Source organism: Bradyrhizobium sp. Ai1a-2 (assembly GCF_000426245.1).
GTDB lineage: Bacteria > Pseudomonadota > Alphaproteobacteria > Rhizobiales > Xanthobacteraceae > Bradyrhizobium.
This window is the reverse complement of the sequence record NZ_AUEZ01000013.1, coordinates 1-112,904: the sequence shown is the minus strand read 5'-3', so window position 1 is coordinate 112,904 and position 112,904 is coordinate 1. Positions and strand designations below refer to the sequence as shown.

Below are 112,904 nucleotides of genomic sequence, written 5' to 3'. Positions count from 1 at the left end.
TTCTCCATCGGATATCTTCGACGCACGCACGACGCCGCTGTTGCTCGCGGTCAGCAGCAGCGCGGCGGACGGCGAGAATACGGCCAACCGGACATCGCCGGTACCGGCGGGCGCAACCGGCTTTCCGCCGACGCCCCAGCGCCATAAGCGCAAGCCCTGATAGGGCACCACAAAGGCCAACCAGGTACCGTCCGCTGAGAAAGAGAGCGCGGTGGCGCCGGCGTCCGTGCCATCAAGCAGTCGGCCGGTCGGGACCTCGTAAAGGCGCACGTTGGCGTCACGCCGTGCAACGGCTACGACGTCGCGTCCGGGGTGCCAGGTGACAGCACCCACATTTTCCTCCACTGGCCATTGGGCGAGCTCCCGTCCGCTAGGCCAAGCGAGCACACGTAGCACCTGCGCGTGGTCGTCAACGACGGCGACCCTGTCGCCGAAGGGGGCGAACGCTAGCGCACCAACCGGGGGTAGCGCTGGAGCCGGCACCAGCGGTCGCGGCCGTCCGTTCGCAAGCCCCAGCACATAACCGGTGCCGGCGAAGTCCGCGCCCAGGAGAACGCCTGATGCGGACATTGCCATATGATCGAGATCGACCGCCGCATTCTCGACCCATGCGTCGGTCCCGGCAGTAACCTCCAGGAAGCGCACGCCCTGGCCCCCATCGACGACAGCAAGCAGGTCGCCAGGCAGAAATGATAAGCCCGTCGCCACGTCGCCCGAGGGAATGCGCACGCGGCCGACCAACTTGCCCTCCTGTCGGCCCAAGAGGTCAACAAAGCCATCACCGCGTGCCACGGCGACAAACCGGCCGCCGGGATCAACGGCCACACGCCATAGCGCATAGTCTGTCTTGAATTCCTCTACCCGCCAGGCGTCGAACATCGACCAGTCGAGGATGCGAATAGAGCGGTCTTTGCTCACTGTCACGACGAAAGGCGAAGTCGCGGAGGAAGCCGAGTAAGTCACTGCTGTCACTGCGTCGCGGTGGGCAACGGTGTATTGATCGTCGCCGTCCGGCATGGTCCACACATGCAACTCGCCCTTATCGTCACCAGACGCGAGCTGGTTCGCCCCCGGGCTGAACGCGAGTGATGTGATCGCCGCGCCCGAGCGGTGGTGCAGCGTGCGCACGACCTTACCGGTTGGCATCTCACGAATTTCGATCGAGCCTTTCTGACCCCCGCTCGCCACCAAGCCGCCGTCGGGCGATAGCGCGACCAACAACAGGCCCTCACCGTTGGTGTCCTCGGCACACCAGCGCTGCGAGTGCGTTTCGACGTCCCAGGCGCATAGCTTGCCACCGGTGCCTGCGGCGACCGCCCCGGATGGCTGTGCCGCGATGCTGCCGACGGGCGCACCGAGATCGATGGAACGTTCGGACGCAGGAGCGCCAGAGCGAACCTTCTGTAAATTCCAGAATGAGACCAAACCACCGACGGTGCCAGTAACGAGGCCGCCGCGACCGTCGAACGCCGCAGCTCTCACGGGATCCGGATGCGGCAACGTGGCCACAGGCGTCGACGCAGGAACGTCCCAGAGCCGCACGGTTGAATCCGAGCGGTCGTTCCAGACGGCAGAGACGTCGGTACCAAACGCGAAAGTGGCGATCGACTTGCCGTCCAGGGCGACCGCCATGCCACCGACTCCGTTCGGATGTTCGCCGACGGCGCGCGGGCGAAGCAGCATCCGCATGCCCTCCCGCAGCATGGCGTCGATGTCTGGCGAACGCTGCCCAAGATCAGCCAGTTCGCGAACCGCCTCCACCAGCATCAACGTGCTTTCGGTCAATGCGCCCTGATCGGCGGTCCGCAACTGCAGTGCGCGATTGGCCAGCTCGCGGGCGGCGCCTTCGCGCGCCCGCCGCTGCTCCGCCCAGAATCCGAGGCCAGCGATCACTAGGAGGACGGCAACGACGGCGCCGGAGACCTGCTTCCAACGGGCCGAAAATAGCCGGCTCGCGTGTACATAGGTGCGCTGCAGTTCGGTGGGTCGGCGGCGAACCCCATCAGCCGCTGCGAGCCATTGCATCGCCTCAGTGATTGACCCGCCGTGCAGCAGCGCGGCCCACGGCCGTTTGCGCGCTTGCCACTCAGTGGCCGCGGCTGCAAGCCGACCATGTATAGCGAGCCATTCCGGGTCGCGGCGGAGCGCCGCCTCCAACGACGTCAACGCAGCGTCGAACGCAGCAGGATCCCTGAAGTCGCACCATTGCACCGCCTGAAGCAGATCGGGCACGGCCGCTTCGGCTAGGATCACGGGCACGAGCGGCTTGTTGAGCTCGACCGCGTGGCGGAGTTCGACCGCGCAGACTTCGGAGGCGACCGATCGCGGCGAGACTACAAATATGAAAAATGTCGATTGAACAATCCCTTGAACGATGCGCTGTAACCAGTCGGCCGTCGGCGTGATCTCGCGGCGGTCGATCCAGGCGTCGATCCCCCGTGCCCGCAATGCAGCGCCGAGTTGTTCGACGAATGGCGCATCGTGCCGCGAATAGGAAATGAAGACCTTGATGAGCCCTTCCGCCGCAAGCAGCTCGGGGACGGCGGCCTGAGCGCCAGACGATCGATGCAGGTCAACGGGCGCCGTCGGTGTCACCATGGCTCTCCAGGGCGGTGGATCGGGTTAACTCCGTGGGGAGCCTTCGGATCACCGGCCGCGGCTGTCCATTTCTCAATCGGATCAACCAACACCCCACAACCGCCAGCCTTTCAATCACATATTCTCGCTTCCATGGAGCCGCGAGTAACTCTTCGTCGTCGTATGCCGTTGTGTCGTCACCTTCTGAGACGAACACAAAAATGTGCGGGAACTGGCGCTTCTGATCAATGAACACTACAGCTCAACTTCCTATCCGCGGACCAAAATAGAAATTGACGGCAGGGGAGCCTTAGACGAATATACACGCATCAGTTGACGTGAAAAGCACTACACCGAGCAATTACTCAAGGCGCAAAAATAGTTCATCTTGTGGCGAAGGGTTTCGCCATGTGTGCTCTTTCCACGCTGGAATGGATGTGTTGAATATCCTTCAACCATCAGTCGATACCTCGATCTTTCGACGTATCCGCGTCCTCGAGGTCGAGAATTGTCCCAGATATTGTTACGGGCTCTCGTTGATAGCTAGCAAGCCTGCGGGCGGTGGCTCACGACGGTAGCGGCCGCTGCGAGCGTGGCTTGCTGATAGGATCCGTGGGTCGCAGGGCTACGAAGCACGCGTCCGGAAACTGCTCGAGCACAACGGTCCAGTATTTTCTGTGATGATTGAGGCCATGCTGGATGCCCGCCGCGCGATCCTCGAGGGCTCCGATCGGCTGCATCGTGTGCTCATCCAACTGGTTCAGCATGATCTCGTCTACCGGCGTTTGATGACGGTGCCCGGCGTCAGTCCCGTTGCGGCTCTGTCGTTCAGCCGCGCGATGCCGAGACCCTTGACGCTCCAGGCTGCGATGTCCTTGGTGAACGGCAGCGCGGTCTTGCAGACGGGCTCGAGCCTGGAGCCCTGCCCCGCCGCGTCGAGCTAGAGCGTGACGATGCAGGTCGTGCTGCGCTCGGTGGTCGAGAGGTCCCACTGACCGAGCATGTCGTCGAGTCCTGCGCCAGCAAAGACCGGCCGCGGCCGACACTGCCAGTTGTAAAAGCATCGGTGACGCGGCAAGGTAACGTGCCAGCGCGATCGTCCATTGCCTGCGGCCGGCTCGCGTTTTCCGTCCCGTTTCCCGAGTGATTCCATGAGCTACGTCGAGCTGGATGTTTCGCCTCCAAAGCGTTGGCGACAATTTCTGCCGGCGTGGCTTAGTGCCCTGCTCTGGGTCGATGGCGCGTCCAGATACGACGGCTTCATCTCCTACAGCCTGAAGGCGGACCGCAACGTCGCTCCGGTCATTCAGTCGATCATCCATCGGTTTCTCTGCCCGTGGTACAAGCCGAGGGCGAAGACGATCTTCCGCGACCTGTCCTCGCTGCCGGCGGGCTCCAATCTCGAAACCGAGCTGTTCGACCGAATTGACCGCTCCACCCATCTGATCGTTCTAGCCTCGCCCGCGGCCCGCGACAGCCGCGGCATGCAGATGGAGGCCATGCACTGGTTCAGCCGGCCGCGGGACGGACAGGTCCTGATCGTGCTGACGGAGGGCGACGCGCAGAGCTGGGACGACATCCGCCGCACGCTGCTGCCGCCCGCCCTGAGCGACGGCCTTGCCGCCGAGCCGCTCTGGGCGTCGGTCCGGGACCGGCGCCCCGCGATCATCGCGAACCCCGGCAGCCTCACCCTGCGCGAGGAACTGATCGAGGACGTCCATCAGATTCTGCTGCGGTTCTATCCCGGCATGGATTGGGGACAGCTCCGCGGCGAAGAGCGCGCGCTGCGGCGCAGAACCATCCGCATCGTGGTCCTCATGATGTCCCTCTTCCTGTGTCTCGCCGTGGCAGCAACGGCCTTCGGCTGGTATGCGCTCAACCAGCAGCACCTAGCCGAATCCCGCCAGTTGGCCGCACAATCCCAGCTCATGGCCAGTTACGATCCGGCGCAGGCCCTTGCCCTTGCGATGGCGGCCGCAGCGAGAACACCGAGCGAGGAGGCACAGGCAGCGCTGGGCGGAGTGATCGAGGCTCCGCTGGTGCGGCTGGTTCTCCTCCACGACGGGCCGGTCAACGCCATCGTCTTCGCTTCCGACCGCACGACGGTGGCGACCGCCAGCGACGACAAGACGGTCCGCCTGTGGGACACCGCGAGCGGAACGCTGAAGCGGACCTTCAGTCACGATGGCAAGGTCCTGTCCGTCGCCCTCACGTCGGATGCCGGGCGCGTTGCCGCGGGCGCCGACAACGGCACCGTCAAGGTCTGGGACATCGAAAGCGAGCAGCTCGTGTTCACCCGCGAGGGGGCGCCTGACCCGAACAACAGCGACAATCAGCGACCGCGGGCAACGCAGGTGTCGTTCTCTCCGGACAATACTAGAATCCTGGCGATCTATGACAACGGCGACGCCACATTTTGGGACGGAGCTGGGACGAAGATCGATGCATTCACAATTTGCGAGGATTCTTCTGCTCATGCAGCCTTTTCCCCGGACTCCCGCCTGCTGGCCATCTGGGGATCAGGCTGCGACGTCTCCGAAATCCGCGACGCTCACACCGCCAAGCATGTGAGCACGGTTGGTTGGCCGCTGACACGGAAGGAGGCCAGGGAGCAGCAAGGCAGCTCGCCGATCCGCGGCGTCGAAAGAGTGCTATTCACGCCGGACAGCCGATCGGTCGTGCTGATGGAGTGGCAAGGTCAGGCAGGCCTCTGGGACGCCCGAAAGGGCAAGCTGATCCGAAAGTTCGGCAGTGACTTTCCCGCCGAACTGAAGCACGCGGCCTTCTCTGCCGACGGCAAGGCCTTTTTCACGGCGAACAGCGACAGCAGCATCACCCGGTGGGACGCCGCCAACATGCGCCCGAAGGAGAGCGGCACCGGGCATACCAAAGTCATCTTCTCGGCATCTCTGGTGGCGCAGGACAAGCGCATCGTCACCGCGAGCCGGGACAACTCGGTACGGCTCTGGAACGCGGGAGATCTGAGCGAGCCACCGCTCATTCTCGGCGGCGGACCGGCGACGCTGAAGACCGCGGCCGCCTCGCCGGACGGTGAAACGATCGCGACCACGGACGGTGGCCAGACCGTGCAGATCTGGGACGTCAAGAAGACGCACCCGCTGCTGGCGCTGGACGCCGGCAAGCACGTGAATTTAGCGGCATTTCTCGGTAATAGTGGTGAGGCCACGACTTGCGCAAAAGGAGGCACCTGCAGTTTCTGGAACGGCAGGACCGCAAACGGGCTGCCGGCAACGGGCGGGCAACGATCCTCCATGGACTTTCGCGCGATCTCTGGGGATGGTCAGCGGCTGGCGTTCGTCGGCGACCATTCCGAAAACCGTCGTGTCGAAATCTGGGCTCCGTCCGGCACGCTGCCCATTGCCCAGGTCGCCACCTGTCGCGGCGATCCCGTGTTCTCAACCGACCTGACCCGCATGGTCTGTTTCGACCGAGAGGACAAGACCGCGAATGTCTTCGACCTCGGGGCAGACGTGCAATCACGACAACTCGTGGGCCACGACGAGGCGATACGGAAAGCTGCCTTCACCGGAGACGGCTTACGTATCGTCACGGTAGCAGATGACAAGACCGCGCGCGTATGGGATGCTGCCAGCGGCAAGCCCGTGGCGCGCCTCCCGCACGACGAGACCGTCCATGCGGCGGAGTTTACGCCCGACGGCTCGGGTGTCATGACGACGGACTTCAAGAACGTGGTCCGTCGCTGGGACTGGGCGCTGTCGAAAGTTCAGTACCAACTCGACCAGGACTCTCGATCCGATTCCCTCGTCTTCTCTTCCGACGGGATGTTCGGATTGCAGATTAGCAACAGCGGGCGCGAACACGCGGCGACGCTCTTTGACCTCAAGACTGGCAAAAGCTTCGGGCGGCTGGAGATGCCCCACGGCCCCGACGACTATTTTACAGGCCAAAGTTTCAGTTCGGACAGCAGGCGGATCCTGATTGCGAGCCGGGACCGTACAGCACGACTTTGGAATGCCAAGACCGGTGCACTGGAGACGGTCTTGATCGGACACACCGGTCGCATCTCGGACGCCAGATTCTCGCCGGACGGACGCTATGTGGCCACCGCGAGCCAGGACGGGACCGTGCGACTGTGGAGCGCTGCCACCGGTCACTCACTGATCACGTTCAAGCCTGGAGGAGACGTTGCCTCCCTGGTCTTCTCTCCCGACGGGCGCAAGCTTCTCATCGCCAATGAGGGCGCCTCCGTCTACGCCACCGATGTCCTCGACCTCCTGAGCTGGGCCGGATCGCTTGCGCCTAGGCACGTCAACACCAACCCTGCCGGTGCAAGTACCCATCGGCAAAGATAGTTTCAGTTCCCGCTGGGCCCTAACTACGGCGTCGATCGCAGCTCGCGCTGAAGCGAACACGGCAATAGTCGCATCGCCCGTGCGCTTAGGAAAGACGGCATTTTGCGGATCATAGCGCCGCCAAGCCCAAGACGATTGGCGCTTGCTGAGGAAGGCGCCTCTGTGCAAGACAATTGATCTCAGAAGCGCATTAACGGGAACCGTTCTTTGACAGCCTCTCTTGATGGCGAAATTCGCGACGGCCGCCATCATATGCAGGTCCGCGTTTATTTCGAAGATACCGACGCTGGCCAGATTGTTTATCACGCGAATTTTTTGCGCTTCATGGAACGCGGCAGAACGAATTACTTGCGCCTACTCGGAACCAATCAGCAAGCGCTGCTCAACGACGGGCAGACCGATGCGCCCGGCTTTGCCTTCGTTGTCCGTTCGATGACAATCGATTTTCTAAGACCGGCGGTCTTGGACGACCTGCTCGACGTCGTCACGGTCCCGCAAGAGGTGAGGGGCGCGTCGATCGCCTTGCTGCAGGAATGCAGGCGGGGAGACGATCTCCTAGTCACGGCGCGTGTACGCGTGGCGTTTATCTCAGGCGGAAAGGCGCAGCGCATACCGAAGTCGCTGAGGCTTGCTATGGAAGGGCCCAGATAAATCTGCCCCTCGTTCATGCTATGGTCTTCCAGCGACCCAATGAAATCAAGGCGTTAGACTTCTGTTGCGATATCGTCAAACCAGAGTTTTCCGGCATCGTCTATCACGCCAATTATCTGCGCTTCATGGAGCGCGGCCGCACCAATCATTTGCGACTGATGGGCGCCGAGCAGCATGCGCTGTTCGCGGAGACCGAGGTCGAGACGCCGGGCTTTGCGTTCGTCGTTCGCTCGATGCAGATCGACTTCCTGCGGCCGGCGCGGATGGACGACGTGCTCGACGTCGTGACCTGGCCGGTCGCAGTGAAGGGCGCCTCGATCACGCTGGCGCAGGAAGTGCGGCGAGGCGAGGACGTGCTGGTGAAGGCGCAGGTACGCGTTGCCTTCATCAGCGAGGGCAAGGCGCAGCCGATTCCGAAAGCGCTGCGGGTGTTGTTGAAGGCCGATGTGGGGTGACGAACGTCCCACAATTCCGGTGTCGTCCCGGCCTTGAGCCGGGACGATAGGGTGTTGTGCGGCAGCTTAGTTACTACGCGGCCGCCTTGTGGCGTGCGATCTCGGCCTTGTAGAGCTCGAACTCCTCCGCGATTGCCTTCGCGACCGAGGGCCGCGCGCGCACGCGGTCGTAATAGGCCTTCAGCGCCGGCCATTTTGCCAGTTCGATCGGCGGCGTCGCCATGGTCCAGTTGATGATGGTGACGAGATAAGCGTCCGCCACGCTGAAATGGTCGAGCAGGTACTCGCGCCCCTTCAGATAGTTCTCGAGATAGTCGAGCCGCGACAGGTTCTTCTCCAGCACGTAGGACTTGGCGTCCTGCGGCGCCTTCTTGTCCAACAGCGTCACGAACAGGCCCTTGTGCAGCTCGGTGCCGATGAAGCACAGCCATTGATGCAATCGGCTGCGCTCCATGCCGGGCCCGCTGCCGAGATTGGCCTGCGGGAAATGGTCGGCGACATATTGCAGGATCGCGGCATTCTCGGTCAGCACCGCGCCATCATCGGTGCGCAGCGTCGGCACCAGGCCGAGCGGATTGACCTTGGCGAAATCCGATCCGTCCTTCAGCACCACTTTTGTCCTCGGATCGACCTCGAGATAGTCGGCGCTTGCGCCCGCTTCATACAGCGAGATGCGGGTCGCCATCGAACAGGCGAGCGGCGAGAAATAAAGCTCCATGGGTGCCTCCTTCGCGTTTCGGCCCGGCGGCGGGCCGCGTGTTGATTTTTATACTGTTCTGCATAATATGGTTTCGGTCAAGGAATTTCCTGCGAAATGGTACAAAAAAAGAAGAGGCTGCCATCTGCTGCCAAACCACCCGCTGGCAAACAGGCCGATGCTGCCGAGCCAAAGCGGCGCGGGCGGCCGCGCGCCTATGAGCCCGACGTTGCGCTCGGCAAGGCGCTCGACCTGTTCCGCAACCGCGGCTTTGCCGCGACGTCGCTCGACGATCTCAGCGCCGCCACCGGCATGAACCGGCCGAGTCTCTATGGTGCGTTCGGTGACAAGCGCGAGCTCTACATCAAGAGCTATCAGCGCTATCGCGACGATGCGCGCGCCGCGATGATCGACATCTTCCGCGAGGAGCTGCCGATCCGCGAAAGGCTGGCGCGCATCTATGCCGTGGCGCTGGATATCTATCTCTCCGGCGATTCTCCTCGCGGCTGCTTCACGGTGGTGACGGCGGCTTCCGACGCGGTCGGCGATCCCGAGATCCGCGCCTTGGCGCTCGAAGGCTTCGTCGAACTCGACAAGGCTTTTGCGTCATGCTTCCGCCGCGCCGTCGACAAAGGCGAACTGCCGGCGACCGCTGATATCGCCACGCTCGGGCAGCTCGCCTCCGCCACCCTCCACACCCTCGCGCTCCGCGCCCGAGCCCGCGTGCCACGCAAAGAACTCGAAGCCATCGTCAACGGCGCCGTCGACGTGATGTGCCGCTAGCGCCGCATTAGTCCAGCGTCGTCCCAGAGCGTTTTCGAGCAAGGCATGCCCTCGGACCTGATCCGAGGGTGGACGCCGGTTCGCGTGAAGAAAACCTGTTAGAATAGAAGGGGGGGCGACGACCAATATTACGTCTGCAACCCTTTAAAGCAGAAATGAAACAGCGCCGTCACCGCACCTCTCCATCCTTTGCCGCGCGATGCGAGCAGGTGAAGATGACGAGATACCCGGTCAGAACACTCCTGCTTGCGCTGAATACTCGGTCACGGTGCGAGATGATCGAACATCTCCCCCTCTGAAAAAGGAGCAAAAATGGCCCGAATTGTCTCAATCTGTTTCGGATTGATCGCCTATGCAATCTTCCTGGGCACGTTTCTCTATATGATCGGCTTCGTCTTCGGCGCGGTCGTGCCGAAAGACATCGACTCAGGGCCCGCCACGCCAATGCTCGAGGTGGTGATCATCAATCTGCTGCTGTTGTCGCTTTTCGCTATCCAGCACAGCGTGATGGCCCGGAGGTCATTCAAGCAGTGGTGGACCCGGTTCATCCCAAGCGCAATCGAGCGAAGCGTCTATGTCCTTCTCGCCAGTCTGGCCCTGATCCTGCTGGCTTGGCAATGGCGCCCCATTCCCGCGATAGTCTGGAGTGTTGCGGATCCGACCGCCGCCATGGCCCTGTCGGGGCTCGCACTGTTCGGCTGGTCAATCGTGCTCTTCGCCACCTTCCAGATCAACCACTTTGAGCTGTTCGGTCTGCAACAGGTGTTCGCAGATCCAGCCGCCAGCGCTGTTGGCTCTCGTTTCAAGACTCCATTTTTGTACAGACTGATACGCCATCCACTCTATCTGGGATTCATCATCGCTTTCTGGTCGACGCCAACAATGACGGGTGGGCACTTTCTATTCGCCGCCGTCGCAACAGCCTACATTTTCGTTGGCGCCAGCCTGGAGGAGCGCGATCTGATTGCGGTGTTCGGCGATCAGTATCGGCAATACCGCGAGCGAGTCGCGATGCTGCTGCCCTGGCCTCGCTCCATCAAAGCCGCTCGCTACACAACTGAGCCCAACGCCAGCGACCGCTGAGAACTCCGAGATGTTCGCGACCAAAGCATGGTTTGAGCGCGGCGTCTGCGCGATATTCCGCTGACAGTGAGCGAGCAATAGAGAAACGTACCCCGCGTCGATCGATGTGAGAGTGGCCTGTCGTCACTCTCACATCCCGCCGCCTCCAGACTTGTTCGTAGCCCTTCGTGAAAAAACCCGCATCGAGATCGGATAGCAAGGCATCCCCCAGTCGGTCACGACGGTGGAATGCTTTGCGGTTTGCGCCACTCTTGTTGGCCTCATTGGCCCTCCTGACGGATCGTGCGGCTGCGGCTGAACAGGTGGACCCTACGCCGCGGATCGCCATCATCTCAGCATACAGTCCCGAATGGCTCGCGCTCAAGAATGCCATGAGCGTGACCCGGACGGAGATCATAGCGGATGTGACTTACATCGTGGGTCAACTCGAGGGCAAAGACGTGGTTCTTTTCCTCAGCGGTGTGTCGATGGTCAACGCCGCCATGACCACGCAGGGCGCAATTGATCATTTCAAGATCAGGCGCATCGTTTTCTCCGGCATCGCCGGCGGCATCAACCCCAGCCTTTCAGCAGGGGATGTCGTCGTGGCCGATCGATGGTCGGAATATCTCGAATCCGTCTTTGCCCGGAAAACCGGGGCAGGCTGGTCGGTGCCGAAATGGCTCGGCGCGACGCTGCCGAACTACGGCATGATCTTTCCCTATGCGGTGGAAATAGCTCATCCGGGTCAGGACAAGCCGGAAAAGCGCTTCTGGTTTGACGTCGATCCGAACATGCTGGAGGCCGCACGTTCGATCGCAACGAAAGTCGAGTTGAAAACCTGCCTGAAACGGGATGTCTGCGGTGTCGCGGATCCCCGTGTGGTCATCGGAGGTCCCGGCGTCTCCGGTCCGGCCTTCATCGACAATGCCGAATTCCGCAAGTGGATCTATGATACCTTCAAGGCCAACCTAGTTGACAACGAAAGTGCGTCCGTCGCCCACGTGGCCTATTCGAACCATATCCCCTTCATAGCCTTCCGCGGCTTGTCAGATCTGGCCGGCGGCGGCGCCGGCGAAAACACGGAGAATGAGCTCGAACATCTGGCCTCAGATAACGCCGCCACGGTGGTCAAAGCATTTCTCCGCGCTCTCCCAGAGTCTTCTGAAAACCGCCCCGACGAAGCGAGGAAATAACACAGAACGTGCAGCGGCGCGGCAAGCGTAATTCGATATCGCATGCTTGCCGATCGTTGCGCGCCTTTACATCTGCCGTCAGAACGGCGTTACCACGCGTGGCAAGGCGCGGCATTTTCAGAGGAGGTCCACAATGAGCAACGGTCCCGACAATGCAGAATGGCTGCAAACGCGGCCGGGAGAGCGCTGCCTGATCCGTACGTCGGCCGCGGATACCAACGGCGCTTTTTCGGTTGTCGAAATCATTTCGCAGCCGGGTGACGGCACTCCCGTGCACATTCATCGCAACGAGGATGAGCATTTTATCATCCTGGAAGGCACGGCGCGCTTCCTCTACGGCGACAAGACTTTCGACGTTGCCGCTGGCTCTTCGGTTTCCGCGAGCAAGGATATCCCCCACGCGTGGTGTAACCCGTTTGGTTCACCATTCCGAATGCTGGCGATCGCTTCGCCCGGGGGCTGCGAAGAGGCGCTCCGCGTGATCGCAGAGGGCGGCGATACGGACTTGCTGGCCCTTGCAAAGAGTTTGCAGATCGAGGTTGTCGGCCCGCCGATGCTCGCCGGCCGGTAACGGAGAAGCGGGGGCGCGTCACCCCCGCGAAACTTGTCTCGTCCTCGCAACCGCGCAACGCTCTGGGCGTGACCGGCTGCTCGCGGGCTGCTCCCGTCTTCTTGAACGACCCCTGCCAGTCTGCTGAAGGCTAAACGCGCAGGTGCGGCTCTCGCCAAGCGCACGCGGACGTACCCGCCGTCTCATCTCATTTTTCTCTCATGACTGCATCATGACTTCGGCATCGCCGACCTTTACGCGGAGGTCAGGCCAGCCGTTCCACCGCGCGACGTTGTAACGGCGAGGCCTGCAGGCAGACTGAAGAAAGGAACCGCCGATGCACGTTCAAATCATTACCTACAATCTCGAGAATACAACCGAGCAGGACTATCTCGCGCTTTGTCGCGATTTGGCGCCCACATTCGCCAAAATGCCGGGTCTCGCGACCAAGTACTGGATCGCCGATCCAGCGACTAACACCTATGGCGGCGTTTATATCTGGACCGATCGCGCCGCCATGGAGGCGTACATGGCCGGAGAGGTAGCCGCCGCTGTAATCGCGCATCCGAACTTGACGAACATTACGTCCAAGGATTTCGACATCCTCGATGCGCCCACGCGAGTGACGCGCGGGCTTCCGTGAAGCCATGCCGCACAGCGGGTTTCCAGGAATGGCGACCCTCGTTTTCTGCGCGAGCACGGCAAAGGCAGCTAATCGAGCCGTTCAGATTCCAAGAAGGCTGAACGGCATCCAATCTTCCGAAGCAAATTGAAGCTCGAATGTTCGACAAAGTCGCTCGCATTCGCAAAGAGACCCTGGATCGACGCATAGATGGCCGAAGCCAGCGTCAGTTGAAAAACATGGTCCGGTATGACAAATACGCTGCGATTGATGAGCAAGCAGTGCCACTGACGGTCATAGAGCGGAATGTCCGTTCGTCAGGGCTCATGTTCTCTGCTTGCGGCGCTGCAGTAAATTCCACGGGCTTCGTCTTAGATCGTTTCGTCACTCTCCGAGATCGGAGACTTTGATGGGACAAGAGCACTCCCTGGCGAGGGTCGTGGTGGATGAGCGATTTTCTTCTAACGTCTTCGACGCTTCTCGCGGCGTTCGTGGCATGACCGCAAACTCAATCAAAAAAGATCACATTATCGTTGTCGATGATGACGAAGGGATTCGGTCAATGGTGACCGATTATCTCGTGGAACGAGATCTCTCTGCGAGTGCTGCGTCCAATCGCCGTGAGTTCAATCATCTGTTTGCAAGAACGTACCCCAGCTTGATCCTGCTTGACCTGCGGTTGGGGAACGACGATGGGCTCGATCTCCTGAGGGAGATCCGCTCGTATTCGGACGTTCCGATCATCATCATGACCGGTCATCGGCTCGACGAAATCGATCGCGTTCTGGGCCTCGAGTTCGGCGCGGACGACTATATCGCGAAGCCCTTCAGCCTCAGGGAATTGCTCGCCCGAGTCCATGCGGTGCTGCGGCGCCAGGAGATCGGGCGGACGTCGCGCGCCCGCGATTTCGAGCGTGGCGGATACCGATTCGGCGGTTGTCAGCTTGAACGCCGCAGGCGACGGCTGATCGACCCAAGTGGGAAGCAGGTCTCGCTGAGCAAAGGCGAGTATGCGCTTTTGCTGGCTTTTCTCAAAGCGTCGCAGCGCCCGCTGACACGCGAGCATTTGCTGCAAGCGACCCGCGTTCACGAGGACATCTTCGATCGCAGTATCGATGTCCAGGTCTTGCGGCTGCGCCGAAAATTGAAGGTCGATCCAAACGCGCCGGACATGATCCGGACGGAACGAGGTGTCGGCTACGTCTTTGTGCTGCCGGTGGAACGATATTGAAGCTCCGCGTCGCCGCGGCGCCGGTACCATTCCCTGCACCTAAGCTGACTTTTGCCTGAATCGGTAGCCAACGCCGCTGACAGACTCGATGCACGATGCGCGGTCGCCCAGCTTTTTGCGCAGCAGCCGAACGACGGCATCCACGACATTGCTGCCGCCTTCGTAGTCCCGTCCCCAGATCGTATCGAGGAGCGCATCGCGGTCGATCGCCGTTCCGGGACGCTCGGTCAGCATTTGCATGACGGCGAATTCTCGCCGGGTCAGCGGTACACGGCTCTCGCCCAACACCAGCTCGCGCGCATCGGCATCGAGGAGTTGCTCGTCTTCAATGCCAAGCTCTGTCGCCACCAGACCGGCGAGCCAACCGTCCACCGATTGCGGCCCGAAGTCGAGCATCGCCGTGTGATACGTCTTGCCATCAAGGCTGGTGCCCGCGTCCTCGAGCACACGAAACCCAAGCCCGGCTGCAATCGGCCCATACGTCGCGATGTCGTTGACCGGCAAATAGATGCGACGCAGATGCGGCCGCATCTCCATATACGACCGTTTCATGTCGAGCCAAATGGCGCCTTGTTCCGGCGACGGCGCCTCACCGTTGGCGGCACCCAGCCAGCGAAGGCAGAACAGGACGCGCGCATCGGCCGGAACCGGGTTGCGCCGAAGGTCCGCTTGCCATCCTCGAAGGACCGGATCAGCCTCGGTGCTCGCAACATCGAGATCGCTCGACGCCTCGAATAGCACATAGAAGCCGGCGAGCGCCCCGTGTTGATCGCGCACGACGCGAAAGGCCTGCGGCGCACGCCGCCACCATCCGAGCAGCCAGGCTGCGGCCTCATCGCCCTCGTGGCGAGCCACGATGGCTTCGATGGCGGGGCAGTCAGCCGGACTGGCTGTTTCCACCGCGAGAAGGTTCGCATTTGGCGGGAAGAACGCGTTACGCGTCACAGGATTTTCGATGATGTAGAGCATGTCGGCGGTATACCGCCACATCTCCGATGCCCCGGCGTTGCGAAACTCGGTACGCAACTGCCGGAAGGCCGCACGACGATGCTCTCGGTACGTGGTCGGGTCCGCCGCTTTCAGGGCGGCAGCAATCGTCTGCTGCATGGTGTCGTGCACATGCAGCCCCTCGCGGCTGATCGTTACGAAAGGAAGAGCGCGCAGCCGCTCATACGCATCTTGCGGCGAGGCGTCCGGCAGCATTGCGCTCAGCAAGGACAGCGTTGTGCGCCGCACGACCGATGCTGCATTGAGCACCCGCCGCGTGAACGCGTCGCCGATCTCCGCGACGTAGAGCCGCGTCAGCTCCTCCACGACGCGCGGCAACACCGCCGACTCAAGGTCGACCGTGCGGCGTCCTCCGGCGACTGCCAGCTTCAGAGCCAACGGATGGCCGCGCGTCAAGCGCATGATTTGCTGCGCATCGGCGGCGGAAGCCTGAGACCGCTCGAGCAGATCGAGGGCGGCGCGATCACCTAACGTGTCGAGCGCAAGCGTGAGAATAAGGTCGTGCCAACCCGGCGCAGTCAACCAGCCGGTCATCATGGGATCGCGTCCGCAGAGCACGATTCGTACGTTGGCGCTCAAGGAGGGAACGAACAGCTGTCGCAACCAGGAGTCCATCAACCGGAAACGTTCGTAGGTATCGAGCATGAGAACGACACGCCGTGCAAATCGCCCGAGGGCATGCGCGGCGTCATCCGGGCTTCGAAGATCAGCGCCGACCGCGGCGCTCAGCTCGCTCAGGAAGCCCCGCTCAGTCGGCTCAATCGCACGGCAATCGAGGCTGATGACTGTCGCGCCAAGCTGCTCTGCGCGCGCCGCGAAGGCCGAAAGCAATGTTGACTTACCGATGCCCCCAATCCCGTGGACTCGGGCAATCACGGGTCCGCCATCGGCCAGGAGACGCTCCAGCAGCTTCAGTTCGTTCTCGCGACCGATACAATCGGTCGAGACGTTTGTCGCAACGATGTCACCGATTCGGAGGTTCATAAAAGCCAAGTCCGCCGTTGGGCGCGCCGAGCCGGCGAGCACTCAGTCGATCCTCATCTGTGTTGCTCTTAAGCGAAAGGTTCGGGCGAAGCACACTTTGCGGCCGCGGCACCAAAACATTGGCAGCGATGGCTGCTCGCCGACAACACAATATAAGGTTGATTCCTGTCGGTTCAATATGGCGGTTTTTCGCCGCGCCTCCAACACCCGCAGCCGAATGCGTTGCACTTGTAGCCGAACGGCCCGGGTCCGTAGTCAAGATGTAGCGTCTCGCCGTCCAACCTCCTCGCCCAGGATTCGCATCCGAACGAGGAGCAGCATGCCCGGTCCAAAGAAGGCGTGGAGGAAGCCGGTGATCGACACAGTCGCCACGCTAAATGATTACTTCTCCGGCGAAATCATATGCCCGGCGGCACCAAGTACGACGCGGCGCCACCGGCCCGGGATGCAACCATCGACGGCTATCCCGGTCCGATCGCACACTGTAACAGCTCTGCTACGGGTAAGGTCAGGACGTCGCCACGCTCGGCCCGAATGACAAGGGGCGTGCTGGCATCGGCCTCGAGCTCGCGCCGCAGCACTTGAACGTCAATGCTGCGGTCGAGGATATCTTCATGCATGTGGTCATGATGACTCTGCCGCGGTCCGCTGCAGCAGCAGGGCCGTCAGCTCGTTTGGCATGTCGAGCATCACATCATGTCCGCACGCAAGCTCCGCCTTCCACCAGCGGCGCTCTCCTGCCCGGGCGTAAAACTGCCTGAACGGATGATAGTCAAAGTCACCCGCCAGAATGTATCCGATGTTTGGGACGCCATCGCAGGCGCCGCTGATCCGCGCCGGCGCTTCAAAGGTGGACAACGGATGCATCGTGCACTTTCGGTCCACCCAGGTGGTATCTGCCGCGTTGACCGCGAAGAACGATGCCGGGGGCGCTGGAACCTTCCAGCCTTCGCCGCTCGCCGCAGCGAGTTCCCGAAAGCCCTGGCCGTTGTCGGGCAGGTAGTCGAAAAGAGCCTTGCCGTTCTCAGGCACGAAGGCATCGAGATAGACGAGCGAGCGAATCCGTTCCGGTATCCGGTCGGCGACGTGGCCCGCGACGACTCCGCCGTAGGAGTGTCCGACCAGGACGATTTCGCGCAGGTCTTCCCAAGTGATGAGGTTGACGACGTCAGCGATGTGGGTGTCGAGGCTGACATCGCGGCTCAAGAGATGCGAGCGTTCTCCGATGCCCGTCAGCGTCGGCGTGAACACCCGGTGCCCTTCGGAGGCTAGCAGGTCGCGTACGCGGGTCCAGCACCAACTGCCATGCCAGGCTCCGTGGATCAGGACGAAAGTTGTCATTGTGGTGCACTCCTTGCGATGTCGGCGCCGCGACACGAGGCGGCTTGCAGGTGAAAGAAACTCCGCAAATAGCGGTGACGTGCTGACATGTGGAGAAGGCGCCTGGTTCCACCAGTCTGTTTTTCGTACTTGCCGTTAGACCCGCCGGTCACTACATCGCGAGCATGTCAGCCGATTATGGTCAGTTCTGTCCGGTCGCGAAGGCATCGGAGATTTTCGCCGCCCGCTGGACTCCGCTCATCGTGCGCGAACTGATGGCTGGCCCGCTCTCCTTCAACGACATCCATCGCGGCGTGCCGTTGATTTCCCGGGCCGTCCTCGTCGCCCGGCTGCGTGAGCTGGAGGACCACGGTGTCATCGAGCGCCGGCCGCGCGCCGACGCGGTGGGTCATGAGTACGGACTGACGCCCGCCGGCGAGGACCTGCGTCCGGTGGTGGAAGCGCTGGGGCAGTGGGGAATGACTCACACCCGTGACCGGATCAAACGTTCCGATCTTGATCCTGCCCTGCTGATATGGGGATTGCGCCGGCGTGTTGATCTGAGCGCGTTGCCGGATCGCCGCGTTGTCCTGCGTTTCGAATTCTCTGGCGTGCCGGCGAGCCGTACGAAATTCCGGATCATGTGGCTGATCCTCGGACGATCGGGTGTCGATGTCTGCATGAAGGACCCGGGATTTGCCGTCGATCTTACGCTTCGCGGCAATATCCGCGATTACGTCGAGGTCTATCTTGGTCATAGGAAGTGGTGCGACGCCGCCGGCACGGCACTGCACGTCGATGGCGATCGGCGGATTGCAAGAGCGCTGCCCGTCTGGCTTCGATTTGAAACGGTCAGCGGTCGAAATGCTCCACCGTCCAAGCCCCGCTTAATGCGCGCCGGACTCGGAAAAAATTCGTCAAACGATAGGGCGCACGCCGCGTCGAGGGCGTAGCGCAGCGTTCGTCGAGGCCGGCATAAGGTTGCGGTCGGATGAGCCGGCTTGGCGATTTTGAGACAGCCAGGGGGCGAGAAACCGACCTTTGGATCTGCTGAGGGCGTGATCCCTCGTATCTTCGCTTGCGGAGCTACTTGAGGTTTGGGCCTCGTTCGGCCTACAGTCAGCACTCAAGACAGCTTTCGGTCCAATCCACCATGGGTTGGACCTCGCGTCTGTTGCAGGAATACGTTTCGGAGTCTGTGCTTGGATGGCGATGGGGCAAGGATCGCCTGGTGCTTCAGAACCCGCGAACAAAGGCCCGGCATGAGGGGTCGACCGGTCTCGATCTGACGCGGTGGGTGCACGCGATCGCGCTCACTATCGCGATCGGCGTCGTCTATTTCGTAGCGGCGCGGCTGAGCCTTGCACTGCTGACCAAACCCGAGGGCGTAGCTGTTTTCTGGCCCGCCGCAGGCGTGTCGGCCGGGGCCCTCATCGCTCTCGGTTTCCAGGCGCGATGGCCGGTCATTTTCGGCACGATGGCCGCCACCATTCTGGCGAATCTGCTTGGCGATCGAAATGTCCCGGGCGCCTTTCTGTTCGGCCTGTGCAATGCCGGCGAGGCGGCGCTCACGGCATGGCTCATCGAGCGTTGCTTTGGTCCCGACTTCACCTTGAGCAAGGTGCGCAACATGGCGGGACTGGTCGCGGCAGCCATGATAGGGACAGCCGTGTCCGGCGTTGGCGGCGCGATCGTATTCAGATTTTTCCACAGCTCGACGACGCCGATATGGACGACCTGGCAGCACTGGTTTGCGTCCGATGGACTGGGGATCATGGCGGTTACGCCGTTGGTGATCGAGCTCGCTTCGGCGGCCCGCGACCGGCCGCCGCTCGGCGAACTGATCGAGGGCGCCTTGACGGTTGCGGCGCTTGCACTCGTGAGCGCACTCGCCATTTTCCTGCGGTCGGACCTGCTGGCGAATGTTGGGCCGGTTGCCGTCTTGTTCGCCCCGATGTTGTGGCTTGCGGCGCGGTGCCGGCCGGTTTTTGCCGCCGCGGCGGCCTTCATTGTCAGTCTTTCGATTGTTTGGACGACCACCTTTGGCATCGGCTATTTTGGCAATCCTGCGCTTTCGTTGGACGAGCGTGTTCTGGCAGCGCAGGTCAGCATTCTGCTTGTGACCGTCGGCGCGTCATTTCTGGCTGCGTTATTTGCCGAAATCCGGGAGAAGAGGAAGATCGCCGAAGCCGCGCTGCACGCAAGCGAAGCTGAGCGTTATCTCATTGAGACTGAAAGACTTGCCGCACTCGGGCGCCTCGTTGCGGGCGTCGCTCACGAACTCAACGGTCCCATCGGCATCAGCCTGACCATTGCTTCTACTCTGGCGCAACGTTGCGCCAGGTTCGGACATCAAATCCTCTCAGGCCCCGTGCGCCGGTCCCTGCTTGCGGATTTCGCCGACACCAACCGCGACGCCGCCAATCAGTTGGTGTCGAATCTCGAACGCGCCGGGGAGCTGATTCAAGCGTTCAAACAGGTTGCCGTCGATCGCAGCCAAGCCGATCGCCGCAAGTTTGATCTGAGAGTTGCGACCGAGCAGATCGTCGCCAGCGTGGTGCCGGGCCTGCCCAAGCCGCGCAGGTCCTTGGCGATCGACATCCCCTCCGACATCATCCTGGACAGCTACCCCGGCGCTTACGGACAGGTGCTGACCAACCTGATCTTCAATGCCGTTAACCACGGCTTTGCCGACGGGCCCGGGGGAAATATGCTGATCGAGGCAACGCGCCTCGCCGTCGGTCAGGTTGAGATCGTTTTCTCCGACGACGGATGCGGCATTCCGGAGGAAATTCAGCGTCATGTGTTCGATCCGTTCTTCACCACGCGACGGGCGAACGGCGGCACCGGGCTCGGCCTCTATATCGTCCACAATCTCGTGACCGAGCAGCTCGGCGGACGGATCACGCTCATCTCCGCTCCCGGAAAAGGCACTTCCGTCTGCATGACATTTCCCCTGGTCGCGCCTAGCCATGCTGCCGGGCCGACCAGCGTTGTCCAACGCGTCCAGACATGATCGATCGTGCTGATCACCCAAGGTTTTGCGGCGCACGGAGATTGAAGAGCGGCTACTGCCTGCGATTTACCTAAGGTTTGCCGCTTCCGCGCTCCGTTGCCTGGTTCTTCCTGCCCGCCATGTGCTTCAGATACGCCACGATCAGCTCGATTTCCTCATCGCTCAGGTCTTCTTTGGAAAGGCTCGGCATCCGCTGCTCCGGCCAAACCCGAACTGAGCGCGTATCTCGGATCAGCGCGCGCAGGCCGGCGTCGGTGAAGTACTCCGTCGGGTTCATCGGCAAATTCAGATCGGGGCCGGCCGTCGCTGGTCCCGCATTGTTCAACGTATGGCATGTGAGGCATTTGTTCACGAAAACGATCTGGCCCTCTCGCACCGGATCGAGCGCGGGGAGCGTGGGATCGACCGCGAGTGAGGGCCATCGCCTGGCCGGTGCGTCCTGCACCGACAAACTTACGACCTGGTAGGGCCAATTCATGATTGGGACGGATGGCGCTTCATGGCCGACCCACACGATATAGAAGGGGCCCGCGCTCTTCGCCTTACCTGGAATTGGCGGCCACGGTTGGTCGGCGGCTTCGATTGCCAGGTACCCGACGATGCCGTCGCCAGCATAGATCAGATCGCGAGGGAGTTGGGTCACGAAGCCGTCCTGCGCTGCCGCTTCCACCACGGCGCCGGCTGGAACGGCGGCTCCTTCGAATAACTTCGCGAGCGCCACGGCGCGATACGTCCGAGGGTTACGATATGCGACGTCACGCGACGTGGTGATCTCGACGACATCTGGACGCGCAAGCAGGGCGTCCCGATCGAAGACCTGAACGTTGCCACCGGCCGACACCGTCAACGTCGGACCGGCCGCCCAGGCCGAGGTTGGCCCTATGAAGGCGACCAGCGAGAAAGCCGTCACGAAAGCAAGCCTGATTATCGTTGTCGGCATATCCGAAGCATCCCTAGAGCGTTTTGGAGCGGAGTGGACACCGGTTCGCGTGAAGAAAACGCGTCAAAACAAGAATCTAGAGCTTCGGTTCTGATTCAATCAGAACCGAAAACGCTCCAGAACGCGGCGATGGTAGGCGCACAAAGCGACTATCCCAGATTACCGCCTATCTCAACGTGGCAACGGCTCAATCGCTGCTCGGTTCAGCGCCAATTCGAGACCTGAGCATAGCCGCTTTGACGAGCAGGACCTCAGCTTGCAAGTACGCGCGTCATCGTGCCTACCGCGGCCTCCGCAGTCTCCAGCGCGCCCTCCACCCATCCCTGCTTGGTCGACCAGCTCTCGCCGACGATGTGCAGTGCCGTTCCGGGCACCGGCGCCGCGATCTTCTCCATGACCTCCCAGCTCTTCACGCCCTGATTCCAGGTGTGCCAGGCGCCACCGTAGGGATCGTCTTCCCAGTTCATGAAGCCGACCGACAGCGGTGCTGGCATCGGCTGGTCGAGCCCGTGCACGACACCGATCTGGCGACGGGCTTCTGTCGCCACGGGGCCATCAGGATCGAGCATGGTGAATCCGTTGCCGCCTGGCTGTTCCAGGCGCCGCAGGCCAGCCCAGTAATCGAGCTGCGGACGATCGAAATAGCCCATGGTCAGGTGGCCTGTCGCGCCTGCCGGCCGGTCGGGCTCGGTGCCGAAATAATAGATCTGCCGGATCGGCAGGTCGGTCGTCGCGCGTCCGCTGGTCAGACCAAGCGGACGCCACCAGGGCTGCTCATGGGCGAGGAACAGCTTGCCGAGCGGCCGCGGCGTCACAGTCGCGAGCAGAGCCGTGATGCGTGGTTCTTTCAACGCAGCGCAGTCGTCGATGATCTCGATTGCCCGGCGCGGCAGCGCAAGCACGACACGGCGCGCACGAACGGCGCGCGGTCCGTCAGGCGTCATGAAGACGAGTTCGTGCAGGCCATCGCCTGTCTGGGCCGGACCGCGCAGCGATACCAGCCTGTGCTGATGATGAATGGCGCTGCCTTCGCGTGCGACGGCGGCCGCAAGCGCGTTCGGCAAGGCCTGCATGCCGTCCACCAGGGTTTTCTCGGTCGGGCTGCTGGTATACTCGGCCACCAGCGACAATGCGTCGGCGGCATTCCAGTTGCTCACGACTGCACTGTAGCCAATCCCCATCTCGATGAATTGCAGCGCCTCATCCGACAGGAAACGGCCAAGCAGATTGCAGAAGCCCCAGTCGATCAATGGAAAGCCGTCGAGCATGAGCGACTCTTTCATCTTCACCCACTCATCGGGCGACAGGTGCTTCATGGAAGGCATCACCCGTTGGACGGCTTTGACGATCAATTCGAACGGATCGAGATAGAGCTCGTCCGGCCGCAGCCCGTAGGGGAGGGGGTGCTTCTTTGCGATGTCGCCGGCACGCCACTGCTTGGCCCGGGAATAGAAAATGCTCTCCGAGTTGCCCGTGGTGAACTCGCGAATCCCGAGACCGAACTTTGCCGCGAGCGAGGTGATGAGCGCGTGACTGGAAAGAAAGCGCATCCCGCCGAATTCTGCGGCGATGCCGGTGGTCCCCGGCATGGTCACGCTGAGCAGGCGGCCGCCGACGTGCGCGGACGCCTCGAACACCGCAATGCTGCCGGGAGGCTGGCCGCAACCGAGCAGACGCCACGCGGTGTAGAGGCCGCCAACGCCGGCGCCCACGATCGCTGTGTGCAAGATGTCACCGGTGGATCGATATCGATCGTTGCCGCTCATTGGGATCATTCCTGTCAAATCGAACGAATACGACGCTGCGCGCGGCTCCGATCAAGGAGCGGGGGAGCGATCAAGCTCGCCCCAACTGTTCCTATGCCACTACGATAATATTTCCACGCATCCGAATTCAGCTACTGACGAAACACCGCATTGTCATATGTTGTGACCAGGCCACAACATGCGGCCGACCAGGTTCGGGGAAGACAGTCTGGTCCCGCGTGAGCCCCAGACCGGACCTGACAAGGCAGATTTTCGTTGGTACCTCCTGGGGTAAAAAGCGGCGATCAAGGCAAGCGCCGGGTCATGTCGGGCTTACCTCCAACAGCCGATATGGGATATGGTGAGAGCTGAAGCGCGGGTCAGCTCATGCCAGACTTGGAAGTGCCTTTGGTGAAGCGGGGAAATGACAACCGTAGCCCGTTCACCCAACGCTGACATAATATTGTAGCTGGAGAGCGGCCATTTCGGCCGTAGACGTTTGCAATTCGCGATCGCGAACACCAGGAAAAGCGACGTCAGGTGAATTCTTTGCGTTTGTTCAATATTGCCTGGCGCGGACAATTTTGGTTGACACGAAGGAGAGCGCCATGACGGCAGATCAATCTGTTGCCGCTGCTGCGGCCAAGCTAGGCAAAACCTTCACGGGGCAACTCCTCAAGCCCGCAGATGCTGGCTACGAGGAGGCAAGGAGGGTGCACAACGGGCTGGTGGACAAACGTCCGGCGTTGATCGCGCAATGCCATAATCCGACAGACGTGATCGAGGCGGTCAAGCTTACGCAAGAGCTGGGTCTCGAAGTGGCGGTTCGCGGAGGCGGCCACAATGTGGCAGGACGCGCGACGACCGATGGCGGCGTTATGATCGACTTGGCGCCGATGAAAGCGGTTGAGGTCGATCTCAAGAACCGAACGGTCCGCGCGCAGGGCGGAGCTACCTGGGCCGAGCTCAATCGGGAGACGCAAAAGCACGGCCTCGCAGTGACGGGCGGCGTTGTCTCGAGCACGGGGGTCGCCGGGCTCACCCTCGGGGGTGGTTTGGGCTGGTTGATGGGCAAGTATGGGCTCGCCCTCGACAATCTTCGCTCCGTCGAACTCGTCGACGCCGAGGGCAAAGCCATGCGGACGAGCGGGGACGAAGAACCCGACCTGTTTTGGGCCGTGCGCGGAGGAGGCGGCAATTTCGGCGTGGCAACATCATTGGAATATCAGCTGTATCCGATAGGCCCGACTGTCACGGGCGGCTTGCTCGCGCACCCGTATGACCGCGCCCGCGATGTGCTGAGATTTTTCCGCGAGAGCACTGCGTCGCTGCCTGATGAACAGACATTATTCGCCGCCCTCGCTCATGCGCCCGATGGCTCCGGCGTCAAGCTGGGGGCGATGGTGACGAGTCACTGTGGTTCACTCGCCGCCGGCGAAAAGGCGGTATCGCCGCTCAAGCAGTTCGGATCTCCAATACTGGATGCGGTTGGTCAGATGACCTACTGCGACCTCAACGGCATGCTCGATGGCGGCTTTCCAAAGGGGGCATTCAATTACTGGAAATCGACCTTCCTGAAACAGTTGAGCGATGATGCAATCGACACCATGATCGAGTGTTTCGCGCGCTGTCCGAGTCCGATGGGGCAGCTTCTGCTCGAACATATCCACGGTGCCGTTGCGCGGGTTGGCGTCCAGGATACGGCCTTCCCGCATCGAGCGATCGGCTACAACTTCATCGTATTGTCCCAATGGATGGAGCCGGCAATCACCGATCAGTGCATTGCGTGGGCGCGTGAGACATATACGGCGATGGAGCCCTTTGCGGCCGCTGGCCGATATGTGAATTACCTCGGCGACGATGAACCCGGCGATGCGGTTTCAGCTGCCTATGGGCCAAACTACCGGCGTCTTCAGGAACTGAAGACAAAGTACGATCCGAAAAACTTCTTCCGGATGAACCAGAACATTCGGCCGTTGGGCTGAAGCCTGGCCCTGAAGCGACGAAGCGCCACGTTTGCAAATGCGCCTGGCCCGAAGGGCCGGGCGGACTGGCGGACCGGTTCAATACGTCCAATACGACAACGGATGTTTCAGTCGTAACCGAATTCCGACGCGTCGTAACACTTTGGTAGTTGCGGACAGGAAGAGCTGGGGCGACCTTAATCCCCTGCCTGACAGACGTGCTGGAACGATCAACGATGAACATCCAAACTCCGGCCAACATCGACAAGGCCGAACGGCTGCTGCGCGCCCGCGAGCAGGCCTATTCGACGCCGCTGAAAGATTTTCACCCCGGTGCGCCGCGGCTGTTCCAGGACGACACGTGGCAGCCATGGTTCGAGCGGCTGCGCGAGGAAGAGCCGGTGCACTACTGCACCAACGCGCCGATCGAGCCCTATTGGTCGGTGGTGAAATACAACGACATCATGCATGTCGAGACCAATCACGGCATCTTCTCCTCAGACGCCGCGCTCGGGGGCGTCTCGATCCGCGACGCGGCCCCCGGCTATGACTGGCCGAGCTTCATCACGATGGACCAGCCGAAGCACGCCGACCAGCGCAGGACGGTGGCGCCGATGTTCACGCCGACGCACCTGAACGAACTGGCGAACTTGATCCGCGAGCGCTCGGCGAAAGTGCTGGACAATCTGCCGCGCAATGAGACCTTCAATTTCGTCGAACGCGTCTCAATCGAATTGACCACTCAGATGCTGGCGACGCTGTTCGACTTCCCCTGGGAGGAGCGGCGCAAGCTGGCACGCTGGTCGGATGTCGTGACCGCGCTGGCCAAGAGCGGCGTCGTCGAATCGCCGGAGCAGCGGCGCAGGGAGATGGACGAATGCTATGCCTACATGTCCAGGCTCTGGAACGAGCGCGTCAATGCCGAGCCGCGCAACGATCTGTTGTCGATGATGGCGCATAGCGATGCCACGCGCTACATGGATCCCGACAATCTGATGGGCAACATCATGCTGCTCATCGTCGGCGGCAACGACACCACCCGCAACACCATGACCGGTTCGGTGCTGGCGCTGAACGAGAACCCGGAGCAGTACAAGAAGCTCAGGGAAAACCCTGAATTGATCGAATCCATGGTGCCGGAAGTGATCCGCTGGCAGACGCCGGTCGCCCATATGCGGCGCACCGCATTGGTCGATACCGAGCTCGGCGGCAAGACGTTCAGAAAGGGCGACCGCGTCGTGATGTGGTACGTCTCCGGCAACCGCGACGAGGACGTGATCGACCGTCCCAACGAGTTCATCATCGACCGGCCGCGGCCGCGCACGCATTTGTCGTTCGGCTTCGGTATCCACCGTTGCGTCGGCATGCGGCTCGCCGAGCTGCAATTGAAGATCATCTGGGAGGAGATGCTGAAGCGCTTCGAGCGTATCGAGGTGGTTGGCGAGCCCAAGCGGACCTATTCGAGCTTCATCAAGGGCTACGTGTCGCTGCCCGTGCGGATCGCGGCGTAGCGCCGCCTCTCCCCAGTTCTTCCAGCAGCGCCTTGCCGTTCCTCACGTCGGACGTGTCGAAGCCCTCGCTGAACCAGCCATAGACCGGCGCGAGGAGACCGCATGCTGCTTCGCGCTTGCCCTGGTCGCGCCAGAGCCGGGCGAGGCTGACGGCAGAGCGAAGTTCCCAGAGTTTCGCCTCCTGCTGACGCGCGATCGCGATAGCGTGGCGAAACTCGGACTCGGCTTCGGCCTCGGCGCCCGACCGCGCCGTCAGCAGCAGCTCGCCTCGGCGCCGATGCAGTTCGGCCTCGAACCACCGCACCCCCGATTTCTCGGTCAGAGCCAAGGCGTCGGATAGCTGGCTGAGCCCGTTTTCGAACCGCGCTGTTTTGGCGTATGCTGTCGCGAGCTGGGCGAGATAGAACGGAAGAATCCATGCTGCGCCGGATGCCTGGAATCCCTCGATGCCACGCCGCAACAAGTCCATCCCCGCCTCGATGTCGTCAGCCTCGACCAGCGTCCAGCCGCGATATGTCGTGCCCATCGCGAGAAAGAAGGCAAAGCGCTGCTCGGTGGTAAGCGCGATGAGTTCCTCCGCCCGCCGGCCAACCGTCAGCGGATCCTCAAGCACGAAGTGCAACCGGCAGGCGACGCTCAGCGCGAATGCGAGGCTGATCGGGTGCGACAACTCGCGCGCCTCCGCCAGGGCGTTATCGCTCTGCACACGCGCCTGATCGGCGAAGCCGAGAAGCCCGAGCGTCAGCGACAGGAAGGACAGCATCGCTACGCGACCGTTTTCTGCGAACAGTGCCGTCAGAGAGCGCTGCTGCGCTGGATCGTACAGGGCGAGCCCGCGCTCGAGATGGGCGCGCGCCAGCGCCAATTGCCCGCGGTGAAGCCAGCTGTCGCCGACCGCCCGATGACCTGCGACCAGAATGGCCGCATCGCTCTGTCGTCCGGCCAGGCCGAGCAGTTCCTCGGCGATGGGGTGCGATCGGTCGGGTTCACCACGCACGTGATAATGCACGAACTCGCCCCAGAGGGCCTTAAGCAAGTTTGGCGAGTCGTTTTGCAATTCGCTGAGATGCCGCGCCCGCGCGTACGCCTTTCCGGTCTCTTCGTCCGCATGGCCCTTTGCGGCGATCAGTGCGCCGCCGAGCGCGAGTTGAAGTTCAATTTCGGTGCGCTGGCGCCCTGGCGTATCCGGCAGATGGGATAGCATATCGAGCGCCTTCCGCATCTGCCTGATTGCTTCTGTCATCGCCGAGCGAGCCTTCGACCGCTCACCAGCCTGCTGCCAATAGTAAACTGCTTTCTCGATCAGACCCGCATGCCCGCAATGGTGGGCGAGGATCTCCGGTTGCTCCTGGCCGCCCGTAGCGAGCCTCTCTTCGAGCAGGAGAGCGATCCGCGCGTGCAGCTCGCGGCGCTGGCTACGCAACAGTGTTCCGTACGCCGCGTCCTGCACCAACGCGTGTTTGAACAAGAAACTGGCATCGGTGACTTCACCACGCCCAAACACCAGCCCTGCGCTGATCAGCCGGTCGAGCGCCACACGCAGCTCGCTGTCGGACCGCCGCGCGACGGCGGCGAGCAGATCGTAGGAGAACTCGCGACCGATGGCAGCGCCGACTTGCGCCACTTCCTTGGCCATCGGCCCGATTCGATCGAGCCGCGCCATCAATGAAGCGTGCAATGTGGCCGGCACTGCAAGTCCGGCAGTGGCGCAGCGGAAACGGCTTGTGCGATTCCCTCAGGGCTCGCTTCGAGCACGGCCTTGGTCAACTCCTCAACGAACAGCGGCACGCCGTCGGTTCGTTCGACAATCTCATCGACGATTTCGGTCGACAGCATCCGCGCGCCAGCCACGCTCCGGATCAGCGCGGCGCCCGCGCTCTGGTCGAGGCGGTTCAGCATCATGAATGTGACGTGGGTCTTGCCGGTCCAGACCGACTGGAACTCGGGGCGGTAGGTGACGAGCACCAGGACTGGCAGGCTTTCTACGCGATCGACCGTCCGGTCGAGCAACTCGCGCGAGCTCGGATCAATCCATTGCACGTCCTCGAAGATGACGATGATGGGATGTCTTCGCGCCAAACCTTCAAGCTGTCGAACCAGGGTGTCGAAGCTTCTCTCCTTCTTTTGCTGCGGCGAAAGGGTAATCGGCGGGCAGTGATCGTCCGTCGGGATCGACAGGAACTCGGCCAGGATTGCCACGTCCTCGTCGGAGGGGGATGCCGGTGATAGCAGCGCTCGGAGCTTGTCGAGCTTGGCCCGCGGTGTGTCGTCACGCTCGAAACCGGCGGCTCGTTGGAGCTGTGCGGTGAAGGGATAGAGGGCACTTTCCTGATGATGCGGCGAGCAGAAATAGCGCAAGCAGGTGTGCGGCTCGCCTTCGATGCACTCCTGGAGAGCCGCGACGAGGCGCGACTTGCCGATCCCGGCCTCGCCGCCGAGCAACACGACTTGACCGGCACCTGTTCGCGCGCGCCTCCAGCCCCGCTCCAGCCGCGCCAGTTCCTCCTCGCGTCCGACGAGCGGGGTGAGGACCGCAGGGTGCAGCGCCTCGAAGCGGCTTGCTGCAGTACCCTCACACAGCACCCGCCAAGCGCGCACCGGTGCGGCAAAACCCTTCAACGTTACCGCGCCGAGATCCTCGTAGTCGAAAAGCCCGCCGATGAGTCGCCGCGTGTCCTCAGCGATCACCACCCCATCAGGCTCGGCGAGCGCTTGCAATCGGGCGGCCAGGTTCGGCGTCTCGCCAAGCACCGCCAGAGGCTCCGCGGCCTCGCTGCCGATAAGGTCGCCTACGACGACGAGACCAGTCGCGAGCCCAAGGCGCACCCGCTGCTCGACCTTCCGCGGGGCGCCCGGCGCGTGGTTCGTGGCGGCAATCTCAAGCGCCGCGCGCACCGCGCTTTCGGCATCATCCTCATGCGCCGACGGATGGCCGAACAAAATCAGCATGCCATCGCCGATGTAGCGGCTAACGGCGCCACCGTATTTGCGGACGATCGCCGCCACGCTGTCGCGGTACTCCGCGATTATCTCCCGTAGATCTTCCGGATCGAGCATGGTCGCCAGCGCCGTCGAGCCGACGAGATCGCAGAACATCACTGTCAGCTGGCGGCGCTCGGCGGAAGAAGCTGGTGCGGGTGACAAGGTCGAGCGCTTCGGAACGCGTGCCACGGTGTGCGTCGATGCGCCAGCGGCTGGCGTCGTTCGCACCGCTCCCGTCGTCGTGAGTGCGGCACCGCAATCGCCGCAGAAATTCTTGCCCGACGGATTGTCGGCGCCGCACGCGGGGCAGCGGAAGGATAGCGGCGCGCCGCAAGCGCCGCAGACCCTCTTACTCTCTGAATTGACGCTGCCGCAGCTCGGACAATCCATGCCGCTCCCCCTTCTAGGGGCTAGTATTCAGAAGCATGTTCTTTGAAGGTGTCTGCCGATATGGCAATCTTGGTGACATTCATAGCGCCGCTCCCTTTGGTAGTCCGCACCAGGCAAATGTGGCTACGGCAATCGGAAACGTAAGGCGCGCAAGAAGCCCGCTCTCGCTGAGTAAGCGTATGTCCTGACTGGATCGAAGAGGTTCAATCGAGAGAGCGATTGGTGCCGCGCGTCATCGGCAACCCAAGGGACGGAAGTCGCCTTCGGAAAACCTCGACGGGAAATTCATCGCCTTTTTTTGAGGCCTGCTTCCTCCTCTGTAATCCACCTCACACTTGCAGCGAAGCGCGGTCCGATATGATCTATTGCGGGGCACCGAAACGGGAGGCCGAGATGGCAACGCCATTTCACCCTTTGCGGTGGTCGACCGAGATGCTGCCGGAGCGCGCGCGGTTCTCCACCTTCCGTGAGGAGTTTGCGCGGCTGAACCTCGCCCTCGACGTGATAGACCACAGCGGCGGCCGCCCGCGTATCGACGTCGCCTACTTGCCGCTCGGCGCGGTTGGCGTTTGTGGTGTTGTCGCCACGCCGGTGGAGTTCATCCGTGACAAACACCACCTCAAGGACAGCCGTGACCAATTCGGACTGAACATCGTCGAGACCGGACCGGTCCAATTTTCAAATGCAGGCCATGAGCATGTCTATGATGCCGGCTCGGCTTGCTTGATTGACCGGGGGAGACCGCTGCGAGTATTTGGGCCGCATGGCGCCAGAGTCAGATACGTGATCGTGGAGGCTGCCGCCCTCAGGTCTCTGGTTGCGCGGCCGGAAGATCTGTCAGGTCGACCGGTGCATCCCGGACCGGCGCTTAGACTCCTTAACCGCTACCTGCGGTCGCTCGCATCCCTCAAAGAGGCTCCGTCATCAGAACTGGCCTCCACCATCGGCGCACACCTCCTCGATCTCGTGGCGGCGACGCTCGGGCCGACCGCCGAAGCTGCAAACATCGTTACAGACCGTGGTGTGAAGGCAGCCAGGCTGCGAGCGATCCTGGCGGAGGTCGCGCGACACTTCAGCGATCCTAATTTCGATCTCGACAACGTCGCCGTGGCGCTCGGTCTGTCGCGGCGATACGTGCAAAAACTCCTCGAGGGAACCGGAAAGTCGTTCACCGAGCACCTTGCTGGACGTCGGCTTGAGCATGCCTTCGCGATGTTGACCGACCCGCGCCATCTGCATCTGGCGATCATCGATATTGCGTTTGCGGTTGGCTTTGGTGACGTTTCTCATTTCAACCGCATGTTCCGCCGGTACTTCGGCGAGACGCCGTCAGGCGTGCGCGCCGCATCGACCATGCGGGTGCGGGAGTGATCCTGCGACTCCTTACGACGCGGGCCGCCGCTGAAACGCGACCATTTGTCTGAGCTGGAACTCTCAATCCCCGGCCAAGTTCTCGAGGATGGCCTTTGAGAAGATCCGGGCATGGCTGACGCAGTTGGGCGTGCTAACCGCGCGCCCTGCGGCATTCGCCCTGTTCGCCGTGTACGGCATCGCCTGGATTGTCCTGGGCAACGGTTTGGAATGGCACTCCCTTGCCACGCTCGCGACGTGGGGCATGACGTTGGTCATTCAGCGCGCCGAGCACCGAGACACCCAGGCCATTCACGCCAAATTGGACGAGCTTCTCAAGGCAAGCCGCCGGGCGGACAATGAGCTGATGGACATCGACGACAAGGACGCGGAGGAGGTCGAGCGGGAACGCGAGGAGGTTCGTGCTCAGTCCATGCGAGAATAATTCGGCTCGCTGCTTCGCCGCCGAAGGAATGCCTGCCGCAACAGCCGCGTCTTCCCGCTATCGTCACTGTGTCTTCTGGCGCGGATCGTCCTTTGGATTGAGGTAGTTGATGCCCCACGGACCGGTGCTGTTGAGCTGAATAACGGTGTCTTCGTCGGCGAAGAAAAAGTGCGCCGAACCGGGGGACAGTGCAAAGAAGCTCCCCGCGGGGAGGACTTGAGCCTTGTCGTGATCAGCCGTCGTTCCCATCCCCAAACGCGCTGTTCCCGAGACCACGGTGACGATCTCGGGCTTGGGATGGGTGTGCGGGGGAACGTGATAGCCCTTCGGCACTTTCAGCCGAAAGGCGAACAGGCCTTCCTTGCCTGGGTCGCCGTAAAGCACCGCCGCCTGCGCACTAGCCGGGAGGGAGGGTGGCGCCGGTCCCCACTTGATGTCCTGCGGCGAGACCACGTTGTGCTCGTCCGTCTCCTGACCACCAACGGCGCTGCCAGCCAGCGCTCCGAGTCCGATCGCTGTTGTCGCTGCAATTTTGAGAAGGATATGCCGGCTCATTGTGATTCCTCCATTTGGCTTGATCACTTCCGCGCGCAAACGCGTGCGGCATGGATGGTGGAAAATCAGCGGCAAGATGGTTTGCTGGGATTGCGGTGCGCGCTTACGGCAGTGTCCCTGCCCATTCGCCCAAGCAGAATTTCGGCGCGGCCCGTCTCCAGCGCAGCCGCGTACAATCTACCTGATCTTGCGACTATGAGAGAGAGAATTTGTTGACGCAGGCCAATCGAACGACAGTGTCGGGTTCGGCTCAAAGTGCGAAGAACTCAGCGTGGCCAGATTTGGTCCGCTATGCCTCACTGAACAGACCTCAATAAGAGCTGTCGCCACTGCGCTGATCGGCCATCAGCGCCGCTGTCGGCGAGCGGATGCACACGCGCATTCCTGCCGGATGCACGAGCCTCACGTTCGCAAGAAGCCATTTACGGCTTTCGGCCCGGTTGGGCTGAATCCTGATGCAGCTGGCGCGCGAAATGCAGCATGCTCATCTGACGATTGAATTCGTTTCACTTCCGCAGGTCGGCGGAATTGTCCACATTGCTGGCTGTCCGAATGCTCTTCTGACCTCAGGCGAGGATATTTGCCAGGCGCAAGTCACCCCGAAGGGGATGATTTGCGATGAGGCGTTTGCGACGAGTGCGCGCGAGCAGCTCAATGGTTCACCGACCAGCAACATGTGGTGATTAGCAATGGCGAAAGTTCAGTTGACTGGCAAGCGTGCGCTGGTGAACGGCGTGACGCTGCACTACGTGACGGTTGGCTCCGGACCCATGGTGTTATGCCTTCATGGCTGGCCACAGAACCATCGCGAGTTTCTGCCGATCTTTGAGGCCTTTGCCGATCGATATCGGTTCATCGCGCCGGACCTGCGCGGCTACGCCGACAGCGACAAGCCCTATGCCGACTATATGCCGGCGACGATCGCCAAGGACGTGCTCGAACTCGCCGATGTCGAAAAAGTGGATCGGTTCAACATTCTCAGCCATGATCTTGGAGGGCCGCCGTCGGTCGCTCTCGCTTACCTTTCGGGCAAGCGTGCATTGTCTCTCGCGACGATCGAGACACCCTTCTTTGGGCTCGACTATCCCGGTTATGTGGATCCGCGTGTCCCGTATTGGCATTTCTCCATGCATGCGAACATGGATGTCGCGCAGTTTCTGATTGAAGGCAGGGAAGAGCAGTATCTTCGTCATTTCTTCCGGGACTTCGCCTACAATCCCAATGCGTTCAGCGAAGACGAGGTGCAGCGCTATGTCACGCAGATGAGGCAGCCCGGAAATCTGCGGGCCAGCCTCAACTATTATGCCTTCATTCCAGAGAAAGCGGCGCAGCTTGCGGAGTTTGCGAGGAAGAAGCTTCCGATCCCGGTCATGGGCTGGGGAGGGCGCCGTTCGTTCGGATCGCACTGCTACGACAGTGCCAGGGCCCTGTCCGATCGCGCGGAGGGCGGCGTGATCGAGGAATGCGGGCACTGGGTGTTCGAGGAGAAAGCCGGCTTCATCTGCGAGCAACTCGGCCAATTCTGGGACAAGAGCGCCAAAGCGTGATTGTCATGATCGAAGCAAGCCCTTCATTTCGCATCAAGAGCGCGGATCACACAGGCATCACGGTTTCCTCGCTCGACGAGGCGCTTTCATTCTGGGTCGGTGCGATGGGCTTCGAGCACATGTACACCTGGGACTTCGAGGAAAGCTCGTTCTTTGAGGAGTTGGTCGGCGTGAAGCCGGCTGCGGCGCGCGTCGCCATGGTCAGGGTGCCCGGACATCTGATCGAGCTTCTGGAATACCGCGCACCGAAGGACCGGCAGGTCATGAAGCCACGCTCCTGCGATGTCGGTTCGGTACACGTGGCCTTCCAGGTCGAGAACGTCGATGCGTTGCTGGCGCGGATAGGCGCTGTGGGATGGGGCGCGTTGAGCAAGGTGCAACGGATCGAATCCGGCGAGCGTGCCGGACTTCGCCTGGTCTACGTGCGCGGACCGGACGGTGTCACTCTCGAGTTTCTTGAGCAATCACGGAATCTGCTCGCGGCAATGTCGTGAGCTTCGATCCACCGATTTTTACACAGGAAGGACTAGCCATGACCCGTAACCAGACAGTTTTCGCTCTCGTCATGATGATGCTTGCTGCTCCCGCAGCCGCAGGTGCGGCCGCGCAACTTCCGAACTACTCGAAGACGCCTGCCGAATTGGCTGCCATCGCGCCGACCGGTGGTGCAGGCGGATCGGGCAACGCCAAAGTCCAGGTCGTTACGATCCTGGGCGATCCGTCCAAGCCGGGACCGTATAGCCAACTTCTGAAGGTCGGGCCGCATGCGGCGATTGCCGCGCATCATCACGCGGGTGATCGGATCGGCACGGTGTTGCAGGGCACCTGGATGTTCGGTTACGGCCCGAGCTTCAGCAAGGAGGCGCTCCGAACGCTTCCGGTCGGGTCGGTCTACACGGAGCCGGCTGACGCTCCGCACTTCGCGATGACCGGTGATGAAGCAGTGACCGTCCTGATCACCGGCACTGGTCCGACGGACACCGTCTATGAGAACCCTGCCGACGATCCGACGAAGAAGTAGTGGGAAGCCCGGTCCGGATTCGGTCCCCTCGCGCCATGCCCCTTGCTCTCTATGCTCTCGCCGCGGCGACCTTCGCGATCGGTACGACCGAGTTCGTTGTCGTGGGCCTTATCCCGGGCATCGCGGCCGATCTGAACGTAACGATTTCAACTGCAGGCCTGCTCGTCAGCGTCTACGCGCTGTCGATCACGCTTGGTACGCCGATTGTCTCCGCGCTCACCAGCGGGCTTCCTCGTCGAGAATTGGCGATCGCGCTCATGGTCGTGTTTACGGCCTGCAACCTGTCCGCTGCTGTCGCGCCCAACTACAGCACGCTGCTCCTCTCGCGCATCGTGATGGCGGTCGCTCATGGGGTCTTCTTCGGTGTCGGGGCGGCGTGTGCCAGTTCCCTGGTTGGCAAGTCAAAGGCCGGCAGTGCAATTGCGTTGATGATGGGAGGGCTCACGGTCGCCATGGTGGTCGGCGTACCGCTCGGCTCGTGGATTGGCCAATTATTCAACTGGCGGACTCCCTTTCTCATCGTCACCGGTATGGGGACGGTGGCGGTGCTCGGTCTGATCTGGCTTCTGCCGCGTGAAGTCTCTCATCAGGCGCCCGCCTCGTTCGTTGCGCAATTGAGTTTGCTTGGCAATCGACGTCTGGCAACCATGTACCTGCTGACGGTAGCTGGGTTCGGCGGGACCTTTGTCGTTTTCACCTTCCTGTCCCCGTTGCTCACTGACATCACCGGCGTGCCAAAGGAGGCCGTCAGCGTCGCATTGTTGCTGTTTGGTGTGGCGACGTTCGCCGGGAATCTGGCCGGCGGGCAGCTGAGCGACGCCGTCGGTACGCGCAGGGCGATGATGATCCTGTTGTGCGGACTTATCGTCTGCTTCGTTTCCATTCGGCTGGCGATTCACAACGAGATCGCGATTTTCGCGGTAATCGTGGTCTGGGGGATGTTTGCCTTCGCGATCCCGCCCGTCATGCAGGCCGGGGTCGTGGCCACGGCCGAGCAAGTGGCTCCCGATGCACTTGGGACGGCGTCCGGTTTCAACATCGCCGCCTTCAATCTCGGGATCTCGAGCGGGTCCTTCATCGGAGGCCAGCTTCTAAAAGGGCCCGGACTGCTGGCGACGCCCTATGCGTCAATTGCGATGGCGACCATCGCCCTTCTGATCGCCACAATCGCACTCCGCCCGCGTCGTTCAGTCGTCGATCCGAATGTTGCGTAAGCGAGTAATCGACCTGGGACGCGCGCTTGCGCCAACGCCTTCGTTAAGACGGACCTTGTCGTTGCGCCGCGTGCAACTCGGAGCGCGATCATTTCTCGGGCCAGCCGAGCAGAAATATCCGTACAATTCGGCGAAGATCGTTCCTCGTCGCTCCGGCGTTCGCCTGGACCGCCATACCTTGAATTGTCAAACCGACCAGCTGCGCCGCATCTTCGGCCGTCATGCCAGCAGGCAGCGGCCCGGCATCCTTCACAGCTTCGAGCCTCTGGCGCAGCAGACGGTTGAACCGTGCGCGGTTTTGGATCAGCTCCTTGCGAATAGCTTCGTTTTCCGGTGAACACGCAAGCGCAGCACCTGTCTCAAGACAGCCCGGCGGAGTGTTCGGTCCGGCGTGGAGATCGACCATACCGTACAGGAGGCGTTCGACGATCCGCCGAGGTGTGGGTTCGTCCAGTGCCTGCTGACGAAATGCGAGGTGCTCGGCGTAATAGTACTCCACGACCCGGCGGAACAAATCCGCCTTGCAGCCGAACGCCATGTACAGGCTCGATTTCGTCAGCCCCGTGGCATCGAGCAGATCGGTCAACGAGGTGCCTTCGTAGCCCTGGCGCCAAAACACCTGCAGTGCCTTGTCGAGGACCTCGGTCTCATCAAACTGTCGGGGGCGCGCCATATCACACATTTCCCTCCGTCACTTAGTTGTGAACTGATCGGTCCATTATGTCAAGCGGTGGTCAGTTGATTTAGGACCGATCGGTCCTTATTCAATAGCAATGCTTGTTGTGCATTCACGGGATTTTCGCAAACCAGCAAGAAGTTTGCGGCAACGAACCCCTCGTTGTGTTGTGCATCCGAAAGTCATCAACTTCGCGATTGTCCCATGACGGTATCGTTTAACAGGCTCGATCTGAATCTCTTGCGTGTTTTCGACGCGGTCATGGAGGAGCGGAGCGTGTTGCGGGCCGGTCAGCGGCTATGCCTCAGCCAGTCCGCCGTGAGTCACGCCCTTGCGCGGCTGAGAGTCATACTTGATGACGAGTTGTTTATCCGCAGCGCGACCGGAATGCAGCCGACGGCTCGCGCGCTTGCAATGGCGCCGCTGATACGAGAGGCGTGGAAGTCACTGGAGGCAGCCGTCGGCCTGCCGAAATTCGAGCCTCGCAGTTCGACCAGGCGGTTCACGATAGCGGTGAGCGACTTCGTAACCACGGTTATGCTGCCCAACCTCCTGGGCTTGCTGGAACGGCAGGCGCCGCTTGTTGATCTCGTCATCCGGCCTGACTGCAGGATCGGCTTGACTGAACAGATCGATCTCGGGCAGATCGATGCCGCGATCGGTACGTTCGTTGACGTGCCTGCGCGCTTCCGGTCGAGTTCGCTGTTCGCGTATGACGATGTACTGATCGCGAGCTCCACACGCGCGCTCGGAGATCTGACGCTCGAGAAACTTTCCGGCCTTTCCATCGCGGTCGTCTCGCTGCATAGCGAGCATGATGGCGTGGTCGACGGCTTCGTATTCGAGCGCGGATTGGCTCGGCGATCGGAAATGTATGATCGCGCTGCGCTCGAGCAGGCCTTTGCCGGATCGAAGCGTGCCCCACGCATAGCGGTCTCGCTGCCGCATTTCCTGGCCCTTCCCTCGCTGCTTGAGGACACGGACCTTGCAGCTATCGTACCGCGACCTCTCGCCAGGTCGCTCGCACGCACGCATCGATTGTCGACACACGAACTGCCATACAGAACGGCCCTGGTGGATGTCAGCGTTCTCTGGCATGAACGCAACGCGGGTGATGCACCGCGGGAGTGGTTGTGCGAGCTGTTGAGCCAGGCCGGTGAATCGCTGTGTGGACACCTGGTCGAACGTGAGCGGGCGGCTCGATTTACGTCAACCGACTCTCTCCCGCGCATCGTAATCAGGCCGCGCCTGCTGGGGAATGGCGTGAGCTGACAAATTCGCTCGATGCCGTCGCCGTGCACAAAATGCACTGCTACGTCATCCCGCTCCATCTTGATGCTGGTGCAGGAAAGCAGGTACCCACTTTTCCGGGATCACGACTCCAGAGCATAATGCGTTTTGGTTGAATCGGCCCGTCCACGCGTTTCACCTCTCCCGCTTGCGGCAGAGGCGTAGGCCGCCTATGGCGGCCGTTCTTAAGAACGCCGAAGCGAAGCTTCGGCTATGGCGTAAGCGCCGAGTGAGGGCTCTCTCCACACGGTCGGACAGCGTACTCCGCAGCCAGCCAAAGCATCCTCACATTACTATCGTCGTGTGATTCGTCCGCGCTGAAATCACGCTGTAACCTGTTTGTCCCCCCATAGGCGGCGGCCGCAATAGAACTATGCCTCTTACCAGCCCCGAAGCAATGTAAGAGTGGGAGCGAGAAGCGATGAACCAGTCCAGATCGGTGCATTTGGTCGGAAGCATCCCGCTTCAGGATGCTGCCGAGGTATTCAGCACTGTCATGAAGCACTTGCATTCTTGTGTACGTCGTATCCCCGATGGAGAAACCGGCATTCGCTCCAACTGGATCATGTGGCAAAGACAAACCTACGAGAACTCCCCGGATTTCGAGCCATGCGTCCGCCAATCGGAAATGAGTGGACTTCACCGGCCATACTTCCGGTTGCGTGAGGGAAAAGATCCCAGCGTCCTCAAACTACCGCCGCTCGGCTACGCGCGTGAAGCCGTTAAATCCTATGCTGACTTCAGCAGGTTGCAGGGCGAGGGTACTATTCCTCCTGATGTTCGGTTTCAAGTTTCCCTGCCGACGGCCGTGCCACTCGTGACCACGTTCGTCGCTGCCGAACAAAGAGCAGAAGTGGAGCCTGCCATCGAAGCAGCCCTCAAGCACGAGGTAGACGAAATCGTCCGGGAAATTCCGCGGGAGAAGCTGGCGATCCAGTGGGACGTGGCCATCGAGATCGTCGGTGCCGACGGTGGATTTCCCCTGTACTATTCGCCGGCGATCGACGGCAGTGCTGAACGCCTCCACCGTCTCATCGAATGGGTGCCCTCAGACGTCGAAGTTGGCGTGCATCTGTGCTACGGCGATCCAGGTCATAAACACGTCATCGAGCCAAAAGACCTCGGCACCTGCATTACGCTCGCTAACAAGGTCATCGATGGCTCCGCTCGCCCGTTGAACTGGATCCACATGCCCGTGCCTCGCGATCGGAGTGATGACGCATATTTTCATCCGCTCACGGCATTTGCCGTGCCGCGGGCCATGGAGGTCTATCTCGGACTTGTACACTATACAGACGGCGTCCCTGGCTCTCGGCGCCGGCGAGCTGCCGCCCGGAAGTACCTTCGCGAGTTTGGTGTTGCAACGGAGTGCGGATTTGGTCGCCGCGATCCAGCGACCGTGCCTACATTGTTGGACATTCATCGCACAATCGCTATGGAACCGTGATGTCTGCCGCACTTCAGCTCGGTCACCGTCGCTGAGAAATGGCGATCTGCGTTTGTGAATGGCTGAAGCCCGGGACGAAAGCCGGTGCCCATTTTTCCGGAATTATGCTCTAGTACCCCCGCCTTCGGTCGACCACGTTCTCCAGCGCGCCGCCGGCCTCGAAGCGCTCGATCTGCTGCGCGACATATTTCGAGATCTCGTCCGGATCGGTGTCGGCCGCATTGTGCGGCGTCAGCACCACCTTCGGATGGTTCCAGAACGGGCTCACCTGTGGCAGCGGCTCGGTCTCGAAGACGTCGAGCGAGGCGGCACCGAGCGTGCCGTCATCAAGCGCGCGCAGGATGTCGGCCTCATCCTGCAATCCGCCACGGCCGGCATTGATCAGGACCGGCGCACCCATCGGACTGTTGCGGTTCAGTCCGGCAAAGACGTCGCGGTTGAGGATGTGCCGCGTGTCCGGCGTCAGCGGCAGCAGGCAGACCAGGATGTTGGTCTCTCGCAGGAAGGCGCCGAGTTGTTCTTTCCCGGCAAAGCATTCGACGCCGTCGACCTGCTTCGCGCTGCGGCTCCAGCCGACCACGCGAAACCCGATCCGCGCGAGCACCTCCGCCGCGTTGGCCCCCAGCGTGCCCATTCCCATGATGCCGACCGTGATCGCACCCGCGGCCCATTGATAGCGTGGCGCCCAGCGCTTCTCGCGCTGCGACTCGCGCAGATACAGTTCCTGGCGGTGATGCATCAGCACATGCAGTGTCACATATTCCGTCATCCGGCCGGTGAGATCGGAAACCGCGACGCGGACCAGCGGCACGTTGGGCAACGAGGCATCCGCCATCAGCGCGTCGACGCCGGCGCCGAGATTGAAGATCACGCGCAAATTCGGAAACGCCGCAAGCTCGCCCGGCCGCGGCTTCCAGACCGCGGCGTAGTGCACCTCGGCGGGATCGACGGTTGCATCGGGCAGCAGCACGCGCCTGTCCCGGCAGACCTCGTCAAACCGGGCCTTCCACCGCGCGGAGGACCAGTTTTCGGTGCCGCCATGCACCAGCAGCGCCAGCGCGCCTATCGTCATTCCTGAACCCTCACCATCAGAGCATTTTCGAGCGAAGCATGCCTCCTTGATCCCCGGGGACACCGTTCGCGCGAAGAAACGCGTCAAGACAACATCTACGTGTTTAGCCCCAAAAGGTTGTTCCCGGTCAGACCGAATCTGCCGATCGGTGGCTTTGAGCCGATACTGCCATGAGGGCGATGCCAATTGTAGAGGTGCAGATGAATTGAATAGCAGTCGATCACCAGGTCAACGGATGCTGGAGACCAGGGCGATGATCAGTCCGGCGAGGTGTCATCATGCATGGCATGGCTCCGTGGCTCGAGGGAGCACTCGCCGCCGCTTTGCGTCGGCCCGGTCGATGAGCTTTTTACGCCCTGCGTTCAGCCACAGCATCCGTTCTTCGACGGATCGTTGTATCTCGGAGTGTCGTCGTAGTGGACCGGCGGCCGAGGCGTGGCACCCCACGAGCGAATGACACCGTCGGCATGACCGTGATAGTGCACTGGATGACGTGCGGCAGCCGGTTGTAGAGTCAAGACAACGCCCATCACCGCAAGTGCAACTCGCATCCTCACCAGTTGAAAAGGCATCTCCAACCTCATTGTAGTCAGTGAAGCCGATGCGTGGTTGGCAGCAATCTTTGGCTTGTCGCGCTTGAAGCGATCTTGCCGGAACGGCAATACCGTAGCCATCCAGCCGCGCGATGAGACGCTTCCCCTTGTCTGCTTTGTCTCGGCGATCAAGTTGCGCGAGATCATATCTCAAGCTCCAACGTGAAAACAACTATAAATTGAATAAACGAAAAATGCATTCAATGGTCTCTGCCTATTCTGCAGGTGCGGTCCGGAACTCACGCCTCCTCAAAATTTCTTCTAAGCGGTGTCGGCTGCAGGCATAATCGTTCGTCTTGAACACAACGGAGATGCCTAACGCATGCTGTATGCCATCCTTTGCTATCACGACGAGGACATGGTCGGTTCCTGGACCAAGGAACAGGACGCCGCCGTCATGAAGAAACTTTCTGTCGTGCAGGAGAAGCTCGCCCAGCAGGGCCGGCTTGGGCCGGTAGCGCGGCTGTTGCCGACCACGGCGGCGACCACGCTGCGGAAGGACGATCCGCCGCTGGTGCTGGACGGTCCCTTTGCCGAGACCAAGGAGCAATTGCTCGGCTTCTACGTTGTCGACTGCAAGAACCTCGACGAGGCGCTCGACGTCGCGCGCGACCTCGGCGCGGCCAATCCGGGCGGTGCCTATGAGATCCGCCCCGTGGGGGTTTTCAACCCGGGGAGTGTTCAGACATGACCGATACCGCCTGGATCGATGCCGCGCTGACCTCGGCGCGACCCCAGGCGGTCGGCGCGCTGCTCCGCTATTTCCGCGATCTCGATCGGGCGGAGGAGGCGTATCAGAACGCCTGCCTGCGCGCGCTGAAGAGCTGGCCGCAGAACGGCCCGCCGCGCGATCCCGCGGCGTGGCTGATCATGGTCGGCCGCAATGTCGGGATCGACGAGGTCAGGCGCAGCCGCAAGCAGGAAGCGCTGCCGGACGACGACCAGGCGATCTCCGACCTTGACGACGCCGAGGACGCGCTCGCCGAACGGCTGGACGGCTCGCACTACCGCGACGACATCCTGCGGCTGCTGTTCATCTGCTGCCATCCCGATCTGCCGCCGACGCAGCAGATCGCGCTGGCGCTGCGCATCGTCTCCGGCCTTTCGGTGAAGCAGATCGCACGCGCGTTCCTGGTCGGCGAAGCCGCGATGGAGCAGCGCATCACCCGCGCGAAGGCGCGCGTGGCCGAGGCGAACGTGCCGTTCGAGGCGCCGGGCGCGGCCGAACGCAGCGAGCGCCTCGCCTCCGTCGCGGCGATGATCTATTTGATCTTCAACGAGGGCTATTCGGCGAGCGGCGACACCGCCGAGATCCGCAGCCCCCTGTGCGAAGAAGCGATCCGGCTGGCGCGGCTGCTGCTCCGGCTGTTCCAGGGCGAGCCGGAGATCATGGGGCTCACCGCGCTGTTGTTGTTGCAGCACGCCCGTGCCGCGGCGCGGTTCGATGCCGATGGCGCCGTGATCCTGCTCGAGGACCAGGACCGCCGCTTGTGGAACCAGACCTTGATCGCCGAGGGGCTGGCGCTGATCGACAAGGCGATGCGCCATCGCCGCAGCGGGCCCTACCAGGTGCAGGCCGCGATCTCGGCGCTGCATGCGCGCGCGGAAAAGCCCGAAGAGACCGATTGGAGACAGATCGACCTGCTCTATGGCGCGCTCGAGATCATGCAGCCCTCGCCGGTGGTAACCTTGAACCGTGCGGTTGCGGTCTCCAAGGTGCGCGGGCCGGAAGCTGCGCTCGAGATGATCGAGCCGCTCGCCCAGCGGCTACAGAATTATTTCCACTTCTATGGCGTTCGCGGCGCCTTCCTGATGCAACTCGGCCGGAACGACGAGGCCCGCGTCGCCTTCGACCGCGCCATCGCGCTCGCCAATACCACCGCGGAAGCCGCCCACATCCGCATGCATCTCGACCGCCTGATCCGCGACAGCCAGCCGTGCGGCGTCAAGTCGTCGAAGAAATAATTCTGCGATCTTTGTCGGATAGGGGCTTCTCCGTTCGTCCAGGGAGCATGATCCGGCCATGCTTGGACAACAAGATCGTCGACGGCGACAGTGGCATCAACCCAAGGAGCAAGCGATGCAAGTCAATCCCTATCTGTTCTACAACGGCAATTGCGAAGCGGCGCTGAAATACTACGAGAAGGTGCTTGGTGCGAAGATCGAGGCGATGCTCACCCATGAGCAGGCGCCGGAATCGATGCCGGTTGCGCCGGACTGGAAGAAGAAGATCATGCACGCCAGGGTCACGATCGACGGCGAGATCCTCATGGCCTCGGATTCGCCGCCGGAATATTTCCACAAGCCGCAGGGTTTCGCGGTCTCTCTGACAGTGCAAGACCCCGCCGACGGCGAACGCAAGTTCAAGGCGCTCGCGGAAGGCGGCACCGTGACCATGGCCTTCACGCCAACCTTCTGGGCCAAGGGTTTTGGCATGTGCGTCGATCAGTTCGGCATCCCCTGGATGGTGAACTGCCCCGCCGAAGGGATGTAAGCGACGCTGTGGCCGTAGGGCCGTAGGGTGGGCAAGGGCGCGCAAGCGCCGTGCCCATTCCCGTTCACCGGCACCGCGGATAGATCGCCGAGAGCTCGCGCCCGCGTAGCAACAGAAGCCGCGACGTCAATCCGCCGTGGCTGACGATCCAGCCGCGCACCCGCGTCGGATAGGCCTCGAGCACCGCCTCGGAAGCCTCCGGCTCGGCATAGAAGCGTCCGCTCTTGTCGACCGAACGCGCGGCATGGAAGCCGAGCACTGCGCGCCGCGTCACGCAGATGCGATCGTTCGGAACCATGGAGAGCACCAGCGTGCAGGCCGACAGGCAGGGTCCGTCGATCACCACGCGCTCGCCGGAGGCGCGCACGCGCTCGAACAATTCGATGAAAGGCTCGACCTGTCCGCCCGGGCTTGCCAGGATGCGGACCTCGGCACGCGCGAGCGAACCCGCTGCGAGCAGCGCCGCTGCGATCAATGCCGCCTTGATCACCGCCCTTGACGTCGCTCTTGGCATCCGCGGGGCTCCCTGATCGTTCCCTTTGCATATTTAACGACGGCGCATGCGGCAAGATTTTGTCATGCGCGCGCGCCCGAGCCGCGCATCCGCGGATCGTTATCGCCCTCGGGCAAGTCGCGACAGCAGGCGCAGATGTCGTCTAGAGTGGCCCGTGCATGCGATTCCCTTGCATGATGCTGCTCGCCGCGCCGCCGGCCCAGGCTTTCCAGATGAACATCGAAACCAATCTGTGGCTGATACGGCACGCCCCGGTCGACGGGCCGAAAGGGGTCATTCATGGCCCGGACGCGCCAGCCGACCTCGGCGACGAAGCGGCCCTTGCCGCGCTGAAGGCGAGGCTGCCGCAAGGCGCGTTCGCGATCTGCAGCCCGGCGCGCCGCACGCGCCAGACTGCGGCCGCGCTTGGGCTCACCGCGGCCGAGAATGCGGCCTTTCGCGAACAGGATTTCGGCGCCTGGACCGGGCGGCGCCACAACGATCTCGCGGCCGAACTCGGCGATGCCTATCAGGCGTTCTGGCGATCGCCGGCGAACAATCGGCCGCCCGGCGGCGAAAGCTTCGTCGACCAGATCGCGCGCGCGAAGCAGGGGCTTGCGACGCTGCCGGCGGGCGATGCGGTGCTGGTCGTGCATTCCGGCACGATCCGCGCGGTGCTCGCGATCGCGCTCGACCTTCAGCCCGGAAACGCCTTGCGGTTCGTGATCGATCCGCTCTCGCTCACCCGGATCGACCGCCTGGCCGATGGCTGGCGCGTCGTGGCGGTGAACCAAAAACCCTAGCCGTTTCGCCCTTGTCCGCGCAGCGTCGGCAATCCGATGCCGGCAGCATCGAAGCCGCCGTCGACGGCGAGGATCTGCCCGGTGATGTAGCTTGCGCGCTCACTGCTCAAGAAGAAGATCGCCTCCGCCAGTTCCTCCTCGAGGCCGTAGCGGTTGAGCGGAATCGCGTCGTGATAGTCGGCGCGGATCGCCGCCGTGTGCACGGCTTTTGCCATGGCCGTGTCGACCGGGCCCGGCGCCACCGCGTTGACGCGGATGCCGAGCGAGGCGAGCTCGACCGCGAGCTGCTTGGTCAGATGCGCGAGACCGGCCTTGCTGGTGCCGTAGGCCGAGCGCAGCGTCGAGGCACGCACCGCCGAGATCGAGGTGATGTTGACGATGGCGCCGCCGCCATGCTCGCGCATCAGCGGCGCGGCCGCCTTGGCGCAGAGGAATGGCCCGGTGAGATTCACCGCCAGGATCCGGCTCCAGTCCGCATCCGAGGTCTCGAGCAGCGGCGCGAATACCGCAACCCCGGCATTGTTGACGAGCGCATCGAGCCGGCCGAAGCGCTTTTCCACGGCGTCGAATGCCGCAGCGACGCCGGCGGCATCGGCGACGTCGCAAGGCAGCGCCAGCGTGCTCTCGGCCTGCTTGAGGCCAGTGACCGCCTCGTTCAGCAATTCGCGCTCGATATCCAATAGCGCCACGCGCCAGCCCTCGGCGAGGAATCGCCTGGCGGTGGCAAGCCCGATGCCGCGTGCGGCCCCGGTGACGAGCGCGACCTTCTCCGAAGATGAAGTCATGGATGTTCCAATGTTTTCCGATATTGGTTCCTGTTGCGCCGTCTACCCGACGAAAGCAAGGTCTGCGGCCGCGAAATAAATCCGGCGGCGATGTCGGGCGCTCTGGCCCTGCTTCGTCTTCCCTGTGGCGGCACGTTCGACCGCCGGCAACAGGAGTTTCCATGTCGCTCACGCTGCATTATCACCCGCTGGCGTCGTTCTGCTGGAAGGTGCTCATCGCCCTCTATGAGAACGACATCCCATTCGCGCCCAATCTGGTCGACCTCACCAATCCTGCCGAGCGCGCGGCGCTGTTGAAACTGTCGCCGATCGGGCGCTTCCCGGTGCTGCAGGACCATGCGCGGAACCAGGTCGTGCCGGAATCCAGCGTCATCATCGACTATCTCGACCGCCACTATCCCGGCCGCACCAAGTTCATTCCGGCTGAGGCCGACCTCTCCTGGCAGACCAGGCTGCGTGACCGCTTCTACGATCTCTATGTGCACCTCCCGATGCAGAGGATCGTCGGCGACCGGCTGCGGCCTGCGGAGAGCAAGGACCCGTTTGGCGTCGAGGAGGCGAGGGCGCAGTTGCTCGCCTCCTACCGCATCATCGACGAGCAGTTGACGCCCGGCGGCTGGGCGGCGGGCGAGGCGTTCACGCTTGCCGATTGCGCCGCCGCGCCGTCCTTGTTCTACGGCAACATGATGGTGCCGTTCGGGGACCAGCACGAGAATCTACACGCCTATTTCGAGCGCCTGAAGGCGCGCCCTTCCTTCGCGCGGGTGATGAAGGAGGCGGAACCCTATTTCAAGCTGGTACCGAAGGAGAGCTGAGTGTCATCCACGGATAAAGCCGAAATCATCCGCGCGATCTTCGCCGCCTACCTGGCGAACGACCGCCACCGCGTCGAGGCGGCCTTCACCGACGACTTCCATTTCACCAGCCCCTATGACGACGATCTGGACAAGCCGACCTATTTCGCCCGCTGCTGGCGCGATAGCGGCTGGATCGCGAGCCACGAGCTGGAACGGATCTTTGTCGAAGGCGACGAGGCATTCGTGACCTATCGCTGCGCGGCGAGGGACGGAAACAGCTTCCGCAATACCGAGTTCTTTGCGTTCGACGGCGACAGGGTAAAGCGCATCGACGTCTATTTTGGCGCGACCTATAAGGATGGCAAATTCGTCAAGATGAACGCGCCGGCTGCGTAGGGTGGGCAAAGCGTTAGCGTGCCCACCACCACGGGTGGAATGCTTGATGGTGGGCACGGCGCTGGCGCGCCTTTGCCCACCCTACGACATCCGCCCGCGCCCAATTGCCGCAATTACCTCCAGAATAATTTTGCAAAACCTGTCGGTGCGGCAAGACCCCGATCGTCTTATCTGGGAATGCCCTACGCAATCCTGGTGCAATCGACCCAGTCTACCAATGACCAATACAAATGACCCCCTAACGGAGCGCGAGACGATGCGATTCATGGTGATAGTGAAGGCCAGCCCGGACACCGAAGCCGGCGTGATGCCCTCGACGGAACTTTTGGCCGCCATGGGCAAGTTCAACGAGGAGATGGTCAAGGCCGGCGTCATGCAGGCCGGCGAGGGCCTGCATCCGAGTGCGAAGGGCGCGCGGCTGAGCTATGGCGGCGCTCAGCCCCGCGTCAGCCACGGGCCGTTCAGCCTAAGCAACGATCTCGTCGCCGGCTTCTGGCTGATCGAAACCAATTCGCTCGATGAAGCGATCGACTGGATGAAGCGCGCCCCGTTCGAGGACGGCGAGATCGAGATCCGGCAGGTTTTCTCCGCCGAGGATTTCGGCGAGGCATTGACCCCCGAACTGCGCGAGCAGGAAGAGCGCCTGCGCGCGCAGGTCGCCACACGATAACCCCCGCCGTCATTCTGGGGCGCGCGAAGCGCGAGCTACGATGTGCAATTGCACATCGGAGAATCCTTCAGGCCGCTGACCTCTACCCACCCAAAGGAACCATCCATGCGATTCATGATGCTGATGATCCCGCTCGGCTACGAGACCGCGCCGCCGAAGATCGACCTCGACCCGGAACGCGTCGCGGCGATGATGAAATACAACCAGGCGCTGAAGGACGCCGGCGTCCTGATCGCGCTGGATGGCCTGCATCCGCCGTCGGCGGGCGCCCGCGTCTCCTTCGCCACCGGCAAGCCTGTGGTCACCGATGGACCGTTCACCGAATCGAAGGAAGTGCTCGGCGGCTACTGGATGATCAACGTGGCATCGCGTGCTGAGGCGATCGAGTGGGCCAAGCAATGCCCGGCCAGCGAGAACGAGATCATCGAGATCCGCCAGGTGCAGGAAATGAGCGATTTCTCGGAGGAAGTGCAGAAGGCAGCCGCCGGCTTCGAGGAACTGCAGCGCGAGTCGGCACACCGTTGAGCCGCGAACCAACCGTCAATTCAACCCAAGGGAGAAGCACAATGAGCAGCAACGATACATTCCTCGCCGTCTATCTCGGCAGCATGAACGGCGCGCGAATGGCGGCCTGGCACGCGTTGCCGGAGGCCGAGCGGCGCGCCAAGGAGCAGCAGGGGATGGCGGCGTGGGGCGCCTGGGTCGAAAAGCACCAGAGCGTGATCGTCGAGATGGGTGGCCCGCTTGGCAAGACCAAGAAAGTCGACGCGAACGGCATCGCCGACATCACCAACCAGCTGACAGGGTTCACCGTGGTGCGTGCCGCCTCGCAGGAGGCCGCCGCCAAACTGTTCGAGAACCACCCGCATTTCGCGATCTTCCCCGGCGACTCCGTGGAGATCATGCCGGTGCTTCCGATCCCGGGCCGTTGATCTTGCCGCCAGCCCCGTAGCCCGGGTGAAGCGCCAGCGTAACCCGGGGCCGCTCGCAAAGGCAGACACAGCGGTCCCCGGGTTGCGCTTCGCTCCACCCGGGCTACGAACTCGGCCGAGGGCGCCGTTAATCTTGATGAACGCGACGCCCCGGCGCTAGTGACCTTTGCATCCAGCTCATGTAAGACCTTTTCACATGAGCTGGCGCAAGGATCAGCGCCGCGGCGAGCGCGGCTATCATCACGGCAATCTCAAAGAGGCGTTGCTGCAGGCGGCGCTCGATTTGATTTCGCAGAAGGGACCGGCGGGCTTCACCTTCGCCGATGCCGCGCGCATGGCCGGCGTCAGTCCCGCCGCACCCTATCGGCATTTCCGCGACCGCGACGAACTGCTGTCGAGCATCGCCCAGCGCGGTTTCGAGCAGTTCGAACAACTCCTGACACAGGCGTGGGACGACGGCCGTCCGGATACGATCACCGCGTTCGAGCGCGTGGGGAAAGCCTATCTCGCCTTTGCGCGCGAGGAGCCTGCGTTCTACTCGGCGATGTTCGAATCCGGCGTTCCTGTCGAGACAACGCCTGCATTGATGGCAGCAAGCGAGCGCGCCTTTGCAGTCATTCGCGCCGCCGCCGAGCGGCTTGCGGCTTTGGCGCCGCCCGGTGTGCCGCGTCCGCCGGCGATGATGATGGCGCTGCACATCTGGGCGATGTCGCACGGAGTCGCTTCGCTGTTCGGCCGCGGCGACGCCGCGCGTCGCAAATTGCCGATGACGCCGGAAGAATTGTTAGAGGCCGAAGTGCTGATCTATCTGCGCGGTCTCGGCTTCCCCACCGAGCGCAACCCCGAGCCGGTGGACGAAAAGCCCGCTGGCCCTTGGGGCAAACCGAAATAAAATTGCCGAAATAAAATTGCCGAAATAATTTTGTCGCACCCCCAGCGGGTCCGCTTGACTTTCGGATTGGATCGGCCAAGTATGTAAATGTTATTTACATTCACAACGGCGTGATGCCGTGATGGAGACGGAAATGGCCTACACCGCAGATGTCAATCGATGGCGCGGCCCCGTGGAAGAATCCTACCGCCCACGCATGTCTGAGAGCCCATGGCACCCCGGCTGGATCGCGGTGACCATTCTCGGCTTCATCATCTGGTGGCCGATCGGACTTGCCCTTCTCTTTTACACACTCGGGAGCAGAAAAATGGGTTGCTGGAGTCACCACGATCAGGATCGCTGGCAGAACAAGATGGAGCGGATGCAGTACAAGATGGATCGCATGCGCGACCGCATGGAGCGCCGTGGCTTCGGCTTTGGTTTCGGCCCGCCCTCGAGCGGCAACCGCGCCTTCGATGAATATCGCGCCGAGACGCTGCAGCGCCTCGAGGAGGAGCAGAAGGAGTTCAAGGAATTCCTCAGCCGCCTGCGTCACGCCAAGGACAAGGAAGAGTTCGACGCCTTCATGAACCAGCATCGGACCCGTCCGACTCCGCCGAACGAGCCGCCGCAGCAACCGCCGCAAGGCTAAGTCGCCGAACAGATTGAGTTAGCCCTCAGGCGATATGCCCCCAAGAAACCTGATGGCCCTGAGCCGCCCGTTTGCGAAAGCAGACGGGCGGTTTGGTTTTTTGAAGCAGTGGCATTTGAGACTTCCGTGGCCGCAATGATGCCGTCGTCCCGGCCTTGAGCCGGGACCCATAACCACAGGCATTGATGATGTGCGAAGCTGTAACCGCTTGCTCGTGCCACAACGCATTTCGGTGGTTATGGGTCCTGGCTTTCGCCAGGACGACACCGTCCCTCTTGCCAACAACGGCGCGCGATGCCAATCAAGTCTCATGGACGATTGCTTGACCTTCACTGCGTCGCGCTGGTGGCGCTCCGTTTAAGGAGCGGCACGTCGTCTTGTCTCATCAGCAAAACATGAACGAGTGCCGCCGCAGTCCGGCGGGCGCATGTTCTTATCTCAACAGGTCTCTCCGTGCTGCGGCTCCATTAAAGCGTTTTCGAGCGAAGTGGACGCCGGTTCGCATAGCAATCAAGTTTACGCAGATTGCGTAGACTTATCTGCGCAGAAAACGCGTCAAACAAAGGACCGAGAGCTTCGGTTCTGATGCAATCAGAACCGAATGGGCTCGAGGACAACGCCAATGCCTGTTGCCTTGACTGCTACCATCACCGCCATCGTCCGGCCGCTCGCATGGCTCGCCCGTCAGGGCACACGCGCCGTCGCCGCGCTCGTATTCATCGGCATCGCGATCCCGCCGCTCGGCGAAGCCTTGCGGCCCTTCGTCACCGAAGCCGTCTTTCTCCTGCTTTGCATTTCCTTCATGCGCGTGGACCTCTCCGCGCTGCGCCTCTATTTGCGCCGGCCCGCGATCGTCGTAGCCGCGACGGGATGGACGCTGCTGGCGGTCCCGGCGATGACGGGCGGCTTCTGGCTCGCGACAGGCTTGCGCACGGCTTCGCCTGATCTCTTCTTAGGCCTGATGCTGCAGGCGGTGGCTTCGCCGATGATGGCTTCGCCCTCGCTCGCGGCGCTGATGGGACTGGACGCCACGCTGGTGCTGATCACGCTCGTGACCGGCACCGCGCTGGTGCCGCTCACCGCGCCGCTGTTCGCCTATCTCTTCTTCGGCTCTGCCTTGACACTGTCGCCGGTTGCCCTCGGCGCAAAACTGTTCCTGATCTTGGCCGGCGCGCTCGCGGTCGCCGCGATCATCCGTTTGTTGTTCGGGCTTGCCGCCATCGAGCGCCACAAGGCGCCGATCGACGGGCTGAACATCCTGATCCTCCTGGTGTTCGTCTGCGCGGTCATGGGCCCGGTCGCGCCGAGTTTCTGGCATGAACCGCTCCTGGCGCTCGGGCTGACGCTGCTCGCCTTTGCGGTGTTCTTCGCGCTGCTCGCCGGCACCATGCTGGTGTTTCGCCGCTTCGGCATGGAGCGCGCGCTGGCCCTGGCCTTGATGGTGTCGCAGCGGAATATGGGGTTGATGGTCGCCGCCACCGATGGCGTGCTGCCGGGCCTGACCTGGCTCTACTTCGCGCTATCGCAATTCCCGATCTATCTCGCGCCGCAACTGCTCAAGCCGATCGTGGGACGGCTGACGAAGCCGCGGTAGAACTGTGCCGCCTGTTTCTGAAGCTGCACGCGCCGCACACCGAACTTCACCTCTCCCATAGGGAGAGGTCGGCGCGTAGCGCCGGGTGAGGGGTCACGCTCTCTCGATAGACCCTAACCCCTCACCCGGATTTCCCGCTGGCGCGCGAAATCCGACCTCTCCCATAGGGAGAGGTGGAAGCACTCGGTGCTGCAATTCACCGTCCCTCACACATTCGTCCCGTGAATCGCGTCGATCACGGCGTCCGTCACCTCTTTCGTCGTCGCTTTGCCACCCACATCTGGCGTCAGCACGCCTGCGGCGCAGACGCGCTCGACCGCCGCCATCAGCCGCGTCGCTGCGTCCTTCTCGCCGAGATGCTCCAGCATCTGCGCGCCGGTCCAGAAGGTCGCGACCGGGTTGGCGATGCCCTTGCCGGTGATGTCAAAGGCCGAGCCGTGGATCGGTTCGAACATCGAGGGGAAGCGCCGTTCTGGGTCGATATTGCCGGTCGGCGCGACGCCGAGGCTGCCGGCGAGCGCGCCGGCGAGATCGGACAGGATATCGGCGTGCAGGTTGGTCGCGACGATGGTGTCGAGGCTTTTCGGATTCAGCGTCATGCGCACCGTCATGGCGTCGACCAGCATCTTGTCCCACGTGACATCGGGGAATTGTTGCGCCACCTCGGCCGCGATCTCGTCCCATATCACCATGCCGTGGCGCTGCGCGTTCGATTTCGTCACCACGGTGAGCAATTTGCGCGGACGCGACTGCGCGAGCTGGAACGCATAGCGCATGATGCGCGTGACGCCGACGCGGGTGAAGATCGCAACTTCGGTGCCGACCTCTTCGGGCAGGCCCCTATGCGCGCGTCCGCCGGCGCCGGCATATTCGCCTTCTGAATTCTCACGCACGATCATCCAGTCGAGATCGCCGACGCCGACATTGCGCAACGGCGAGGCGACGCCGGGCAGGATCTTGGTCGGCCGCACATTGGCGTATTGGTCAAAACCCTGGCAGATCGGCAGCCGCAGCCCCCACAGCGTGATGTGGTCGGGCACATCAGGCGCGCCGACCGCGCCGAAATAGATCGCATCGAATGTCTTCAGCTCATTGAGCCCGTCCGCCGGCATCATGACGCCGTGCTTCTTGTAGTAGTCCGAGCCCCAGTCGAACGTCTTGAACTGGAAGGCGACGTCGCCCGAGCGTTGCGCCAGCGCCTCCAGCACGCGAATGCCCGACGAGATCACCTCGGGGCCGATACCGTCGGCAGGAATGGCGGCGATGGAATGAGTGCGCATGAGGAGTCTCCCGGGCATGATTTTGTCGGATGCGTAACCCACCATTTCACCTGCGCCAAGCCTCCCCCGTCATTCCGGAATGACGAGTGTCATTGGCGCGAATTTCCTCAACCCAATCAACGTGATTTGCCCCGTCCAGTCGGCTTGCGAAAAACATTCCGCTTCCGTCGTCGGGCAAATCAGCACTATGAATCCGCGCGTCTCATCCGAATGAGGGGCGGCTCGCGATCGTCACGAACGTTGCGGTGAGATGCGGTGGACGCAGTTGTTGCGAAAGACGAACGCAACATCAGCGGACGGAGAAGCCGTGTGGTCCTGGCGCCCCGACGCTGGCGCTAAGTTTTGCTCATCGAGCAGGGCGATGGTGGCAAAAAAGCCCGGTCACCAGGGAGAGCGCGGAGGAAACCGTAACACCATCGCGCAGGGAAAGCCGGAATGCTCCGGTTGACCTGTGGTCCTACCCCCGTGCTTTTTGTTGCACGGGACCCACGGGTGCAACCAGCACCCGGCTTTCCCTGCGCCCTCTGATATCGAGGAGGGTGGAAAGTGAAGCAAAGCTCGGGCACATGATGCCGCGGGAATGCGGACTCACATCCGCTGTTTGAATCCACGTAGGATGGGTAGAGCGAAGCGAAACCCATCATTCGAGCCGCTTGCTCCATCGCGATGGGTTTCGCTTCGCTCTACCCATCCTACGGGGCGCCGGCGCCCCGGGAACCCCGTAACCGGCCGGATTTCCTGCATTTCCACCCGCCAAAGCGGACTTTGGTAACCTCGCATTAACCACGGCTAGCGTCTGGTTGGGGCGGAAATGACGCGCGAACAGCCCTTGTTTTGACATGTTGGCGGGGGAAGCAGGGCGCGGCCTTGGACGGCCCTCCCATGCGACAGATGAAAGCTTTTCGCGCTGGCGCTTACGGCCGCGTCCGGCGCGCGGCCGCTAGGAGCATTTCAAGCGAGGTGGAGACCGGTTGGCGTGAGAAAAACGCGTCGAAACGAAAATCCGGGACCGGCAGCCATTTGCGCCGGGAAGGACAGAGGATCTTTGCGTTGAAAGGATATTGCCGATGAATCCCGCCGACGTGGCGCAGGCAGCGCTGCCCATGGCCTCGAGCGATGTGTCGCTGATCGCGCTGTTCCTGCAGGCCCACTGGGTCGTGAAGGCGGTCATGCTCGGGCTGCTCGCCTGCTCGGTCTGGGTCTGGGCCATCGCGATCGACAAGATCTTCCTGTATTCCCGCACCAGGCGTGCGATGGACCGGTTTGAGCAGGCCTTCTGGTCGGGGCAGTCGATCGAGGAACTCTATCGCACCCTGTCGGCCAAGCCGACCCAGTCGATGGCGGCCTGTTTCGTGGCGGCGATGCGCGAATGGAAACGCTCGTTCGAGAGCCATTCGCGCTCCTTTGGCGGCCTTCAGATGCGGATCGAGAAGGTCATGAACGTGTCGATCGCGCGCGAGGTCGAGCGATTGGAACGCCGGCTCCTGGTGCTTGCGACCGTCGGCTCGGCCGGGCCGTTCGTGGGCCTGTTCGGCACCGTCTGGGGCATCATGTCGAGCTTCCAGTCGATCGCGGCATCAAAAAATACCTCACTGGCGGTGGTGGCGCCCGGCATCGCGGAGGCGCTGTTTGCCACCGCAATCGGCCTGATCGCCGCAATTCCGGCGACTATTTTCTACAATAAGTTCATTTCCGAGGTGAACCGGCAGGCCCAGCGCCTGGAAGGCTTTGCCGACGAGTTCTCTGCGATCCTGTCGCGCCAGATCGACGAGCGGGCCTGATGAGGCACGAAGTGATGAACGCAAGCGGTAGGTTTAGATCATGGCGATGAGCATGGCCGGTTCGTCGGGCGGCGGTGGCCGCCGTGGCCGGCGCCGCGCCGCCGTGATGGCGGAAATCAACGTCACGCCGATGGTCGACGTGATGCTGGTGCTGTTGATCATCTTCATGGTCGCGGCGCCGCTGATGACGTCGAATATCGACATCGACCTGCCGATCGCGAGCGGCGGCAAGTCGATTGCCCAGAACACCCCGCCCTTGACGCTGTCGGTCAAGCGCACCGGCGGGAGTTGCAATTCGAGCGTGGAACTCTATCTCGGGGACGCCCAGATTGCCGCTGCCGACCTCTTGCCCAAAATCAAGGCTATCCGGGAGACGCGATCGGACGCGGACGCCGTAGTATACCTGCGCGGGGACAAGGACGTCTGTTACACCGACATGATGAAACTGCTGGGGCAGATTCGCACCGCAGGCTACAAGGCCAACATTGTGATCATCCCGGAGGGGGGATCTTAAGAGCATGATCCGGAAAAGTGGAAACCGGTTTTCCTTCGCGACAAACGCGAAGCGTTTGCGCGGAGATCATGCTCAAACGAAAGAGATGAGATCATAGTCCGGAAAAGTGGGCAGAGCAGGGTAAGTTGAAGAACGTCAAGGTCGACAAGACACTGGTGGCATCGATCGCCCTGCACGTCCTCGTGCTGGGATGGGGCCTCGTGTCGTTTTCGACCAAGGCCTACGTCCTGCCGGACGAGGAGACTGTCGCTGTCGACGTCATTTCTTCCGACCAGCTTGCCCATGTGATGGCCGGCCAGAGAACCGGCAAGAAGGAAAATCCGAAGCCGCTCGTCGAAAAGGTCGCCGAGGCCAAGCCGATCGACGACGCCGTCGGCAAGATCGAGGAAAAGAAGCCGCCGGTTGTCACCGACACCGCGCCGCCGCCGACTCCGAAGGTGGAAGAAAAGCCGGTCGAGAAGAAGCCCGATCCGCCGAAGCCGGTCACCGAGACCAAGCCCAAGGACGAGCCGAAGAAAGAAGAGCCGAAGAAGGAAGAAGCGAAGCAAGAGCCGAAGCCGGTTGAGAAGAAGCCGGACCCGGTCAAGCCTGATGCGATCGCCGAGGCGATCAAGAAGGAAGAGAAGAAGCCGCCGCCGAAACCGCAACAGCAGGCAGCGAAGCCGCCGCCGGAGCAGAAGCCGAAGGAGCGCGTGTTCGACCAGTCGAAGATCGCAGCTCTCCTCGACAAGCGCGATCCGACGCGTCAGGCGGCGGCCGGCGACACGCTCAATTCGAATGCGGCTCTCGGCCTTGCCCATGGCAAGGCCGCCGACAATTCGGCGACCTGGGGCGCGATGTTCAAGCAACAGGTCGAGCGCTGCTGGAAGAAGCCCTACGGTGGCATCGAGGCGCAGCAGACCGAGGCGGCCTTCGTGATACGCCTGAAGCGCGACGGCACGCTGGAGGGCATGCCGGTACCGGAAGGCTCGGCGGCGACGCCTTATCTGCGCGTCTATCAGGAGAGCGCGCTGCGCGCGATCATCGAATGCCAGCCGTACAATCTGCCGGCGGCCTTCTTCGACGAATGGAAGTATTTTTCGCCTGTGTTCACCGAACGAAAGACCTGAGCGCGGTGTGCGCTTGAGGTCCCATGAGCAAAGTTCGCCAACGATGACCGATCAGAACAAATCGTTTGAGACGTTTTTCCGCCCGAGCCGCCGCCAGATCATTTCCGGCATGGCCGCACTCGGCACCATCGCCGCCGCGCCGCGCGCCGCGTTTGCGCAGGGTCCGAAGCGCGTGCCGATTCCCGATGGCGAGTTCGCGCCGCTGCCGATCGCGATCCCGAATTTCACGGCCGGTACCCCCGGGGATACTGAAGTCGGCGCCGGCGTCACCCAGGTCATCACCAACAATCTCAAGCGTTCGGGCCTGTTCGCGCCGATCGATCAGGCCGCCTATCTCGAGAAGAACATCAACATCGACGCCGCGCCGAACTTCCAGAACTGGAAGTCGGTCAACGCCCAGGCGCTGGTCACGGGACGCATGACCCGGCAGAACAACGGGCGCGTGAAGGCGGAATTCCGCCTCTGGGACGTCAACACTGGCCAGCAACTCGCCGGCCAGCAATATGACACCTCGGCCGAATATTGGCGGCGCATCGCGCACATCATCTCCGACCAGATCTATGAGCGTCTGACCGGCGAGAAGGGTTATTTCGACACCCGCATCGTCTTCGTCGACGAGACCGGATCGAAGGAGCGCCGCGTCAAGCGGCTCGCGCTGATGGACCAGGACGGCGCCAATGTGCGCTATCTAACCCGCGGCTCGGACCTGGTGCTGACCCCGCGCTTTTCGCCGTCGACCCAGGAAATCACCTACATGGAGTTCGGCCAGGGCGATCCGCGGGTCTATCTGCTCAACATCGAAACCGGCCAGCGCGAGATCGTCGGCAATTTCCCGGGCATGTCGTTCTCGCCTCGGTTCTCGCCGGATGGCCAGCGCATCATCATGAGCCTGCAGCAGGGCGGCAACTCCAATTTGTTCGTGATGGACCTGCGCTCGAAATCGATGACGCGGCTGACCGACACGCCGGCGATCGACACCTCGCCATCTTTTGCTCCGGACGGAACGCGTATCTGCTTCGAGTCCGATCGTGGCGGCAAGCCGCAGATCTATGTGATGGCGGCGACCGGCGGGCAGGCGCAGCGCATCTCCTTTGGCGACGGCAGCTACTCGACGCCGGTGTGGTCGCCGCGCGGCGACTATATCGCCTTCACCAAGCAGGGCGGCGGCCAGTTCGCGATCGGCATCATGAAGCCCGATGGCTCGGGCGAGCGGATCCTGACCTCGGGCTACCACAATGAGGGACCGACCTTCGCGCCGAACGGGCGCGTCGTGATGTTCTTCCGCGATCCCGGCCAGGGACCGTCGCTCTTCACCGTCGACGTGTCCGGCCGCAACGAGCTGCGCGTGCCGACGCCGGGCTTCGCGTCCGATCCGGCGTGGTCGCCGTTATTGTCGTAAATTGCCGGGCTTTGCGGGTAACCATTCTCGTTAACCGGCAAATTTTTCCTAGTTCATTGAAACAGAAAGAGAATTTCGGTTCCATAAAACTCGAAACAAGGTCTTGGTAACGATATTCCCTCAGAAAGGCTTCATCAGCGCTGGGTAAAACTGCACGTTACAACAGGACGTGTGCCCTGCCGATGCAGTTGGTCGACCCAAAGAAGCGCAGCAGCCAGGAAGAGTTGGAGCCCGTCCTGTGGGCGGCCCTGATCGATTCCATGCGCCAGAATTTCTGGCCGATGTTTTTCGGTTCGGTCTGCGCCGCCGTCGCGGCCGTGATGACCGCGCTCAAGACCGGCAATGTGCTGCTGTGGCCGTGCGCCGTGCTGATCATCGGCATCGGCACCGCGCGCGCCTTCCAGATGCGCAAATACGAAGGGCGTGATGGGCTGTCCTACGAGGAGGCCAAGGCCTATGCGCCGCGCTATTCGATCGGCGCGGTGATCTATGCCAGCGTGCTTGGCGCCTGGTGCTTCATCACCATTCTCGGCAGCGACGACGCGGTCGCCCATATGCTCTGCGTCGCCGTAACGATCGGCTATACCGCCGGCGGCGCCGCCCGCAACTACGGCCACCCCAAGCTGCTTCAACTCCACATCGTCTGCGCCTGCGGACCGATGTCGGTGGCTTTGGCGCTACATGGTGACTTCTACTACGTCGGGCTTGCGATCCTGCTGGTGCTGTTCTTCGTCGGCCTCAAGGGCATCAATCTCAGCCTGCATGCCATTTTCGTCAAAGCCTTCAAATCCTCCTTCCGGGAAGCGGCGCTCGCGCATCAGTTCGATACCGCGCTGAACAACATGCCGCACGGCCTGTGCATGTTTCGCGCCGGTGGCCGGCTCGCCGTGATGAACCACCGCTTCAGCCAGATGATGTATCTGGCCGACGATTTCGTGGAACGTGGTGCGAATGCCTCCGACATCCTGTCGGCCTGCGTTGCATCGGGATCGATCTCGGCGGCGAGCTCTGATCAGATCCTCCGGGAGATCGAGGGGTCGCGGGCGAGCGGTATCACCACCAGCGATCCCGATCCGAACAAGAACCGCTCGCTGTCCTGGACCCTGCAGCCGATGGTCGGCGGTGGCACTGTGGTGCTGGTGGAAGACATCACCGAGCGCAAGAAGGCGGAAGCCAAGATCAGCCATCTCGCGCGCTACGACGAGCTGACGCAGCTTCCGAATCGTCTCAACTTCCGCAACGAGATCGGCCGCCTGCTGGTCAGCCAGCGGGGTATGCAACTGTCGGCCCTGCTGTTCATCGACCTCGACCAGTTCAAGCAGGTCAACGACACGCTCGGCCATCCCTGCGGCGACCAGCTTCTTTGCGCGGTAGCCGGCCGCCTCCGGGAAATGCTGCGGCCGGAAGATTTCGTGGCGCGCTTTGGCGGCGACGAGTTCGTGGTGTTCCAGCAGGACATCAAGTCACCTGAGGATGCGGCCAGCCTTGCACGTCGCATCGTCGATCGCCTGAGCGAGCGCTACAAGATCAGCAACCACCTGGTCGAGATCGGTGCCAGCGTCGGTATCGCCATGACCTCGCCGGACGTCAGCGCCGACACGTTGTTGAAGAACGCCGACATGGCGCTCTATCGAGCCAAGGCCGATGGCCGCGGCACCTTCTGCTTCTTCCGCGACGAGATGGCCCAGATCGTCGAAGCGCGCCGCATCCTCGAGCTCGACCTGCGCAAGGCGCTGGCGAACGAGGAGTTCGAGCTTTATTACCAGCCGCTGGTCAACCTCAAGACCGGCAGGATCACGACCTGCGAGGCGCTGTTGCGCTGGAACCATCCGGTTCGTGGCACGATCTCCCCGATCGACATCATTCCGGTCGCCGAGGACATGGGCCTTATTGTCGATCTCGGGCGCTGGATTCTGCGCAAGGCCTGCATGGAGTGCATGACGTGGCCCGAATCGGTCAGCGTCGCGGTCAATCTCTCGCCGCAGCAGTTCCACCAGCGCGACGTGCTGAGCGAGGTGCGCTATGCGCTGGAGGTCTCGGGCCTGCCGGCGCGACGTCTTGAGATCGAGATCACTGAGTCCTCGCTGTTGCGCAATACGCAACTTACCCACGACGTGCTGGCGCAATTGCATTCGCTGGGCGTGCGGATCTCGCTGGACGATTTCGGCACAGGTTATTCAAGCCTGAGCTACCTGCACAACTTCCCACTGCAGAAGGTCAAGATCGACCGCTCATTCCTCGAAGGTATCGACACCGACCGTCCGCTAACGCTGCTGCGCGGCGTGGCGCGGCTCTCGGCCGATCTCGGCATGTCGGTGGTGGTCGAGGGCATCGAGACCAACGAGCAACTCGAATTGGTTAGCGCCGATGGCGCGGTCACCGAGGCGCAGGGCTATCTGTTCAGCCGCCCCGTTCCTGCAGTGCGCATCCGCCAATTGCTGAAAGCTTCCCACAGTCGCCGCTGGCCGGAAGACCATACCGTCATCTCCCGTTCGATAGCTTGAGCGTGAAGGTCTCGCGCTGCGCTTGATCCGTACTTTCACGGGGCACATTAACCCTAACGGATTCAATGCTTTGCAATTTCATTAATGCGCTGTTAACATTTTTCATCGCTCGCGCAAGTTGCTTGGAAGTCTGGAGTAGTACATGAGGTCCCCGGTCGAAGCGTCTCCTCTGGCTTTCGCGCGGGGACTGGAGCAGCTCGACCACGTCGACTATCGCCTCGCACAAACGCAGGCCGAAAAGGAGCAGATCTACAATCTGCGCTACCGCGCTTATCTGCGGGAAGGGGCAGTTGCGGAATCCGCTGAGCAGCGCGTTACTGATCAATACGACGATCTGCCGAATTCCTGGACATTCGGCATCCATATCGGCGGAGAACTCTGCAGTTCTGTACGGATCAGCCTGCTGAATTCAGAATGGCGCCAGTCGTGTTCCGCCGAAGCGTTTGGCGAAATCCTCTATCCGAGGCTTGATCGTGGCGAGGTGATTGTTGACCCTGCTCGCTTCGTCGCCGATCCCGACCGGGCGAGGCGGACGCCGGAACTTCCCTATGTGACCCTGCGCCTGGCCTACGTGGCCTGCGAATATTTCAAGGCCGATCTAGGCTTGGCGATCGTGCGTCCCGAGCATCAGGCCTTCTATCGGCGCGTGTTCTTCCACAAGACCATTGCCGAGCCTCGGATGTTCCCGGGCCTGCTGAAGCCGGTCGGGTTGATGGCGGCCGACTTCCAGACGCTCAAGGAAAAAGTTTTCGTGCGATATCCGATGATGCGCTCGTCTGCGTTCGAGCGGAGGATGCTGTTCGAGCGGGAGCATCATTCGCCGCAAGCTGCGGTGGTGGCGCCGTTTGAGCCTTCGATTGTTCCAAGCACTTGAGCGGTTTTTGACGAAAACGCGTCGCTGCCGGTAAATCCCCGGTTCTCGCTCACGCGACGGCTGGGAAACCGGCGATTTCGGCTGCGTCCCCGCTTGCCTTCACCCTCGCGCCACATTTACAACCCATTAACCATCGGGGGCGCTTTTCGCCGTTTGTCCGCATTTGATCGGGTCTGGCAAGGTCTCATCAAGGTTGACGGAACGTTCGCTTAACCATCGCCCTGTAGACCGGATGAGAATTCGAAAACGTGAGCGTGGAGGCTCCGGAATGAAATATCAGATGCGAATCCTCCAGGGATTGAAGCTCGCTGCGGTGCTCGCGGTGGCGCTGTCGATGGGCGCTTGTGCCAACAAGAACATCGGCGCCGATGGCGCGATGGCGAGCGCAGCGACCCCGGGCAGCCAGCAGGATTTCGTTGTGAACGTCGGTGACCGCGTTTTCTTCGAGAGCGACCAGACCGATCTGACTCCGCAGGCGACCGCAACCCTGGACAAGCAGGCGCAGTGGCTGCAGACCTATAACCGCTACAGCTTTACCATTGAAGGCCATGCCGACGAGCGCGGCACCCGCGAGTACAACATCGCGCTCGGTGCACGTCGCGCCCAGGCGGTTCGCTCCTATCTCGCCTCTCGCGGCATCGATCCGAGCCGGATGCGCACCATCTCTTATGGCAAGGAACGTCCGGTCGCGGTCTGCAATGACATCTCCTGCTGGTCGCAGAATCGCCGTGCCGTCACAGTGCTGAACGCCAGCTCGTAAGCTTTCGAAAATTGCGCGATTTGCTGCCGGCGCCGAGAGGCGCCGGTTTTGTTTGAACGTTGATTTGCTTCAGTCACAATTCCGGCGTACTCCCTGCATCACTGTGGTTCCGCGCCGATTTTCGTCGTCAGGGCAAGATGTCATCCAGGTTTCTTAGAGTTACGCGCGCCGCGGCGATTGCCGCGGGACTGGCTGTTTCCGCACCGGCCTTCGCACAATCCGACGATGCCGACCTCGAAATGCGGGTCCAGCACCTGGAGAACCAGCTTCGACAGCTGACTGGCCAGAACGAGGAACTGCAATATCGTAACCGCCAGTTGGAGGAGCGCCTGCGTCAGCTCGGCGCCGCGCCGTCCGGTCCCGGCGGTCAGCCTCAAGCCGCCCAGCCTGGCGTCGCCGCTATGCCTCCGGCCGCACAGCCTGCGCCGTCCTATCCGCCGCAAGGCGGCCAGCCATCCTATGGGCAGCCTCAGCAGGGTTATGGACAACCGCAGCCGGGTTACCGGCAATCGCAAGGCGGGTACGACCAGACCCAGATCGCAGCTCCCGCTCCGATCGTGCAGGAGCCCGCCGCGCCAGCGGCAGCAGGGCGCCGCGGCCGTGGCGACGCCTTCGATCCCAATCAGAACCCGAGCGCCCCGGGCGCGCCGCGCGCCCTTGGTGGTGGCCAGATGCCTGTCTCGCCCGATGCTACGATCGGTGCGCCGGGCGGACGCAACGTGGGCGAACCGCTCGACCTCGGCAACACCAGCCCGCGCAATGCCGGCGCGCCGGTTGGGGGCGGGACCACCGCCGGGCTGACGACCCTGCCGCCGTCGGCGACATCGAAGGACGAGTTCGACCTCGGCATCGGCTACATGCAGCGCAGGGACTATGCGCTTGCCGAGGAAACCATGCGCAATTTCTCCCAGAAATACCCGAGTGATCCCCTGATCCCGGACGCGCAATATTGGCTCGGCGAGAGCTATTTTCAGCGTCAGCAATATCGTGATGCCGCCGAAGCTTTCCTCGGCGTGACCACGAAGTTCGACAAGTCGGCCAAGGCGCCGGACGCGCTGTTGCGGCTTGGCCAGTCACTGGCGGCGCTAAAGGAGAGGGAAGCCGCCTGTGCGGCGCTCGGCGAAGTGACGCGGAAATATCCGCGGGCTTCCACGGGCGTCAAATCCGCCGTCGACCGTGAGCAAAAGCGGATCAAGTGCTAAACCGGTGCCGCAGGAGCCTGTCGGCTCCGCGATCGATGGCACCGTCATGTCCGATGACAACAGCGCGATTTCCGCCACCGAAGCCAAACGTCTGTTAGACGACTGGAGGCGCGCGCCAGCGATCGTTCTGGCCGTGTCCGGCGGTCCGGACTCGGTGGCGTTGATGTGGCTCGCCGCCCGCTGGCGCCGGACACTCAAGCAGGGGCCGCGGCTGATCGCAGTCACCGTCGACCACGGCCTGCGCCCGGAGGCCGCGCGCGAGGCGCGTGAGGTCAAGCGCCTTGCAGGCACGCTCGATCTGCCTCATCGGACGTTGCGTTGGACCGGGGCCAAGCCGAACAGCGGCCTGCCGGAGGCAGCGCGCGAGGCGCGCTATCGCCTGCTGGCGCAAGCTGCCCGCGCGAGCGGGGCGACGCATGTCCTCACGGCGCACACCCGCGATGACCAGGCCGAGACGCTTCTGATGCGACTGCTGCGCGGCAGTGGCATCGCCGGCCTCGCCGCGATGGCACGTGAAACCGAGCGCGAAGGCGTGAGACTGGCGCGGCCGCTGCTTGCTGTTCCCAAGGCGCGGCTGGTCGCAACCCTCGAGAAAGCCAGGATCGGTTACGCCGTCGATCCGACCAATCATGATACTGCGTTCACGCGTCCGCGGCTGCGTGCGCTGATGCCGGCGCTGGCTGCAGAGGGCGGCGACGCCCGGAACCTGGTGCGGCTTGCGGCGCGTCTCGCCCGGGCCAACGCCGCGGTGGAAGTGCTGGCTGATGGTGCGGAGCGCTACCTTGCGCTGCGCGATGGCAATGCGGCGCGCCCCGGATTCGACGCCGAGGCCTTTGTGGCCCTTCCTGAAGAGATCCGGCTGCGCCTGCTCAAACGCGCGATCGACCGCGTGGGCCATGAAGGATCGGCCGAACTGGGCAAGGTCGAGGCCCTGCTCGCCGCACTCGATCAGGCGGTGATCGAAGGGACGGGCAAACTGAAGCAGACGCTCGCCGGTGCGGTCATTGGGCTCGCCAATGGCCGGATCCGCGTCGAGCCGGCGCCGCCGCGCCGGGGCCGGGCCCGCTAATATTCAGGCGAATAGGAAAATTCTCATCATATCCGCTTAACTACCCCCCAAAAACCCGGACTTTTGCGCCATTATTTGACCGGGAATCGGGCTAGGATGCGCTAAATAGTCCTGTGCAGTTCCCTTGGCAGATACTCCCGTGGCACCTAAATTGTATGCAGTCGCTGAAGGGGGGATTCCCAGGGATTTCCTGAAGTGCCTGCCCCAGGCCGCCCGAGGATAGTTTTGAGGCCGCGATCCGCGCGACCACGAAGGAAGATCAATGAACGCCAATCTGCGGAATTTCGCCCTCTGGGTCATTATCGTCTTGCTGCTGTTGGCGTTGTTTACGCTCTTCCAGAATCCGGGTCAGCGCGCGTCCTCGCAGGACATCTCGTTCTCGCAGCTCTTGAGCGAAGTCGATCAGGGCCATGTCCGCGACGTCGTGATCCAGGGCCCGGAAATCCATGGCACCTTCACCAACGGCTCCAGCTTCCAGACCTATGCGCCGAACGACCCGACGCTGGTGAAGCGCCTCTATGACGGCAAGGTTCAGATCACCGCGAAGCCGCCGGGCGACAACGTGCCGTGGTTCGTCTCGCTGCTGGTCTCCTGGCTGCCGTTCATCGCGCTGATCGGCGTGTGGATATTCCTGTCGCGGCAGATGCAGGGTGGCGCCGGCAAGGCGATGGGCTTCGGCAAGTCGCGCGCCAAGATGCTGACCGAGGCGCATGGCCGGGTGACGTTCGAGGATGTCGCCGGCGTCGACGAAGCCAAGCAGGACCTGCAGGAGATCGTCGAATTCCTGCGCGACCCCGGCAAATTCCAGCGCCTGGGCGGACGCATTCCGCGCGGCGTGTTGCTGGTCGGCCCTCCCGGCACCGGTAAGACGCTGATCGCGCGCGCGGTCGCGGGCGAAGCCAACGTGCCGTTCTTCACCATTTCCGGTTCTGACTTCGTCGAGATGTTCGTCGGCGTCGGTGCATCGCGCGTGCGCGACATGTTCGAGCAGGCGAAGAAGAATGCGCCTTGCATTATCTTCATCGACGAAATCGACGCGGTCGGCCGTCATCGTGGTGCCGGCCTTGGCGGTGGCAATGACGAGCGCGAGCAGACGCTCAACCAGTTGCTGGTCGAGATGGACGGCTTCGAGGCCAATGAGGGCGTGATCCTGATCGCCGCGACCAACCGGCCCGACGTGCTCGATCCCGCGCTGCTGCGGCCCGGCCGCTTCGACCGTCAGGTCGTGGTGCCGAACCCGGATGTCGTCGGTCGCGAGCAGATCCTGAAGGTTCACGTCCGCAAGGTGCCGCTGGCCCCCGATATCAACCTGAAGACCATCGCACGCGGCACCCCGGGTTTTTCGGGCGCCGACCTGATGAATCTCGTCAACGAGGCCGCACTGACCGCCGCCCGCCGCAACAAGCGGATGGTGACGCAGGCCGAGTTCGAAGAGGCCAAGGACAAGGTGATGATGGGTGCCGAGCGCAAGTCGCTCGTCATGACCGAGGAAGAGAAGCTCCTGACCGCCTATCACGAAGGCGGCCATGCCATCGTCGGCCTCAACGTCGTTGCCACCGACCCGATCCACAAGGCGACCATCATTCCGCGCGGTCGTGCGCTCGGCATGGTCATGCAGTTGCCGGAGCGCGACAAGCTGTCGATGTCGCTGGAGCAGATGACCTCGCGTCTCGCCATCATGATGGGCGGCCGCGTCGCGGAAGAACTGGTGTTCGGCCGCGAGAAGGTCACCTCGGGTGCGGCTTCCGATATCGAGCAGGCCACCCGGCTTGCGCGCATGATGGTCACGCGCTGGGGCCTGTCCGAAGAACTCGGCACCGTCTCCTATGGCGAGAACCAGGACGAGGTATTCCTGGGCATGTCGGTGTCGCGCACCCAGAACGCCTCGGAGGCGACGGTCCAGAAGATCGACTCCGAGATCAAGCGCCTGGTCGAGGAAGGTTACAATGAGGCGACCAAGATCCTCACCGAGAAGCGCGCCGATCTCGAAGCTCTGGCGAAGGGCCTGCTCGAGTTCGAGACGCTGACGGGTGATGAGATCGTCGATCTCTTGAAGGGCAAGAAGCCGAACCGCGAGTCCGTGCTCGAGCCGACCACGCCGCGCGCCTCCGCCGTGCCGCCCGCCGGCAAGTCGCGCCCGCGTCCGGATCCGGACCCCGGCCTGGAGCCGCAGCCTCAGGCGTAAGCACTTCCCACGAGAAATTCTGCAAAGCCCGGCCCTCGAGCCGGGCTTTGTTTTTTTGATTGCTCGGTGAGCGATCGGTCTCGTTGCACATCGACCGATGTGAATATGATTGGCGTCTGTTAGACGCCATGGCATCCTTCCACCAGCCGGATACGGCAAGGCCGCGCCTCTAGAAGCGCGGCGAAAAATACAATGGGGAGGGTAGCCAATGCATTTGGCGAAGGCGTTCGGCGCGCTTGGCGCCGTTTCTTTCCTGCTATTGCCCGCCACTTCGACGTCCGCCGAGATGCGTGGCGTTACCGCAGCAGAAATCCGGATCGGTCAGACCATGCCCTACAGCGGTCCCGTGTCGGCATTCGGGGCGCTCGGCAAGGGCGAGGTCGGCTATTTCAAGATGCTGAATGAGCGCGGCGGCATCAACGGACGCAAGGTCAACCTGATTTCGCTGGATGACAGCTATCAGCCGCCGAAGACGGTGGAGCAGACGCGGCGGCTGGTCGAGAGCGACGAGGTCGTGCTGATCTTCTCCTCGATCGGCACCGCACACAACACCGCGATCGCAAAATACCTGCAGAGCAAGAACATCCCGCAGCTCTTCCTGGCATCGGGCGCCTCGAAATTCGCTGACATCGCGCAATATCCGCAGGCGACGATGGGCGTGCAGGCGCCGTTCCGCTACGAGGCGCGTCTTTACGCGCGCTATGCGCTTGCGAAGAATCCAAGCGCAAAGTTTGCCGTGATCTCGCAGAACGACGATTTCGGCCGCGACTATCTTGCGGGGCTCAAGGACGTGCTTGGCGAGAAATACGATGCCGTCGTAACCGCTGCGACCTACGAGATCGCCGATCCGACGATCGACTCGCAGATCGTCAAACTGAAGGCCTCCGGCGCAGACGTGTTCGTGATCGCGGCCACGCCAAAATTCGCGGCGCAGGCGATCCGCAAATCATATGAGATTGGCTGGCGGCCGATGACCTTCCTGTCGAACGTGGCGGTGTGGATCTCGACCGTGATGGAGCCTGCGGGCGTCGAGGCAGGCACCGGCATCCTCTCGACCGCATATGTGAAAGACCCTGATGATCCCGCCTGGAAGGACGATGCCGGCGTGAAGGGCTGGCGCGAGTTCATGAGCAAATATATTCCGGAGGCCGATCAGCACGACACCAACTACGTCAACGCCTACAACAGCGCGATGGCGCTCGAAGCGGTGCTGAAAGCCTGCGGCGACGACCTCTCGACCGAGAACATTCTGCGGCAAGCGTTTTCAATCAAGGACCTGCAATTGCCAATGCTGCTGCCGGGCATCAAGATCAACACTTCGCCGACCGATCACGTTCCGGTCGACCAGATGCAGTTCATGCGCTTTAACGGCAAAAGCTGGGAGCGGTTCGGCGAATTGCAGACCGGGAATTGACTTGGGTCCTGCCAGGCAATGTTTCCCTGGATGTCGGAGGCGATGGACTTGAAGAAAGAGAAGAATTTCTTCGAGACCCGCGTGATCGAATACCAGAACGGCGGCGCGTTGAGCTGGGATAACCAAGGGCTCCCGGCGCTACGGCTAACCCCTTCTTTTTGTGCATTCCAGCCGTCGCAAATCCGTCTTGCCAGACGCCCTGAATAGGTGTTCAGCTTTTGCAGCGATCTGCGCTCGATCGCCCAAAACAGTGAAGTCTCGTTCGGCTGATCCCGAGCCGGCGAGGCCCTGGGGACGGAACCGTGCCATGGTTTATCGGCGAACCCATCAAGTGGTAAAGCGGCTGGCCGCCCGGCGTAGCGCCATTCTGGCAGCGGCGCGCGAGGCGGCGGCGGATGGCGGCATGGCCGCGGTGCAGATCGCCCCGGTCGCGGTCCGCGCCCATGTCGCGGCCGGGACCGTCTACCGCTATTTCCCGTCCAAGGCCGACCTGATCTCCGAACTGATTGCCGAGGTTTCGCGCGACGAACTCGCCGCGATTCGCCGGGCGGCCGATGCCGCGCCCGGACCGTCTTCGGCGCTGGCCGCCGCGGTCACCACGGTTGCCGTCCATGTGCTGTCGCAGCGCAAGCTCGCCTGGGGCATCCTGGCCGAGCCTGTCGATGTCGACGTCACCGCCTCGCGGCTTGCCAGCCGGCGCGAGATCGCCGGCGAACTTGCCGCCCGAATCGATGCCGCGGTACGCGCCGGCCATCTGCCGGCGCAGGACACTGCGCTCGCCGCCACCGCGCTGCTCGGTGCATTGCATGAATCGCTGGTAGGCCCGCTCGCGCCCGACAATCTCGACGATCCCGCCAGGCTGCGCGATGCCGTGCAAACGGTGACGCTGCTCGCATTGCGCGCCGTCGGCGTCATGGACGCCCGCGCCCGCGGTCTCGTGGTGCAGGCCACCACGCCGGCGAAGGCGCTGGTGGGGGCGTAGGCGACACCTCCCGCTGTATCGTCCCGCTCCGCTGTCGTCCCCGGTCAAGCCCGGGACGACGGCGAAGGTTCGGTTGGCCGCCTACTTCTCCGTGCTGCCTTGGGGCGCGACGGAGGCGATGCGGACCATGTTGGTGGTGCCGGGGATGCCGAGCGGGACGCCGGCGACGATGATCACGCGCTGGCCGGCGCGGGCAAAGCCGTCCCTGAATGCGATGGAGTTCGCGCGGTCGACCATGTCGTCCTGGTCGCGCGCATCCTCGGCGACGACGCAGTGCACGCCCCACACCACGGAGAGCTTGCGGCCGGTCGCAAGGTTCGGCGTGATCGCAACGACCGGCACTTTCGGCCGTTCGCGCGCGACGCGGATCGCGGTCGAGCCTGATGAGGTCCAGCAGATGATCGCCGACAGGTCGAGCGTCTCGGCGATCTGGCGCGCGGCATCCGCGATCGCATCGCCCACCGTCTGCTCCGGCTCGGCGCGCTGCGCGTTGAGCACGCCGCGATAGGTCGGGTCGCGCTCGACCTCCTCGCCGATGCGGTTCATGGTGGTGACCGCTTCCACCGGATATTTGCCGGCCGCGGATTCAGCCGAGAGCATGATCGCGTCCGCGCCTTCATAGACGGCGGTGGCGACGTCGGAGACCTCGGCGCGGGTCGGCACCGGCGCCTGGATCATCGATTCCAGCATCTGGGTTGCGACCACCACCGGCTTGCCGGCGCGGCGCGCCATCCGCGTCATCTGCTTCTGCAGGCTCGGCACGCGCTCCAGCGGCAGCTCGACGCCGAGATCGCCGCGCGCGACCATCAGCGCATCGGATGCCTCGATGATGTCGGCAAGCCGGTCAATCGCCTGCGGCTTCTCGATCTTGGCAATCACGGCGGCGCGGCCGCGGATCATCTTCTTGGCCTCGTGGACGTCCTCGGCGCGCTGTACGAAGGATAATGCGATCCAGTCGATGCCCGTCGTCAGCGCGGCCTCGAGATCGACGCGGTCCTTCGGCGTCATCGCCGAGACCGGCAAGTCGGTATCGGGCAGGCTGACGCCCTTGCGGTCCGACATCTTGCCGCCGATCACGACGCGAGTCACCGCGCGGTCGGGCGAGGTCTCTTCCGCAATCAGCCGCACCTTGCCGTCGTCAAGGAGCAGTGCGTGGCCCGGCCGCAGCGCTGCCAGGATTTCCGGATGCGGGAGGTTGACGCGGGTGTTGTCGCCCGGCGTCTTGTCGGAATCGAGCACGAAGCTCTGGCCGTTGTTGAGCTGCACCGCGCCTTCGGCGAAGGCGCCGAGCCGAAGCTTGGGGCCCTGCAGGTCGACCAGGATGCCGATCGGCCGGCCGTAGCTGGACTCGACATTGCGGATGGTCTTGACGAGCTCCCGCATCTTGTCATGCGGGGTGTGGCTCATGTTGATGCGAAAGAGGTCGGCGCCGGCCTCGAACAGCTTGCGGATCATTGCGCTGTCGGAGGAGGCGGGACCCAAGGTCGCGAGGATCTTGATCCGACGCAGTCTTCTCATTGCTTGCTTCCGGGTGGTGCGGCTGGGGGTAGACCTGACGCGCCCGGAGGCGTTCCGCCCGGTGGATTGGGGAGGCCTGGCACCGCGGGTGTCCCCGGTGCGACTCCGCCCGGCATTCCCGGCACCTTCTGTGCCGGCTGTTCGTTGGCTTCCGTCAGTTGCACGGTCCACGCCCGTTGCTCCCCGGTGTCGACCTCGAAGAAGCCGGTGCGGTCATAGCCGCGCGCCAGGCAATTCTCGGTGCCTCGGATGGTGAATTCCTTGTCGCGCGAGCACATGAAGGCCTGGCCCGACCATTCGCCGCCGCGGTCATAATCGAGGGCATAGATGTAATAATAGCGCGCGACCAGATTGCCCCGCAGCAGCGTCTCGCAGGAGCGCGAGGAGATGTTCCACCAGCCCTCGGTGGTCCAGCCCTCGGCGTCCTTGTAGCCGAGCGCGATGCCGACCCGGCTGGCGGTATTGTTGCAGAGCCGGAAATCGGCCGCCGCAGGACTGGTCCACAGGCACGCCGCCGCAAGCGCCAGCACGGGCAGAAGACCGGCAAGCAGACGAGGGGGGAGGGGAAGGGAATCCAGCACGATCATGAGGCCAAGCTACACCGAATCATTGACGATTTCGCGTGGCCCGGCGGCGCCTGTCAACGGAAGGCAGGCGGACTTCTGCCATCGAAAACCGCCGGTCCCACCCGATTTCATGCTGTTTTGCGCAGCTATATGGCAAAATCTGTGACGAATCCCACTTGATATCAATATGCTGGGAACGACAAACCGGGATGACGGCCATGACCATCGACGACAAGACCAAAACCGAGCTGGAAGCCGCCGTTTTCCGGCGCCTGGTGCAGCATCTGCAGGATCGCACCGACGTCCAGAACATCGACCTGATGAACCTTGCCGGATTCTGCCGGAATTGCCTCTCCAACTGGATGAAGGAAGAGGCCGATGCCCAGGGCGTCGCGATCAGCAAGGATGAGAGCCGCGAGGCGGTCTACGGCATGCCGTATGAGGAGTGGAAGGCCAAGTACCAGGGCAAAGCCACGCCGGAGCAACTGGCCGCGATGAAGAAGGCGCATCCGGGGCATTGACGCATATGCATTCCGTCATTCCGGGTTCAATGCTGCGCATCGCCCCGGAATGACGGTGGTTGCGGGTAACGCCAGCATCTCCTGTGGGCGCGCTGTGGATGAGCGCGACGTTTCCTTGACGGGAGGCGTCCCAAACTTGAGGGTCATTTTCGAAACGCGATGCGTGAGCAGCGCATACGCCGAAACACCTCAACAAGACACTCATCACCAGTTTCATTTCAGGAGTACCCGATGGCCACCTCTGCCGCCGTCAAAGAAGAGCCCGCGACCCGATTCGCAAAGGACCAGCTGAAGTCCATCATCGAGCGCATCGAGCGGCTGGAAGAAGAGAAAAAAGCCATCTCGGACGACATCCGCGACGTCTATGCCGAGAGCAAGGGCAACGGATACGACGTCAAAGCCCTGCGCACGATCGTGCGCCTGCGCAAGCAGGACCCGAACGAGCGTCAGGAGCAAGAGACGATCATCGAGACCTACATGCAAGCGCTGGGGATGATCTGAGGCGCTGATCCGGCCGGAACGCTCTTGCCGTCCCGGGCAAGCGAAGCGCGACCCGGGACCCATAACCACCGATCTCTATGTTCGGTAAAGCTGGGGCCACAGCGGGCTCCAACAACGCGCACTCGTGGCTACGGGTCCCCGCGTTCGCGGGGAATGACATCGGATATGTGGAGGCAAGTTTAGCGCAGCGCGGCGGTGCGGACGACGAACGAGGTCGTCGGCAGCGTCGCGGTGGCGGAGCCGCTGAAGGTGTCGCAGCTCATGCCCATCATCGGATCATTCGAGAAGGTCATGTTGATCGCGGCCGGCGGCTTGACGAAATGAGCGCGCATCAGGGTCATGTCGGTATCGCCGAGCACGGTGGTCAGCATGGCGCTGCTGGCGCTCGGCGCGAGCATCACCACGCGCATCCAGAGATCATTGCCCTTGGCGGCGGAGATGCGTGTCGAGGTCGAGATCATGCTGCCCTGACCTTGCGCGCCCTTGGCGACCACCGTGTTGATCTCGCTCGCGACGGCGCCTGCATTCCGTGTCGGACGGACGGTGCGCGGGACCGGGGCGGAGGCGGCGATGATGTTGGCGCGGTCAACCGACGAGCTCGTCGCCGGGGCATAGGCGAGCGCCTTGTTGAAATTCTCCGACACGCTGGCAGTGGCCTGCGGATCGGCGGCGCCGACCGCCTCGCGCGCCTTGAGCGCGGCGATCTGCGCGGCTGTTGCCTGTTTCGCTGCCGGAAGATCGTCGCCCCAGAAGCCGCGGGCATTGATGATGTCGGCAGGCGTCTCAGGCTTCGGCTCGGACTTCCCGGCAGCTGCCGGTTCGGCCGCCTTGGCCTTTGCCGCCGGGATGATCTGGGCGTCGGCGGCCGCGAGCTGTATGGCCGAGGCGAATTGCGGCTTTGCGCGCGGCATCGGCACGGGGTCGGCCGACCTGGAATCTACAGACTTGGCGGAAGCCATGACGGTCGCGGGCTTCTCGGCGGCAGCGGGCGCTGCGCCCTCATCGTCCTCGTCACTGCCGGCAGCCGGCTTGCCCGTGAACAGCGCGGTCAGGAAGCCGCCGATCTTGTTGCCACCGGACGAGGAACCATCGCCATTGCCGCGCCGCTCGATATCGGCGCGGGCAAGCTCATATCCCCTCAACGGGTTGCCGTCCGAGGGGACATGGACGGTGCGGCCGTCCGGGAACACCCTCGCCAACTGGTCGTGCGTCATGCGCGGCCAGTGGCGAATCGACCCGGTGTCGAGGTGGACAAAAGGCGAGCCGGAGGTCGGATAGAAACCGACACCGCCACGCTGTAGGCGCAGGCCTGCATAGCGGATCTGCTCGAGCGGCACGCCGGGAATGTAGAAATCCATCGCATGCCCCAGCATGTGCTGGCTGAAGCGCGCCACCCCGGAGGAGCGGCGGCGGAGCATGGCATTAGTCGCGGGAGAGCGGTAGGAGGAGACGATGTTGATCGGCTGCCTGCCGTCGACGTCGCGGTAGACTTCCCAGAGGATGTCGAAGAGCCGACGATCCATGGTGGTCTCGTCCTGGGTGCGCCAGTCGCGGAGGAAATGATTGAGCTTCTTCAGCGCGTCTTCGTCGTAGCGGCCGTCGCGCTTGAAGGTGATGGTGAGGTCTTCGTTGGAATGGGTGTGGTGGAAGGAGAGGGTGCGGGTCTCGTTCAGCGCCGCGGCGTCGTGGACCGAGCCGGCGCCAGCCAGCAGCAATAGCGACGTCAGCCCGACCTGACATCCGGCTTTCGGGAGCGACAGCAGTTTATAGTGGCGTGCGCGGACAGCCAGCACGGATGAGCCCACCCAGTCGTCGAGCGTTCGACCTTTCTTTCGCAGACCCCGGCGAAAGGCGTGAACGCATTCTTTAAAGCGGGACGGTTAACCGAGATTTACCATCCCGTTTCCCAAGTTGGGTTTAACCTAAACCGTTGACTGTGGCGAAAAAGAGCCGCCATCCGCGCTAGATGAAGAATGGTTAATGTAATCGATCCCGCCGGGTGGGCGGGATCGTTGATTTTGCTATAAAATTTAGCGCGTTTCGGGAGCGGTGGATTACCAGGTGAACACCCGGCGCGACTGGGGTTGTCCGCGCCCAATCGGAGCGGGCGGCACAGGCGGGCCGCCGCCGAACAGGCGTTCGAAGAAGTTCATGCCGGAATTGGTGTTCTCGCTGGCGATGCTGACGCCGGGCGGCAGGTTGTTGCGGCTCGGGCGCGAATAGTTCGGCTGCGCATGCGCCACCACTGATTCGAGATCCTTGCCGCGGTTGTTCTTCAACAGCGTCAGCATGGCGCCATCGCGGCCATAGACGTCCTTCCGGAATTGCAACTTGCCGGCATCGTCCACGAACGCGGTCTGGTAGGTGATGTTGACCGGGATCGGGGTCGGGAATTTCAGGTCGACCTCGCTCGAGCCATACATGCTGCGCACACGCTCCGGCGTCCAATGCTCGTCCGTCATCGTGATGTTGAGCAGCACGGAAGCGTACTGGTCCGGGTTCTGCACGCGCATGCAGCCATGGCTGAAGGCGCGATCCTCCTTGCCGAACAGGTTCTTGTCCGGCGTGTCGTGCTGATAGACCAGGAACTTGTTCGGGAAGTTGAAACGGATGCGTCCGAGCGCGTTCGCTTCACCCGGCGGCTGCGAGATGTGAATCGAGCCGTCGCGGCCGTATTCGAGTCGCAGGCCCATCCGCTGCAGCACGGTGGGATCCTGCTGCAGCGCCGGCAGATACTCGTTGTAGATGATCGACGGCGGTACGTTCCAGGTCGGATTGACCGTGATGTACTTCATCGTCTCGGTCAGAAGCGGCGTGGCGTGCTGCCCCGGCTTGCCGGTCACGACGCGCGTGGTCCAGACCGGCGCACCGTTCTGCATCACCCTCAGCGTGTAGTCGGGGATGTTGAGGATGACATAGGCGTTGCCGAGAGAAGCCGCGCCAAGCTGACGCGGCAGCCAGCGCCACCGCTCCATGTTGACGATGATGGTGTCGATCTGCCTGTCGCGCTTCGGGCTGTTGATCGCCTTCACGGTACGATCGTCGAGCACGCCGGTGGGCTTCAGCTCGGCGCCCTGCTGGAATTTGCGCACGGCCTCGGCGACCTTGGCGTCGTAGCGCGTGTCGTCCGGATTCTCGCTGACGCCGAGCTTCGCGCGGAGCTGCGGCACGCGCGGATCGTCCGGCGCCACTCCCGGCTGCTTCTTGGTGCCGGGCTTGTAGACCAGCGTCGGCCCTTCCTCGATCTGGATCACCGGGCCATTGCCCTGGCCGCGCAGCTCGGCGAGCTTGGCCTTGAGCTCGTGGTAAAGCTTGTGCGGCGGGTTGTAGCTGTCGAGCGCGGCGGAAGCGTCCTTTGCGCCGGTCACGTTGGCGAGGACTTCCGACGGATCGATCGGGTGCTCGGGATAAAGGACGTCGGCCGAGACCTGCGACCAGTGCATCCGGCCGCTCTGCGCCTGGCGCGCGTAATCCAGCATGCTGGCGGTGAGCTTCAGCTCGGCATCCGCCAGCGCCTCGGGCGAGGAAGAGGCCGATGCAAACTCCGGCACCGGATAGTCTTCCGGATTGAGGCCATCGGAGGCGGCGTCCTTGAGCCGGGCGACCACGCCCTTGGCGGTTGCCGTCGGCCTGCCGCCTTGGGTGAACACCGGCGCGTAGTCGCGCGCGGAGTAGAACTTCTCGATCGCGGCGCGCTCGTTCTTGCGCTCGAAGATGCGCAGCGTCTTGCTGGCCAGCATCTCGCGAAGCTTGTCGGCAACAGGCTGATCTTCCGCCGGCACGTTGCTCGCAGCCTTGACCGGCTCCTTGGCGGGCTCGGCAGCAGGCGCTGCGGCGGGAGCCGGAGCAGTGGCGGTCACAGGAGCAGGCGCGGCGGGCGGCGTCACCGTGGCGGTGTCGTTCTTGACCGGCTCCCTCGGTGTGTCATTCGCGTCTTTCGCCACATCGCCCGGCTTCGGCTCGGCGGCGGGCGCAGTGACGACATCGGCCGGCTTGGGCTCAATCCTGGGCTCCGCGGTCTTGGTGGCGGATTCACTCGGCGTGACGGCGTTCTTGGCCGCATCCGGCACAGAGGCGGTGGTGTCCGGCTTGATGTCGGCCGCGGTCGGCGGCGGCACGTTGGCAGGCTCGGGGCGCGGGATCGCGGCATCGATCGCGAGTTCTGCAGCACTGGGGCGCGGTGCGTCCGACTGGGCCAGTGCTGAGGTCGCGGAGACCGTCAGGAATGTCGCGGCGACGGCCATCAGCACGCGGTCGAATCCGGTACGGCCTTTCGAACAGTCACGCATCGTCACTCCCCCCTGGGGCGAACTGCCCCGGCATTGGGACAGTTCTCACATCATGGTCCTGGAGCATGATGACACTTCGTCGCCGTCATCAGGCTCGATTCATTCGGGCATGATCTTCCCGGATCATGTCCTAAGCTTGCGCGGAAGCGCCGGCCTCACTCGATCGAAACGCCGTACGCCTGCACGCAACAAATCAACGCAGACGTTACATACGCCCCCTTCATGCAGCCAGCGCCATGCGGGGCAACTCACGACAAACTGACCTTGATCAACCACTTGCACTCGATCTTGCGCGATTCTTGCCACGCGGCACCCCGTTTGTCTGTCACCGCCAAGCCACGGTTCAATAGGTTCCGGACCGAGCCTGCCAACCCACCACCAGAGCTACGACCGAAGATCCGCTCCTTGGCATAAACGCCGATCGGCTCAATTGGTGCCGCCGGCGCCGTCGGCAGCGTCATCGGCCGCGGCCTCGTCGATCTTGCGGTAGAGCGTCGAGCGGCCGATCTTCAGGCGGCGCGCGACTTCCGACATCTGCCCGCGATAATGCGAGAGCGCGAAGCGGATGATCTCGTTTTCCATCTCTTCCAGTGGCCGCACGTCGCCGCTGCTCGTCAGCATCGAGAGATTGCCGGCGGCAGGCAGTGGCGCGATTGGTATGTCATTACCCGACACCATTGCAGGCGCCGTGGACGGGGCGACGATCAGCGGCTCGCCATGGGCCGGGGTCGGGTCGGCAAGCGGATGCGCCGCGACCTGCGGGAAATCGGCGAGACCAAGCTGGTCGCCATCGCTCATGACCACCGCGCGATACACCGTGTTCTCGAGCTGGCGGATATTGCCGGGCCAGTCGAGCTGCGAAAGATGCGCCATTGCCTCGCCGCTGATGCCGCTGATGTTGCGGTTTTCCTCGGCGTTGAAGCGCGCGAGGAAGTGCCGCAGCAGATGCGGAATGTCTTCGCGCCGCTGCCGCAGCGGCGGAATCGTCAGCGGCAAGACGTGCAGGCGGTAGAACAGATCCTCGCGGAATTGGCCGGCCTTCACCAGCTCGAGCAATTTGCGGTTGGTGGCGGAGATGATGCGGACGTCGACCTTCACCGGCTTGCGGCCGCCGACGGCTTCCACCGTGCCCTCCTGCAGCGCGCGCAACAGCTTCACCTGCGCGGTCAGCGGCAGTTCGCCGACCTCGTCGAGGAAGAGCGTGCCGCCATGGGCTTCGACGAACTTGCCCATGTGGCGTTCGGTGGCGCCAGTGAAGGCGCCCTTCTCATGGCCGAACAGGATCGATTCCACGAGATTATCGGGGATCGCGCCGCAGTTCACCGCGACGAACGGCTTCGACTTGCGCTCGCTGCTGCCGTGGATGGCGCGGGCGAACAATTCCTTGCCGACGCCGGATTCGCCTTCGATCAACACCGGTATGGCTGATGAGGCGGCCTTTTGCGCGGTGCGCAGCACGCTTGTCATGGCTTCGCTGCGGGTGATGACGTCGGAGAAAGTGAGCCGTCCCTCGCGGCTGTGGCGGATGCGCTGCAATTCACCCTTGAGTGCAGAAGTGTTGAGCGCGTTGCGCAGGGATACCTGCAGCCGCTCGAAACCGACCGGCTTGACGACGAAATCCTGGGCGCCGGCGCGCATCGCCGAGACCACGTTGTCGATGCCGCCATGCGCGGTCTGCACGATGACGGGGACGTTCAAACCAGCGTCACGAATCTTTGCGAGCACGCCCAAGCCGTCGAGGCCAGGCATCACGAGGTCGAGCACGACCGCATCGATGGTCTGGTTTTCCTGGGCAGTGAGTGCGGCGATGGCATCGTCGCCGCTATCGACAACGAGGGGCTGGTAGCCGCATTTTTGCACCATGTTTTCAACTAGACGGCGCTGTACTGCGTCATCATCGGCAATCAAAATGGTGGCGACCATGGTTTTCCCCGGGCGTTACGCTTATTTGTCTCGAATCGGGGCACTCTCGCCGAAGCCGATTAACGCCCTCTTAAACGTTGCCGACCCCCGCACATTTCGCCGCCTCATCTCCGATTGAACACAGGCTTTGACCAAGATGACCTCGCGCTCCTCCGCTCTCCGTAAACCAACGCAACGCAAGCCGGCCGCCGCCAAATCCGCTGCAAACAAGCCCGCCGCGAAGAAGGCCGCGGGTAAAACCGGCAAGTTGCCGGAATGGAATCTCGCCGATCTCTATTCCGGCATCGACGCGCCAGAGGTCGCGCGCGACCTTGCGAAGATGGATGCAGATTGCGTCGCGTTTGAGACCGACTACAAGGGCAAGCTCGCGGAACATACGGCGCGGGAAGATGGCGGAAAGTGGCTCGCGGACGCGGTGCGACGCTATGAAGCGATCGACGATCTCGCCGGCCGGCTGGGCTCCTTTGCCGGCCTCGTCCATGCCGGCGACAGCGTCGATCCCGCGATCACGAAATTTTACGGCGATGTTTCAGAGCGCCTGACGGCGGCCTCGACCCACCTTCTGTTCTTCGCGCTCGAGCTCAACCGCATTGACGATGATGTGATCGAGCGTGCGATGCAGGCGGAAGACCTCGCGTACTACCGGCCGTGGATCGAGGATCTGCGCAAGGAGAAGCCATATCAACTCGAGGATCGCATCGAGCAGCTTTTCCACGAGAAGTCGCAGAGCGGCTATGCTGCCTGGAACCGGCTGTTCGACCAGACCATCGCCGGTCTGCGTTTCAAGGTCGGCGGCAAGGAGCTCGCCATCGAGCCGACGCTCAACTTCCTACAGGACCGCGATGGCGTAAAGCGCAAGGCGGCGGCGGAGGCGCTGGCGAAAACCTTCAAGGCCAACGAGCGCACCTTCGCGCTGGTCACCAACACGCTCGCCAAGGACAAGGAGATTTCCGACCGCTGGCGCGGCTTCCAGGATGTCGCGGATTCCCGCCATCTCAACAACCGCGTCGAGCGCGAGGTGGTGGATGCGCTGGTCGCGTCCGTGCGTGCCGCCTATCCGAAACTGTCGTACCGCTACTACCGGCTCAAGGCGGGCTGGTTCAAAAAGAAGAAGCTGCCGCATTGGGACCGCAATGCGCCGCTGCCCTTTGCCGCGACCGGCACGATTGCCTGGCCGGAGGCGCGCAGCATGGTGCTGTCAGCCTATCGCGGCTTTTCCACCGACATGGCCGCGATCGCCGAGCGCTTCTTCACCGACCGCTGGATCGATGCGCCGGTCAGGCCGGGCAAGGCGCCGGGCGCCTTCTCGCATCCGACCACGCCGTCGGCACACCCTTACGTGCTGATGAATTACCAGGGCAAGCCACGCGACGTGATGACGCTCGCCCATGAGCTCGGCCACGGCGTGCATCAGGTGCTGGCGGCAAAGAACGGCCCCCTGATGGCGCCGACGCCCCTGACGCTTGCGGAGACCGCGAGCGTGTTCGGGGAGATGCTGACGTTCAAGCGCCTGCTCTCCGAGACCAAGAGCGTCAAGCAGCGCCAGGCGCTGCTCGCCGGCAAGGTCGAGGACATGATCAATACCGTGGTGCGGCAGATCGCGTTCTATTCGTTCGAGCGTGCGGTGCACACCGAGCGCAAGAACGGCGAACTGACCGCCGAGCGGATCGGCCAGATCTGGCTTTCCGTGCAGACCGAGAGCCTGGGGCCGGCGATCGAAATCAAGCCCGGCTACGAGAATTTCTGGATGTACATCCCGCATTTCATCCATTCGCCGTTCTACGTCTACGCCTATGCGTTCGGCGACTGCCTGGTGAACTCGCTCTACGCGGTCTACGAGCATGCCGCCGATGGCTTTGCGGAACGCTATCTCGACATGCTCGCAGCCGGCGGAACCAAGCACTATTCCGAGCTGCTCAGGCCGTTCGGCCTCGACGCCAAGGACCCGAAATTCTGGGACGGCGGCCTGTCGGTGATCTCGGGCATGATCGACGAGCTCGAGGTGATGGGCTGAAGGGTCAGGGTGTAAAACATTTGTTGAACGGCATGCGAAGACGTGTTATACAGTTCGTATAACGGAGCCGTAGCATGAACGACCAGTCGAAGATTGCGCCTGATCCCCGCGGCCAAGTGATCGCCACGGTGGAAATCAAGAAAATCGGCAATTCTTCCGGCATCATTCTGCCTAAGGATGTGATGGCGCGCATGCAGGTCAGCGTCGGCGACAAACTTTACGCGACCCTGACCCCCGACGGCGGGTTCCGGCTCACGCCACACGATCCGGATTTCGAGAAGGCGATGGAAATCGCGCGGCGCGGCATGAAGCGCTATCACAACGCGCTGGCGGAACTTGCCAAATGAGTGAGCCGTTCTGGCTCACCCGCCAAATGATCGAAGCGATCCACGACGAACAACTCGCGATCCATGGCGGGGCAGGCGGCCTGCGGGACGAAGGCATGCTGGAGTCTGCACTGGACCGGCGAAGAAACAAATGGTCGTACGAGCACGCCGAACTGGCCGACTTGGCGGCAGCCTATGCGTTCGGCATTGCGCATAACCATCCATTTGTTGACGGCAATACGCGTACCTCGCTGCTTGCGCTGTACACGTTCCTCGGCGTCAACGACATCGATTTCGATGTGCCGGAGGCCGAGGCCGCTGCCATGATCGTCGACCTCGCCTCAGGCGAGGTCGACGAAGATGGCCTCACCCGCTGGATCCGGGATAATTGGCCTTCCGAATGAGGCGATAGGCAAGGTGGCGTTGCCCTGTCATCCGGTTTGCGCTATGGCACGGCAGAATTAGACTTTATGACTGGGGACAAGGATGGCAGACCATAGCGAGGTGGCTTACACCACCGCCGACGGCAACGACTACATCGAGCATGAGCGGACCTATGAAGGCTTCATCATGCTGGTCAAATACGGCACGGCGGCTGTCGCCACCATCCTCATCCTGATGGCCTTCTTTCTGGTCTGATCCTCGCCGGCCGCGCCGCCAATCCCGGCGGCGCTCACAAAAAATGCATTCAAACCGGTCCCAAAACCGGTATCCAACGTTGCGGGAGTAACGCTAAGTTTGCTTGCGTGCGCTGTCCCGCGCCGCCGGAGGCCTTATGAAGATTGCCGTTGCCAAGGAAATCGACCCGTCCGAGCCGCGGGTCGCCGCGTCCCCCGACACCATCAAGAAATTCAAGGCGCTCGGCGTCGAGGTCGCGGTTGAGCCGGGCGCCGGCATCAAGTCGGGCTTGCCGGATTCGGAATTCACCGCTGTGGGCGCCACGGTCAGCGCGGATGCGGTGAAGGATGCCGACATCGTCATCAAGGTGAAGCGGCCGGAGGCGTCCGAGCTCTCCAAATACAAGCGCGGCGCGCTCGTCATCGCCATCATGGATCCCTACGGCAATGATGCTGCGCTGAAAACGATGGCGGATGCCGGCATTTCGGCCTTTGCGATGGAATTGATGCCGCGCATCACCCGCGCGCAGGTGATGGACGTCTTGTCCTCGCAGGCGAACCTCGCCGGCTATCGTGCGGTGATCGAGGGCGCCGAAGCCTTCGGCCGCGCCTTTCCGATGATGATGACCGCGGCCGGCACGGTTCCGGCCGCGAAAGTGTTCGTGATGGGCGTCGGCGTCGCCGGCCTGCAGGCGATCGCGACCGCGCGCCGGTTAGGGGCCATCGTCACCGCGACCGACGTGCGTCCGGCGACGAAAGAGCAGGTGGAGAGCCTTGGCGCCAAATTCCTCGCGGTCGAGGACGAGGAGTTCAAGAACGCGCAGACCGCGGGCGGCTACGCCAAGGAAATGTCCAAGGAGTACCAGGACAAGCAGGCCGCGCTCACCGCCGAGCACATCAAGAAGCAGGACGTCGTGATCACGACGGCGCTGATCCCCGGTCGCCCGGCGCCCAGGCTCGTCTCCTCGGACATGGTCAAGTCGATGCGGCCCGGTTCGGTGCTGGTCGATCTCGCCGTGGAACGCGGCGGCAATGTCGAGGGCGCGAAGGCGGGTGAGGTCGTCGACATCGATGGCATCAAGATCGTCGGCTACACCAATGTCGCCGGCCGTGTCGCGGCCTCCGCCTCGGGTCTCTATGCCCGAAACCTGCTCGCCTTCATCGAGACGCTGGTCGACAAGGCGAACAAGGCGCTTGCCGTCAATTGGGATGACGAACTGGTGAAAGCCACCGCGCTGACCAAGGATGGCGCAGTCATCCATCCGAACTTCCAGCCGAAAGCTTAAGGAGAGAAGCCATGGAGCATATCGCGCAGGCCGTCGATCCCTTCGTGTTCCGGCTTTCCATTTTCGTGCTTGCCGTGTTCGTCGGCTATTTCGTGGTGTGGTCGGTGACCCCCGCGCTGCATACGCCGCTGATGAGCGTCACCAACGCGATCTCCTCGGTGATCGTGGTCGGCGCGCTGCTCGCGGTCGGCGTCGGCATGATCTCGAGCGGTTCGGGCTGGGCGCGCGGCTTCGGCTTCATCGCGCTGATCTTCGCCTGCGTGAACATCTTCGGCGGCTTCCTTGTCACCCAGCGCATGCTGGCGATGTACAAGAAGAAAGCCAAGTAAGCGCCACCTCGGGGAAGAGGCAAACGGGGACCTGAGATGAACGCCAATCTCTCTGCATTGTTGTATCTCGTGGCAGGTGTGCTGTTCATCCTGTCGCTGAGGGGGCTGTCCAGCCCCGCCACCTCGCGCCAGGGCAACCTGTTCGGCATGATCGGCATGGCGATCGCGATCGCCACCACGCTCGCGAGTCATCCGCCGGCGGACGGCGTCGCCTGGCTGCTGGTCGTGCTCGGTGTCGCCATTGGCGGTTCCGTCGGCGCCGTCATCGCGCGGCGGGTGCCGATGACCTCGATGCCCGAACTGGTCGCCGCGTTCCACTCGCTGGTCGGCATGGCCGCAGTGCTGGTCGCCGCCGGCGCATTCTATGCGCCCGAGGCGTTCGACATCGGCACGCCCGGCAACATCCACACCCAGAGCCTGATCGAGATGTCGCTCGGCGTCGCCATCGGCGCGCTGACCTTCACCGGCTCGGTGATCGCGTTCCTGAAACTCTCGGCGCGGATGAGCGGGGCGCCGATCATCCTGCCGTTCCGCCACCTCATCAACATCGCGCTCGCCCTGGCGCTGGTGTTCTTCATCGTCGGCCTCGTGTTGTCGGGCAGCGCGGTCGACTTCTGGCTGATCACCATCATTGCGCTGGCGCTCGGCGTACTCATGATCATCCCGATCGGCGGCGCCGACATGCCGGTCGTGATCTCGATGCTGAACTCCTATTCCGGCTGGGCCGCGGCGGGCATCGGCTTCACGCTCGGCAATTCGGCGCTGATCATCACCGGCGCGCTGGTCGGCTCCTCCGGCGCGATCCTGTCCTACATCATGTGCCACGCGATGAACCGGTCCTTCATCTCGGTCATCCTCGGTGGCTTCGGCGGCGAGACGGCGGCGGCGGGCGGCGGAACCGGCGAGCAGAAGCCGGCCAAGCTCGGTTCTGCCGATGATGCCGCCTTCATCATGAAGAACGCCTCGAAGGTCATCATCGTGCCCGGCTACGGCATGGCGGTGGCGCAGGCCCAGCACGCGCTGCGCGAAATGGCCGACATCCTCAAGAAGGAAGGCGTCGAGGTGAAGTACGCGATCCACCCGGTCGCGGGCCGCATGCCCGGCCATATGAACGTGCTGCTGGCCGAAGCCAACGTGCCCTACGACGAGGTGTTCGAACTGGAGGACATCAACTCCGAATTCGCCCAGGCCGACGTTGCCTTCGTGATCGGCGCCAACGATGTCACCAACCCGGCCGCCGAAGAGGATAAGACCTCACCGATCTACGGCATGCCGGTGCTGCAGGTCTGGAAGGCCGGCACGGTGATGTTCATCAAGCGCTCGCTTGCCTCGGGCTATGCCGGCATCGACAATCCGCTGTTCTATCGCGACAACACCATGATGCTGCTCGGCGATGCCAAGAAGGTGACCGAGAGTATCGTCAAGGCGATGTGAGGCCGTTTGCGGGCAGCGATGCTCGTCCTGAAATGGCTCCTGATCCTCGCTGCCGTCGGCTATCTCGGAGCGCTCGCGCTGCTGTTCTTCAAGCAGCGCGCGATGCTGTTTCCGATTCCGACGCGGGAGCGAACTTCACCGCAAGCGGCCGGCTTTCCTGAAGCCGAAGAACATGTGCTCACTACCGGCGATGGCGAGAGGGTCATCGTCTGGCACGTGCCGGCAAAGCCCGGCCACCCCGTAATTCTGTTCTTTCCCGGCAATGGCGATTTTCTCGCCGGACGAGTCAGCCGTTTCCGCGCCATGACGTCTGACGGTACCGGCCTGGTTGCGCTCTCCTACCGCGCTTACGCCGGTTCGAGCGGATATCCGAGCGAGCGCGGCATCCTGCAGGACGCTGCGGCAGCTTACGCCTTCACCACGGCGCACTATGCCGCGGAACGAATCGTCGCCTGGGGATTTTCGCTCGGCACCGGCGTTGCGGTCGCGCTGGCCTCCGAACAACCGATCGGCAAGTTGATCCTGGAGGCGCCCTATACCTCGGCGGTCGACATTGCTGGTGCGGCGTTCCCGCTGGTGCCGGTGCGTTGGCTGATGCGCGATCAGTTTCGCTCCGACGAGCGCATTGCGCACGTCAAGGCTCCGCTGCTCGTCATGCACGGCACCGACGATCCCGTGATTCCGATCATCTTCGGCGAGCGGCTGTTCGCGCTGGCCCGCGAGCCGAAACAGCTTGTCCGTTTTCCCGGCGGCGGGCATGACAATCTGGACGACTATGGCGCGATCGAAGCGGCAAGGCAGTTCATTGGCGGCTCATAGGCACGGATCGAAAGTGTGGGGCCTCTTGGTCGCGGCATTGATGCTGGTCATCCTGCCGCAGCACGCGCACGCCGCGACCGGGCTTGACGGTGCGGCGATGCAATGGCCGTTTGCGCTGCCTTTCGCCGGCCTGTTGCTGTCGATTGCGCTCGGGCCGCTGCTGTTTCCAAAGTTCTGGCACCATCACTACGGCAAGATCGCCGCAGCGTGGTCGATACTTACCCTTGCTTCGCTGGCGTGGTTTGCCGGGAGCGGGCCCATGCTCACGAGCTTCGTGCATGCGATGCTCGGCGAATATCTCAGCTTCATGGTGTTCCTGTTCACGCTCTATACCGTGGCGGGCGGCATCGTGGTGAGCGGGGACTTGAAGGGCACGCTGTGGACCAACACCGCCATTCTTGCGCTCGGCACCGCGATGGCGAGCATCGTCGGTACCACGGGCGCCGCGATGATCCTGATCCGCCCGCTGATCCGCGCCAATCTGGCGCGGCCGCACCACGCCCATGTCATCGTCTTCTTCATCATTCTGGTCGCCAATGTCGGTGGAGCGCTCAGCCCGCTCGGCGACCCGCCGTTGCTCGTCGGCTTCCTGCACGGCGTCGACTTCTTCTGGCCGGCGCGGAATCTCTGGCTGCAGACCACAATCGTTGCGGGGCTGCTGCTCCTGATCTTTATCGCGCTGGACTTCTGGCGTTCTCGTCGCGAGCCCATGCCGAGAGCTTCCGAAGCTTCCGAGCCGATCAGGATCCGCGGCGTCCTGAACGTGCCGCTGATCGCCATCGCCATCGCCAGCATCTTGATGTCGGCGATCTGGCGGCCCGGCATCGTCTTTGATGTTCTGGGGACAAAACTCGAGCTGCAGAATCTGGTGCGGGACGCGCTCATGGTGGTAATCGCGGGGCTGTCGCTCTGGCTCACTCCGGACGAACATCGCGAGGCCAACGGCTTTAGCTGGGAGCCGATCCGGGAAGTTGCCAAGCTGTTCGCCGCTATTTTCACCGCGATCATTCCGGTGATTGCGATGCTCAATGCCGGACCCGAGGGCTCCTTCGCGTGGCTGTTGTCGGCCGTCACCGAGCCGAACGGCGCGCCGCGCGAGGTCCCGTATTTCTGGTTCACCGGCATGATGTCGGCGTTCCTCGACAATGCGCCGACCTACCTGCTGTTCTTCGAGCTTGCCGGCGGCGATCCGCAGCGATTGATGGGTGAATTGTCGGGGACGCTGGCTGCGATCTCCATGGGGGCCGTCTACATGGGCGCGCTGACCTATATCGGAAACGCGCCGAATTTCATGGTTGCGGCGATTGCCCGCGAACGCGGCATCCAGATGCCGGGCTTCTTCGGCTATCTTGTGTGGGCCAGTGCAGTGTTGATACCACTGTTCCTGCTTCTCACCTTTCTACCGATCGCCCCTGTTCTCAGCGTTCACTGAGTACCGTATGTTGGAGCTCTTCCAGGAGCGTTTTCGAGCGAAGTGGACACCGGTTCGCGTCAAGAAAACGCGTCAAAACGAGAACCTGGAGCTTCGGTTCTGATTCAATCAGAGCCGAAGCTCGAGCAGCGGAAGGGGAGTTCATGAGCGCACACGGTCCGATGCCGCATACGGCATGGATTTTCCCCGCGCTGGCGATCGGGCTGTTCGCCGCGGCGACAGGCGTCGGTTGGGTGTTTACCCCATCTCTCAGCGGATGGCTGCTCGCCGCGATCCTGCTGGCCATCCTGTTCGGCACCGTGTTCGCCGCCGTTCATCACGCGGAGGTGATCGCCGAAGAAGTGGGAGAACCTTTCGGCACATTGGTGCTGACGCTTGCGGTGACGATCATTGAAGTGGCGCTGATCACCACGATCATGCTGGGTGACAAGCCGCAGCCGGCCCTGGCCCGTGACACCGTGTTCGCAGTCGTGATGATCGTTTGCAACGGCCTGGTCGGGCTGTGCATCTTCATTGGTGGATTGCATTACCGCGAGCAGGATTTCCAGGTTTCGGGTGCCAACCTTTATCTCAGCGTGTTGTTCGTGTTGGCGACGATAACGCTGATCATGCCAAATTATACGTTGGCGACTCCGGGACCGTCCTATTCGGCCACGCAACTGGGCTTTGTCGACGTGGTCACGCTCGCCCTCTACGGCGTCTTTCTCTACATCCAGACCATGCGGCACCGCGATTACTTCGTGGTCGAGTCCGCAGATGATGCTGAGGCGCCGAAGAAGTCGTCGGGCGCAGTGCTGGCGCTCAGCATTCCCTTGCTCCTGGTTTCCCTTCTCGCCGTCGTGCTGCTGTCAAAGAAATTCTCGCTCGTCATCGATGCCACCGCGGCGATGATCGGTGCGCCGCCGGCCTTCGCAGGCCTCGTGGTTGCGCTTCTCATCCTCATGCCGGAGGGCGTTGCCGCGGCTGCGGCCGCCCGCAACAATGATTTGCAGAAGAGCATCAATCTTGCGCTCGGCTCATCGCTTGCCACGATCGGGTTGACGATCCCGGCGGTCGGCCTCGCCACCTATCTGCTGGACAAGGAACTTGTACTCGGGCTCAGCGCCCAGGGCACGGTGCTGTTGTTCTTGACCTTCCTGCTGAGCATGCTGACCTTCGGCACCGGCCGCACCAACATCCTGTTCGGCTTGGTGCATCTGGTGGTATTTGCCGTATTCCTGTTCCTGGAATTCGTGCCATAGGGAGACAATGACGATGCTTTCCGCCAAATCCGACGTCCAGGTCGACACCCCCGAGGTCCGCGTCACGGAGTGGCGGCTGGCGCCGGGCAGCGCGACCGGGCGTCATATCCACGAGATGGACTATGTGATCGTGCCGGTGACCGCGGGCGAGATGACCATCGTGGCGCCCAGCGGCGAGCGGTCGAAGGCACAGCTCGGCGTCGGCAAATCGTACTTCCGGAAGGCGGGGGTGGAGCACGACGTGCTTAACGAAACCTCTACGGAGATCGTTTTCCTCGAGATTGAACTCAAGCCGTAAGCATCCGTGATCGCCGGAACCGGCCGGTTGCCATTGATCCGTCGCAGTTGATCCCTCAATGTGCCTCAAAGTTCCCGCATCTAACGGCGCGGCGGGGAGTGGTTGGCAATGCTGAAATACCTGACGAAATTTGTCGTCGATATCTTTCCCTCGGTGGCTGCGACGGTCATCGGGGCGTACATCGTTAACCACTACATCGTAGCCAAGCCGGAGGCGCCCGCGGCCGCCGCTGTTTCGACCGCCAAGCCGAAGGCAGCCGTGGCGAGCAAGCCCGTCGAAAAGCCTCCTGCCGAAGCCTCCAATCTCCCCGAAGCTGGCGTAAAGGCCAAGGGTATGTCCGAGCGCACGCTGATGGAGCGCACGGCGTCCGAGAAAGCTACGGTGACCGAGAAGCCGGCAGAGAAGGCGAGCGAGAGCAAACCTGCCGAAGCGCCGGCCGAGACCGCAAGCATTCCGCCCGCCGAGCCGCCCCGTCGCCATCAGCCCGGGCCGCGTGAAAAGGCCGTCGCCAAGGTGACGCCGGCGCCAGTGCAGCAGCCCGTTACCGTGCCCGCCACGACTGCGCCCGCCTCGCCGCCAGCCGAAGCTGCGGCTGACGAGCATCGTGACGCCAACGACCTTGCGCGCGCCGCGATCGAGCGGTTGCGCGGCATCACCGACGGCGGCGCTCGTTCGCCAGAGGCGGCGCGCGCACCGGAAGCGCCTCGGGTGGCGACCACACCATCGGTGGTGCGGCCGTTGCCGCCGCCGATCATGGTCTCGACGCCGCCAAGCGAGACCTCCCAGCCGCGGCCTCCTTATGCCGCAGGCGTGACCGACGATCCGAACCGTCCGACACCGCCGGCCGAGATTCCGATGTCGCGTCCCCCGCTGGATCTGCGTGCCGACGCAGCAGCGGCGGAGCCAGCCAAGGAGCGCCCGACAATCGGCGATGACATGCTGTCAGCGGCCAAGTCGGTATTCCACGCGGTCCTGCCGAAATAGCTGATTTGAAGGGTGTAACGGCATAATCACCTCGCCTCCGCAAACACGATGTTGTCCCCGCTAAAGCGGGACCCATAACCAGGCTTGCCCGGGACGACGGCGAGAGAGTGCGTCTCTCTTAACCGCCGGTGCGCGCGAGGCCGCTGCGGGCGGCGTCGTCTCTGGGCCGCAATGCCACCGCGCGATTGTATGAAGCCGCCGCCTTGCTCTTGTCGCCTAGCCTTTCATAGGCCTCGCCGCGCACCGTCCAGGCTTGGGCGCTGTTCGGATCGGCCTGCACCGCTTCGTCAAGATCGGCAGTCGCTTCCTTGGCCTTGTTGAGCGCGAGATAACTGTTGGCGCGCGCCAGCAACGGCTCGACGCGCTGCGGCGCCAGGCCGCTGGCCGCGGTGAAATCCTCGATCGCCTGCTCGTGCTGGTTCTGGCCCTGATAGATCAGGCCGCGGCCGTAGAGTGCCTGTGTGTTGTAGGGATCGAGCCCGAGCGCCTGTTCGAATTCGGCGAGCGCCTGTTCGGTCTTGAAGGATCGCGCGAACTCCTGGCCCCGCGCCGCGTGCTCCTTGGCGTCGCTGACGTTCTGAGGACTGACGCTGCCGGTCGGCTTTTCGGTGGCGGCCTGCTTGGGCTTGTCGTTGCCCGACCCCAATGATCCGAGATCGAACGAGCAGCCGCCCAAGGGGATTCCAAGGGGGATGCCAACTGCGACGGCAAGCAGGATCGCAGGCCGCGCCATCATGCGCGGAAGAGGCAAAGCTCCAGGGCGGGATGCCGGAAACACCATCAACGGAACTGCTCGCGTAATGGAAATGATCGCGTCTGCAATTCCGTATTCGTAGCCGGCCACGGTGCAAATTGCACCGGCCAAAACGCAAAACGCGGACCGCTCAGGCCCGCGTTCTCATTTCCGACCTTACGAAGGTGCGATCAGCGCGGACCGCGTCCAGCGCCCGGGCCGCCACGTCCACCAGCGCCGCGGTCACCACCAGCGCCGGCGCCGAACACCGGCTTCGGCTTCATCGGCAACAGGCCTTCGCGCTGCAGCTTCTTGCGCGCCAACTTGCGGGCGCGGCGCACGGCTTCGGCCTTCTCGCGGGCCTTCTTCTCGGAAGGCTTCTCATAGTGACCGCGGAGCTTCATCTCGCGGAAAATGCCTTCGCGCTGCATCTTCTTTTTGAGCGCCTTCAAGGCTTGGTCGACATTGTTATCGCGGACGAGAACCTGCACGCGGCATCCTCTTTTAGATTGATCGGTTCGGAGATCTGGCAAAGCCAAGGTCGGCAAAAAAGGCCAGACCTTTAACCCTAGGCGCGCGCATGTATCAGACAAAATCGCAAATGTCCACCCGTGAAGCAGAGGCGAGGGCCAAGTAAAGCCACGAAATAGGACGAAATTGCCACCTAGCGGCCCTGATTGGGGTGATTCGACGCCAAATGCTTGGCCGCGACCGCAACTTTGCCGGCTCTGGGCAACAAAATAACGGGAGAACTGGTATGGAGACGCAAAAATATGCCGCCGAGGCGATCGGCACTTTCTGGCTCACATTTACGGGATGCGGCAGCGCCGTGATCGCCGCCGGCTTTCCGCAAGTCGGGATCGGCCTGGTCGGCGTGTCGCTGGCGTTCGGATTGAGCGTCGTCACCATGGCCTATGCGATCGGCCATATCTCCGGCTGCCATCTCAATCCAGCCGTCACCGTCGGTCTTGCCGCTGGCGGACGTTTTCCCGCTGGCCAGATCCTGCCCTACATAATCGCGCAGGTGGTCGGCGCGATCGTCGCCGCGGGAGTGCTCTATCTGATCGCGAGCGGCGCGCCCGGCTTCGATCTCGCCAAGGGCTTCGCCTCCAACGGCTATGACGCGCATTCGCCCGGGCAGTACAGTCTGCTGGCCGGCTTCATCACCGAGGTGGTGATGACGATGATGTTCCTGTTCATCATCATGGGCGCGACCCATGGCAGGGCGCCCGCGGGCTTTGCACCGCTTGCGATCGGGCTCGCGCTGACGCTGATCCATCTGGTCAGCATTCCCGTCACCAACACCTCGGTGAACCCGGCGCGCAGCACCGGGCCGGCATTGTTCGTCGGCGGATGGGCGCTGGCGCAGCTCTGGCTGTTCTGGGTGGCACCGTTGATCGGCGGCGCGCTCGGGGGCGTGCTCTATCGCTGGCTAAGCGAGGAGCCGACCGGCGTCGTCGAAGGCGCAAGGACTGCTTGATACCAGGCTGAGCTCAAGCTCCGGCAGGCGGTTACTTCCTGTCTGCCGGCACCACTTCCGTGACATGGCCCATCTTGCGGCCGGGGCGCGGCGGGCCCTTGCCGTAAAGGTGCACGGTTGCGCCGGGCACTGTCAGCCATTCCTCATAGCTCAGGATGTCATCGCCGATCAGGTTGGTCATGGTCACGACCGCGCCATGGCGGATCGGCTTGCCGAGCGGCCACCCGGCGATCGCGCGGATGTGCTGCTCGAATTGCGAGATCGAGGCGCCGTCGAGCGTCCAGTGTCCGGAATTGTGGACCCGCGGCGCGATCTCGTTGACCAGTACGGTCGGTCCGTTCTTGGTCTCCACCACGAACATTTCGACCCCGAGCACGCCGACATAGTTCAGCGCGTGCGCGATCTTCTCCGCCACCGATCGCGCCTCCGCAGCAAGCTCGGCCGGTATCGCCGCCGGTGCGCGCGAGATCTTCAGGATGTGATCGCGGTGTTCGTTCTCGGTGACGTCGAAACATTCGACGTGGCCGTCGCAGGAGCGCGCGGCGATCACGGAGATTTCGCGCTCGAACGGCACGAAGGCTTCGAGAATGGCGGATTTGGTGCCGAGGTCTTCCCAGACCTGGTCGATATCGTCGCCCTCGCGGATCATCGCCTGGCCCTTGCCGTCATAGCCGAAGCGGCGCGTCTTGATTACGGCGGGAAGGCCGATGCGCGCGATCGCGGCGTGCAGCGTTTCGACCGAGGACACATCGGCATAATCTGCGGTGCCGATGCCGAGCCTGGTGATGAAATCCTTCTCGATCAGCCGGTCCTGCGTGGTCTCGAGGATCTTCTGCGACGGCAGCACCGGGCGGCGTGCCGCCAGCACCAGGGCGGTCGCGGACGGCACGTTCTCGAATTCGTAGGTGATGATGTCGACGTCATTGGCGAACAGTTCGAGCGCCTCGACGTCGGCAAATTCCGCGCAGGTCGCGTGCTGCACCACGTCGAAGGCGGGTGAATCCGGGTCCGGCGAGAACACCTGGCATTTGAGGCCGAGCCGAGCCGCGGCCATCGCCAGCATCCGACCCAGTTGCCCGCCGCCGAGAATTCCGATGGTGTCACCCGGCTTCAGCATTCTTGTCGAAGCCGTCACTCCGATGCCTCCGGATGCTCCTTGACCGCGTCGGTCTGTTGCTTGCGCCAGGCGGCAAGGCGCCCCGCCAGCGCCGGATCGTTCAGCGCCAGCACACTCGCTGCCAACAGCGCCGCATTGATGGCGCCCGATTTCCCGATCGCCAGCGTGCCGACCGGGATACCGGCCGGCATCTGCACGATCGAATACAGGGAATCGACGCCCGACAGTGCCTTCGATTCGACGGGAACTCCGAACACCGGAAGTTCCGTCAGCGCAGCAGTCATGCCCGGCAGATGCGCGGCGCCGCCGGCGCCGGCAATGATGATCTTGAAGCCGGCCGCTTTCGCGCCTTTGGCGAACGCGTACAGCCGGTCCGGGGTACGATGGGCGGAAATGATCCGCGCCTCAAACGCCAGCCCGAGGGCGGTAAGCGTTTCGGCGGCGTGGCCCATGGTCTCCCAGTCCGACTGGCTTCCCATGATGATGGCTATTGCGGCGGGCATGTCGTCAATTCTGATCGGGAATCCAGAAGCATGGACCGGATTATAGGAGCGGCCCGTCACTGATCCAAGGCGTGGCAAGGAATCCGGAATGGACTATCCTGTCTTGGTGAATGCGGGCAAGCCTCATCAGCGGGCCTCAACAAGGATGCTTATGAAAAAGAAGAGGAGGGCGGCTGCATCCGGGGCCGCCAAAAGGAAAAGCGCGGCTGCGCGCAAGGTTGCGCCCCGCCGCGACCGGGCCGCGGCTGCCCAAGCCGCGCCTGCCCAGGTGCCATCTGCTGCGTTGAACCAGGCTAAGGCGACAATCCGCCGCCTCAGGGCGGAACTGGCCGCGGCGCAGGCCGAGATCGCGGAACTGCAGGCATCCGCGGAGACCGACTTCCTTCTGGACATCCTGAACCGGCGCGGCTTCGAGCGCGAGCTCAGCCGCTCGATCGCCTATATCAAGCGCTATCACGCCAGCGGCGCGCTAGTCATGCTCGACGTCGATCGGCTGAAGCCAATCAACGACACCTATGGCCATGCCGCTGGCGATACGGTGCTGAAGGCGATCGTGAAGACGGTCACGAGCCAGGTGCGTGCATCGGACGTGGTCGGACGGCTCGGCGGCGACGAGTTCGCGGTGCTGCTGTGGAACCTGACCGAGACCGACGCCAAGGCCAAGGCCGCCGCGCTGGAGCTGTCGATCGATCGCCTCACCTTCGATTTCCGCGGCCGCAGCGTCAGCGCGGGTGCCTCCGCCGGCGTCGCGATCCTCGGACCGCACTCCGATACGAGCCGCGCCCTGGAGGAGGCGGACAGCGCGATGTATGTGCGCAAGGCGCAGCGGCGGCATGAAGTGGTCGGCCAATAGCCTTACAGGCCGAGATCATCCGGCACGTTGCCGAATTTTCGGAGCAGCTTCGCATCGCCGAATTCGCCGATCGTGGGATCGCCGGTGCGGCTGAAAGCGACCGCGCCGATGCTGCCCGGCATCCGCGACATCATCTCGGCGCGCCGCAGCGCGGTCGCGGCGCTCTGGCACTCCTCGGCATGGCCCGCGACCAATTCACCGCTGTCGTCCCGCACGAAAGGCAGCGCAACGTAATAGGTGATATCGGCCATCGCGTGCTCCTTGGAGCGTTTTCGAGCGAAGCGTGCCCTCGGACTTGATCCGAGGGTGGGTACCGGTGCGCGTGAAGAAAACGGGCCAAAACGAGAATCTAGAGCTACGGTTGTGATCCAATCAGAACCGTAGCCCCGGCCTGCCTCACGCGGCGTCGTTCTTGGCCTCCGCGAAACAGGTCGCGAGCGCGTCCTGCAATTCCGCCACCTCGGTCTCGAGGAATTCGTTGGCCATGATCAGCGCCTTGATGGTGCTGCGCAGATTGCCGTCGCACATCGCGATCGCCTGGTCGCAAGCCACTTCGTAGCGGTTGTTGTCGGAGAACACTGACGGCACGGGCATGGCGAAAATCCTTCCGGTTCTGGCTGGGAGCGATCAATGTTCTTATTTTGTTCTTTCGGAGTCAAGGGGCGGAAGGGGGCCCTCGAGGGCCTTGTGACCGATTATGCCAAGTGCCTGTGGATGTCGGGGACAGTTCGTCAACGTGCGCCGTCAGCAAAGTCAGGCGCAAATTCTGTCGTCTTGTCATTCCGGCGCGGCGCGAAGCGCGAGCCCGGGAATCCATTTCACCACTTGCACGCGCGGCCCGATGGATTCCGGGCTCGTCCTTCGGACGCCCGGAATGACGGGCGGAGAAAACAGCAACAGTTCACGCGATGATGTCGGGCGTGATCTGATCCTCGATGAAGGCGATGCGATCGCGCAGGTGCAGCTTGCGCTTCTTGAACCGCTGCAGCATCAGCAGATCCGGCGCCGGCGACTGATGCAGCGCCTCGATGGCCGCGTCGAGATCGCGGTGCTCCTGCTGCAGCCGTGCAAGCTCTGCGTGGAGTTCGCGCTCATCGTCGGTCATGGCTGTGTACAAAAAATAAGCACGGTGAGGTTGTGGCCGGATCGCTCGGTATCCGCGTGCGGAAATATCCTCCCTCCACGCTCGCCGCGCAAGTTAAGACGGTTCCATAGGCACGTTCCGATACAGACAAATCCGAATTTGTCGCAGCGCTGATTCGCAATCCCCATCGACAGATTTTTTGGCTGGTGTACACTTATTTGTCCTGCCCGAAATTGAGGTTTGACCCACCGAGGAGATTTCGTAATGGCAATCCAGGCGCATCTGGTTGAACTGGAACGCAAGCACAAAATTCTCGAAAGCGAACTCCACGAAGCGCTCCTGCATCTATCTACAGACGACCTGCAAATCACCGAACTCAAGCGCCGCAAATTGATGGTCAAGGACGAGATCGAGCGATTGAAGCAATCCGCCGACGCGACCTTCCACTAGCCAGTCCCCCGGTAACATATCGCAACGCACACCTGTTCATGCCGGATGGGCGCCGAAGCGCTCATCCGCGGGAGATGCAGTTGATGTGCCTGCTCACACGAGTTCGCCGACGTAATCGGCGATCGCGAGCGACGACGTCAGCCCGGGCGATTCGATACCAAACAGATTGATCAATCCGGTGACGCCGTGGTCACGCGGTCCCTGGATCAGGAAATCCTGCGTTGCAACCGCCGGGGGGACGATCTTCGGCCGGATCCCGGAATAGCTTGGCATCAGCGCGCCGTCCGGCAGTCCGGGCCAGTATTTGCGGATTGCCGGGTAGAAACGGTCCGCGCGCGCCGGATCGACGGCATAATCGATGCTCTCCACCCATTCCACATCCGGGCCAAAGCGGGCCTGGCCGGCCATGTCGAGGGTGAGGTGCACGCCGAGGCCGCCGGGCTCGGGTACCGGATAGATCAGCCGCGAAAACGGCGCCCGCGCGCTGCAGCTGAAATAGTTTCCCTTCGCGAGATAGGCGCATGGGATAAATTCGAGCGGCACGCCTTCGATGCCGCGCGCGACCGCCGGCGCCCCGAGGCCCGCGGCATTGACGAGCAGGTCGCATGCCAGCGTCATCGGCGCCTCGCCGCCGGTCTCGACCTCGATCCGGCCGGCCGCGGCCTTGGCGCGGAGCAGCGGGGTGTGGAACGCGAATGCCGCGCCGGCAGCTTCCGCATCGCCCCTGAGCGACAGCATGTAAGCATGGCTGTCGATAATCCCCGTGGATGGCGACAGCAGCGCCGCGTCGCAGTTCAGCGCGGGCTCCAGTGCGTGGGCGGCGTCGCCGGAAAGGAGCTGCATGTCGAGCACGCCATTGGCCTCGGCATGGGCGCGGATCGATTGCAGCTTTTCGGTCTCTTTCGGCGTGGTCGCGACGATCAGCTTCCCGCTATTGCGATAGGGGACGCCGTGCTCCTCGCAGTAGCGGTAGAGCGCATGCTTGCCGCTGACGCACATCCGCGCCATCAGGCTGCCGGCGCGGTAGTAGATGCCGGCGTGGATCACTTCGCTGTTACGCGAGGAGGTCACGGTGCCGATCCCTTCGGCGGCTTCCAGCACGATCACTTCGCGCCCTGTTTGTGCGAGGCGGCGTGCGACGGCAAGCCCGATCACACCCGCTCCGATGACGACGCAATCAACTCTGTCCATGGATCCTTCAAGTCCGGGTATTAGCGCGAATATCTGTTGGCCGCTGTTGTTGTCCATCCGCGCTTTGGTAGCAACGCCCTGAATTGCCTCGAAACTGGTCTCGTGGCGCGCCGGCATTAGTGAGCCATTAATCATGTCAGGGCAATTGCCCTAAATTAAGTCACATTTTCCGGTTGCATCGCGCGCCGTTTACCCGATCCAAACTGCCAAGGTCAGACACTGTAATGCGGAAATCCGCAAGGTGACGGAATGGCTGGCAAGAAAAGGCAGGGAAGCGGGAGGAATCTGATTCCGGCACTGGCCGTCGTGTGTCTTGTCGCCGCCACTGCGTCGGCTGCACTGGCTCTCGCTGTGTCAGCCGGCTTTGCGCCATCGAGCTTTATCGGTTCACTCGCGCCCGACCTGGTCTGGGAGTTCCTGATCGGTGGCACCGTCGTCGCCTCCCTCCTCGGCGCGATCACGCTGTCGGTGCTTTCGGCGCTGCGAAGGGTGCAGCGTGGACAACTCCGGCGCAATGTCTTCATCAGCTCTGCCCTCAACCATCTGAACCAGGGCGTGGTGATGACCGATGCGCAAAAGCGGATCGTGTTCTGCAACGACCGCTATCTCGAGATCTATGGCCTGTCGCGCTCCGACGTCCCGCGCAACATGACCGGACCCGAGCTGCTGGAAATGCGGTACAGGCGCGGTCTGATGGATGTCACGCCTGCGGAGTTCTATATCCGGGCGGCGAACCCTGAAGGCATGGTAACGGAACTGCCCAACGGCAAATCGGTCGTGGTCCGGCATTTCGGGCTGCCCAATGGCGGATCGATCGCGACGCATGAGGACTGCACCGGCCAGCGGCAACTGTCGCGCAAGCTCGCGTCCACCACCCAGTTCCTGGAATCGGTGCTCGACAACGTGCCGGTCTGCGTCGCCGCGAAAAACATCGAGGACGGCCGCTACATCTTCGCGAACCGCGCCTTCGAGCGGTTCTCGCGCTTCTCGCGCGATCGCATCGTCGGCAAGCGCGCCGACGAGATCTTTAGTCCCGAGACCGCCGCCAGCATCGCGGCCGCCGACAAGGCGGCGCTCGAGGCGCCGCAAGGCTCCTTCCGCAACGAGTTCTGGGTCGAGCGTGGCTCGGAGCGGCGCATTCTCGCCTCCAACCGCGTGATCGCGCGCAACGAGAACGGCGAGCCGGAATTCCTGATCGCCCTGTTCGATGACGTCACCGACCGCCGTTCGCTGTCGCGTGAATTGGAGAACGCCAAGAAATTCCTCGAGCTCGTGGTCGACAATATCCCGGTCTCACTGATCGTCGAGCGCGTCAGCGACGGACGATATTTGCTCGCCAACCGTTCTGCCGAGACCATCCTCAACCGCCGCCGCGAGGATGCCACCGGGCTGACCGCGACTGATATCTTCAATCCGCGCGAGGCCAAGCTGATCACCGCGCGCGACGAGGCAGCGATCAAGAAACGCGGCCTGCTCACAGAGGAGCATCCGATCTCGACCAAGGACGGCTTGCGGCTGTTCCTGACCCGCCGCATGACCGTGCTCGACGAGCATGGCGAACCGCAATACCTGATCAAGACGCATGAGGACGTCACCGATCGGCGCCAGACCGAGTCGCGCATGGCCCATATGGCCTATCACGATGGTTTGACCGATTTGCCGAACCGCGCCGCTTTCCTGCAGGCGCTGGCGCAGATGATCGAGGCCTGCGGCGGCACCGACGAGGAATTCGCCGTGCTTTGCGTCGACCTCGACGGTTTGAAAGAGATCAACGACGTGTTTGGCCATGCGGTCGGTGACAAATTGCTGATCGAGGTGGCCCAGCGCCTGCAGACCGCGGCGCGGGGCGGCGTGGTGGCGCGCCTCTCCGGCGACGAGTTCGGTCTGATCATCGACGGCAAGCAGCCGGCTGCCGGCATCGTCCTCGCCGAGCAGGTGGCAGACGCGCTCGCCCAGGAATTCTCGATCGACGGCAAATCGGTTCGCACCGGCGTCACCGCTGGCATCTCGGTATTCCCGCACAACGGTTCGGATGCCGCCGCGCTGCTCGCCAATGCGGGCGCGGCGCTGTTCCGGGCAAAGGCGAAATCGCGTGGCACGATCTCGATCTACGAGCCGGAAATGGACCAGCAGATCCGCGACCGGCGCGTACTGCATCAGGACCTTTCCGCCGCGATCCGGAACGGCGAATTGTCGCTCTACTACCAGCCGCTGGCTGCGGCGGGCGCAACGGTGGCCGAGAGCGGCGTGATCGGCTTCGAGGCTCTGGCGCGCTGGCACCATCCGGTGCGCGGCTTCGTCTCGCCGGCCGATTTCATTCCGCTTGCGGAAGAAGGTGGCCTGATCGTCGAGATGGGTGAATGGATCTTGCGCGAGGCCTGCCGCGAGGCGGCGTCCTGGAAGCAGCCGCTGCAGATCGCGGTCAACCTCTCGCCGGCGCAGTTCATGCACGGCGATCTGGTCGGCCTAGTGCACTCGATCCTGCTCGAAACCGGCTTGCGGCCGGACAGGCTCGAGCTCGAAATCACCGAGGGCGTGCTGATCGAGGATTTCGATCGTGGCCTTGCGCTGCTGCGGCGGCTGAAGGCGCTCGGCGTGCGCATCTCGATGGACGATTTCGGCAGCGGCTACTCCTCGCTGAGCTATCTGCAGGCGTTTCCGTTCGACAAGATCAAGATCGATCGCGCCTTCGTCATCAATCTCGGCCGCAATCCGCAATCGGCGGCGATCGTCCGCGCCGTCATCGATCTCGGTCACGGCCTGCAGATGTTAATCGTCGCTGAGGGCGTGGAAACCGAGGAGCAGCTCGGCTTCCTGGCAAAGGAGGGGTGCGACGTGGTGCAGGGCTATCTGATCGGCAGACCGGCCCCGGTGGGACAGTACGCAGCGTTGGTGGGTGACGGCGGCAATGTCGTGGAGCTCGTCCGCAAGACCGGGTAGTTCTTGTTGGACGGGCTTTCTTCACCCGAGTCTGTACCTCCTTCAGGCGAAAACGCTATGACCGCCCGCGCATGGGCGTGCCGTCATCGCGGCCGCTTAGGCCCGTCTTAACCATCGGACGCCTTTTGCTTTCTGGCCGAAGACCTCTCGCGGTAGTCTCGCAATTGATCAGTGGGGAGGATGCCATGGATCAGCGGGATTGGAGCCGCGTCGAGCAGGAACTCGGCGAGCTGGTGCCAAAGGCGAACGTGTCCCTGGACCAGCAGCCTGCTCCAGCGCAGAGCAGTTTGGCAAAGAGGGTCTCGACGGAAGCAATCCTCGAGCAGATCGCCAAGGCCCTTGAAAGCGACGGAATCGTCAGCAGGAAAAGCCCCTGAGCATCGCCTTCCGACGCCATCTCGTGAGTACGACTCGGCGCGCCCTGGCAATACCAACTTCCGAAAAGGACCAAGACGGACGTTCGTAAACGTTCGCTTCTGACGCGCCTCTGCGCCAATCTGTCCCGTCTTTCGCCTGTGGCCGAAGTCGGACGATGCGATACCCTGATGAAAAATTCAGGGAGGGAGCGATGTCAGCGAAACTTGATCGCCGTCAGTTCATTGCGGCCGGTGCGACGGCTGCCGCGATGCCTTCTCTCTTGCGCAAGGCCGCAGCGCAGGAGGCGTGGCCGTCGCGGCAAATCCGCATGATCTGCAGCTATCCGGCAGGTGGGCAGACCGACCTGCTCGCGCGCGCCTTCGGCGAATTCGTCTCCAGGCAGGTGGGCAAGACTGTCGTCATAGAGAACAGAGCAGGGGCCTCGGGCTCGATAGGCGCCGCGGAAGTCGCGCGCGCGGAGCCGGATGGCCACACGATCCTGTGCTCCATCTCGACCACCTACGTGATGAACAGAGTGATGATGAAGAACCCCGGCTACGACATGGACAAGGACCTGACGCTTGTCAGCGTCATCCCGGGCGCTGGGCTGCTGCTGGTCGCGAGCCCGAAGGCCGGCGTCAAGACGCTCGATGAATTCGTCGCTTTCGCGCGCAAGAGCGGCAAGGTGAATTTCGGCACCTATAGCGCGGGCTCGTCCCCGCACATGACGATCAACGAGCTCAACAAACAATACGGTCTCAACATCGAACCGATCCACTACCGAGGCGAGGCCCCGATGTGGACGGGGCTGGCGGAAGGCACGCTCGATGTCGCGATGGGCAGCTACACGGCCGCGCAATCCGTCCTGCAGGGTAATCGCGGCGTTGTGTTCGCGGTGCATTCGAAGAAGGTCGACGCGATCCCGAACATCAAGACTCTGCCAGAACAGGGCGCGACGGCGAAATTCTTCACCGTGAGCGGCTTCACGGGCTGGGCGTTGCCGAAGGCGACGCCGCAGCCGATTGTCGATCGTTTGGCGGAGCTCTGCGTGGCGGCCAATAGCGATCCGAAAGTGAAGGAAGTTCTCAGCACTTTCGTGCTCGAACCGGCGATAGGCTTCAAGGACAGCAACGCATTGTATCAGCAAGAATTGCCGGTTTGGATGGAGAGCGCGCAAGCGCTCGGCTTGGAACCATCCTAGGCTAAAAGCCAGGGGCTTGGTCTCGACCCGCCTCCCGCGACCATGCTTCGTCGCGGCGGGACGGTCGCCGGTGCAGGCGATCGGCGATTAACTTTGTCGCTTTCTCGCCTCGCCCCGCACGAAGGCAGGCGACGATGAACGTATCCTCCCAAAGCTCGCGCTGGGCGTGGCTGCCGCCGATCCGCACCAGTTCCGGCATCAACGGCTCGAGCACGCGGACGGCGCCGTCGTTGTCGCCCGACGCGAATGCCTGCACGCCGCGGCAGAGGCCGATAGCGGAAGCGCCGGGCGCCAGCTTGCCCTCGGCGTGCCGCGCCTCCATTTCCGCAAGCCTTGCCGGCAGAGCTCCGCCGTTGGTCGCCGCTGCAGCCAATGCATAGTGGACGTCGGCAAAATGCGCCCCGGCTTTCGGAAAGAATTTGTCGCCGTAGGCGGCGACTTCCTGCCAACGCAATTCGAGCCCGGTCCTTCCCGCCAGCGAGAGCCGCCACAGCAATGAGGTGGTATCCGTCACAATGTTCAGAGGCGGATAGGGGCGCCCCTGCGGTCTGATGTGCCGTTCATAGATGTCGAACGCGCCGTCAGTGTCGCCGTCCTCGAGCGCGATCAGCGCGAGGTGCCAGGCAAGGTGCCCCTGCAGGAAGCTTGCACGGTCATGGGCCGGCAGCCAGCCGGACAGGAAGACGCGGCCTTCCGTGGGATCGCCCTGCTCGAACAGCGCATGCGACAGGGCGTGGGCCGCGCTGGCGTTTGCCGGCTTCATCGCGTAGGCGCGCTCGGTGGTGTCGCGGCCGGTCGCGACGTCGCCCGCCTCGGTCCGCGACCAGCCGAGATAGGTGAGGAACCACCAGTCCTCGCCATAATCGGCGGCGTAGCGCTCGCAAATCGAAAGCCGCGCCGCGTCGTGGTCGGCGCGTCCCGAGAAGGCGTAGAGGCCGAAGGCGCCGAGCAGTTGCGACAGGATCAGCGCGTCGCGCGGAAATTCCGCAAGGTGCTGTTCGGCGGCTTGCAGTGCCTGCCTGCTCTGGCCTTCGATGGCCGAGGCCAGGATCTCGACATGCTGTTGCTCGCGACGGCTCGCGGTCGCCGCCAATTGCCGAGCCCTGGCCGCCTTGTCGCGGGCCGCAGCGCCTTCCATGTTGATCAGATGGACGCGGGCGCGCGCCACATGCGCTAGCGCGAAATCGGGATCTTCGGCAATCGCCGCGTCAAGGGCCGAATCTGCTCCATGCCAGGCCGCAAGGATGCGGTCGATGCCATCACGGTAGAGCGCCGCGGCGCGATCGGAAGCGGTCGTCAGCGGCAGGTCGTAGCGGTCCCGGTTCATCATTCGTCCTCCTGACGTCTAGGCGAAATCTAGCAGAGCCGCCCGGGACAACAATATTGCGGCAGACGCCGCGTGAAGCGGTTGAGCCAGTGGCGATCCGCCGCTAGCTTGCGGTCACGATCGGGCTAAAGGGAATCATGGCTGAGGAACTGGCGAAGACGGCAAATCATTCGACGACGGAAGACACTGCGCTGCGGAGGGCGACCGATATGCCGCTGCTGCGCATCGAGGGCGTGACGAAAAGGTTCGGCAACTTCACCGCGGTCAATGCGCTCTCGCTCGACGTCCGCGCCGGTGAATTCTTCGCTCTGCTTGGCCCGAGCGGCTGCGGCAAAACCACGCTGTTGCGCATGCTTGCAGGTTTCGAGACCCCGGACGAGGGGCGCGTCCTGCTCGCTGGTCGCGACATCGCGCAGGTGATGCCGCATGAGCGGCCGGTCAACATGATGTTCCAGAACTATGCGCTGTTTCCGCATCTCTCGGTGCGTGACAACATCGCATTCGGCCTGAGGCGCGCTGGTATGGCGCGCGGCGAGATCGCTACCCGCGTCGCCGAAATGGTGGCCCTCGTCAAGCTCGAGGGGTTGGAGAAACGCAAGCCCGACCAGCTTTCCGGTGGCCAACGGCAGCGCGTGGCCCTGGCGCGCTCGCTGGCGCGCCGGCCGCAGGTGCTGCTGCTCGATGAGCCCCTGGCCGCGCTCGACAAGAAACTGCGCGAGAGCACGCAGGCAGAATTGATGGAATTGCAGCGCCGGCTCGGCATGACCTTCATCATCGTCACCCATGACCAGGAAGAGGCGATGACGATGGCGAGCCGGATCGGGGTGATGGACGCCGGCCGCCTGGCGCAGGTCGCGACCCCGCGCGATCTCTATGAAGCCCCGGCCTCGCGCTGGGTCGCCGAGTTCGTCGGCGACGTCAACCTGTTCGAGGGGCAGGTCATCTCCCGTGAGCAGGGCAGGCTGAAGGTGACCACCCGCGAAGCAGGGATCATCACCGTCGCCGAACCGCACCAACCGGTGACGAAGGAGATCGTCACCGTCGCGATCCGGCCCGAGAAAATCAAACTGTCTCGGCGTGGACTGGCGTCGGCTGTCGATGCGTTGCAAGCGATCAATCGGTTCGAGGGCGAGGTCGCGGAGATCAACTATCTCGGTGGCCTGACCGCTTACAGGATCAGGCTCGACAATGGCGCCGTGGTGCGCTCGGTGATGGCCAATACCGCGCGGCTTGATGTCGACGGCTATGGCTCGAGTGAGCGCGTGGCGGCATGGTTCGCGCCCGACGATGGTGTGGTGCTGGAGCAATGAGCACGCGCCGTATCTTTGCCCGTCCGGCGCGCTACGCCGCCATCGCGCCGTATCTCTGGATGGCGCTGTTTTTCCTGGTGCCGTTCGGCATTGTGGTGAAGATCAGCCTGTCGCAGACCGCGATCGCGCAGCCGCCCTATACGCCGGTGTTCGAGCTCGGCGAGGGATGGGAAGCGTTCAAGGCCGCGTTCGAGCAGTTGTCGCTGGACAATTTCCGGCTGCTGGTTTCGGACAATCTCTACATCCTGTCCTATCTGCGCAGCCTCGTCGTCGCCGTGACCTCGACGCTGATCCTGCTCGTGATCGGCTATCCCATTGCCTACGGCATGGCGCGGCTGCCGCAGCGCTGGCAAGGCATCGCGATGATCCTGGTCATCGTGCCGTTCTGGACCTCGTTCCTGATCCGCATCTATGCTTGGATCAACATCCTGCAGCATGACGGCTTGCTCAACCGGATCCTGCTCGCATTGCATCTGGTCTCCGAGCCGGTTGCCTGGCTCTCGACCGACACCGCGATGTATATCGGCATCGTCTATTCCTATCTGCCGTTCATGATCCTGCCGCTCTACGCCACGCTGGCGAAAATGGACCGCGCGCTGCTGGAGGCTGCCGAAGATCTGGGCGCCTCGCCGCTGAAGGCCTTCTGGCTCGTGACGTTTCCGTTGTCGCTGCCGGGCGTCGGGGCAGGGATACTGCTGTGCTTCATTCCGATCGTCGGCGAGTTCGTGATCCCCGATCTTCTGGCCGGCTCCAATTCGCTGATGATCGGCCAGACGCTCTGGCTCGAATTCTTCACCAACAAGGATTGGCCGGTGGCGTCCGCCGTTGCGATTGCGCTGTTGGTTCTGCTGGTGCCGCCGCTCGTGCTCTATGACCGGCTGCAGCGCCGGCAGGTCGAGGGCGGACGCTGATGGCGCGCACCGTGAACCGGCTTTCGCGCTTCAACATGACGGCGCTCGCGCTCGGGCTTGCGTTCCTTTACCTTCCGATCGTGATCCTCGTGATCTTTTCGTTCAATGCGTCGCGGCTGGTGAATGTGTGGGGCGGCTGGTCGCTGCGCTGGTACATCGAGTTCTTCAACGACCGCGCGATGCTCCAAGCCGCCTGGATGAGCCTGCGCGTCGCCGCGGTTTCCGCCACATTGGCGACGCTGCTCGGCACGCTCGCGGCCATAGGCCTGGCGCGTGGCGAACGCTTTGCCGGACGCGCGCTGTTCTCCGGCATGCTCTATTCGCCGCTGGTGATGCCGGAGGTGATCTCGGGCCTCTCGCTGCTCCTGCTGTTCGTCGCGCTGAACGCCGAGCGCGGCTTCTGGACGGTGACCATCGCGCATACCACGCTGACCATGTGCTTCGTCACCGTGGTGGTGCAGTCGCGTCTCACGTCGCTTGACCGCAGCCTGGAGGAAGCCGCGATGGACCTCGGCTGCAATCCGGTGAAGGCGTTCCTGATGGTGACGCTGCCGCTGATCATTCCCGCCATTGTCGCGGCCTGGATGCTTGCCTTCACGCTGTCGCTCGACGACCTCGTGATCGCGAGCTTCACCACCGGTCCCGGCTCGGCGACGCTGCCGATCCGGATTTATTCGGAGGTGCGGCTCGGGGTGAAGCCGGAGATCAACGCGATCTGTACGCTGTTTATCGCATTGATCACGGTGCTGATCGTACTCGCCTCGTTCGCCTCGAAGCTGTCGAGTTCTCAGGGCGAGAGCGCCGCGCCGCTATGAGCGGTCACGACTTCACCGCGCCTGCGGTCAGGCCGCCGACCATGTATCGCTTGAAGACGTAGTAGATGGCGGCCGGCGGCAGCGCGTAGATGAAGCCGGTCGTCATCAACAGCTCCCACGGCGAGTCGTCGGCGGCAAGGAAGTTGCCGAGCGCAACGGGGAGCGTGATATCGGTGTCCTTTGATAGCAGCAGGAACGCGTAGAGGTATTCGTTCCAGGCGAGCAGGATGGCGTAGGTGCCGACCGCGACCAGCGAGGGCATCATCAGCGGCACATAAACCAGGCGGAACAATTGCAGCGTGGTCGCGCCGTCCATGGTCGCGGCTTCATCGAGCTCGACCGGCAACTTGTCGGATGCCTGCTTCAGCACCCAGATCGCGTAGGGCGAAGCGATGGTCACCATCGCCAGGATCAGCGACCAGTGAGTGTTGAGCAATCCGTAATTGCCCATGGTGCGGTACATCGGCACGGCCAGGAACGCGGCCGGGATGAAATAGGTGAACAGCGCCAGGTTCATCACTGCGCGGCCGCCGGGCGTCCGCAATCGTGAGATCGAGAATGCAGCGGCGGTTGCGATGAACAGCGTCAGCGCGCCCGTCGCCAGCGCGATCACGGTCGAATTCCCGAACTGCATCCAGAAGTCCCGCAGGAAGTAGTGCTGCTGGCGGAACACGATCTCGAAATTGTGCAGCGTCGGATGATCGGGCCAAAGCTTGCCGGAGAACGCGTCTTCCTTCGGCGAGATCGCGAACAGGAACATGTGATAGATCGGCACCAGCGTCCAGATCAGGACGGGAATGCCGATCAGGAGCAGCTTGGCCTCGGTGCCGATCTCGCGCAGGGTAGGCAGCTTCATCGCGACAACCGTTTCATCATGAAGTAGACGAGTGGCAGCACCAGGGGCAGCGCACAGACGATCGAGGCCATCGCCAGATTGAGCTGGTCGAGCCGGAGATAGCGGATGCCGAGCGTCGACAGCACATGGGTGAGGTCGGCCGGCCCGCCGCCGGTCAGGAGATAGACGCTGTTGAAGTCGCCGAGCGTCCAGATCATCGAGAGCAGCGTGCAGGTGACGTACAGCGTCCGCATCGACGGCCAGGTGATGTAGCGGAATTTCTGCCAGAAGCTCGCGCCGTCGACGCCGGCGGCCTCGAACAGGTCGTTGGAGATGGCGAGCCGCCCGGTCATCAGGATCAGCGTCCAGAACGGCAGCGACTTCCAGATGTGCACGCCGATCGCCATGGTCAGGGCCACCGTGGGATCGTTGAGCCAGTTCGGGCCGTCATCGCCGGTCAGGCTGAAGATGATGTGATTGACCACGCCCCATTCCGGATTAAGCATGAAGCGTACCGACAGGATGGTCGGGATCGACGGCACCGCCCAGGGCAGGATGAACAGCACTGACAGCCACCTGATCCAGTGGCGCTGCTGGACGAAGAAGCCCGACAGAAACAGCGCGATCAGCATTTTGACGTTGATGCCGATGACGAGGAAGATCAGCGTGTTGACGGCGGCGCGCGCGAAGATCGGGTCGTTATAGAGCTCGACATAGCTTTGCGGATGGCGTGCGAGCCATAGCCCGTAACCGACGGGATAGAGCACGAAGGCCAGGAACACGAGCAGATAGGGCGCAAGCAGCACGATGCCCCAGACTTGCGGCGTCGACAGTCGCGCCGACAGCGGCGGGCGCGGGATCGCATGATCGGAAATCGTGATCGCCATGTCTTACATCACGTCCTGCATCGCCTTGACGGGGGAGGCCGGCCGCAGCGACTGCGGCCGGCTTGTTGACGTCAGCCCGCGACCTGCTTGATGCGGGCGATCAGTTCGTCGACGGCCTTGTCCACCGGCACCTTCTCGCTGACGACGCGATTCATGGCCTTGGCCCAGACGTTCTCGTTGTTCAGGATCGTGAACTTGTAGTTCTTGGTGAAGTCGAACGGCGTGGTGCCGCCGGTGAACTGGGTGTAGACCGCCTTGCGATGCCGGTCCGCCTGCCAGAAGGGGCTCTTCTGGCCGGCGACCGTGACCGGGAACCAGCGGCCAAGCGCGCCCTCGACATAGGGTCCGAGGTTCTCCTCCTGCAGCAGGAATTTGACGAACTCCTTGCCCTCGGCCTTGTTCTTGGCGGCGGTGAAGATCACGCCGGTCTTGACGTCGGAGCGGTACTTGATCGGGTTGCCATCCGGCTTGTTGGGGAAGGAGGCCGTGATGATGGTTTCCTCATAGGCCTTCTTGCCGGCGGCGCGCTGCTCCGGCGTCAGTGCCTGGTTGTTGGAATCCTCGAACCATTTCGCTGCGATCGAGATCGTGAAGTTGTGGGTCATCACGATGGTCTTGTTGTGGAAGGCGACGTTGTTGTCCGGGTCCTTCCAGGTCGTGGAGGAGGGCGGTGTGCAGCCCTTGATGTAGGTATCGGTGTAATCCTTGAGTGCATGGATCAGTCCGTCGCGCACCTTGGGATCGTCGACCAGGAGCTTGCCGTCGTCGTCGACGAGCTTGACGTCATAGGCGTCCATGAAGGTGTAGAACGACTGGAACGAGTCGGTCGATTCCACGCCCATCGGCTGGCCGACGCCGTAGATGCGGTTGCCAGTCGCCTTGCGGATCGCCGGCTGCACCTTGTCGCACCAGAATGACCAGTAATCTGCCCATTTGGTCGGGATATCGCTCGGCTTGAAGCCGGCCTGCTGCAGCATGTCGCCCCAGATCTGCACATGCATGCTCTGCTGCTTCAGCGGGAAGCCATAATAGCCCTTTTTCTTGGTCTGGTCGTTGTAGAGGTAGGCGGTCTCCAGCGTGTTCGGGGCGAAAGCCGATTTCATCGGCAGCAGGATGTCGGAGAGATCCTCGAGCTTGCCTTCGAACGCCCATTTGCCGCCGGCCTGCACGTCATACGTATCGGAATAGGCCACGTCGGGCACGGTGCCGGAATCGAGCGCGGCCACCGTCTTCGGGATCATGTCCTGGATCGCGTATTGCGAGAGCTCCACCTTGACGCCGGTCTTGGCTTCGAACTTCTTGATCGCCTCGAGGAGCGCGTCATCCTCGGATTTGTAGAAGCCCTTGCCCCACCAGACCGTGATCTTCTTTTCCTGCGCCATCGCCGGCGCGGTCGCGTGGATCAGCCCGACGGCGGCGACCGCGAACGAAAGCACAGCAATACCCAACTTGGATTTCACGTTCTTCTCCCTGTCTTGAGGCCGGCTTTTTTAACCGGTTGGATAAAAGACTAGCGCATGGCCGCGGCCTGATCCAGATGGTGCATTGGAATCTTGGCGCTTCGTCGGTCGCCAGTTCGCCTTTGAACCACGACGAAAGTCTGATGGTTCAATTCGGCTTGGCGTTCTCGGCCGTCGGCGCGCTCTGTGTGGCATCGGCGGGCTGCTGCCGCGCTCCGCCGGTGAAGCGCTCGATCACCGAGCGCACGGTGTCGCGCGTCTTGCGATCCTTCACCGCATCGAGCAACTGCGATGATGCCGGCGAGCGGCGGATCAGGCTTTCCGGATCGGGGAATACCAGCGGATCGTCCCACGGACCCTGCACTACGAACGGAAGGTCAAAACCATTGCCGCCGCCCGGTGCCGAATTCAGGCTGGCGACGCCCTTCAGATCATACTCCCGCGACGGCACCGAGGCGGTGCCGGTCAGCGTGATCTTGGCCGCAGGTCCTTCGAGGCGGATGTTCTCGGCGGTGGCGACGCCATCATTGAACCGCACGGCAATCGTCAGATTGTCATAGGGCGTCGAGCCCGAGCGGAAATTGCCGCCGCCGGACAGCGGCCGCCGCTCCAGCCGCTTCAGGAGCTGCTCGATATTGAAGCCAGCGATCGCGCCCTCATGGCCAGTCAGCGTCGCGGTGCCGTCGAGCGATTGCACAAGCCCGAACGGGCTCGAGCCGGAGGCCGTCAGCGAGACGTTGAGATTGCCGCGACCGGTGAGCTTGCTGACGCCGAACAATTCGCCGGCGCAGGCCTGCAGGTCGACATCGGTGAACTCGAGCTGCGCCTTCACATCGGCGCTGGCATCGGAGCGCGCGATCCCGAGCGAGCCCTTGGCGATGCCGCCATACATCTGCGCTTCCGCGACAGAGAGCGCCAGCGTGCCGCCGCGCAGATTGGCGCCGAGCGCGGTGCGCCCGAGCCTGGTCGAGCCGACCGTCACCCGCGCTGCCGACAGCCGCATGTCGAGGTCGGTGGCGGAGAGCGCGTTCAGATCGAACAACTGCCGGTTCCAGTCGCGCTGGCCGCTGGCGAGCAGGCGGAAGGTCGAGACATAAGGCGTGAAATCGAGATTGCCTGCAGCGAGCGTCGCCTGCAGCGTCTGCCGGCCATTGTTGGCGAAGGTCATCACGCCCTCGGCGACATTGCCGTCGAGCTCGACATTGACATTGGTGAGCGCCAACGAGCCGCCGACGAGATTGGCGCGCGCCTTCAGCGTGAAGCGGCCGAACCCGCCGCTGCCAGGCGGAGCCTGTCCCATCCAGCGCAGCGCGTTGCGCAAGGACACGCTGTCGATGGTGGCGGTCCCCTCCATCATCAGGCTGGTGCGGTTGGCGACCGTGCCGTCGAAGGCGAGCTTGAGCGGCGCGCTGGCAAGCCGAGCCTTCAGCCCTGAGCGGTCGCCCGACAACAGTGCGATGAAATCGCTGGCGCTGATCGACCCGTCGACGCGCTCGCCGCGCCAATCGAACTGTCCGGTTGCGGCAAAGGAACGCGATATCGACGGCCATGCCAGCGAGAGGTCGATGTCGCCGAGTTGCTCCCTGGCATGGTTGGTCTCATCCTCGTAATTGAGGATGCCGTCCTGGATACGGATCTCCGAGAACGACATCTGGTTCTCGGCGCCGGGCTTCATCGCGCGCGCGATCGTGTTGATGAACGGCGTCCAGTTGCTGTCGCCCTTGCTGTCCCTGATGACATGGATATGCGGCCGCAGCATCATGACGTCGGCAATCTCGAACCGCCGCAGCAGCAGCGGCAGGAGTCGCAGATTGGCGGTGAGCACGTCGACCTGCAGTGCGGGATCGATGGTGCCGCCGCCCTTCAGCCCAACGTCATGGAACGAGACATAGCTGCCGGGGAACACCGACACGTCGATATGGCCGTTCACGACCAGGTCGAGTCCGGTGACGGCGCGGATCTGCGCCTCTACTGCCTGCTGCAGGGCGTCCCGGTTCAGAAACCAGGATGTCCCGATCAGGCCAAGCAGCGCGAGGCCGAAAAACGCCGCAATCGGCATCCCCAGGCGCTTCATTGCTTGGGCCATCGTCAGTGACATATCCAGGTCGGGTTGTGGTGATCGGATATTCGAATAAAACCGGCCAGCGCACTTGGCGCCCCTGCCAACCCACGCAACTTGAAGGGTTTTCTTGACGCTTTCAAGGCCGTCATCGAGGTTGTAGGCAGCAGAGATGGCGAAACGGGGCGTCATTGACGCATTGCGAAGATTTCGCCTAATAATCCCGGTCTGCACCGGCCGTCTGCGCCATCGGGCTGCCAATGCCCCTCCATCAGGTCCTTTTTCATGAACAAGGTCTATCCCGACGCCAAATCGGCACTCGACGGCATCCTTAAGGACGGCATGATGATCATGTCGGGCGGCTTCGGCCTCTGTGGCATTGCCGAAACCCTCTCCGATGCGATCCGGGACTCCGGGGTCAAGGACCTGACGGTGGTCTCCAACAATGCCGGTGTCGACGGTATCGGGTTGAGCCGGCTGCTGGAGACGCGGCAGATCAGGAAGATGATTTCCTCCTATGTCGGCGAGAACAAGCTGTTCGCCCAGCAATATCTCGCCGGCGAGCTCGAGCTCGAATTCAATCCGCAGGGCACGCTGGCCGAGCGCATTCGCGCCGGCGGCGCCGGAATCCCGGCCTTCTACACCAAGACTGGCGTCGGCACGCTGATCGCCGAGGGCAAGGAAGTGAAGGAATTCGACGGCGAGAAGTATATCATGGAGCGCGGCCTGTTCGCCGACCTCGCCATCATCCATGCCTGGAAGGGCGACACCGCCGGGAACCTGGTCTATCGCAAGACCGCGCGCAACTTTAACCCGATGATGGCGACTGCCGCGAAGATCACGGTGGCGGAGGTCGAGCATCTGGTTCCGGCCGGCGAGATCGATCCGGATCACATCCACACGCCAGGCATTTTCGTGAAGCGAATCGTCGAGGTCGGCACGGGCAAGAAGCGCATCGAGTTCCGCAACACCCGCCCGCGCCCCGCAGCCTAAATTTAGCAGGAGAGTCCCATGGCCTGGACCCGTGAACAGATGGCGGCGCGCGCTGCGAAAGAGCTGCGCGACGGCTATTACGTCAACCTCGGTATCGGCATCCCGACGCTGGTTTCGAACTACATCCCCGAAGGGATCGACGTCAGCCTGCAGAGCGAGAACGGCATGCTCGGCATGGGCCCGTTCCCCTACGAGGGCGAGGAGGATGCCGACCTCATCAACGCCGGGAAGCAGACGGTGAGCGAATTGCCGTCGACCAGCTATTTCTCCAGCGCCGATTCCTTCGGCATGGTGCGCGGCGGTCATATCGATCTTTCGATCCTCGGTGCGATGCAGGTCGCGCAGAACGGCGATCTCGCCAACTGGATGATCCCCGGCAAGATGGTGAAGGGCATGGGCGGCGCCATGGACCTCGTTGCCGGCGTCAAGCGCGTCGTCGTGGTGATGGAGCATTCCGCCAAGGACGGCCCGAAGCTGCTCAAGAAATGCTCGCTTCCGCTCACCGGCGAGCACGTGGTCGACATGGTCGTCACTGATCTCGCCGTCTTCACCATCGACAAGCACGGCAAAGACGGCATGGCGCTGATCGAGCTCGCGGACGGCGTCACGCTCGACGAGGTCAAGGCCAAGACCGAAGCCGAATTCCGCGTCGCGCTGAAGAACACGTGACGATGGTTCTTCCCTTCTCCCCTTGTGGGCGAAGGTGGCGCGCATGAAAATGCGCGTCGGATGAGGGGTTGTTTCCGCGGGCGACGGTGCTCGTGGAAAGAGACCCCTCACCCAAATGAGCTCGTTGCTGGCGCCGGAGTAGCCCTCTCCCACAAGGGGCGAGGGCGCATCAACGGGCACCGGGAAAAGCGTTGTGCCGCTCACTCTCTCCACTATCGTCATTGCTGATTCAAATTTCAAACAGCACGTCCGTAGCTCGTAGGATGGGTAGAGCGAAGCGAAACCCATCGCGATGGAGCAAGCTGCGCGAATGATGGGTTTCGCTTCGCTCTACCCATCCTACCGATTCAAATGTCAAACAGCGTCTCCGTTGTCATCGTCCGCGAAGGCGGACGATCCAGTATTCCAGAGACCGCAGTGCTTGAATCGAGAGGCCGCCGGATACTGGATGCCCCGCCTGCGCGGGGCATGACGATAGAGAAAGGATATGCGTCCGCGTTCTCGCGGCATGAGATGCCCGAGGTTTGCTTCACTTCCACCCTCCTCGAAATCAGAGGGCGCAGGGAAAGCCGGGTGCTGGTTGCACCCGTGGGTCCCGTGCAACAAAAAGCACGGGGGTAGGACCACAGGTTCAACCGAGCATTCCGGCTTTCCCTGCGCGATGGTGTTACGGCTTACTTCGTGCTCTCCCCGGTGACCGGGCTTTCTTGCCACCGTCACCCTTAGGGATGTTTCCATCCCCCAGGACTTAGCGCCAGCGTCGGGGCGCCAGGACCACACGACTTCGCCGTCCGCGTTACTTGCGCTCGTCAGCCGCAACACCCGCGTCCACCGCATCTCACC

Annotated in this window: 106 protein-coding genes and 2 pseudogenes (1 of these 108 running past the window's edge); 73 read left to right on the top strand and 35 right to left on the bottom strand. The window is 62.8% G+C overall.

All coding sequences use genetic code 11. The features are described from left to right. Positions 1-2,595, bottom strand: the 5' portion of a protein-coding gene (locus tag K288_RS0112035; RefSeq protein WP_027579783.1) for a TIR domain-containing protein. It extends 378 nt beyond the left edge of the window; 2,595 of the gene's 2,973 nt are visible here — the first part of the coding sequence; the start codon lies at positions 2,593-2,595; the stop codon falls past the left edge of the window. An 805-nt stretch (positions 2,596-3,400) separates the two neighbouring features. Next, positions 3,401-3,583, bottom strand: a pseudogene (locus K288_RS54685) (AprI/Inh family metalloprotease inhibitor); the annotation flags it as partial. A 97-nt stretch (positions 3,584-3,680) separates the two neighbouring features. Here K288_RS54685 and K288_RS0112015 point away from each other — a divergent pair. The 3 genes from K288_RS0112015 (at position 3,681) to K288_RS0112005 (ending at position 8,017) form a co-directional block, all read left to right on the top strand. Further along, positions 3,681-6,911 carry a hypothetical protein gene (locus K288_RS0112015; RefSeq protein ID WP_152535481.1) on the top strand — a complete coding sequence of 1,077 codons (3,231 nt, stop codon included), beginning with the start codon at positions 3,681-3,683 and terminating at the stop codon, positions 6,909-6,911. A 207-nt stretch (positions 6,912-7,118) separates the two neighbouring features. After that, complete coding sequence (gene ybgC / locus K288_RS0112010) at positions 7,119-7,562, top strand: tol-pal system-associated acyl-CoA thioesterase (RefSeq protein ID WP_027579778.1); 444 nt, start codon at positions 7,119-7,121, stop codon at positions 7,560-7,562. A gap of 20 nt (positions 7,563-7,582) precedes the next feature. Then, entirely contained in the window at positions 7,583-8,017 is a 435-nt protein-coding gene (locus K288_RS0112005) for a YbgC/FadM family acyl-CoA thioesterase (protein ID WP_084799560.1), read from the top strand. Between the two features lie 73 nt (positions 8,018-8,090). On the opposite strand, the gene K288_RS0112000 is transcribed toward K288_RS0112005, so the two are convergent. Next, a complete protein-coding gene (locus tag K288_RS0112000; RefSeq protein WP_027579776.1) occupies positions 8,091-8,735 on the bottom strand; it encodes a glutathione binding-like protein in 645 nt (214 codons plus the stop codon). 96 nt (positions 8,736-8,831) lie between these two features. Between K288_RS0112000 and K288_RS0111995 the strand changes: the two genes are divergently transcribed. The 6 genes from K288_RS0111995 to K288_RS0111965 all read left to right on the top strand — a co-directional run bounded on the left by K288_RS0111995 (position 8,832) and on the right by K288_RS0111965 (position 14,158). Next, the gene (locus K288_RS0111995; RefSeq protein ID WP_027579775.1) at positions 8,832-9,497 is read left to right on the top strand and encodes a TetR/AcrR family transcriptional regulator; all 666 of its coding nucleotides are present in this window, start codon (positions 8,832-8,834) and stop codon (positions 9,495-9,497) included. 312 nt (positions 9,498-9,809) lie between these two features. Beyond that, positions 9,810-10,580 (top strand): methanethiol S-methyltransferase, encoded by a 771-nt coding sequence (gene mddA, locus K288_RS45305; RefSeq protein ID WP_051334489.1) that lies wholly within the window; start codon positions 9,810-9,812, stop codon positions 10,578-10,580. 263 nt (positions 10,581-10,843) lie between these two features. Continuing rightward, positions 10,844-11,755 carry a 5'-methylthioadenosine/S-adenosylhomocysteine nucleosidase gene (locus K288_RS45300; RefSeq protein ID WP_244443130.1) on the top strand — a complete coding sequence of 304 codons (912 nt, stop codon included), beginning with the start codon at positions 10,844-10,846 and terminating at the stop codon, positions 11,753-11,755. Between the two features lie 133 nt (positions 11,756-11,888). Continuing rightward, a complete protein-coding gene (locus tag K288_RS45295) occupies positions 11,889-12,326 on the top strand; it encodes a cupin domain-containing protein (RefSeq protein ID WP_043159676.1) in 438 nt (145 codons plus the stop codon). A gap of 316 nt (positions 12,327-12,642) precedes the next feature. Then, positions 12,643-12,948: a YdhR family protein gene (locus tag K288_RS0111975; RefSeq protein ID WP_027579774.1), complete on the top strand. Its 306-nt coding sequence runs from the start codon at positions 12,643-12,645 to the stop codon at positions 12,946-12,948. 475 nt (positions 12,949-13,423) lie between these two features. After that, the gene (locus tag K288_RS0111965) at positions 13,424-14,158 is read left to right on the top strand and encodes a response regulator (protein ID WP_027579772.1); all 735 of its coding nucleotides are present in this window, start codon (positions 13,424-13,426) and stop codon (positions 14,156-14,158) included. A 39-nt stretch (positions 14,159-14,197) separates the two neighbouring features. On the opposite strand, the gene K288_RS0111960 is transcribed toward K288_RS0111965, so the two are convergent. Together K288_RS0111960 and K288_RS0111950 are read right to left on the bottom strand one after the other, a co-directional pair. Continuing rightward, positions 14,198-16,192, bottom strand: a complete 1,995-nt coding sequence (locus K288_RS0111960; protein WP_152535480.1) for a winged helix-turn-helix domain-containing protein — start codon at positions 16,190-16,192, stop codon at positions 14,198-14,200. Positions 16,193-16,774: 582 nt separating this feature from the next. Next, positions 16,775-17,491: an alpha/beta fold hydrolase gene (locus tag K288_RS0111950; protein WP_027579770.1), complete on the bottom strand. Its 717-nt coding sequence runs from the start codon at positions 17,489-17,491 to the stop codon at positions 16,775-16,777. A gap of 164 nt (positions 17,492-17,655) precedes the next feature. On the opposite strand from K288_RS0111950, the gene K288_RS45290 reads away from it, so the two are divergent. Together K288_RS45290 and K288_RS49530 are read left to right on the top strand one after the other, a co-directional pair. Beyond that, the gene (locus K288_RS45290; RefSeq protein WP_051334487.1) at positions 17,656-18,423 is read left to right on the top strand and encodes a helix-turn-helix domain-containing protein; all 768 of its coding nucleotides are present in this window, start codon (positions 17,656-17,658) and stop codon (positions 18,421-18,423) included. Between the two features lie 200 nt (positions 18,424-18,623). Next, positions 18,624-20,486, top strand: a complete 1,863-nt coding sequence (locus tag K288_RS49530) for an ATP-binding protein (RefSeq protein ID WP_051334486.1) — start codon at positions 18,624-18,626, stop codon at positions 20,484-20,486. Between the two features lie 70 nt (positions 20,487-20,556). On the opposite strand, the gene K288_RS45280 is transcribed toward K288_RS49530, so the two are convergent. After that, positions 20,557-21,327, bottom strand: a complete 771-nt coding sequence (locus K288_RS45280; protein WP_244443133.1) for a cytochrome c — start codon at positions 21,325-21,327, stop codon at positions 20,557-20,559. A gap of 40 nt (positions 21,328-21,367) precedes the next feature. Here K288_RS45280 and K288_RS54070 point away from each other — a divergent pair, with 40 nt between their 5' ends. Further along, the gene (locus K288_RS54070) at positions 21,368-21,520 is read left to right on the top strand and encodes a hypothetical protein (protein ID WP_201449665.1); all 153 of its coding nucleotides are present in this window, start codon (positions 21,368-21,370) and stop codon (positions 21,518-21,520) included. A gap of 157 nt (positions 21,521-21,677) precedes the next feature. Here the strand turns inward: K288_RS54070 and K288_RS0111930 are convergent, their stop codons facing one another. Then, complete coding sequence (locus K288_RS0111930; RefSeq protein WP_027579769.1) at positions 21,678-23,192, bottom strand: FAD-dependent oxidoreductase; 1,515 nt, start codon at positions 23,190-23,192, stop codon at positions 21,678-21,680. A gap of 587 nt (positions 23,193-23,779) precedes the next feature. On the opposite strand from K288_RS0111930, the gene K288_RS0111925 reads away from it, so the two are divergent. Both K288_RS0111925 and K288_RS0111920 read left to right on the top strand, forming a co-directional pair. Continuing rightward, the gene (locus tag K288_RS0111925; RefSeq protein WP_043159673.1) at positions 23,780-25,156 is read left to right on the top strand and encodes an FAD-binding oxidoreductase; all 1,377 of its coding nucleotides are present in this window, start codon (positions 23,780-23,782) and stop codon (positions 25,154-25,156) included. Between the two features lie 215 nt (positions 25,157-25,371). Next, positions 25,372-26,646: a cytochrome P450 gene (locus K288_RS0111920; protein WP_027579767.1), complete on the top strand. Its 1,275-nt coding sequence runs from the start codon at positions 25,372-25,374 to the stop codon at positions 26,644-26,646. Here K288_RS0111920 and K288_RS49525 read toward each other — a convergent pair. Further along, positions 26,606-28,309 carry a hypothetical protein gene (locus tag K288_RS49525; protein ID WP_051334484.1) on the bottom strand — a complete coding sequence of 568 codons (1,704 nt, stop codon included), beginning with the start codon at positions 28,307-28,309 and terminating at the stop codon, positions 26,606-26,608. The two genes, K288_RS0111920 and K288_RS49525, sit on opposite strands and share 41 nt — an antisense overlap. Further along, a complete protein-coding gene (locus tag K288_RS49520; protein ID WP_244443129.1) occupies positions 28,309-29,817 on the bottom strand; it encodes an AAA family ATPase in 1,509 nt (502 codons plus the stop codon). Before K288_RS49520 ends, K288_RS49525 begins: the two co-directional genes overlap by 1 nt. A 594-nt stretch (positions 29,818-30,411) precedes the next feature. Between K288_RS49520 and K288_RS49510 the strand changes: the two genes are divergently transcribed. Together K288_RS49510 and K288_RS0111905 are read left to right on the top strand one after the other, a co-directional pair. After that, the gene (locus tag K288_RS49510) at positions 30,412-31,389 is read left to right on the top strand and encodes an AraC family transcriptional regulator (protein WP_160168961.1); all 978 of its coding nucleotides are present in this window, start codon (positions 30,412-30,414) and stop codon (positions 31,387-31,389) included. A gap of 88 nt (positions 31,390-31,477) precedes the next feature. After that, positions 31,478-31,813: a low affinity iron permease family protein gene (locus tag K288_RS0111905; protein ID WP_027579766.1), complete on the top strand. Its 336-nt coding sequence runs from the start codon at positions 31,478-31,480 to the stop codon at positions 31,811-31,813. Between the two features lie 63 nt (positions 31,814-31,876). Here the strand turns inward: K288_RS0111905 and K288_RS0111900 are convergent, their stop codons facing one another. Then, complete coding sequence (locus tag K288_RS0111900; protein WP_343207787.1) at positions 31,877-32,443, bottom strand: cupin domain-containing protein; 567 nt, start codon at positions 32,441-32,443, stop codon at positions 31,877-31,879. Between the two features lie 380 nt (positions 32,444-32,823). Between K288_RS0111900 and K288_RS0111895 the strand changes: the two genes are divergently transcribed. Genes K288_RS0111895 through K288_RS0111875 form a run of 5 tightly spaced genes read left to right on the top strand, consistent with a single transcriptional unit; the run spans position 32,824 to position 36,150 of the window. Continuing rightward, entirely contained in the window at positions 32,824-33,051 is a 228-nt protein-coding gene (locus K288_RS0111895; protein WP_027579764.1) for a hypothetical protein, read from the top strand. A 6-nt stretch (positions 33,052-33,057) separates the two neighbouring features. Continuing rightward, entirely contained in the window at positions 33,058-33,915 is an 858-nt protein-coding gene (locus tag K288_RS0111890) for an alpha/beta hydrolase (protein WP_027579763.1), read from the top strand. A gap of 5 nt (positions 33,916-33,920) precedes the next feature. After that, the gene (locus K288_RS0111885; RefSeq protein ID WP_051334480.1) at positions 33,921-34,409 is read left to right on the top strand and encodes a VOC family protein; all 489 of its coding nucleotides are present in this window, start codon (positions 33,921-33,923) and stop codon (positions 34,407-34,409) included. Between the two features lie 38 nt (positions 34,410-34,447). Then, positions 34,448-34,936 carry a cupin domain-containing protein gene (locus K288_RS0111880; RefSeq protein WP_027579761.1) on the top strand — a complete coding sequence of 163 codons (489 nt, stop codon included), beginning with the start codon at positions 34,448-34,450 and terminating at the stop codon, positions 34,934-34,936. A gap of 35 nt (positions 34,937-34,971) precedes the next feature. Beyond that, on the top strand, positions 34,972-36,150 hold the full coding sequence (locus tag K288_RS0111875; protein ID WP_027579760.1) for an MFS transporter: 1,179 nt from the start codon (positions 34,972-34,974) through the stop codon (positions 36,148-36,150). Between the two features lie 88 nt (positions 36,151-36,238). Here the strand turns inward: K288_RS0111875 and K288_RS0111870 are convergent, their stop codons facing one another. After that, on the bottom strand, positions 36,239-36,823 hold the full coding sequence (locus K288_RS0111870) for a TetR/AcrR family transcriptional regulator (RefSeq protein WP_027579759.1): 585 nt from the start codon (positions 36,821-36,823) through the stop codon (positions 36,239-36,241). Between the two features lie 207 nt (positions 36,824-37,030). On the opposite strand from K288_RS0111870, the gene K288_RS45265 reads away from it, so the two are divergent. Further along, positions 37,031-38,098 carry a LysR family transcriptional regulator gene (locus K288_RS45265; protein WP_064737318.1) on the top strand — a complete coding sequence of 356 codons (1,068 nt, stop codon included), beginning with the start codon at positions 37,031-37,033 and terminating at the stop codon, positions 38,096-38,098. 439 nt (positions 38,099-38,537) lie between these two features. Then, on the top strand, positions 38,538-39,563 hold the full coding sequence (locus K288_RS0111860) for a hypothetical protein (protein ID WP_027579758.1): 1,026 nt from the start codon (positions 38,538-38,540) through the stop codon (positions 39,561-39,563). A 109-nt stretch (positions 39,564-39,672) separates the two neighbouring features. On the opposite strand, the gene K288_RS0111855 is transcribed toward K288_RS0111860, so the two are convergent. Together K288_RS0111855 and K288_RS54680 are read right to left on the bottom strand one after the other, a co-directional pair. After that, entirely contained in the window at positions 39,673-40,635 is a 963-nt protein-coding gene (locus K288_RS0111855; protein WP_027579757.1) for a glyoxylate/hydroxypyruvate reductase A, read from the bottom strand. 95 nt (positions 40,636-40,730) lie between these two features. Continuing rightward, a pseudogene (locus K288_RS54680) lies at positions 40,731-40,835 on the bottom strand (IS481 family transposase); the annotation flags it as partial. Between the two features lie 715 nt (positions 40,836-41,550). Between K288_RS54680 and K288_RS0111850 the strand changes: the two are divergent. The 3 genes from K288_RS0111850 to K288_RS0111840 all read left to right on the top strand — a co-directional run bounded on the left by K288_RS0111850 (position 41,551) and on the right by K288_RS0111840 (position 43,722). Further along, positions 41,551-41,919, top strand: coding sequence for a YciI family protein (locus tag K288_RS0111850; RefSeq protein WP_027579756.1), 369 nt, complete (start codon positions 41,551-41,553; stop codon positions 41,917-41,919). Further along, positions 41,916-43,193, top strand: a complete 1,278-nt coding sequence (locus K288_RS0111845; protein WP_027579755.1) for an RNA polymerase sigma factor — start codon at positions 41,916-41,918, stop codon at positions 43,191-43,193. The genes K288_RS0111850 and K288_RS0111845 overlap by 4 nt, the downstream gene beginning before the upstream one ends. 115 nt (positions 43,194-43,308) lie before the next feature. Beyond that, positions 43,309-43,722, top strand: a complete 414-nt coding sequence (locus K288_RS0111840) for a VOC family protein (RefSeq protein WP_027579754.1) — start codon at positions 43,309-43,311, stop codon at positions 43,720-43,722. Positions 43,723-43,786: 64 nt separating this feature from the next. Here the strand turns inward: K288_RS0111840 and K288_RS0111835 are convergent, their stop codons facing one another. Beyond that, on the bottom strand, positions 43,787-44,236 hold the full coding sequence (locus tag K288_RS0111835; protein ID WP_027579753.1) for a hypothetical protein: 450 nt from the start codon (positions 44,234-44,236) through the stop codon (positions 43,787-43,789). Between the two features lie 212 nt (positions 44,237-44,448). Here K288_RS0111835 and K288_RS0111830 point away from each other — a divergent pair, with 212 nt between their 5' ends. Further along, positions 44,449-45,018 (top strand): histidine phosphatase family protein, encoded by a 570-nt coding sequence (locus tag K288_RS0111830; RefSeq protein WP_027579752.1) that lies wholly within the window; start codon positions 44,449-44,451, stop codon positions 45,016-45,018. Here the strand turns inward: K288_RS0111830 and K288_RS0111825 are convergent. After that, positions 45,015-45,803: an SDR family oxidoreductase gene (locus tag K288_RS0111825; RefSeq protein ID WP_027579751.1), complete on the bottom strand. Its 789-nt coding sequence runs from the start codon at positions 45,801-45,803 to the stop codon at positions 45,015-45,017. The two genes, K288_RS0111830 and K288_RS0111825, sit on opposite strands and share 4 nt — an antisense overlap. Before the next feature lie 161 nt (positions 45,804-45,964). Here K288_RS0111825 and K288_RS0111820 point away from each other — a divergent pair, with 161 nt between their 5' ends. From K288_RS0111820 to K288_RS0111785, 8 genes are all read left to right on the top strand, one after another. Continuing rightward, on the top strand, positions 45,965-46,618 hold the full coding sequence (locus K288_RS0111820; RefSeq protein WP_027579750.1) for a glutathione S-transferase family protein: 654 nt from the start codon (positions 45,965-45,967) through the stop codon (positions 46,616-46,618). After that, positions 46,619-46,996 (top strand): nuclear transport factor 2 family protein, encoded by a 378-nt coding sequence (locus K288_RS0111815; RefSeq protein ID WP_027579749.1) that lies wholly within the window; start codon positions 46,619-46,621, stop codon positions 46,994-46,996. A gap of 256 nt (positions 46,997-47,252) precedes the next feature. Further along, entirely contained in the window at positions 47,253-47,666 is a 414-nt protein-coding gene (locus tag K288_RS0111810; protein ID WP_027579748.1) for a YciI family protein, read from the top strand. Between the two features lie 105 nt (positions 47,667-47,771). After that, positions 47,772-48,191 (top strand): YciI family protein, encoded by a 420-nt coding sequence (locus K288_RS0111805; protein WP_027579747.1) that lies wholly within the window; start codon positions 47,772-47,774, stop codon positions 48,189-48,191. A 41-nt stretch (positions 48,192-48,232) separates the two neighbouring features. Further along, positions 48,233-48,598, top strand: coding sequence for a YciI family protein (locus K288_RS0111800; protein ID WP_027579746.1), 366 nt, complete (start codon positions 48,233-48,235; stop codon positions 48,596-48,598). Positions 48,599-48,794: 196 nt separating this feature from the next. Further along, the gene (locus K288_RS0111795) at positions 48,795-49,490 is read left to right on the top strand and encodes a TetR/AcrR family transcriptional regulator (RefSeq protein ID WP_027579745.1); all 696 of its coding nucleotides are present in this window, start codon (positions 48,795-48,797) and stop codon (positions 49,488-49,490) included. A 133-nt stretch (positions 49,491-49,623) separates the two neighbouring features. After that, positions 49,624-50,121, top strand: a complete 498-nt coding sequence (locus K288_RS0111790) for a DUF2852 domain-containing protein (protein ID WP_027579744.1) — start codon at positions 49,624-49,626, stop codon at positions 50,119-50,121. Positions 50,122-50,743: 622 nt separating this feature from the next. Continuing rightward, positions 50,744-51,715 (top strand): hypothetical protein, encoded by a 972-nt coding sequence (locus K288_RS0111785; protein WP_051334479.1) that lies wholly within the window; start codon positions 50,744-50,746, stop codon positions 51,713-51,715. A 206-nt stretch (positions 51,716-51,921) separates the two neighbouring features. Here K288_RS0111785 and K288_RS0111780 read toward each other — a convergent pair whose 3' ends face one another. Then, positions 51,922-52,995 (bottom strand): tartrate dehydrogenase, encoded by a 1,074-nt coding sequence (locus K288_RS0111780; RefSeq protein ID WP_027579742.1) that lies wholly within the window; start codon positions 52,993-52,995, stop codon positions 51,922-51,924. A 1,067-nt stretch (positions 52,996-54,062) separates the two neighbouring features. Between K288_RS0111780 and tolQ the strand changes: the two genes are divergently transcribed. The 13 genes from tolQ (at position 54,063) to K288_RS0111715 (ending at position 68,788) form a co-directional block, all read left to right on the top strand. Next, positions 54,063-54,776 (top strand): protein TolQ, encoded by a 714-nt coding sequence (gene tolQ, locus K288_RS0111775; RefSeq protein ID WP_027579741.1) that lies wholly within the window; start codon positions 54,063-54,065, stop codon positions 54,774-54,776. A 40-nt stretch (positions 54,777-54,816) separates the two neighbouring features. Then, positions 54,817-55,290, top strand: a complete 474-nt coding sequence (locus K288_RS0111770; protein ID WP_027579740.1) for a biopolymer transporter ExbD — start codon at positions 54,817-54,819, stop codon at positions 55,288-55,290. A gap of 125 nt (positions 55,291-55,415) precedes the next feature. Continuing rightward, entirely contained in the window at positions 55,416-56,399 is a 984-nt protein-coding gene (locus K288_RS0111765) for a hypothetical protein (protein ID WP_043159670.1), read from the top strand. 43 nt (positions 56,400-56,442) lie between these two features. Further along, positions 56,443-57,798 carry a Tol-Pal system beta propeller repeat protein TolB gene (tolB, locus tag K288_RS0111760; RefSeq protein ID WP_027579738.1) on the top strand — a complete coding sequence of 452 codons (1,356 nt, stop codon included), beginning with the start codon at positions 56,443-56,445 and terminating at the stop codon, positions 57,796-57,798. Positions 57,799-57,980: 182 nt separating this feature from the next. After that, positions 57,981-60,302 (top strand): EAL domain-containing protein, encoded by a 2,322-nt coding sequence (locus tag K288_RS0111755; RefSeq protein ID WP_027579737.1) that lies wholly within the window; start codon positions 57,981-57,983, stop codon positions 60,300-60,302. A 142-nt stretch (positions 60,303-60,444) separates the two neighbouring features. After that, positions 60,445-61,176 (top strand): hypothetical protein, encoded by a 732-nt coding sequence (locus tag K288_RS0111750; protein WP_027579736.1) that lies wholly within the window; start codon positions 60,445-60,447, stop codon positions 61,174-61,176. Positions 61,177-61,444: 268 nt separating this feature from the next. After that, complete coding sequence (gene pal / locus K288_RS0111745) at positions 61,445-61,936, top strand: peptidoglycan-associated lipoprotein Pal (protein ID WP_027579735.1); 492 nt, start codon at positions 61,445-61,447, stop codon at positions 61,934-61,936. Between the two features lie 137 nt (positions 61,937-62,073). After that, the gene (gene ybgF / locus K288_RS0111740) at positions 62,074-63,138 is read left to right on the top strand and encodes a tol-pal system protein YbgF (RefSeq protein WP_027579734.1); all 1,065 of its coding nucleotides are present in this window, start codon (positions 62,074-62,076) and stop codon (positions 63,136-63,138) included. Between the two features lie 46 nt (positions 63,139-63,184). Next, on the top strand, positions 63,185-64,207 hold the full coding sequence (gene tilS, locus K288_RS0111735; protein WP_027579733.1) for a tRNA lysidine(34) synthetase TilS: 1,023 nt from the start codon (positions 63,185-63,187) through the stop codon (positions 64,205-64,207). Between the two features lie 262 nt (positions 64,208-64,469). Further along, on the top strand, positions 64,470-66,392 hold the full coding sequence (gene ftsH, locus K288_RS0111730; RefSeq protein WP_027579732.1) for an ATP-dependent zinc metalloprotease FtsH: 1,923 nt from the start codon (positions 64,470-64,472) through the stop codon (positions 66,390-66,392). 208 nt (positions 66,393-66,600) lie between these two features. Then, positions 66,601-67,806: an ABC transporter substrate-binding protein gene (locus K288_RS0111725; protein ID WP_027579731.1), complete on the top strand. Its 1,206-nt coding sequence runs from the start codon at positions 66,601-66,603 to the stop codon at positions 67,804-67,806. A 48-nt stretch (positions 67,807-67,854) separates the two neighbouring features. Further along, complete coding sequence (locus tag K288_RS0111720) at positions 67,855-68,013, top strand: hypothetical protein (protein WP_201449669.1); 159 nt, start codon at positions 67,855-67,857, stop codon at positions 68,011-68,013. Positions 68,014-68,113: 100 nt separating this feature from the next. Next, the gene (locus tag K288_RS0111715) at positions 68,114-68,788 is read left to right on the top strand and encodes a TetR/AcrR family transcriptional regulator (protein ID WP_027579729.1); all 675 of its coding nucleotides are present in this window, start codon (positions 68,114-68,116) and stop codon (positions 68,786-68,788) included. A gap of 81 nt (positions 68,789-68,869) precedes the next feature. Here the strand turns inward: K288_RS0111715 and pyk are convergent, their stop codons facing one another. Further along, positions 68,870-70,306: a pyruvate kinase gene (pyk, locus tag K288_RS0111710; RefSeq protein ID WP_027579728.1), complete on the bottom strand. Its 1,437-nt coding sequence runs from the start codon at positions 70,304-70,306 to the stop codon at positions 68,870-68,872. After that, on the bottom strand, positions 70,303-70,893 hold the full coding sequence (locus tag K288_RS0111705; RefSeq protein WP_201449664.1) for a DUF1036 domain-containing protein: 591 nt from the start codon (positions 70,891-70,893) through the stop codon (positions 70,303-70,305). Before K288_RS0111705 ends, pyk begins: the two co-directional genes overlap by 4 nt. A gap of 197 nt (positions 70,894-71,090) precedes the next feature. On the opposite strand from K288_RS0111705, the gene K288_RS0111700 reads away from it, so the two are divergent. After that, complete coding sequence (locus K288_RS0111700) at positions 71,091-71,393, top strand: DUF1244 domain-containing protein (RefSeq protein WP_027579726.1); 303 nt, start codon at positions 71,091-71,093, stop codon at positions 71,391-71,393. 231 nt (positions 71,394-71,624) lie between these two features. Then, positions 71,625-71,894: a DUF2312 domain-containing protein gene (locus K288_RS0111695; protein ID WP_027579725.1), complete on the top strand. Its 270-nt coding sequence runs from the start codon at positions 71,625-71,627 to the stop codon at positions 71,892-71,894. A 179-nt stretch (positions 71,895-72,073) separates the two neighbouring features. Here K288_RS0111695 and K288_RS0111690 read toward each other — a convergent pair whose 3' ends face one another. From K288_RS0111690 to K288_RS0111675, 4 genes are all read right to left on the bottom strand, one after another. After that, positions 72,074-73,687 (bottom strand): DUF882 domain-containing protein, encoded by a 1,614-nt coding sequence (locus K288_RS0111690; protein ID WP_244443128.1) that lies wholly within the window; start codon positions 73,685-73,687, stop codon positions 72,074-72,076. Positions 73,688-73,948: 261 nt separating this feature from the next. Further along, the gene (locus K288_RS0111685) at positions 73,949-76,183 is read right to left on the bottom strand and encodes a L,D-transpeptidase family protein (protein ID WP_027579723.1); all 2,235 of its coding nucleotides are present in this window, start codon (positions 76,181-76,183) and stop codon (positions 73,949-73,951) included. A 248-nt stretch (positions 76,184-76,431) separates the two neighbouring features. After that, positions 76,432-76,644: a hypothetical protein gene (locus tag K288_RS0111680; protein WP_027579722.1), complete on the bottom strand. Its 213-nt coding sequence runs from the start codon at positions 76,642-76,644 to the stop codon at positions 76,432-76,434. Further along, positions 76,610-78,106, bottom strand: coding sequence for a sigma-54 dependent transcriptional regulator (locus K288_RS0111675; RefSeq protein WP_027579721.1), 1,497 nt, complete (start codon positions 78,104-78,106; stop codon positions 76,610-76,612). Before K288_RS0111675 ends, K288_RS0111680 begins: the two co-directional genes overlap by 35 nt. 136 nt (positions 78,107-78,242) lie before the next feature. On the opposite strand from K288_RS0111675, the gene K288_RS0111670 reads away from it, so the two are divergent. The 12 genes from K288_RS0111670 to K288_RS0111610 all read left to right on the top strand — a co-directional run bounded on the left by K288_RS0111670 (position 78,243) and on the right by K288_RS0111610 (position 88,886). Continuing rightward, positions 78,243-80,120, top strand: coding sequence for a M3 family oligoendopeptidase (locus tag K288_RS0111670; protein WP_027579720.1), 1,878 nt, complete (start codon positions 78,243-78,245; stop codon positions 80,118-80,120). 74 nt (positions 80,121-80,194) lie between these two features. After that, complete coding sequence (locus K288_RS0111665) at positions 80,195-80,467, top strand: AbrB/MazE/SpoVT family DNA-binding domain-containing protein (RefSeq protein WP_051334478.1); 273 nt, start codon at positions 80,195-80,197, stop codon at positions 80,465-80,467. Next, entirely contained in the window at positions 80,464-80,850 is a 387-nt protein-coding gene (locus K288_RS0111660) for a type II toxin-antitoxin system death-on-curing family toxin (RefSeq protein ID WP_027579718.1), read from the top strand. The genes K288_RS0111665 and K288_RS0111660 overlap by 4 nt, the downstream gene beginning before the upstream one ends. Positions 80,851-80,932: 82 nt before the next feature. After that, the gene (locus tag K288_RS0111655; RefSeq protein WP_027579717.1) at positions 80,933-81,085 is read left to right on the top strand and encodes an aa3-type cytochrome c oxidase subunit IV; all 153 of its coding nucleotides are present in this window, start codon (positions 80,933-80,935) and stop codon (positions 81,083-81,085) included. A 136-nt stretch (positions 81,086-81,221) separates the two neighbouring features. Next, complete coding sequence (locus tag K288_RS0111650) at positions 81,222-82,349, top strand: Re/Si-specific NAD(P)(+) transhydrogenase subunit alpha (RefSeq protein ID WP_027579716.1); 1,128 nt, start codon at positions 81,222-81,224, stop codon at positions 82,347-82,349. A gap of 11 nt (positions 82,350-82,360) precedes the next feature. Next, the gene (locus K288_RS0111645) at positions 82,361-82,678 is read left to right on the top strand and encodes a proton-translocating transhydrogenase family protein (protein WP_027579715.1); all 318 of its coding nucleotides are present in this window, start codon (positions 82,361-82,363) and stop codon (positions 82,676-82,678) included. A gap of 36 nt (positions 82,679-82,714) precedes the next feature. After that, the gene (locus tag K288_RS0111640; protein WP_027579714.1) at positions 82,715-84,112 is read left to right on the top strand and encodes an NAD(P)(+) transhydrogenase (Re/Si-specific) subunit beta; all 1,398 of its coding nucleotides are present in this window, start codon (positions 82,715-82,717) and stop codon (positions 84,110-84,112) included. Positions 84,113-84,130: 18 nt separating this feature from the next. After that, the gene (locus K288_RS0111635; protein WP_027579713.1) at positions 84,131-84,931 is read left to right on the top strand and encodes an alpha/beta hydrolase; all 801 of its coding nucleotides are present in this window, start codon (positions 84,131-84,133) and stop codon (positions 84,929-84,931) included. A 40-nt stretch (positions 84,932-84,971) separates the two neighbouring features. Beyond that, a complete protein-coding gene (locus K288_RS0111630; protein ID WP_244443132.1) occupies positions 84,972-86,363 on the top strand; it encodes a sodium:proton antiporter in 1,392 nt (463 codons plus the stop codon). Positions 86,364-86,506: 143 nt separating this feature from the next. After that, positions 86,507-87,604 carry an ionic transporter y4hA gene (locus tag K288_RS0111620; RefSeq protein WP_027579711.1) on the top strand — a complete coding sequence of 366 codons (1,098 nt, stop codon included), beginning with the start codon at positions 86,507-86,509 and terminating at the stop codon, positions 87,602-87,604. 13 nt (positions 87,605-87,617) lie between these two features. After that, complete coding sequence (locus K288_RS0111615; RefSeq protein WP_027579710.1) at positions 87,618-87,902, top strand: cupin domain-containing protein; 285 nt, start codon at positions 87,618-87,620, stop codon at positions 87,900-87,902. 108 nt (positions 87,903-88,010) lie between these two features. Further along, the gene (locus K288_RS0111610) at positions 88,011-88,886 is read left to right on the top strand and encodes a hypothetical protein (protein WP_027579709.1); all 876 of its coding nucleotides are present in this window, start codon (positions 88,011-88,013) and stop codon (positions 88,884-88,886) included. 118 nt (positions 88,887-89,004) lie between these two features. Here the strand turns inward: K288_RS0111610 and K288_RS0111605 are convergent, their stop codons facing one another. Both K288_RS0111605 and rpsU read right to left on the bottom strand, forming a co-directional pair. Further along, positions 89,005-89,619: a tetratricopeptide repeat protein gene (locus K288_RS0111605; protein WP_152535489.1), complete on the bottom strand. Its 615-nt coding sequence runs from the start codon at positions 89,617-89,619 to the stop codon at positions 89,005-89,007. A gap of 191 nt (positions 89,620-89,810) precedes the next feature. Continuing rightward, a complete protein-coding gene (rpsU, locus tag K288_RS0111600; RefSeq protein ID WP_027579707.1) occupies positions 89,811-90,110 on the bottom strand; it encodes a 30S ribosomal protein S21 in 300 nt (99 codons plus the stop codon). A 266-nt stretch (positions 90,111-90,376) separates the two neighbouring features. On the opposite strand from rpsU, the gene aqpZ reads away from it, so the two are divergent. Next, positions 90,377-91,099, top strand: coding sequence for an aquaporin Z (gene aqpZ, locus K288_RS0111595; RefSeq protein WP_027579706.1), 723 nt, complete (start codon positions 90,377-90,379; stop codon positions 91,097-91,099). 31 nt (positions 91,100-91,130) lie between these two features. Here the strand turns inward: aqpZ and K288_RS0111590 are convergent, their stop codons facing one another. Together K288_RS0111590 and purE are read right to left on the bottom strand one after the other, a co-directional pair. After that, positions 91,131-92,216, bottom strand: a complete 1,086-nt coding sequence (locus K288_RS0111590; protein WP_043159665.1) for a 5-(carboxyamino)imidazole ribonucleotide synthase — start codon at positions 92,214-92,216, stop codon at positions 91,131-91,133. 14 nt (positions 92,217-92,230) lie between these two features. Beyond that, on the bottom strand, positions 92,231-92,719 hold the full coding sequence (gene purE, locus K288_RS0111585; protein ID WP_027579704.1) for a 5-(carboxyamino)imidazole ribonucleotide mutase: 489 nt from the start codon (positions 92,717-92,719) through the stop codon (positions 92,231-92,233). A gap of 151 nt (positions 92,720-92,870) precedes the next feature. Here purE and K288_RS0111580 point away from each other — a divergent pair, with 151 nt between their 5' ends. Continuing rightward, entirely contained in the window at positions 92,871-93,572 is a 702-nt protein-coding gene (locus tag K288_RS0111580) for a GGDEF domain-containing protein (RefSeq protein WP_027579703.1), read from the top strand. Positions 93,573-93,574: 2 nt separating this feature from the next. Here K288_RS0111580 and K288_RS0111575 read toward each other — a convergent pair whose 3' ends face one another. The 3 genes from K288_RS0111575 to K288_RS0111565 all read right to left on the bottom strand — a co-directional run bounded on the left by K288_RS0111575 (position 93,575) and on the right by K288_RS0111565 (position 94,677). Next, a complete protein-coding gene (locus K288_RS0111575) occupies positions 93,575-93,823 on the bottom strand; it encodes a hypothetical protein (RefSeq protein ID WP_027579702.1) in 249 nt (82 codons plus the stop codon). 145 nt (positions 93,824-93,968) lie between these two features. Continuing rightward, on the bottom strand, positions 93,969-94,166 hold the full coding sequence (locus K288_RS0111570) for a hypothetical protein (RefSeq protein ID WP_043159662.1): 198 nt from the start codon (positions 94,164-94,166) through the stop codon (positions 93,969-93,971). A gap of 307 nt (positions 94,167-94,473) precedes the next feature. Further along, positions 94,474-94,677, bottom strand: coding sequence for a DUF465 domain-containing protein (locus K288_RS0111565; RefSeq protein ID WP_027579700.1), 204 nt, complete (start codon positions 94,675-94,677; stop codon positions 94,474-94,476). Between the two features lie 243 nt (positions 94,678-94,920). On the opposite strand from K288_RS0111565, the gene K288_RS0111560 reads away from it, so the two are divergent. Next, entirely contained in the window at positions 94,921-95,106 is a 186-nt protein-coding gene (locus K288_RS0111560; protein WP_027579699.1) for a DUF465 domain-containing protein, read from the top strand. A gap of 93 nt (positions 95,107-95,199) precedes the next feature. Here K288_RS0111560 and K288_RS0111555 read toward each other — a convergent pair whose 3' ends face one another. After that, positions 95,200-96,297, bottom strand: a complete 1,098-nt coding sequence (locus tag K288_RS0111555) for an NAD(P)/FAD-dependent oxidoreductase (RefSeq protein WP_027579698.1) — start codon at positions 96,295-96,297, stop codon at positions 95,200-95,202. Positions 96,298-96,546: 249 nt separating this feature from the next. On the opposite strand from K288_RS0111555, the gene K288_RS0111550 reads away from it, so the two are divergent. The 3 genes from K288_RS0111550 to K288_RS0111540 all read left to right on the top strand — a co-directional run bounded on the left by K288_RS0111550 (position 96,547) and on the right by K288_RS0111540 (position 100,795). Continuing rightward, positions 96,547-99,237, top strand: coding sequence for an EAL domain-containing protein (locus K288_RS0111550; protein ID WP_027579697.1), 2,691 nt, complete (start codon positions 96,547-96,549; stop codon positions 99,235-99,237). Between the two features lie 185 nt (positions 99,238-99,422). Beyond that, a complete protein-coding gene (locus tag K288_RS0111545; protein ID WP_152535478.1) occupies positions 99,423-99,614 on the top strand; it encodes a hypothetical protein in 192 nt (63 codons plus the stop codon). A 191-nt stretch (positions 99,615-99,805) separates the two neighbouring features. Further along, on the top strand, positions 99,806-100,795 hold the full coding sequence (locus K288_RS0111540) for a tripartite tricarboxylate transporter substrate binding protein (RefSeq protein WP_027579695.1): 990 nt from the start codon (positions 99,806-99,808) through the stop codon (positions 100,793-100,795). Position 100,796: 1 nt separating this feature from the next. Here the strand turns inward: K288_RS0111540 and K288_RS45260 are convergent, their stop codons facing one another. Beyond that, a complete protein-coding gene (locus K288_RS45260) occupies positions 100,797-102,125 on the bottom strand; it encodes a tetratricopeptide repeat protein (protein ID WP_051334477.1) in 1,329 nt (442 codons plus the stop codon). A gap of 206 nt (positions 102,126-102,331) precedes the next feature. Between K288_RS45260 and K288_RS0111530 the strand changes: the two genes are divergently transcribed. From K288_RS0111530 to K288_RS0111520, 3 genes are read left to right on the top strand one after another with little or no spacing between them, the layout of a single operon-like run. Continuing rightward, positions 102,332-103,432, top strand: a complete 1,101-nt coding sequence (locus K288_RS0111530) for an ABC transporter ATP-binding protein (protein WP_244443131.1) — start codon at positions 102,332-102,334, stop codon at positions 103,430-103,432. After that, the gene (locus K288_RS0111525) at positions 103,429-104,343 is read left to right on the top strand and encodes an ABC transporter permease subunit (RefSeq protein WP_027579693.1); all 915 of its coding nucleotides are present in this window, start codon (positions 103,429-103,431) and stop codon (positions 104,341-104,343) included. Before K288_RS0111530 ends, K288_RS0111525 begins: the two co-directional genes overlap by 4 nt. After that, positions 104,343-105,158, top strand: a complete 816-nt coding sequence (locus tag K288_RS0111520) for an ABC transporter permease (protein WP_027579692.1) — start codon at positions 104,343-104,345, stop codon at positions 105,156-105,158. The genes K288_RS0111525 and K288_RS0111520 overlap by 1 nt, the downstream gene beginning before the upstream one ends. Positions 105,159-105,162: 4 nt before the next feature. Here the strand turns inward: K288_RS0111520 and K288_RS0111515 are convergent, their stop codons facing one another. The 4 genes from K288_RS0111515 to K288_RS0111500 all read right to left on the bottom strand — a co-directional run bounded on the left by K288_RS0111515 (position 105,163) and on the right by K288_RS0111500 (position 110,426). After that, the gene (locus K288_RS0111515; protein ID WP_027579691.1) at positions 105,163-106,014 is read right to left on the bottom strand and encodes a carbohydrate ABC transporter permease; all 852 of its coding nucleotides are present in this window, start codon (positions 106,012-106,014) and stop codon (positions 105,163-105,165) included. Next, positions 106,011-106,880 carry a sugar ABC transporter permease gene (locus K288_RS0111510; protein ID WP_027579690.1) on the bottom strand — a complete coding sequence of 290 codons (870 nt, stop codon included), beginning with the start codon at positions 106,878-106,880 and terminating at the stop codon, positions 106,011-106,013. The genes K288_RS0111515 and K288_RS0111510 overlap by 4 nt, the downstream gene beginning before the upstream one ends. Positions 106,881-106,951: 71 nt before the next feature. Beyond that, a complete protein-coding gene (locus tag K288_RS0111505) occupies positions 106,952-108,340 on the bottom strand; it encodes an ABC transporter substrate-binding protein (protein WP_027579689.1) in 1,389 nt (462 codons plus the stop codon). 148 nt (positions 108,341-108,488) lie between these two features. Then, entirely contained in the window at positions 108,489-110,426 is a 1,938-nt protein-coding gene (locus K288_RS0111500; RefSeq protein WP_027579688.1) for an AsmA family protein, read from the bottom strand. A 258-nt stretch (positions 110,427-110,684) separates the two neighbouring features. Here K288_RS0111500 and K288_RS0111495 point away from each other — a divergent pair, with 258 nt between their 5' ends. Then, on the top strand, positions 110,685-111,392 hold the full coding sequence (locus tag K288_RS0111495) for a CoA transferase subunit A (protein WP_027579687.1): 708 nt from the start codon (positions 110,685-110,687) through the stop codon (positions 111,390-111,392). Between the two features lie 18 nt (positions 111,393-111,410). Then, on the top strand, positions 111,411-112,061 hold the full coding sequence (locus K288_RS0111490; RefSeq protein ID WP_027579686.1) for a CoA transferase subunit B: 651 nt from the start codon (positions 111,411-111,413) through the stop codon (positions 112,059-112,061). Positions 112,062-112,904: the final 843 nt, after the last annotated feature.

What these genes read in the sequence shown, in the direction of transcription:
- K288_RS0111800 (WP_027579746.1), top strand. Translation starts at nt 48,233, where the DNA reads ATGAGCAGCAACGATACATTCCTCGCCGTCTATCTCGGCAGCATGAAC.
- K288_RS45260 (WP_051334477.1), bottom strand. Translation starts at nt 102,125, where the DNA reads ATGATGAACCGGGACCGCTACGACCTGCCGCTGACGACCGCTTCCGAT.
- K288_RS0111830 (WP_027579752.1), top strand. Translation starts at nt 44,449, where the DNA reads ATGAACATCGAAACCAATCTGTGGCTGATACGGCACGCCCCGGTCGAC.
- tolQ (WP_027579741.1), top strand. Translation starts at nt 54,063, where the DNA reads ATGAATCCCGCCGACGTGGCGCAGGCAGCGCTGCCCATGGCCTCGAGC.
- K288_RS0111495 (WP_027579687.1), top strand. Translation starts at nt 110,685, where the DNA reads ATGAACAAGGTCTATCCCGACGCCAAATCGGCACTCGACGGCATCCTT.
- ftsH (WP_027579732.1), top strand. Translation starts at nt 64,470, where the DNA reads ATGAACGCCAATCTGCGGAATTTCGCCCTCTGGGTCATTATCGTCTTG.
- K288_RS0111835 (WP_027579753.1), bottom strand. Translation starts at nt 44,236, where the DNA reads ATGCCAAGAGCGACGTCAAGGGCGGTGATCAAGGCGGCATTGATCGCA.
- K288_RS0111685 (WP_027579723.1), bottom strand. Translation starts at nt 76,183, where the DNA reads ATGCGTGACTGTTCGAAAGGCCGTACCGGATTCGACCGCGTGCTGATG.
- K288_RS0111880 (WP_027579761.1), top strand. Translation starts at nt 34,448, where the DNA reads ATGACCCGTAACCAGACAGTTTTCGCTCTCGTCATGATGATGCTTGCT.
- K288_RS0112005 (WP_084799560.1), top strand. Translation starts at nt 7,583, where the DNA reads ATGGTCTTCCAGCGACCCAATGAAATCAAGGCGTTAGACTTCTGTTGC.
- K288_RS0111640 (WP_027579714.1), top strand. Translation starts at nt 82,715, where the DNA reads ATGAACGCCAATCTCTCTGCATTGTTGTATCTCGTGGCAGGTGTGCTG.
- K288_RS0111675 (WP_027579721.1), bottom strand. Translation starts at nt 78,106, where the DNA reads ATGGTCGCCACCATTTTGATTGCCGATGATGACGCAGTACAGCGCCGT.
- K288_RS0111875 (WP_027579760.1), top strand. Translation starts at nt 34,972, where the DNA reads ATGCCCCTTGCTCTCTATGCTCTCGCCGCGGCGACCTTCGCGATCGGT.
- ybgF (WP_027579734.1), top strand. Translation starts at nt 62,074, where the DNA reads ATGTCATCCAGGTTTCTTAGAGTTACGCGCGCCGCGGCGATTGCCGCG.
- K288_RS0111755 (WP_027579737.1), top strand. Translation starts at nt 57,981, where the DNA reads ATGCAGTTGGTCGACCCAAAGAAGCGCAGCAGCCAGGAAGAGTTGGAG.
- K288_RS0111995 (WP_027579775.1), top strand. Translation starts at nt 8,832, where the DNA reads ATGGTACAAAAAAAGAAGAGGCTGCCATCTGCTGCCAAACCACCCGCT.
- K288_RS0111850 (WP_027579756.1), top strand. Translation starts at nt 41,551, where the DNA reads ATGCTGTATGCCATCCTTTGCTATCACGACGAGGACATGGTCGGTTCC.
- aqpZ (WP_027579706.1), top strand. Translation starts at nt 90,377, where the DNA reads ATGGAGACGCAAAAATATGCCGCCGAGGCGATCGGCACTTTCTGGCTC.
- K288_RS0111570 (WP_043159662.1), bottom strand. Translation starts at nt 94,166, where the DNA reads ATGCCCGTGCCGTCAGTGTTCTCCGACAACAACCGCTACGAAGTGGCT.
- K288_RS0111590 (WP_043159665.1), bottom strand. Translation starts at nt 92,216, where the DNA reads ATGCTGAAGCCGGGTGACACCATCGGAATTCTCGGCGGCGGGCAACTG.
- mddA (WP_051334489.1), top strand. Translation starts at nt 9,810, where the DNA reads ATGGCCCGAATTGTCTCAATCTGTTTCGGATTGATCGCCTATGCAATC.
- pal (WP_027579735.1), top strand. Translation starts at nt 61,445, where the DNA reads ATGAAATATCAGATGCGAATCCTCCAGGGATTGAAGCTCGCTGCGGTG.
- K288_RS0111840 (WP_027579754.1), top strand. Translation starts at nt 43,309, where the DNA reads ATGCAAGTCAATCCCTATCTGTTCTACAACGGCAATTGCGAAGCGGCG.
- K288_RS0111925 (WP_043159673.1), top strand. Translation starts at nt 23,780, where the DNA reads ATGACGGCAGATCAATCTGTTGCCGCTGCTGCGGCCAAGCTAGGCAAA.
- K288_RS49530 (WP_051334486.1), top strand. Translation starts at nt 18,624, where the DNA reads ATGGGTTGGACCTCGCGTCTGTTGCAGGAATACGTTTCGGAGTCTGTG.
- K288_RS0111680 (WP_027579722.1), bottom strand. Translation starts at nt 76,644, where the DNA reads ATGACGCTGCCGACGGCGCCGGCGGCACCAATTGAGCCGATCGGCGTT.
- K288_RS0111560 (WP_027579699.1), top strand. Translation starts at nt 94,921, where the DNA reads ATGGCAATCCAGGCGCATCTGGTTGAACTGGAACGCAAGCACAAAATT.
- K288_RS0111905 (WP_027579766.1), top strand. Translation starts at nt 31,478, where the DNA reads ATGGCCTTTGAGAAGATCCGGGCATGGCTGACGCAGTTGGGCGTGCTA.
- tilS (WP_027579733.1), top strand. Translation starts at nt 63,185, where the DNA reads ATGTCCGATGACAACAGCGCGATTTCCGCCACCGAAGCCAAACGTCTG.
- K288_RS45265 (WP_064737318.1), top strand. Translation starts at nt 37,031, where the DNA reads ATGACGGTATCGTTTAACAGGCTCGATCTGAATCTCTTGCGTGTTTTC.
- K288_RS0111805 (WP_027579747.1), top strand. Translation starts at nt 47,772, where the DNA reads ATGCGATTCATGATGCTGATGATCCCGCTCGGCTACGAGACCGCGCCG.
- K288_RS0111725 (WP_027579731.1), top strand. Translation starts at nt 66,601, where the DNA reads ATGCATTTGGCGAAGGCGTTCGGCGCGCTTGGCGCCGTTTCTTTCCTG.
- K288_RS0111695 (WP_027579725.1), top strand. Translation starts at nt 71,625, where the DNA reads ATGGCCACCTCTGCCGCCGTCAAAGAAGAGCCCGCGACCCGATTCGCA.
- K288_RS45295 (WP_043159676.1), top strand. Translation starts at nt 11,889, where the DNA reads ATGAGCAACGGTCCCGACAATGCAGAATGGCTGCAAACGCGGCCGGGA.
- K288_RS0111530 (WP_244443131.1), top strand. Translation starts at nt 102,332, where the DNA reads ATGCCGCTGCTGCGCATCGAGGGCGTGACGAAAAGGTTCGGCAACTTC.
- K288_RS0111885 (WP_051334480.1), top strand. Translation starts at nt 33,921, where the DNA reads ATGATCGAAGCAAGCCCTTCATTTCGCATCAAGAGCGCGGATCACACA.
- K288_RS45290 (WP_051334487.1), top strand. Translation starts at nt 17,656, where the DNA reads ATGTCAGCCGATTATGGTCAGTTCTGTCCGGTCGCGAAGGCATCGGAG.
- K288_RS0111975 (WP_027579774.1), top strand. Translation starts at nt 12,643, where the DNA reads ATGCACGTTCAAATCATTACCTACAATCTCGAGAATACAACCGAGCAG.
- K288_RS0111825 (WP_027579751.1), bottom strand. Translation starts at nt 45,803, where the DNA reads ATGACTTCATCTTCGGAGAAGGTCGCGCTCGTCACCGGGGCCGCACGC.
- K288_RS0111500 (WP_027579688.1), bottom strand. Translation starts at nt 110,426, where the DNA reads ATGGCCCAAGCAATGAAGCGCCTGGGGATGCCGATTGCGGCGTTTTTC.
- K288_RS0111700 (WP_027579726.1), top strand. Translation starts at nt 71,091, where the DNA reads ATGACCATCGACGACAAGACCAAAACCGAGCTGGAAGCCGCCGTTTTC.
- K288_RS0111750 (WP_027579736.1), top strand. Translation starts at nt 60,445, where the DNA reads ATGAGGTCCCCGGTCGAAGCGTCTCCTCTGGCTTTCGCGCGGGGACTG.
- K288_RS54070 (WP_201449665.1), top strand. Translation starts at nt 21,368, where the DNA reads ATGAAGGCGACCAGCGAGAAAGCCGTCACGAAAGCAAGCCTGATTATC.
- K288_RS0111715 (WP_027579729.1), top strand. Translation starts at nt 68,114, where the DNA reads ATGGTTTATCGGCGAACCCATCAAGTGGTAAAGCGGCTGGCCGCCCGG.
- K288_RS0111855 (WP_027579757.1), bottom strand. Translation starts at nt 40,635, where the DNA reads ATGACGATAGGCGCGCTGGCGCTGCTGGTGCATGGCGGCACCGAAAAC.
- K288_RS0111615 (WP_027579710.1), top strand. Translation starts at nt 87,618, where the DNA reads ATGCTTTCCGCCAAATCCGACGTCCAGGTCGACACCCCCGAGGTCCGC.
- K288_RS0111810 (WP_027579748.1), top strand. Translation starts at nt 47,253, where the DNA reads ATGCGATTCATGGTGATAGTGAAGGCCAGCCCGGACACCGAAGCCGGC.
- K288_RS0111665 (WP_051334478.1), top strand. Translation starts at nt 80,195, where the DNA reads ATGAACGACCAGTCGAAGATTGCGCCTGATCCCCGCGGCCAAGTGATC.
- K288_RS0111620 (WP_027579711.1), top strand. Translation starts at nt 86,507, where the DNA reads ATGAGCGCACACGGTCCGATGCCGCATACGGCATGGATTTTCCCCGCG.
- K288_RS0111780 (WP_027579742.1), bottom strand. Translation starts at nt 52,995, where the DNA reads ATGCGCACTCATTCCATCGCCGCCATTCCTGCCGACGGTATCGGCCCC.
- K288_RS0112000 (WP_027579776.1), bottom strand. Translation starts at nt 8,735, where the DNA reads ATGGAGCTTTATTTCTCGCCGCTCGCCTGTTCGATGGCGACCCGCATC.
- purE (WP_027579704.1), bottom strand. Translation starts at nt 92,719, where the DNA reads ATGCCCGCCGCAATAGCCATCATCATGGGAAGCCAGTCGGACTGGGAG.
- K288_RS0111670 (WP_027579720.1), top strand. Translation starts at nt 78,243, where the DNA reads ATGACCTCGCGCTCCTCCGCTCTCCGTAAACCAACGCAACGCAAGCCG.
- K288_RS0111580 (WP_027579703.1), top strand. Translation starts at nt 92,871, where the DNA reads ATGAAAAAGAAGAGGAGGGCGGCTGCATCCGGGGCCGCCAAAAGGAAA.
- K288_RS0111645 (WP_027579715.1), top strand. Translation starts at nt 82,361, where the DNA reads ATGGAGCATATCGCGCAGGCCGTCGATCCCTTCGTGTTCCGGCTTTCC.
- pyk (WP_027579728.1), bottom strand. Translation starts at nt 70,306, where the DNA reads ATGAGAAGACTGCGTCGGATCAAGATCCTCGCGACCTTGGGTCCCGCC.
- K288_RS49525 (WP_051334484.1), bottom strand. Translation starts at nt 28,309, where the DNA reads ATGGCGCGGCTCGATCGAATCGGGCCGATGGCCAAGGAAGTGGCGCAA.
- K288_RS0111555 (WP_027579698.1), bottom strand. Translation starts at nt 96,297, where the DNA reads ATGGACAGAGTTGATTGCGTCGTCATCGGAGCGGGTGTGATCGGGCTT.
- K288_RS0111605 (WP_152535489.1), bottom strand. Translation starts at nt 89,619, where the DNA reads ATGGCGCGGCCTGCGATCCTGCTTGCCGTCGCAGTTGGCATCCCCCTT.
- K288_RS0111860 (WP_027579758.1), top strand. Translation starts at nt 38,538, where the DNA reads ATGAACCAGTCCAGATCGGTGCATTTGGTCGGAAGCATCCCGCTTCAG.
- K288_RS0111630 (WP_244443132.1), top strand. Translation starts at nt 84,972, where the DNA reads ATGCTGGTCATCCTGCCGCAGCACGCGCACGCCGCGACCGGGCTTGAC.
- K288_RS0111510 (WP_027579690.1), bottom strand. Translation starts at nt 106,880, where the DNA reads ATGGCGATCACGATTTCCGATCATGCGATCCCGCGCCCGCCGCTGTCG.
- K288_RS0111870 (WP_027579759.1), bottom strand. Translation starts at nt 36,823, where the DNA reads ATGGCGCGCCCCCGACAGTTTGATGAGACCGAGGTCCTCGACAAGGCA.
- K288_RS0111650 (WP_027579716.1), top strand. Translation starts at nt 81,222, where the DNA reads ATGAAGATTGCCGTTGCCAAGGAAATCGACCCGTCCGAGCCGCGGGTC.
- K288_RS0111890 (WP_027579763.1), top strand. Translation starts at nt 33,058, where the DNA reads ATGGCGAAAGTTCAGTTGACTGGCAAGCGTGCGCTGGTGAACGGCGTG.
- K288_RS0111820 (WP_027579750.1), top strand. Translation starts at nt 45,965, where the DNA reads ATGTCGCTCACGCTGCATTATCACCCGCTGGCGTCGTTCTGCTGGAAG.
- K288_RS0111565 (WP_027579700.1), bottom strand. Translation starts at nt 94,677, where the DNA reads ATGACCGACGATGAGCGCGAACTCCACGCAGAGCTTGCACGGCTGCAG.
- K288_RS0111520 (WP_027579692.1), top strand. Translation starts at nt 104,343, where the DNA reads ATGGCGCGCACCGTGAACCGGCTTTCGCGCTTCAACATGACGGCGCTC.
- K288_RS49510 (WP_160168961.1), top strand. Translation starts at nt 30,412, where the DNA reads ATGGCAACGCCATTTCACCCTTTGCGGTGGTCGACCGAGATGCTGCCG.
- K288_RS0111490 (WP_027579686.1), top strand. Translation starts at nt 111,411, where the DNA reads ATGGCCTGGACCCGTGAACAGATGGCGGCGCGCGCTGCGAAAGAGCTG.
- K288_RS0111545 (WP_152535478.1), top strand. Translation starts at nt 99,423, where the DNA reads ATGGATCAGCGGGATTGGAGCCGCGTCGAGCAGGAACTCGGCGAGCTG.
- K288_RS0111770 (WP_027579740.1), top strand. Translation starts at nt 54,817, where the DNA reads ATGGCGATGAGCATGGCCGGTTCGTCGGGCGGCGGTGGCCGCCGTGGC.
- K288_RS0111705 (WP_201449664.1), bottom strand. Translation starts at nt 70,893, where the DNA reads ATGATCGTGCTGGATTCCCTTCCCCTCCCCCCTCGTCTGCTTGCCGGT.
- K288_RS0111785 (WP_051334479.1), top strand. Translation starts at nt 50,744, where the DNA reads ATGCCTGTTGCCTTGACTGCTACCATCACCGCCATCGTCCGGCCGCTC.
- K288_RS0111525 (WP_027579693.1), top strand. Translation starts at nt 103,429, where the DNA reads ATGAGCACGCGCCGTATCTTTGCCCGTCCGGCGCGCTACGCCGCCATC.
- K288_RS0111790 (WP_027579744.1), top strand. Translation starts at nt 49,624, where the DNA reads ATGGCCTACACCGCAGATGTCAATCGATGGCGCGGCCCCGTGGAAGAA.
- K288_RS0111965 (WP_027579772.1), top strand. Translation starts at nt 13,424, where the DNA reads ATGACCGCAAACTCAATCAAAAAAGATCACATTATCGTTGTCGATGAT.
- K288_RS0111655 (WP_027579717.1), top strand. Translation starts at nt 80,933, where the DNA reads ATGGCAGACCATAGCGAGGTGGCTTACACCACCGCCGACGGCAACGAC.
- K288_RS0111930 (WP_027579769.1), bottom strand. Translation starts at nt 23,192, where the DNA reads ATGAGCGGCAACGATCGATATCGATCCACCGGTGACATCTTGCACACA.
- K288_RS0111660 (WP_027579718.1), top strand. Translation starts at nt 80,464, where the DNA reads ATGAGTGAGCCGTTCTGGCTCACCCGCCAAATGATCGAAGCGATCCAC.
- K288_RS0111575 (WP_027579702.1), bottom strand. Translation starts at nt 93,823, where the DNA reads ATGGCCGATATCACCTATTACGTTGCGCTGCCTTTCGTGCGGGACGAC.
- K288_RS0111795 (WP_027579745.1), top strand. Translation starts at nt 48,795, where the DNA reads ATGAGCTGGCGCAAGGATCAGCGCCGCGGCGAGCGCGGCTATCATCAC.
- K288_RS0111540 (WP_027579695.1), top strand. Translation starts at nt 99,806, where the DNA reads ATGTCAGCGAAACTTGATCGCCGTCAGTTCATTGCGGCCGGTGCGACG.
- K288_RS0111610 (WP_027579709.1), top strand. Translation starts at nt 88,011, where the DNA reads ATGCTGAAATACCTGACGAAATTTGTCGTCGATATCTTTCCCTCGGTG.
- K288_RS0111550 (WP_027579697.1), top strand. Translation starts at nt 96,547, where the DNA reads ATGGCTGGCAAGAAAAGGCAGGGAAGCGGGAGGAATCTGATTCCGGCA.
- K288_RS0111515 (WP_027579691.1), bottom strand. Translation starts at nt 106,014, where the DNA reads ATGAAGCTGCCTACCCTGCGCGAGATCGGCACCGAGGCCAAGCTGCTC.
- K288_RS0111920 (WP_027579767.1), top strand. Translation starts at nt 25,372, where the DNA reads ATGAACATCCAAACTCCGGCCAACATCGACAAGGCCGAACGGCTGCTG.
- K288_RS0111950 (WP_027579770.1), bottom strand. Translation starts at nt 17,491, where the DNA reads ATGACAACTTTCGTCCTGATCCACGGAGCCTGGCATGGCAGTTGGTGC.
- K288_RS0111635 (WP_027579713.1), top strand. Translation starts at nt 84,131, where the DNA reads ATGCTCGTCCTGAAATGGCTCCTGATCCTCGCTGCCGTCGGCTATCTC.
- K288_RS0111895 (WP_027579764.1), top strand. Translation starts at nt 32,824, where the DNA reads ATGCAGCTGGCGCGCGAAATGCAGCATGCTCATCTGACGATTGAATTC.
- K288_RS0111845 (WP_027579755.1), top strand. Translation starts at nt 41,916, where the DNA reads ATGACCGATACCGCCTGGATCGATGCCGCGCTGACCTCGGCGCGACCC.
- tolB (WP_027579738.1), top strand. Translation starts at nt 56,443, where the DNA reads ATGACCGATCAGAACAAATCGTTTGAGACGTTTTTCCGCCCGAGCCGC.